Origin of the sequence: Chelativorans petroleitrophicus (genome assembly GCF_025398195.1) — a bacterium.
GTDB lineage: Bacteria > Pseudomonadota > Alphaproteobacteria > Rhizobiales > Rhizobiaceae > Chelativorans > Chelativorans petroleitrophicus.
Genome location: NZ_JAODNV010000004.1, coordinates 56,125 through 168,292 on the forward strand (window position 1 = coordinate 56,125; position 112,168 = coordinate 168,292).

Consider the following 112,168-nt stretch of genomic DNA (forward strand, 5'->3'; position numbering starts at 1 on the left):
CCGCATGAAGCCGCACCGAGGGGCTTTCTGCCGAGCCGTCGCCGATCACAGCCGCGATCTGCCGGAAGCCGAGCCGTTCGCATTCCCCGATCAGCGCCTGTAGCAGTTGCCGGCCGACCCCCTGCCCCTGCGCCTCCGGCGCCACATAGATCGAATCCTCTACCATGAAACGGTAGGCGCGCCGCGGGCGGAACGGGCCGGCATAGGCATAACCCAGCACCTCCCCGCCCCTCTCTGCGACCAGATAAGGAAATCCCTTGGCGACCAAGGCCTCCCGCCGCGCTGTCATCTCCTCCAGACTTGGCGGCTCGAGTTCGTAACTTGCCGTGCCGGTGGCGACGGCGTACCCATAAATCCTGGTGATCGCAGGCAAGTCGGCGGGCGCCGACGGGCGGATCACAACAAGTTCCATAGATGGTTTTCCCCTCTCACATGGTCCGCAGTCCCGGCCAACGAAAAAGGGCGGTCAGAACCGCCCTTTTTGAATTCCTGCTCCCGCGCCCCTACTCGCGATTGCCGAGGAACTGCAGCAGGAACATGAACAGGTTGATAAAGTCGAGATAAAGCCGCAGCGCGCCCATGATGGCCTTGCGGCCGGCGACCAGCGTGCTGTCGCCCTCGTAGTACATCTCCTTGATCTGCTGCGTGTCGTAGGCGGTGAGCCCCGCGAACACCAGCACGCCGATGACCGAAATGGCGAACTGCAGGGCGGAGGAGCCGAGGAAAATGTTCACGATCGAGGCGAGGATCAGGCCGATAAGGCCCATGAACAGAAACGAGCCCATTCCGGTCAGATCACGCCGCGTCGTGTAGCCCCAGAGCGAAAGCGCACCAAAGGAGGCCGCCGTGATGAAGAAGGTCCGCACGATGCTCTCGCCCGTGTAGACGAGGAAGATCGTGGACAGCGACAGGCCTACGAGGCCTGCATAAACCCAGAACGTCGTCTGCGCCGCCGATACGCTGAGCGTATGGATGCGGAAGCTCATAAAGAACACCAGCGCCAGCGGAGCGAGAATGACGACCCAGCGGAACGCACTGGCGTAGATGAGCTGACCGAACGCGGTCAACTGGCCATCCGCCACCGCAAAGTTGAAGGCACCCCACCCCACAAGGCCCGTGATCGCAAGACCCAGGGCCATGAGGTTGTAAACCCGGATCATGTACGCGCGCAGGCCCTCGTCGATGACCGCGTCGGCGCGGGCGCCAGTCGCCACGCGGGTCTGATAGTTGCGAAGGTCAGCCATATTATCCTCTTTCTCGCACTCTCCCGTCGGGGTCTCGGCATGCCGCCGCTCGCCGCTGGCGGGAGTCCAGCATGCGTCGTTCAAATATGATATCTGATCGTGACGGTGGCAAGTCCTACAGGCAGGAAATGCAGGCGCCACAATGCGAAAAAGCCTGCCGGATCATTTTGGATTTTCGATTTCCGGCGGCCCCGGCCGGAAAAAATTCTTACCCCTAAAGGTTCCGTAGCACCGGCGCTGCCTTATGGCCGAGCACGCGCCAGGTGCCGATGAGCCCAAATCCCACCGTCAATACCAAAGCGATAACGATCGTCGAGAAGGCGACTTCCGGCAGGAATGTCCATGGCAGGGCCATGATCCGCGAGACGACATACCAGCCCGCCACGGCGCCCGCGCCGAGCGCGAAAACCGCGGTGGCAAGGCCGATCAGAAGATATTCCAGCGAAAAGGCCGTGATCAGCGTACGCCGCGTGGCGCCAAGCGTCTTCAACACCACCGCATCATGCACCCGCGCCCGGTTGCCTGCGGCGAGCGCACCGGAAAGCACGAGCACGGAGGCCTGAAGGGCCACGGCAGCCGCCGCGCGGATTGCGGTGGCGAGCTGGCTGAGAAGTTCGTTGACCACCTCGAGCGCATCCTTCACGCGCAAGGTGGTCACGGTCGGAAAATTGCGGGTGACCGCGTTGAGGATGCGGGCTTCATCCGCAGTCGAAGCGCCGGGCGCTGTGAGCGTGGCAAGCCATGCATGCGGCGCTCCGGCGAAGGTGTTGGGTGAGAAGACCATGACGAAGTTCATCGCCAGGCTTTCCCACTCCACCTGGCGGAAGCTTGCGATGCGCGCAGTGACCGGGCGGCCCAACACATTGACGGTGATCGTGTCGCCGAGGGCGAGGCCCAGCTCTCTCCCTTCCTGGGCGGTGAAGGAGACGAGCGGCTCGCCCGCGTAACCCTGGGGCCACCATTCGCCTTCCACCAATGTGGAGTTTTCCGGCTGCTCGTCAGAGTAGGTGATGCCGCGGTCGCCGCGCAGCACCCAGGCGCCCTCCGGCGGCACCTCGATCTCGCGCGTGTCGATGCCGTTCAGATGGGTGATCCTTCCGCGCAGCATCGGCACGCGCAGGAGCTCGCCATGCGGCGCTTCCACCTCCAGTAGTGCGGCGAAATCCTCCACCTCATGCGGCTGAATATCGACAAAGAAGAAGTTCGGTGCGCGTTCAGGCAGGCTTCCAGAGACCTGCCGGCGCAGATTGCCATCGATCAATGCTAGCGTGGAAAGCAGCGTAAGCCCGAGGCCAAGCGAGAGCACGACGGAGGGCGTGAGTGCGCCCGGGCGGTGGATGTTGCCGATAGCGAGTCGCAGCACCGTTGAACGGACGGGGGGAGCACGCCGGGCCAGCGCCTGCACGGCCCAGCCCACACCGCGCAGCACGATGAAGGCCGCCACCGCCGCACCGACGAAGATCACGGCGATCCGGCGCTCCTCGGTATAGAGGATGGCGAGACCGGCGAGGATTATGGCGATGAAGATAGCCGTCAGGATGTAAGCGGGGCGTGGCCAGCCTTTGCCGTCGATCCCCATTTCGCGGAAGAGGGACGTCGCCGGAACATCCCGCGCCCGCCCGAGCGGCAGGATGGCAAAGGCAAGCGTGGTCAGCATTCCGAAGAGCGCACCGAGGCCGAGCGCGGCCGGATAAATGCCCGCCTCGCTGTTCACCGGGATGAAGGAGGACAGCGCCGCATTGGCCGCAAAGGGCATGAGGGCCGCGAACACCAGCCCCGCCGCGATCCCGATCAGCGCGATGATGCCGATCTGGAGAAGGTAGACGAGCACGACGAAACCGCCGGAGGCGCCAAGACTCTTGAAGGTGGCGATGACGGCGCGTTTTCCATCCAGATAGGCACGGACGGCGTTCGCCACGCCGACGCCTCCCACCACGAGAGCCGTCAGCCCGACAAGGGTGAGAAACTGAGAGAAACGCTCAATATTGGAGGAAAGAGCGGGCGCGGCGTTGAGCCGGGTGCGAATGCTCCATCCCGCTTGCGGAAAGCGCTCTCCCGCCTCCTCGCTCAAAGCACTCAACGCATCGTCGCTCGCCCCCTCATCAATGCGGATCTTGTAGACGTATTCGACAAGACTGCCGGGCTGCACGAGGCCGGAAGCGGCCATTCCCTCAAGCGAGACCATGAGTCTCGGCGCGAAGGCGAAGCCCTCGGAAATCATGTCGGGCTCGCTGACAAGTTTAGCGCGCAGCTCGAAAGCCTGCGTACCGAGCATGATAGGGTCGCCAAGGGAAAGACCGAGCCTGTCAAACAGTAGGGCAGGCGCAACCGCCCCGTATGCGCCGTCCCGCAGGCCGAAAAGCATGTCATGCGGAAGGGACGGTTCAGTAACGAGCGTGCCGTAGAGCGGATATCGCCCGTCGACCGCCTTCGCCTCCACCAGCGCCTGGTCGGTGCCATCGGCGCGCCGCGCCATGGAGCGCATGGTGACGCTTTCGGCAAGCGTGCCGAGACTTTCAAGCCACGCACGCTCGGCTTCCGTTGCCTCACGCTGGTCGAGCTCGAACCGGATGTCGGCGCCGAGCAGCTCCTGACCCTGGATCGCCACCGCCTCGTCGATGGCGCGGGCGACGGAATTCACGCCGCCGATGGCTGCGACGCCGAGCGCAATGCAGGCGAGGAAAACGGCAAACCCGGAAAGTCCGCCGCGCATTTCGCGCAGCGCGAACCGCAACGCCAGCACAAGCCCTGCAAGGGCCGTTGCGCCTGCGCGACGGCGGGCCGGCGAAAGATCGCCGGTCTTCACATCGATCGCGGCGGCATCAATACGCGACATCACGGGCCTCACCGGCCATGACGGGTGCAAGCGCGGCCTCTTCAATGCGGCCCGAGCGCATGGAGACCTGTCGGGCGCAGCGCGCGGCCAGCGCCGGATCATGGGTGACGAGCACCAGCGTGGTGTCGCGCTCGCACGCCCTTGCAAAAAGCAGATCGGCAATCTGCCTGCCCGTCGCCTGGTCGAGATTGCCGGTGGGTTCGTCGGCGATCATGATGGCGGGCTGCGGGGCAAGCGCCCGCGCAATCGCCACGCGCTGCTGCTCACCGCCCGAAAGCTCGCCCGGATAGTGGGTGAGGCGATCCTTCAGCCCGACGGCCGCAAGCTCCTCCCGCGCGATACCGAAAGGATCGGGATGACCGGCCAGCTCCAGCGGGACCGCGACATTCTCCAGCGCTGTCATGTTGGGAATGAGGTGGAAGGACTGGAAAACGATCCCGATCATGCGACCGCGAAAGGCAGCAACCTCGTCCTCCTTCAACTGGTCGATGCGTTCGCCCGCCACCCACACGGAACCGCTGTCAACCCGCTCGAGCCCCGCAATCACCATCAGCAGCGTCGACTTACCGGAGCCCGAGGGGCCGACGATTGCCGTTGAATGGCCATGTTCCACCGCAAGGCTGACACGGTCGAGCACCTGAACGGTCGATGCCCCCTCTCCGAGGCGCAGGGAGACATCCTTGAGGTCGATCACGGGTTTGGTCACGAAAGAGACGTCCTATATGTGAGAAGCTGCGGCCAGGCTTGGGCAGATATGGGTGGCGGTCTATGATATTCAAATCCTTCGGAAAGATTTTCGGAATAGTTTTCCCGATCACGAGATTGTCATCCGCCGCAGTTTTCCTGATGGTGTTCGCGGCAGCGCCGGCAATGGCCGAGCCCTTTCGCATCATCGGGTTCGGCGACAGCCTGATGGCTGGCTATCAGCTTGCACCCGGAGAAAGCTTTCCCGAACAGCTTGAAAAGGCGCTCGCAGCACGCGGCCATGAGGTGACCGTGACCAATGCCGGTGTGTCAGGCGACACCACCAGCGGGGGCCTTTCGCGGCTCGACTGGTCGGTGCCGGACGGCACGGACCTCGTGATCCTTGAACTGGGCGCCAACGACATGCTGCGTGGACTTTCCCCTTCGGCCACCGAAAAGAATCTGGAAGCGATGATCACCCGGCTGAAGGAGCGGGGCGTTAACATACTGCTCGTGGGCATGTACGCCGCGCCCAATCTCGGACCGGACTACCAGGAGGCGTTCAACGCCATCTACCCCCGGTTGGCGGAAAAGCATGATCTGCCGCTGGTGCCGTTCTTCCTGGAAGGTGTGGCCGGCAACGCCGCCATGCAGCTCGACGACCGGATGCACCCCAACGCGCAGGGCGTGGCTCTTATGGTGGAGAATGTGCTTCCCGCCGTCGAGCCCCTAGTCGCGAAGGAGAGGACGGACATGTGAAGGTCTGAGAAAACCGCTTGCCCCCACCCGAAATGAATGATTCGCTGAGCTGACGACGCGAATCGAGGAGGTTGCCATGCCGCGACTGTTCACCGCCCTCGAAATCCCACGCGATGCGGCCCTTTCGCTCTCGCTGCTGCGCGGCGGCCTGCCGGGAGCGCGCTGGGTGGACGTCGAAGACTATCATCTCACGCTGCGCTTTATCGGCGACGTGGAAGGCCACGTGGCCGACGAGATAGCAAGCGCGCTCGACAGGGTAAGGCGGCCTTCTTTCCAGCTTACCCTGTCCGGCGTCGGCGCGTTCGGCCAGAAAAAGCCGCATGCGGTGTGGGCGGGCGTCGCCTCCTCCCCGGACCTGTTTGCGCTGCAGGCGGAGATCGAGCGCATCTGCCAGCGCATCGGGCTTGCGCCCGATCCGCGCAAGTTCACGCCGCACGTCACGCTCGCGAGGCTGAAGAACGCCTCGCCTCATGCGGTGGCGAACTATCTTTCGGCACGCGGCAATTTCTCCGCACTGCCGTTCCGCGTGAACCGCTTCGTGCTCATGTCCTCGCGCGAGTCGGTGGGTGGCGGCCCCTATATCGTGGAGGAAGCATGGCCGCTGCTGGCGGCCGAGCCATCCCAGGCGGCGAACCGATCCGCCAGCGCCTCGCAGGCTTCGCGGATCCTGCCATAAACGGCTAGGAAATCCGCCTCGCCCCCATAATAGGGATCGGGCACTTCTTCCTCGCGGCCGAGCGCGAAGTGAAGCAGCATGTGAATACGACCCTGTGCCTTCTCGGGCGCAAGCTGCCGCAGGCGGCGTACATTGGCCCGGTCCATACCGAAGATGAGGTCAAACCGTGCGAAGTCCTCCGCCGTGATAAGTCGCGCCCGCTGGCCGGAGATATCGACGCCGAAGCGGTGCGCCACGGCGACCGAGCGCGAATCTGGCGGCTCCCCCGCATGCCAGCTGCCGAGCGCGGCCGAATCGATCTCGAAGGCATTGCCGAGACCGCGCTCCGAAACCACGGCACGGAGGACGCCTTCGGCAAGGGGCGAGCGGCAGATATTCCCGAGGCAGACAAACAGAATCGCGGTGCGGGGCTGTGCTGACATGACAGGCGCGTTATCCTTCCTTTCCTTGCGGATAGGCATGGAGAACAGCCATGGCAAGACAGAAGCTGGACCGGGCGGAGGCGGAAAAGGCGCTGGCCGGACTCGACGGCTGGCAGTTCGCGCGTGCGGGAAACGCCATCGAACGCCGCTTCACGTTCCGCGATTTCAACGAGGCCTTCGGCTTCATGGCGCGGGTGGCGCTGACGGCGGAAAAGCTCGACCATCATCCGGAGTGGACGAACGTTTACAACAAAGTGGACGTTGTCCTGTCCACCCATGACGCCGGCGGCCTGACGCAGCTCGATTTCAAGCTGGCCAGGCGAATGAATGCCCTGGCGGGCAAGTAGCGCTCGACCTGAAAGTCGCGCCGCCATTGCACTTGCAGTGGTAGCTACCCACATTACCCATCAGGAGTGACGTGAATGGATGACGTGAAGATCGGCGAGATTCTGTCTCCCGCCGGCCCCCACGAGGAGAGCCGCCGCTCGGAAAGCGTGCGCCGGAAGTTCTGGAGTACGGCGAAGAAAGCCGCGCGTCAGATTCCCTTCATGGAAGAGCTGGCAGCCGCCTATTTCTGCGCGCTGGACCGAGAGACGCCTGCCCGCGTGCGCGGCATCCTGATCGCGGCACTTTTCTATTTCGTACTGCCCTTCGACACGATTCCTGATTTCCTCGCCGCCCTCGGCTTTACCGACGATGTGGCCGTTCTGGCGGCCGCACTTACCGCCGTGCGTTCGCACATTACGCCCGCCCATCGCGAGGCTGCGCGGCGCGCGCTGAAAGACCCGCCCGAATAGCCTTCCCGCCGGAGAGGCCCCGAAGCGGGTCAAACTCTTGCCTTTTTCGTTCGATTCAACGGTTTCGGGTGTTGCCCGTTACCGGGCAGGCCGCTTCATCTTTCTTGATGTCTCAAAGAAAGGTCTCGGGGTGGGGAAATCCTGGTCGGCATCATCCTTTGGTAACCAAAATTAAATAGAAATGAAGCAATCGGGTCGAGCCTGATGGCTTTCGTAGTCTCATTTCAGGCAGAGGAAACGGTCAGACAATGCACGCTTTCATCTCGTCGCTTCTACTGCTGATTACGGTCATTGCCGCCGGGCCGGCCTTTGCGCAGGCCACCGCTGTGGGACAGCATCGCGACTGGGGCACTTACAGCTACCGGTCCGACAACGGCAAGGTCTGCTACGTGATGAGCGTGCCGAAGCAGAAGGAACCGGCGAATCTGGATCATGGCGACATCTTCTTCTTCGTCAGCCAGAAGCCCGGGCAGAACGTAGCCTACGAGCCGCAATTCATCGCCGCCTATGACTTCCAGGAAGGGTCGAAGGTGACCGTGACGGTCGGCGACCGGTCCTTCATCATGTTCACGCAGGGCAAGTCGGCCTGGATGGAAAACGCGGCGGAGGAGCCGCAGCTCATCGCAGCCATGAAGGCCGGATCGGACATGAAGGTTTCCGCCGTTTCCAGGCGCGGCAACAATACGAGCTACACTTTCTCCCTGATGGGACTGACGGCAGCGCTCGATTCGATCCAGAGCTGCAAGTGACTGGAGCCTATCCGCTCTCCCAACGTTCCCATACAGCGGTTGAACGCCGGCCGGACACGCCGCCGGCGTGATTTTTTGACCAATCCCGGTACTCCCTTTGCGCGGGCCGGAATTCGCTTTTGTGCCCATCAGCATTCGACATCCATGCAAAACGGTGGCAGACTGTCCTGACACCGCCTTGGTGCACGGCGGGCGCATTCCGGGCGGTGGTCGAGGAACCCCATGGAGAGCACCCATGTCTCTTGAATCCCATCTTGCAGAGCTGCGGAAGAAGCACGGCGACCTCCAGCGCGAGATCGACGACGCCATGGCGCATCCCTCGGTGGATGCATTCGAAATCGCCCAGCTCAAGCGACGCAAGCTGGCCATCAAGGACGAAATGGAACGGATCAAGGCAGCCAAGGACAGTCAGACCAGGCACTGACTGGCGCAACCGGAGCGCCGCTTAGTTTGGCGCCGGATCCGCCTGCGGCAGCAGGCGGGCCGGAATACGATACGCGCGAGCGTGGCGGAATTACTTCACCGCCGCCGGTTCGGCCTTTTCCGCTGCCGGCTGATCGGCATCCTCGGCATCGGCGCGTGGATCGAGCATCACACTTTGCGGCGTAACGGCCCGCTCTGCCGGAAGCACGGCGAAGGCCTCGCGCTCCTCGACAGGCACGGGCGCCCGGCGCGAGATGCGCAGCGCGGCGTAAACGGCAATGCCCAGATGCGCAGCAGCCGTCACGAGGAAGAGGCTTTCGGGCCGCAGCCACTCCATCGCGGCGCCTGCAAGCAGCGGCCCCGCCATGGTGCCTGCGCCGTAAAGCAGCAAAAGCCCGCTCGACACCTTGACGAAATCCGTCGACGCGGCGTGGTCGTTCGCATGGGCCACGGCGATGGAATAGAGCGTATAGGCGAGCAGCCCGTACAGGCCGGTCATGATGATGACGATCCAGCCCATGCGCGGCGCCATGACATAGACCGTAAGCCCGATCAGCGCCGCAGCCAGCGCAGCGCCCGCCAGCACGAACCGGCGATCCGTACGGTCGGACAACCGACCCACCGGCATCTGCGCCGCCGCTCCGGCAATCACGGCCATGCTCATCATGACGGCGATCTCAAAGGTGGAAATGCCGATTTCCGCTCCATAGACCGCGCCGAGCGTGCCCCAGGCACCATTCGCCACGCCGATCAGAAAGCATCCGACGACGGAAATCGGCGAATTCGCATAAAGCCCCTTGAGGTCGAGCTTCACGTCCGCCAGCGGCGCGGGGGTTACCGCGGTGGAGACCGCCGTGGGCAGTAGCGCCAGGCAGAAAAGGATGCCGGTCGCCATGAAAAGATACGGCGTCGAGACGTCGCCCAGCACCACCGTCATCTGCCCCGCCATGATGGCAGCATGCGTGACCATCATGTAGAGGCCGAAGACCGTGCCGCGCGTCTCGTTAGTGGAGCGCTCGTTGAGCCAGCTTTCGATGACCATATAGGCGCCGGCCATGGTGAATCCGGTACAGGAGCGCAGAAGAAGCCAGCCCGTCGCATCGATCCACATGCCCGAAACAAGAGCGACGATGGCACCCGAAGAAGCGAAGGCCCCGAAGGCCCGTACATGGCCCACGCGGCGGACGAGCCGCGGCGCCAGGAAGCAGCCCGCAATGAAGCCAGCCGACCAGCCCGTGCCCAACAAGCCGAGCGCGGCGGTGGAAAAACCTTCCACCTGGCCGCGCAGGGGAAGCAGCAACCCGAAAAGCCCTGATCCTGCCAGGAGAAACGCCGTACCGAGGAGCAGCGCAAGAATGGATCCAAAGGAAGAGAGCATGAAGGGCCGAGCCTCTCGAATCGGGCCGTATGGTGGGCCCACCGGCTAAATATCAATTGCGGCGAAAGAGCGCTTCCGCCACTGCCTTGGTGGATCCCCTGGCCCGCAGCTCCCGCTCCAGCCGCTCGGCCTCTTCGCGCAGGAGCACGATGCTTCGTTCCAGTTCCTCCACGGAAAGGGTCGAAATATCCTGTCCGATAGTGTAGCCGGGCGGCCTTGCCGCCACATCGTCCTCCATGGTCCCATTCCGCAAATTCGTTGCAGGATGGACTGAGACAATACATAAGCGACCTACCGTGAGGCAATGTAATTCCTGCTGCCGGCGGTTTATGAAGTATTGCACGCAGCGTTCCCTGGAGAGGTCTCCGCCATGACGCAACAGACGGATCTTCCCGAGACGATGACGGTGGTCGCCATCACGGAGCCTGGCGGGCCTACGGTACTCAAGCCGGAACAGCGGCCCGTGCCCTTACCCGGTGAGGGCGAAATCCTGATCCGGGTCAAGGCGGCAGGCGTGAACCGGCCAGATGTTCACCAGCGCAGAGGCACCTACCCGCCGCCTCCAGGCGCCTCGGATCTGCCCGGGCTGGAGGCGGCCGGGGAGGTCGCAGCTGTCGGCAGCGGCGTGAAACGCTGGCGGATCGGCGACCAGGTGACGGCTCTGACACCCGGCGGCGGCTATGCGCAATATTGTCTCGTGCACGAGAGCAACGCGCTTCCCATTCCGCACGGCTTTACCTTTACAGAGGCCGCCGCCCTGCCCGAGACCTTTTTTACCGTCTGGCACAACGTGTTCGAGCGTGGCGGGCTCAAAGCGGGAGAGACATTGCTGGTTCACGGCGGCTCCTCGGGTATCGGCACGACGGCCATTCAGCTCGCCACCGCCTTCGGCGCTAAGGTGATCGTCACGGCCGGTTCGCCCGAGAAATGCGAGGCCTGTCTGAAGCTGGGTGCCGTCCGCGCCATCAACTACCGGCAGGAGGATTTCGTGCTGGCCGTGAAGGAGGCCACCGGAGGCGCGGGTGCCGATGTGATTCTCGACATGGTGGGCGGCGACTACGTCGACCGCAACTATGCGGCGGCGGCCGAGGACGGGCGGATCGTGCAGATCGCCCTTCTGAGCGGCGCCAAGGCGGAGGCGAATTTCGCCAAGCTGATGATGAAAAGGCTGACCCACACCGGCTCGACCCTGAGGCCACGATCGGTCGCCTTCAAGGCTCGGATCGCTGCGGAGCTTGAAACCCGTGTGTGGCCGCTGCTTGCCTCCCGCAAAATCTCTCCGGTCATGGACATGATCTTTCCGCTGCGCGAAGCCTGGCGGGCCCACCAGCGCATGGAGGCGGGTGCGCATATCGGCAAGATTGTGCTGGACGTGGCATAAGCATGAACCGCGCCTTGCATTCGCTCTTTCAGGGCACCAGTCCGGAGCCGAGCCGGCTAACCGCTTTTGCCGGCAACGGGCTCGACCGCAGGTCGGAAGCGCGGCCGGAAGGCTGCCTTGAGGAAGCGCTCCGGCATGAAAGGGCGCTGGCCTACGCCATCGCGGAAGGCCGGATCGTGCTTGCATCGGAAGGTTCCGCTCCGCAGGCGTTGTTCCGCCTGCGCGATCTTTCCGCTCTCAGGCCCGATCTGGAAAACGCGGTGCTGCTTGGCTATGCGAGGGGCGAGGCGCCGCGGCTGATGGTCCCCGTCAGGGTCGATCCGGAGCAATTGCCGCCTGGCTTGAAGGCGGTCGATTGCCGCTCCCTTTACATGCAGCAGCTTCTGCCAGCAGCGTTGCTCGGCGAGGTGGCGCAGGGTGCAAGCCTCGTCACCTGGAATGCGTCTGCCCGCTTCTGCGGCCGCTGCGGCGGACCGACCCAAGCCGAATGCGGCGGATACCGGCGACGCTGCCGGGCCTGCGCGAAGGAGCTGTTCCCGCGCACGGACCCTGTGGTCATCATGCTTGCGGTGGACGAGCGGACCGATTCCTGCCTGCTCGGGCGCAGCCCGCATTTCCGTTCCGGCATGTTCTCGTGCCTGGCCGGCTTCCTGGAGCCGGGCGAGACGATCGAGGACGCGGTACGCCGCGAAACGCGCGAGGAATCCGGCATCGTTCTCGGCCGCGTTCGCTACCATGCCAGCCAGCCTTGGCCGTTTCCCCACTCGCTGATGATCGGCTGCTACGGCGAGGCGCTGTCGGCGGAGATCCGGTTCGACGGCACCGAGCTCGAAGATTGCCGCTGGTTCTCCCGCGCCCAGGTGGTGGAAATGCTCGAAAACCCGACGGGCGAAGGCGTCTCGGTCCCGCCGGTTGGCAGCATCGCCCACCGGCTCATTTCGGACTGGAGCCGAGGCGAGCTGCCCTAAAGCAGAACCGGACCGCCGCTATCTCTGCCCCGATTCCAGCCAGCGCACGTCCTGCGGGGAAAGTTCTATGCCGAGGGCGCACAGACTATCGTCAAACTCGGAAAGGCGGCGCGGGCCAATGAGCGGCACGACCCGGAAGGGCTGGGCCAACACATAGGCCAGCGCGATGTGAATCGGCCGGCAGCCGAGCCTTCCGGCCAGCTCCACGGCGCGGTCGCGGCGCTCGAAATTTTTCTCCGAGTACCAGCAGCGCACCAGTTCCGCGTTGTCCCGCTTGTCGCGGTCGGCATTCTCGGTGAAGAAACCGCGACCCTGGCTCGACCAGGCGAAATTCGTCACCTGCCGTTCCATGAACCACGCTTTCCACGCATCGTCCGAGGCGGCCACGCAGCCGTCCCAGACCGGGTTTACCATCTCGGCCAGGGAGAAATTGTTGGAAAGCACTGCCGGAGCCGTCTTGCCGGTGCGTTTCGCATAGGCGATCGCGGCATCCATCCGCTCCCGCGTCCAGTTGGAGCCGCCATAAGGACCGCGGATGCGGCCCGCCTGCACCTCCGCATCGATGGCATCCACGAACTCCTCCACCGGCACATCCAAATTGTCCCGGTGCATGAAATAGACGTCGACGTGATCCGTCTGAAGACGGTCGAGGGATTCGGCAAGCTGCCGGCCGATGATCTCGGGATAGGTGAGTGGAGAATGCGCCCCCTTGCCGATGATGACGACCTTGTCGCGCAGGCCACGGCTCTTGAGCCAATCGCCCAGGATGCGCTCGCCGCGCCCCGCATGATAGATCCACGCCGTGTCGAAGGCGTTCCCGCCCCTCTCATAAAAGGCATCGAGCAGAATAGCGGCGCTCGCGAAGGTGGGAAAGTCCTCGAAACCCAGGGCCACGCGCGAGATGGGCTTTTCAAGGCCGGGGATGGTCCCTCGCCCGATCACGTCGGAGCGCCTTTCAAGCTTTTCGCCCTTCAGCGTGCGGACTCTCAGCGCCGGTTTTTCGATTTCGTATTCGAGGCCGGCGTCCGCGCGCCACTTGTCCATGACCTTCAGATTGCCGAGCGTGTCGTCCCAGGTCATGCCGGGCGGGGCGAATTCCTGCCGGCCGGCACGGATGGCTTCCGCAGCTGCATCCGCCTCGAACGCATAGAGATGCCACCCCTCGGTGACGGGAATGGTTTCGCGGGCACCGTCGCCGCGTATGATCTCGATGCAACCCGTCCCGCCTTCGCGCCCCGAGGCGAACCAGAAGTCCTTCACCTCGATCCGCCCCCCAGTGCCGAAGATGCGCAGCACATTGTCCTGTTCCAGCGAGACGGAGCAGGACACTTCGGCTATGAGGCCGCTCGGGAAGCGAAGAACGGCGGAAGCCCATTCATCGACGCCGCTTTTGCCCAAATGGGCCGTTCCCATGACCGTGTCGGGCTCGCTGAAGGGCCGCCCCTCAATCGCCCCCGCGATCAGCCGTGCCATCGAGACGGGATAGCCGCCGACGTCGAGAATACCGCCACCGGCCAGATGATTGGCATAGAGCCGATGTTCGGGGTCGAAGCGCGGCATAGCAAAGCCGAAACTAGACTTGACCATGCGCACCTCGCCAATCGCGCCGTCACGTATGAGCGCGATGAGCTTCGCCGTCTGCGGGTGCTGGCGGTACATATAGCCTTCGCCCAGAAATGTGCCCGCCTTGTTGGCGGCATGGATGACGGCATCCGCCTCGTAGGCCGTGAGCGCCATGGGCTTTTCCACCAGAACATGCTTGCCGGCCCCCGCCGCCCTGATGGCCCATTCGGCGTGCGCCGGGTGCGGCGTGGCAATGTAGACCGCGTCCACGTCCGGATCGGAAAGCAGCGCAGCATAGCCGTGATGCACCCGCGCGCCGGGAAAATGTTCGGCCAGTTCCGGCCTGCCAGGATTGCGTGTGGCGATGGCGGCCAGCGTTCCGGTACGCGAATCGGCTAATCCCTTGGCAAAGGCCCGGGCGATGGTTCCGGGTCCAATGATGCCCCAACGCAGGCGAGCCGTCTCGTTCATCTTCAGGTTCTCGTTCTTCCGGATCCGTCACAGGTGTTCACTGTTCCGGCGAAAGACGCAAGTCCGGAATGGGGCAAGCAGGCCTACTGTGCCGAAGGGCTCAGCCTGATCAGATGTACGAAGCGCGGCGCTCGACTTCCACGCGACCGTCTACGACGCGCGCTCTGAAGACAAAACGGCTGCCATCCCGGTGCAATTGCACGGAAATGATGCCTTCCTCGCTATGCGTCACTTCCGCATAATTGATGACGCCGGCTTCCATCAGTTCGGCGAAGTCGTCTTTGATCTTGCGGTCGAAGATCTTTCGCGCATCCGGCTCGTACATCGTCTCCAGAAGCCTTTTGCGCACCATCCATCTTACGATTGCCAGTGCCTGGCTATTGCTGAACCCCATTACCGTTCCTTTCGGCCCAACCCCATTTTTTCTTTTCCTGATCAATATACGGGGGATTTCTTTGCTTTTCCTTGCGTCGCGTTGTCGCCCGCGTCTTTTCAGCCGAACACCGCCGCTTTCCGGCGGGCGGGGCCATGGAAGATCGCTCCATCAGCATGCATTCCATTTTGTGCTTGCGCCATTTGCGTTTTAGCGAGAAGGCCTTCGCCCCTTTCGAGAAGCTGGTCCACGGCCCACGCTTCCGTCACCACCTGGCCGCCCGCCACATCGCCGGGCACGACGGAGGGGTACTCACCGTCTTTGTCGTAGCAGTTGGCAGGATGGTCGGGATTCGTCCGCAGACGCTCCGGCGGCCCGGCCAGCCGGGTCAGAAGGCTCGTGCCGCGCGCGCAGCCTTTCATGCCTGTTGTGGACGCCACGCGCGGCATTCGGCGCCCCACAACCACCGGGAGCCAGCGATCGCGCCGCACGACCGTGAAGGAACGATCTGGGCGCCGGGGACTGGATAGCGAGCTTCTTCTGGATTCGGCGGCGCGGCGCGTTCGCGCGGCTGCCCCCGCGGGCCATTGCTCAACCTCTCGCTCGATCGCATCGTCCCGCACCATGTGATGACCGGGCTCCGCCGCTGGGAATTCGAGGCAAGAGTCCATGCGGGCTGGTGGTGGGCTGAATCCACAAGCCGGCCCCCACCATCGTGGAGCGATCCTTCGGAGCAGGCGGGCTTGTGGCGACCACATTCCGGCTGACACAGGACGGAATGGGAGAGGACCCCGTGGCCATAACGCTTCTTTCGGCTCTCAACGAAACGGCAGCCGGGGATACGGAGATAGGGGATCGCCTTGGCCCGGCGGGTCCTTCCGTGCAGCCTACAAAGTCTCGCCGAGGCTCGGCCGCACGAAGTCGCCGGTCTCGGCGTCCATCACCCACAGCTCTCCCTCGGAGATGTCGAACCAGGCGCCGTGCAGCGCGAGCCGGCCCTTCTCCTCCAGAATCCGCACGCAGGGAAAAGTGCGCAGGTTTTGGATCTGGTAGCGGATGGAGATGCGCTCCAGCGCCGTCTGTCGCTCGGCCGGCGTCATCAGCGTGTTGCTTGCGACCACTTCGGCAGCGGGCGCAACGAGGCCCATCCACTGGCCGATGAAGTCGCCGGGGGAAAGCGGCTCCGCGGAAGGATTGAGAGCCGCGTGAATGCCGCCGCACCGGCCGTGCCCCATCACCACGATATTCTTCACCTTCAGGCTCTGCACGGCGAATTCGAGCGCGGCCGAGGTGCCGTGGTGGCGGTCGTCCGGCGCGTAAGGCGGAACCAGATTGGCCACGTTGCGCAGCACGAAGAGTTCGCCCGGTCCCGCATCGAAGATGGTCTCGGGGGCGGCCCGTGAATCGCAGCAGGCGATCACCATCGTCTCCGGCGATTGTCCCTCGCGGGCAAGAGAGCGGTAGCGGGCACTTTCGGCCGCATATCGTCCTGCCATGAAGTTGCGATACCCGGCGAGAAGACGAGGTGGAAACGGGGCCATGGGTCGCGAATAAACACTAAGCGGCGCTGCCGCAAGACGCTTTCGTCCTCTGCCCGTCAATTCACATTTGCCGGAAGAAGCCTCGAACGATCAAAGCAGGCGGAACGACGCTGCCTCGTTATCCTCGCACCATCGGCTCGACGCGGGCTTTCACCATCGGCAGAAGCGCAAACCCCAGCATGAAAAGAACCAGGATCGGAGTCACGCCAAGCCGCTGGGCATCATTCGGCGAAAGCGCGAAGGCGCCGCTGGAGAACCAGGCGGTTGCCGCCGCCACCGAGAGCGGCCCGATGAAGGTGGTGGCCTTGCCAGAGAACGCGTAAAGGCCGAATGCTTCCGTCACCTCGGTGCGCGGCACCTGATCCACCAGCAACGTGCGCGAGGCGGCCTGAATCGAGCCGCCTGCAGCGCCGATGAGCGCACCGGCAGCATAGAAAAGCATGTCGGGCAGCCGCGATCCCTCTCCCACTTCGACAAACAGCACCTCCGTGCGGGTGGTGGAGATCACGAGCAGGCTGCACAGAATCAGTATGAGGATGGAGACGTTGACGACGAATTTGGGCCCGTAGGCCTGATCCGCCCGCCCGCCGGCCCAGGCGCCAAGGGCGCCGGTAACATTGGCGAGGATGCCGAAGAGGCCGATCTCCACGATGGACCAGTCCAGGATACCGGCGGCGTAGATGCCGCCGAAGGCATAGAGCGCATTGAGCGCATCGCGGTAGAACATGGAGGCGCCGAGAAAGCTGAAATAACTGCGCTGCGAGGGCAGACGGCGCAGCGTAGCTGCGAGCTGCCTCAGCCCCTGCCGCAGAGCGCCTGATCGGTTGCGGCGGGGCTGGTCCGGCGTGAAGAGGAACATCGGCAGCACGAAGATGATATACCAGAGCGCCGTGAGCGGGCCGGCTGCGCGGTCGCCCTCATGCGTGGCCGGATCGAGGGCGAAGACCGGCTTCAGTCCCGCGAGCGTGAGACCGCTTTCCGGCGAGGCACTCATGAAACCGAGCACGAGCACCAGCGAGACAAGGCCACCCACATAGCCGAGCCCCCAAGCCGAGCCGGAAAGCCGGCCGAGTTCGCTGCGAGGCACGAGGTCCGGCATCATGGCGTTGTTGAAGACGGCGGCGAATTCCATGCCGAAAACAGCAAGCGCGATCGCGATCATCACGAGTGTCAGATCCGCCATGCCCGGCACGGCGAACCAGAGCGCCGCGCAGGACAGGACGCCGATCACGGAAAAGACGAAAACCCATGGCTTGCGCGGGCCGGCCGCATCCGCGATGGCACCCAGAAGCGGCGAGAAGAACGCGATCAGCAGCCCGCCGATCCCCGTCGCCAGCCCCCACAGCTCCTGCCCGCGCGCAGCGTCCGGAGCGACGACGGCCGCAAAATAGGGCGCGAACACGAAAGTGATGATGAGCGTGTGAAAGGGCTGCTGCGCCCAGTCGAACAGCATCCATCCCCAGATACCACGACGGGGCGTGCGTTCCTCGCGGCTTCCGCTCATGGCTTCGCGGGTGGCCGTCAAACGGCGAGGTCCGCCATCAGGCCGGCGGCGACGGACAGCCGCGAAACCGTAATATCGCCGCCATCAGTCAACGCCTGCAGCCGATCGCGCACGCGCACCAAGCGCTCCCCTCCTGCCTCGGCCCAGCGCGCCACCGGGTCGTCTTGGTCGGGCCAGGTGGTGAGGGCCGTGACTGTTATGGCGCGTCTCGCCGCGTCGATCCGGTCCATCGCCTGCGTCAGCGCCAGCCCGTCATAGTAATCCGACGGCGCGATCTGGCCCGCCGCCGCTTCAATGCGGCTCAGCCGGAAGATTTCGCTGACAGTGAAGAATGCGCCGGCGGCCTTGGCGAGGTCGGCCTGCCCCATCTCGGCGGCGAGCATGATGTCGGGCACCAGGAGGGCAACGGGCAGATACGCCAGCCGCTCCGCAAGGGCGGGCGGTACTCCCTGGGCGGCAAGGGCCGCTGCATCCTCCGCGATACCATCCCTCAGGAAAGCAGACAGAACAGAGCCGAGTCGCGGTTGCAGGGCCTCGCGCGCGGCGATGAGCTTACGAATGCGTTCGCCCACGGTCCCCCTGCCCTGCCCGTTCTTCAACTGCCAGGCCGTGGCGTCGAGAATAAGCCGCCAGACGCGCCCATAGAGGGATAGTTGCGCCTTTCCATCGATCCGGTTGTCGAGCGCATCGATGGCGGCGAACAGGGAGCGCAGCTCAAAGCCGTCGCGCACCACCGCGTAGGCCTCGACGATCTCATAGGCGGGCCGGCCGGTCATGTCCTGCAGCCGGGTGACGAAAGCGGGGCCGCCCCGGTCGATCACGTCGTTTGCGAGTTCCGTGGCGATGATTTCGCGGCGCAGCCGGTGCGCGCGGATTTCCGGCGCGTGTTTCTGCTGCATCTCAGCGGGGAAATAGGCGAACAGATCGGCCTCGAAATGCGGCTCGTCCGGCAGCGGGCTTGCCACCAGCTCATCGAACAGCACGAGCTTCGCATAGGCAAGAAGCACGCCGATTTCCGGCCTCGTCAGCGCCTCGCCACGCGCCTGCCGCTCCGCGAGCGCTTCGGGGCCGGGCAGAAACTCCACCGCGCGATCGAGGTGACCCTGGCTTTCGAACAGCGCCATCATGCGCGCCTGATGCGGCAATTCGGAAAGGCCGCGATCCTCCACCATCGAGATGGCGAGCGTCTGACGGTAGTTGTTCCTGAGGACGAGCGCGGCCACCTCTTCCGTCATCGCCGCCAAAAGTTTGTTGCGCGCGTGCCGCGATAGCTTGCCCGAACGCATGGCGGAAGCCAGCGCGATCTTGATGTTGACCTCGAGGTCGGACGAGTTGACGCCTGCCGAATTGTCGATGGCATCGGAGTTGCAGCGCCCGCCCTTGAGGCTGAACTCAATGCGCCCGCGCTGGGTCATCCCCAGATTGGCACCCTCGCCCACTACCTTGGCACGGATCTCGGCCCCTGTGATTCGGATCACATCATTGGCGCGGTCGCCCACCTCCTGGTCGGTTTCGCCGGAAGCGCGCACATAGGTGCCGATGCCGCCGAACCACAGAAGGTCGACAGGCGCCTTTAGGATCGCGCGCATGATTTCGGCCGGCGATGCCGTAGTGCTCTCCAGCCCGATAGCCTCGGCGGCTTCCCTGCTAAGGGTGATCTGTTTCGTGGAGCGGGAAACGATGATGCCCCCTTTCGACAGCTTTGCCCTGTCATAATCCTGCCAGCTCGAGCGCCCCATCTCGAAGAGCCGCTTACGCTCGGCAAAGGAGACAGCTGGATCCGGATCGGGATCGATAAAGATGTCGCGATGGTCGAAAGCAGCTATGAGCCTGGTGCAAGGCGACCGCAGCATGCCGTTGCCGAATACGTCGCCCGACATGTCGCCGACGCCCACGGCGGTGAAGGGCTCATTCTGGATATCGCGGTTCATTTCACGGAAATGCCGCTTCACCGCCTCCCACGCGCCGCGCGCCGTGATACCCATCTTCTTGTGGTCGTATCCGGCCGACCCGCCGGAGGCGAAGGCGTCATCCAGCCAGAAGCCGTGACGCTGGCTGATTTCATTCGCCGTGTCGGAGAAGGTAGCAGTGCCCTTGTCGGCGGCGACCACCAGATAGGGGTCGTCCACATCGTGGCGCACCACGCGTTCGGGCGGGATGACCTCCTCTCCCTCAAGATTGTCGGTGACCGACAGAAGCGCGGAAATGAAGTTGATATAAGCGCGTCTACCCGCCTCGAAAACCTCCTGACGGCTGCCCCCTTTCGGAAGCTGGCGCGGATAGAAACCGCCCTTTGCCCCGACGGGAACGATCACGCTGTTCTTCACTTGCTGCGCCTTGACAAGCCCCAGCACCTCGGTGCGATAGTCCTGCGCCCGGTCGGACCAGCGCAAACCCCCGCGTGCGATGGGGCCATAGCGCAGGTGCACGCCCTCGACCTCCGGCCCATAAACGAAGATCTCGCGCCAGGGGCGCGGCTGCGGCAGGCCGTCGATGGCCCGCGAGTCGAGCTTCAGAGCAAGCGACGCACCGCCGGCAAAATGGTTGGTGCGCAGCGTCGCTTTGAGAAGGTTGAGGAAGCGGCGGATGATGGTGTCGTCATCGATGCTAGGCACATTCTCCAGCGCGTCCGTGATCTCCTTCTCGATCCGCTGCGCCTCCGCCTCCATGGCATCGCGATCCCGCGAGGGATCGAAGCGCGCCATGAACAATTCCAGGAGCTTCGCAGCGATCTGCGGATAGCGATTGAGCGTATCGGAAATGAAGCCCTGGCTTTGCGGAATGCCGGCCTGGTGCAGAAAACGGCTGTAAGCTCGCAGTACGGCGATTTCCGAGGCCCTCAGCCCTGCCCGATGCGCCAGAGCGTTGAGCCTGTCATTGTCACGCTCTCCGCGCCAAACGGACAGAAAGACGTCATCAAACAGGGCGCCTCCATCGGAAAGATCGATGGCGGAGCCGAAGGCGCTTTCCAGCTCCATGTCGTGCAGGAAGACCCGCCCGCCGTCCGGTAGACCGATCTCGAACGTCCGCTCGGCGATGACCCGGAAGCCCATGTTCTCCAGAAGCGGAACCCGCCGACTGAGCACCACCGGCGCGCCGAAGTGATAGATCTTCAGCGCCGCCTGCGTCTCGTCCTGTTCCGGATGGCGATGAAAATCGATGACGATGGGATTGCCGTCCGACAGGGTAGCGATCCGGCTCGCGTCGAGAAGTGCCGTGTGCGGCTCGAAGCTGTTGCGATAGCCCTCGTCGAAGCGCGCAGCGATGGCTCTCACCTCGTCAGGCGCGCCCTCATCCTCGGCCGCCTCACGCAGGGCATCGTCCCAGGTGCGCACGATGTTGCGCACGGCGGCTTCCAGCTCCTCCGTCTCGATGCGCGGCGTGCGCCCGCCCGAGCGGCCGATGATGAAATGCACGCGCGCGAGCGCCCCCTCGGGAAATGCCGGGTAGTAGGCAGACAGACGCCCCTCAAATACGGTTTTCAGGTAATCGCCTATTTTGGCGCGCACGCGCGAATCATAGCGGTCGCGCGGCACGAAGACGATGACCGAAACAAAGCGGTCGAACTGGTCGATGCGGTAGAGCACGCGCACGCGCGGCCGGTCGCCCAGCGCCAGTATCGCCTCGGCGTGCTTGCGCAGCCGGGGCACGCCGATCTGGAACAGCTCGTCGCGCGGATAGGATTCAAGCACATTGATGAGCGCCTTGCCCGAATGATCTGTGGGCGCGAAGCCCGAACGGGCAAGCACTGCCTGCGCCTTTGCGCGCAGATAGGGAATCTTGAAGACCGAGCGCGTGTAGGCCGTGGAGGTGAAAAGGCCCACGATGCGCAGTTCGCCCGCTAGCTTGCCTTCCTCGCTGAAGGACTTGACCCCGATGTAGTCGAGATAGGCGCGGCGATGGACGACGGATTTAGCGTTCGCCTTGGTGACGATGAGCGGCTCCGGCCCATGCAGGAACGCGCGGATTTCCGGCGTGGTCCCCGCCGTTTCGTCGCTGCGCCGCAGCACGCGCACCTCGGGAAAGGCGAGAATGCCCAGGCCCTTGCTGTCGGTGCGCTCGAGCGTGCCGTTTTTCTCGCCGCCCACATAGCGCATCTCGCGCATGCCGAGGAAGGTGAAGTTGTCGTCACGAAGCCACTCGAGGAACGCGATGGCCTCGGCCACCGATTCGCTCTCGAGCGGGATGGGAGCATAGCGCAGCCGCGTGATCTCCTGGTCGAGGCGGGCCAGCATCGGTTTCCAGTCGCTGACGGCGGCGCGCACCTGCGCCAGGATGTGAGCCAGCCGCTCCTTAAGCGCAGTGCATTCCCCGGGCGACATGCGTGGCAGATGGATGTGGATGAGACTGACCTTCTCCGCGGCGCGCGAGGTTTTCGCCGCGCCGTCCCCGACGATCTCGTCGACGCCCGACGTTCCATGACGCACCAGCAGCACGGGGTGCAGCACCAGCGTGGGCTCCGCCCCGCGCTCGGTGATCTCCCCCAGCACCGAATCGAAAAGAAAGGGCATGTTGTCGTTGACGATGGTGACGGTCGAGGCCGCGCGGCCGCCGTGCTCGATGCCCGAAACGCTCTCGACCTCGATGATGCACTCACCCGGCTGGTGCTTCTTCAGCGCCGCCAGCGCAAGCTCCGCCGCCCGTTCCAGCGCCTTGGGCTCGTAGCCCTGAAGGTCTTCCGCTGGAGCACGCAGAATCATGAGCTCCCGCAGGCGCTCGGCTTCGGATGCCTTGGACGCTTGGACCCTCGGCGCTTTAAGTGCTTTCACCTTGGAGCTCATGCTGGACTACCCCTCCGACGATCCTCTCTATCGTATGCCGGTGAGCCTGGCTTGACGACCCTCAAAGGCATCACTGCCAGAGCGGGTCCGCTCATCCCCGGAAAAGGTGTAATAATCATGGCCACCCGTCAGCGCAGGACCACGATGCGGGTTTTGCGGCCAAGCAGCAGCAGAAGCCGCGCCATGGCGCGCGGGGAAACCGCGATGCAGCCCGCCGTCGGCTCCATGCCGGAGCCATTCGCCGCGCCGGGACGCGCGATATGCAGGAAAATGGCGCTGCCCCCGTTGCGCCGGCGCGGCAGCACATTCCAGTCCAGCACGACGCAGATGTCATAAAGCTGATCCTGGCGCATCATTTCTTCATATCGGCTGCGATAGGGCAGCCGCACCGGTCGGTTGTAGTTGCGGTCCTGCGGCAGATCGCACCAGCCGAGATTTGGACGCACGGGAAGCGCGGGAAGCCGCACCGGCCCGATTCCCCATGGTCTTCGCTCCCTCCTGTAAAGGATCGCGAGCGGTCGCAGCACGGCAAGCGGCGTGGCGCCATCACCTTCGCGCTTCAAGGCGCTCGTTCCGCTGCGCCCGAGCGCGCAGGGCAGAACGCCGGCACCAGTACTGATAAGGCCCTGCGTCCGCTTTCCGGGTCGGGCTCGCACCACGATAAGGCTTGCTCCGCGGCCAGTTTTGGACGACGACATTTTCCGCGGACGTTTTTGGAGTATAGTCGCAGCAGGGTTCAAAGGAGCGGTCGAGGCTTTCATAGTCGGCTCATCATGCGTAGATGAGACGTTCCGCGAAAACAGGGGCGGGGTCAACGTGATTGGACGGATTGGAAGATGACGCCACGCACCATCCTGATTGTGGACGATGACGAGGACCTGCGCGCCACGCTGATCGAGCAGCTCGCGCTCTATGAGGAATTCGACCTTCTCCAGGAAGACACCGCTGCCAAGGGTATCCAGGCCGCGCGGAATTCTATGGTAGACCTTGTAATCATGGATGTCGGCCTGCCCGACATGGACGGCCGCGAGGCGGTCAAGATCCTGCGCAAGGGCGGCTATCGCGCCCCCATCATCATGCTGACGGCTCAGGATACCGATTCGGACACCATTCTGGGCCTTGAGGCCGGCGCCAACGACTATGTGACGAAACCGTTCCGCTTCGCGGTGCTTCTGGCGCGCATCCGCGCGCAGTTGCGGCAGCATGAGCAGAGCGAGGACGCCAAGTTCACCGTCGGCCCCTACACTTTCAAGCCGAGTCAAAAGCTTCTCATCGACCAGCGCGGCAGCAAGATCCGCCTGACGGAGAAGGAAGCTGCCATCATCAAATATCTCTACCGCGCCGAGCAGAAGGTCGTTACGCGCGACGTTCTGCTGGAAGAGGTATGGGGCTACAATTCCGGCGTGACCACGCACACGCTGGAGACTCATGTCTACCGCCTGAGACAGAAGATCGAGCGTGATCCTTCCAAAGCCGAAATACTTGTGACAGAAAGCGGCGGATACAAGCTCGTTCCCTGATTGATTCTCCGGGAGGTTGGGGGGCCTCCCACGCCTGGGGCAACGAGCCGGGGACGGACCGCACATGGCGCTGGACGACGACATTCGTATTCTGTCCGGCGTGAGACTCTTTGAGGGCTTCACGCGCGAGCAGTTACGCCTTATGGCCTTTGGCGCCGAGACGATCTCGCTCGCTGCCGGACGCAAGCTCTATTCAGAAGGGGCACCCGCCGACTGCGCCTTTGTCGTGGCCGCGGGGGAGGTGGCACTTTACCGGCAGGAGAATGCCCGGCGCAAAGTCATTTCCGTGCACGGGCCCGGCGCGATCCTGGGCGAGCTGGCGCTGATCGCCGAAACGGAACGGCTCACCAGCGCCATGGCGCACACGGAGGTGAAGGTCATCCGCCTGAGCCGCTCCATGTTCCATCGCATTCTGGAAGAATTTCCAGAGGCGGCGATCATCCTACGCCGGCGCATAGCTGAGGACTTGCAGGCGATGTTGGCTCGCATGCAGGCAGTAACAGAGAAGCTGGGGCGCTGACCCGACCTCAAGGAAAAGCGGATACCGGCTTTCCATCCGGAAGCGGCCGCCGGCGATGCGCATGGACGCATTTGAAAAGGCCGGCACGGGGGCCGGCCTTTTCGGGTGTTGCCCGAGAGCTTGTGGTTCTGGCGCAATTCCAAAAAGCGGATGGCGATTTCCGTCAGGAAATGCGCAAGATAAATAGTTTGGAAAAGCTGAAAGAGACTTTAAGCCTCTTTCGGCTCCAGCACCTGCCGGCCGCGATACATGCCGGTCTTCAGGTCTATGTGGTGCGGACGGCGCAGCTCGCCGGAATCCTTGTCTTCCACATAGGCAGGTCTCTTGAGCGCATCGGCAGAACGGCGCATCCCCCGCTTAGACGGCGTCGTTTTTCTTTTCGGTACAGCCATTGTATTCTCCGGTATCCGGTCAAGACCCTTGCGGCCCTTAGAGGGAACACCGCAATCCGGCCGATCTGAATTCGGGGCCGCCTATACACGGGAACAGGCCGTTTGACCAGTGGGAGCGGCGATTTTTCGCGCTGCAACGCGCTATTCGTCGCGCTCAGCCTCAATCCCGTAGCTTTCGAGCAGTTCCGGATCGATCAATCCCGCATGCAGCATAAGGAGGATGATCCGGGCGTCTCAATCGCCGCCTCCATCCGTGCGGCAAGGGCGGCAAGCCTGCCAGCCCATGATGGCGGACAAATTCCTGCTCTCCCAGCACGCAGAACGCCATCATTGCGCCCACGGGCCGGTAGGAGGCAGACGGCGGTTCCCCGTCGCCCCCTTCAACCATCAGGCGGACGGCGGCAAGCTTGACGACTTCCGGTACAGTCGCGGCGACAAGTCCGGCCTGATTGAACGCCGCATCGGGAAGGCGCAGGTCTTCGGACCGCCGAACGGGTGAAGAAAGCCGATCGAGGAGCCACGCTTCACCATCGGCAGCCCCTCATTCCAGGCACCCCACATAGGCGCCCGCCCGGCGCGCACGCGTCTCGATGATGGAGGCAAGGCGGTTGAGGCCCGCAGACGGCTTCGCCGGGTTGCGCACATGCGGATTGGGCAGCGTGACGGCGAGCAGAGCCGCCTGCCGCCGCGAGAGGCTTTTTGCAGGCCTGCCGAAATAATGCTGCGCCGCAGCCTCCGCGCCATAGATGCCCGGCCCCCATTCCACGATGTTGAGATAGATTTCCATGATCCGGCGCTTAGACATCATGGCGTCAAAATAGATGGCGAGCGGCAGCTCCAGCGCCTTGCGGATGTAGGACCGGCTGGACCATAGGAATAAATTCTTTACCGTCTGCATAGGGATCGTGGAGGCGCCGCGCGGGCGCTCTCCTGACAGAGCATCGTTAACGACGGCGCGAAACTCCCCAAGATCCACGCCGTGATGGAAGCAGAACTGGCCGTCCTCAGCCATCATCACCGCATGCACGACTGCGCTGCCCATCTCTTCAAGCGGCGTCCAGCGCCGGTCATAGCCCCGGAAAGTGACGAGATCGGCCAGCATGAGCGTGGAGACCGGGTGCACCGACGGCGCACGATAGAGAAACGTGAGGCCCAAGGGCAGCAGGGCGAGAACGAGAAACATGGCGACGAGGCGCCGCAGCCAGCGCCGGATGAGCAAGCGACCGCGCCGCCGCGAAGCCTTGCGCCGCGGTTCCGCACGCTTTTCCGCTTCCACCACCGGTACCCGCACACCATTCTCCGGTCATTCTTCCTCCCGGAATACCGGGAGCCGCAGGGACTCGCAATGCCGAAGGCATCCGGCCTTGACGGTGACGGCGAATGGGGCCATCGCTCGGCCATGCAAGAGATGACACCGCTTTCCTTCGATGAACTGCTCGCCGTGCATGCCGGTGCGGTCGAGGATCTGCTTCGCAATCTGCTCGACGAACGCCCACGCGAAGGCGAAATCGCTCGCCCGGAGCGCCTGCTCGCGGCCATGCGCCATGGCGCGTTGAACGGCGGCAAGCGGCTGAGGCCGTTCCTTCTCATCGAGAGCGCCCGGTTGTTCGGGGCGCAAGGCGAAGCAGTTCTGCGCGTTGCGGCGGCACTCGAATGCGTGCACTGCTATTCGCTGATCCACGACGATCTGCCGGCGATGGACGATGACGACCTGCGCCGCGGACAGCCGACGGTGCACAGGGCGTTTGACGAAGCGACGGCGATCCTCGCCGGCGACAGCTTGCTCACCTATGCCTTCGACATCATCGCCGATGAGGCGACCGCGTTGCCCGCGTCTACGCGGCTGGAGATCGTGCTGCGGCTCGCCCGGGCGGCCGGCATCGGCGGCATGGCCGGCGGCCAGGCGCTTGATCTGGAGGCTGAAAAGGCTCCCCCGGGCGAGGAGGGCATCGTACGACTCCAGGCCATGAAGACCGGAGCGCTGATCCGTTTTGCCTGCGAGGCGGGCGCCCTTGCCGGCGGGGCAAGCCCGGTCCACCGCGAAAGGCTGGTCGCATTCGGCGAGGCGATCGGGCTTGCCTTCCAGCTTGCCGACGACCTCCTGGACCTGACGGCAAGCTCCGAAACGATGGGCAAGGCGACGGGCAAGGATGCGGCCGCCGGAAAGGCAACGCTCGCCGGATTGCATGGAGAGGATTGGGCCCGCAAACAACTCGAAGGGCTCATTACCCAGGCCGAGGAACTGCTGGAGCCTTTCGGCGAGAAAGCGGACATTCTGCGCGAGGCCGCCCGCTTCGTCGCTCGGCGTCAGCACTGACGCATTAGGCGGTTTGGCGGAACCGGCACTGGCCGCCCCTTGTTTCGGCGGACGGGCTCAGCATATCGTGGGATAATCAGGGCCCTTCAAAGGCAGGTGACATGGCCGGGACATTCGTCATCGCACAGGGCGGCGGCCCCACCGCCGTCATAAACCAGACCCTTGCTGGCGCGGCGCTGAAAATTAGCCGGCGTTATCCTGGCGCCCGCGTTCTTGGCGCGCTTCACGGCGTGCGCGGCGTGCGCGACGGGCGGTTCGTCACTCTGTCGGATCTTTCCGAAGCCGAGCTGCGGGCAATCGCGTCCACGCCGGGCGCTGCCCTCGGCTCGACGCGCGACAAGCCTGACGCCGCCTATTGCGACCTAATCCTGAAAGGTCTCAGGGCCGTGGGTGCAGACGCCTTCATCTATATCGGCGGCAACGACACCGCCGGCACGCAGGAGATACTGGCCGAGGCCTCAGGGGGGCGCATCGTCTGCGTGCATGCGCCCAAGACCATAGACAACGACCTCGTGGAGAACGACCACACGCCGGGATTCATCTCGGCGGCCGAATTCGTGGCGGGCGCGTTCCTGAGCGTGGACCTGGACTTCCGCGCGCTGCCCGGCATCTATGTCGGGATCGTGATGGGACGTCATGCGGGCTTCCTGACGGCCTCGGCTGCCGCCTGGTCGCTCGATGAAGGCGGCGCACCGCACCTCGTCTATGTCCCTGAACGGCCTTTCGAGCGCAGCCGCTTTATCGAGGACATCCGTGCAACGCTTGCCCGTCACAGGCGCTGCATCATCGCCATGTCGGAAGGCGTGTCGGGGCCGGACGGCAGGTCGCTGGTAGAGACGCTGGTTCCGCCGGAGATGCTGGAGCGCGACCCGCACGGCAATATCCGCCTTTCCGGCAGCGATCTCGCCCAGGCCGTGGAGCGGATTCTGGCTGAAGACCTGCCGGGAAAGCGGGCGCGGGTGGATACGTTCGGCTATCTGCCGCGTGGCAATGTCGCCACCGTCAACACCACCGATGCAAAGGAGGCCTTCGAGGCGGGCGCGTTCGCCGTCGAGGCGGTCGAGCGAGGAGGCGGCTCGGTCACCCTGCAATTCGACGGCGAGAAGACCGTTTACGGACTCGTGCCGCTTGCGGCGGTGGCGGGCAAGACACGCCATATGCCTGAGCATTTTCTCGTACCCGACGAAAACAGGCTGTCGGACGCGTGCCTCAGCTATCTCGCCCGCCTTCTGCCACGCAAATATGCGGTGGCCAGACCTTTCGTCTGAGCGATTAGCGGGCAGAACCACCGTCGCCGCGATGCCGCGCGGGAGCCTCACCGGAAAGAACCATCGGCGCGAAGCCGAGCGGAGCGAATCGTGTCCCTCCAGCGGGACGCCTGGCGAGATAATCGTCACGCATGCCGAGAAGCAGCTTGTCGAGTGATACTTGAACGAACTTCATGGGAGCCTCCAATACCGGGCATGATGTGTGTTACCCGCGATATAGGTGGTCCCCGCCCTTTCAGCCAATGGACTTTGCGTCACAGGGACTTGAACGAAATTCAAGTGCTGGCGGCGAGCTGCTCCAGCCATCGGGTAACGCGCCGCGCCGCAGCCGTGGCGGCAATGCCGGCCGGACGGCAGAGATAATAGGCGGCGCCGCTCGGATCGGACGTACCGAACGGCGCGACCAGTTTTCCGCTTGCAAGCCGGTCATCGATGAGTAGCGTCCGGCCGATCGCCACTCCCAGGCGGGCAGCGCCAGCCGCACGACCTTTCGGCCATGACCGCCCGCATCGCTTCGGTCGCTTCCTCGATGCGGCGGATCACCGGGTCGATCTCCTCCAGATAGCGCTGTCCCGCGGGCGTGAGCCTCGCGCCACCGCCCGTCCGGTCGGACAGCGCCACGTGCAGAAACTCCGCCAGGCGCCGCACTTGGTGGCTTACAGCCGATTCGGTTATGCCAAGGGCTTCCGCCGCATCGCGAAAACGGTCATAGCTGGCAGCGGCGTGAAAGGCGCGCAGGGCCGCGAAAGGCGGCAGACGTGGTCGGTCTGGCATGAGGCGAGGATGACAGCGGCATGAGACGATTTCAAGCGAGAGAGGAAGGCCGGCCATGATCATCGGCTTCGATATCGGCGGCACCACGATCAAGGGAGCGGCGGTATCGTCCCTTGATGCGGTAGGGCCGGTGCGGCGCCTTCCGACCCCGGGTAATGATTTTGAAGCCTTCGCGGCCGCGCTACGCAGCGTGATCGCCGAAAACGAGACTAAGCCGAATTGTGTAGCCATCGCCATTGCCGGTGTCATTGACCCCGACTCACGCCGGGCGATCTGCGCAAACATCCCCTGCGTCCACGGCCGCACGATCGAAGCCGATCTCGAAAAGGCTTTGGGGCTGCCCGTCGTCATCGCCAACGATGCAGACTGTTTCGCGCTGGCCGAGGCGGTGGCGGGGGCCGGGCGCGGCCACCCCATCGTGTTCGGCACGATTCTCGGAACCGGGGTTGGCGGTGGGCTTGTAGCCCGCGGCAAGCTGATAAACGCGAGCGGCGGCTTTGCCGGCGAGTGGGGTCACGGTCCCGTCGCGGCAATGCTTGCGGGCGATCCGCCGGTCGCCATCCCGCGTCTGCGTTGCGGCTGCGGCCTGGAAGGATGTCTGGACGCCACCGTGAGCGCGCGCGGCATGGAGCGCCTGCACGCCCATCTGCACAACGGCGCGGTGCTTACCGCCGAGGCCATTCTTGCAGCCTGGCAGGCAGGCGACACAGACGCCACCCGCACGATCGGCGTTTTTGTCGATATCCTCGCCTCGCCGCTCGCCATGGTGGTCAACGTCACCGGCGCGACCATTGTGCCTGTTGGCGGCGGGTTGTCCAATTCCGAAGCGCTTGTGGCGGAGGTCGACAGGGCAGTGCGGGCGCGGGTTCTGCGCCGTTTCGAGCGGCCGCTCGTCGTCCGCGGAGCCTGCCGGATTGAGCCCGGGCTGATCGGCGCCGCAATCCTCGGCCTTGAGCGGGCTGGCCACGCGCTGCGCACGGCTTGATGCTGTGCGCGGTTGTTCCTCAATCGGGTTCTCGGGCTCATCCGGTCGAGGCGGGACACCGTTTCGAAGCAGGTGCTGTCGGGAAGCGTGGCCAGCACTCGGCTTCGCTTCCTCCCATAGCCCGGCACCCCTCCGCGTGAAGCGCCAAGCGCGAGAGCATACTCCGCTTCATTGACAATCGTTCCCATCAGGGAAATCCTGGCGATGAAGCCCGCGCATATGAAAGAGACGCGATGCCTGCCATCCTGCATTTCGAGGCGACCGAGGCCATTTGGAACGAAGCGCCCGACCTGAGGAGTCGCCAGCTATGAACCCACTGAAGCCAAAGCCCGGCGATGCACTGGACACACTCTCGACGCCCGTTCCCGTCATTGATGAGGATGTTATGGCGGGGAACATCGCGCGGGTGCAGGCCTATATGGACCGGCACAAGATCGCCTTCCGGCCGCATATCAAGACGCACAAGGTAGTCGCCATCGCCGAGGCGCAGCGGGCCGCCGGCGCGCGCGGCATCAACTGCCAGAAGATCACCGAGGCGGAAATCTTCGCCAACGCCGGTTTTGACGACATCCTGATCACCTACAACATCCTCGGCCGGGAGAAGATCGCCCGACTGGCCGCCCTCAACCAGCGCCTTTCGGCACTGAAGGTGACGGCGGACAGTGCGGTGACGGTCGATGGCCTTGCGCAGGCGTTCAGCGGCAGCAAGCCGCTCACGGTTCTGGTGGAGTGCGACACGGGCGGCGGCCGCTGTGGTGTGCAAACGCCAACCGACGCGCTGGCGCTCGCCCGCCAGATCACCCGCGCCGAGGGCCTGACCTTCGGCGGTTTGATGACCTATCCTAAGCCGAAAAGCGCTGCCGCCATCGAATCCTGGTTTTCGGAAGCCCTTTCCCTGCTCAGGGCGGAAGGCATACCCTGCCCGATCGTCAGCAATGCCGGCACCCCGAGCCTCTTCGAAGCACACGAGGTGCCATCTGCGACCGAGCACCGCGCCGGCACCTATGTCTATAACGACCGGTCCATGGTGCGCGCTGGCCACTGCACCATTGACCAGTGCGCCATGCACATCCTGGTCACCGTGGTTTCGTGCCCGACGGAAGACCGCGCCATCATCGACGCCGGTTCGAAGACGCTGACCTCCGATCTCCTCGGCTTTTCCGACTACGGCCACATCCTCGAATATCCGGACGCTGTAATCCGCGCGCTGTCGGAGGAGCATGGCACGGTTGATCTTTCGCGCTGCTCCGGCCCGCGGCCGAAGATCGGCGACCGGCTGCGGATCGTGCCGAATCACACCTGCGTGGTTTCAAACCTCTTCGATGAAATGATCTTCCATCGCGTCGGCCGCGTTACCCGCATCGAACCCGTCGCCGCTCGCGGTATGGTGTGGTAGGCGTCGCCCCGGGCAGGCTCACACAGGCGCGAGCACATTCGGGTGAACGGGCCTTAGAGCGCGGCGGCTTTGGGTCATTTCAGGTTTTTTATGAACGCTGCAATGATCCAAATTCTTGTATTTTATGAATTCCGGACGAAAACCGGTGGCCACTTTCTCGGGGAAGATGACGCGGTACTGGCGCTCTTTCTTACCGTCATCCAAACCACCCCTATCGTCATCAAGCCACCTCCCCACCGCCGACCGAGTTACGATGGATGTGGCACTATTGGACCACGGTTAGGCGCTCCGCTGCTTCTGGATAACAATGCGAGATGCTTCACGGTTTCCGGAATGACGGAATTTGAGCGCCATGGCTTCCTGCGGGATAAGGAAAAAGGGCGCCCACGACGCGCCAGCTTGGGCGGGTTTTATCTTGTTGCAGGGCCGGAAACAATTTCCGGCCCCAGGCAGGCCAAGAGAGATGCGCGCCTTCAGACCGCCTGCCGCTGCAGGAGGCGGCAGAGCTCATCGAGCTGTTCGAGAGTGCGATATGCGATGCGCATCTCGCCGCCCTTTTCCTTGTGGTTAATCGTGACCTTGAGCCCCGTATGATCGCTCAGCAGCTTCTCGAGCGACAGCGTATCCGGGTCCTTCTCCTGGCGCACTGACGAGCGTTCCCGCCCGGCCGGCTTTTCGGGCGCACTGGCGAGCGCCTCCGCCTGTCGCACCGAAAGCCCTTCCTCGATGATGCGCCGGGCGAGCCCCACCGGATCAGCAGCGTTGACGAGCGTCCTCGCATGGCCCGCGGTCAAAGATCCGTCTGCGACAAGATCAATGACAGCCGGAGGCAGCTTCAGAAGCCGCAGCGTATTGGCCACATGGCTGCGGCTTTTCCCGATCACCTGCCCCAGATCCGCCTGGGTGTAGTTGTGCTCGTCCATCAGCTGCTGATAACCTCGCGCCTCCTCGAGGGGATTGAGGTCTGTGCGCTGGACATTTTCGATGATGGCAAGCTCCAGCGCGGCCTTGTCGTCGACATCGCGGATGATCACCGGAATTTCTGCGAGCCCGGCACGCTGGGCGGCACGCCAACGGCGCTCGCCGGCTATGATCTCATAACGTCCGGTGCCTCCGGCGGGCCGTACCACCACAGGCTGCACGATCCCGTGCTCGCGGATTGACTGAGCAAGATCGGCGAGTTCGGCTTCAGCGAAATTGCGCCGGGGATTTCGCGGATTGGGCGAGACAAACTCTATCGGCACCGTGCGGTCCGCCCGCACCGACACCTGCTCCTGCGCCGGCGGCTTGTCGATTTCGCCGATAAGGGCTGCGAGGCCCCGGCCGAGGCGTTTACGTGAAAGATCTTCATTCATGGCGTCCACCAGTTGACTTTACGCGGCATCAGGCTGCCCGAAGGCGACGCTCCCGCCGGATGACCTCCGACGCGAGCTGCAGATATGCCTGGCTGCCCGAGCATTTCAGATCGTAGAGGATCGCCGGTTTCCCATAGGACGGCGCTTCGGACACCCGCACGTTCCGCGGGATCACGGTTTCATAGACCGTATCGCCCATATGGGCGCGGACATCCTCGACCACCTGATTGGCGAGGTTGTTCCGCCTGTCAAACATGGTGAGAACAATGCCCTGTATGGTTAAGGCAGGGTTAATGGAGCCGCGAATCTGCTCCACCGTCTGAAGAAGCTGACTGAGGCCCTCAAGCGCGAAGAATTCGCACTGGAGCGGCACCAGAACAGAATCCGCCGCCGCCATGGCATTAAGTGTAAGGAGGTTGAGCGAGGGTGGGCAATCGATGAGTACATAGGAGAAGGGGATACCACCAGTCACTTCACGCAAAGCGCGCCGTAGCTTCAGCACGCGGTCGGGCGCCGAGGAAATCTCCATCTCGATGCCAAGTAGGTCGAGCGTGGAGGGAATGATAGAAAGCCCCGGGACGACCGTTTCCATCGCGCTTTCCTTGACGCTCGCGCTTCCCGTCAGCACGTCGTAGGAAGACACCAGCCGCGCCTGACGGTCGATCCCGAGGCCCGTGCTCGCATTTCCCTGTGGATCGAGATCGACGATCAACACGCACTCTCCGATCGCCGCCAGTGCCGTCGCCAGATTAATGGCCGTGGTGGTCTTGCCCACGCCGCCTTTCTGGTTCGCCACGGTGATTATGCGTGATGGCTTATTCATGGATGCCCCTACAAGCAAAACTCTGAGCCATCGGCCGCATCAGGCGCGGTGAAGATCGCGAATCTCCAGAATCACGCCGTCGCCGACCTTGTCGCGGTGTTCTACCAGATCGAATCGCCAAGCGTCACTGCTTTCTTCCAATTCCCTTTGGAAATCCCTGCCTTTATGCAGGAGAGCGCGAGCGCCCTGCCTCATCCAGGGTTCTATCAACAGAAACAGACGTGGAAGCGGCGCTAGTGCCCGAGCCGTAATGATCTGCGGCGCGGGAACATCTTGATAACAATCCTCGATCCGTCGGGGAAGTATGCGGGTCGGCGCCTTCAAGGCAGCGAGGGTCGTTTGAAGAAAGGCCGCTTTCTTGCGGTTGCTTTCGATCAGAGTCACTTGAGAATCAGAACGCCGCGAAATGAGGATAGCAATGATGGCGCCCGGAAATCCGCCACCGGAGCCGAGATCTAGCCAGCGGGACGCCTCGGGAGCCAACGGCATAAGCTGCGCGCTATCAAGAATGTGCCGGTCCCAAAGCCGCGGCAGCGTCGAGGGGGCGGCCAGATTGATGCGGCTTGCCCAGCGGAGAAATTCGCTCTGAAAGGCTTCCAAATCGGCCAATGTTTCACGTGAAACGGGGCCAGAAATGGCCTGCAACTCACGATAGAGGTCTTCTCTCACTATGCACTCTGCCTGCGCAAATTATTCCTAATTGTCATCAGAATCAGTGCGAGCGCAGCCGGGGTCATCCCGTCGATCCGCTGAGCTTCCGCAAGTGTGCGGGGGCGCCTGCGCTTCAACTTGTCCCGTAGCTCGTTCGAAAGCCCGGGGACCGCATCAAAATTCGTTTCCTCCGGTATAGCCGTTCTCTCTTCCTGCCTGATCATCTCGGTGTCGGCTGCCTGACGCTCCAGATAGACGGCATAACGCGCTTCCGTTTCCAGCCGCTCAGCAACCTTGGGCGGGATCGTACCGAACTCGGGCCAGATGGACGAAAGGCGCTCGAGTGTCACATCCGGATAGGCCAGTAGATCATAGGCTGTGCGGCGGATGCCGTCCCGGTTGAGGATGATTCCATGCCTTTCTGCCTCATTTGGCGTGAGATCGCGGGACTTAGCCAATGAGCGTGCTTCCTCAAGAGCCTTTTCCCATGCCTCAAACCGCCTGCGCCGCTCCGCTGATGCAATGCCCCATTCGATTGCCAGAGGCGTAAGCCGCGTATCCGCATTATCTGCACGAAGCGATAGGCGAAATTCTGCACGCGAGGTGAACATGCGGTAGGGTTCCGTGACGCCGCGGGAAACGAGATCGTCCACCATCACGCCGATGTAAGATTGGGTGCGGCTAAGGCTCACCGGTTCCGCGCCACCGGCAAGTCGCGCCGCATTGATACCTGCAAGAATTCCCTGCGCGGCCGCCTCCTCATATCCGGTCGTGCCGTTAATCTGCCCCGCGAGGAATAGGCCGCGTACCCTGCGGGTCTGCAGCGTCGGTTCAAGTTCGCGCGGGTCCACGTGATCATATTCTATGGCGTAGCCCGGCTGCAGAACGCGGGCATTCTCCAATCCCGGGATAGTCCGCAAGAAGGCATGCTGCACATCCTCGGGCAGGGAGGTCGAAATACCGTTGGGATAGACGGTGTCATCGTTCAGCCCCTCCGGCTCGAGAAAGATCTGGTGCCCATCCCGATCGCCGAACTTCACGATCTTGTCCTCAATGGACGGGCAGTAGCGCGGCCCGATACCCTCAATCGCGCCAGAATACATGGCCGAGCGATGGATATTCTCCCGAATGATGCGGTGCGTTTCGGGTATGGTCCTCGTGATCCCGCAGGAAATCTGCGGATTGGCCAGGCTATCGGTCAGAAGCGAAAAGAAAACGGGCTCCTCGTCCGGTTCCTGCCTGCCGAGACCGTCCCACATGATCGTGCGGCCGTCGAGGCGTGGCGGTGTTCCGGTCTTGAGCCGCCCCAAGGCAAAGCCGGCCGCTACCATGGATGCGGACAGACGCTGTGCGGCAGGCTCGTTCATGCGGCCCGCTGGTATTTTCCGCTCACCAATATGAATCAGTCCGCGCAGAAATGTGCCGGTGGTGAGGACGACAGCACCGCAATCGATGCGCCGTTCGCCGGAAAGGATGACGTGTGTGATTCGCCCGTTGCCGATACCCAGGGCGTGCGCTTCGGCCTCGATGACGGTGAGACCAGCCTGTTCCGCGATGGCGGTCTGCATGGCCTTGCGGTAAAGCTTCCGGTCCGCCTGAGTGCGCGGGCCTCGTACGGCCGGCCCCTTGCGCCTGTTCAGAAGGCGGAACTGGATGCTGGCAGCATCCGCTACACGGCCCATCAACCCGTCTAGCGCATCCACTTCACGCACGAGCTGGCCCTTGCCGATGCCACCGATGGCGGGGTTGCAGGACATTACGCCGATCGTGTCCCGCCGCAAGGTAACGAGCGCCGTGCGCGCGCCAGCGCGCGCGGCCGCCGCGGCAGCCTCGCAGCCGGCGTGCCCACCGCCGATGACAACAACGTCGAATGAAGTCTGCTCCGCAATCATGGCGAGGAGATGCGTGCTTCTGCGCCTCGCGTCAAGCCCGCAGGAAAGGTTTCACGTGAAACCTGCTCACTCGAGCCGCAGTGTTTCACGTGAGTCATGCGCGGTCCCTCGCATAAGTGTTTCACGTGAATCACTTGCCGACACAGAAGGTGGAGAAAATCTCGTCCAGTAAATGCTCCACATCAATTTCGCCTAGAATTTGGGCGAGCGCCTGTCCGGCGCGGCGGAGGTTTTCGGCTCTAAGCTCCAACCCGTCATTCTCCCGTTCAAGCGCAAAACCCAGCTCAGCCGCCGCCTCATTGAGAAGCGCCACGTGCCGGGCACGGAAGGGCAGTACGTTTCCAATACAGGACGAGAAGCCTTCACTTGCCTCCCGCAGAAGGCCGAGAAGACGATCGAGGCCTTCACCAGTATGGGCAGAGATGACGCAGTCATAGTCTTGTGGCCGAGAACCGGGCGGGACCAAATCGCTCTTCGTTCCGATCCTGATGGCCTGCGCGCCGCCGGGTATCTCGACGGGATGCGGCGCGGCCATATCCTCAAGTAGCAACACCAGATCCGCCTTGCGCGCCCGCTCCAGCGAGCGCTCGATACCGATGGCCTCGACTCGTCCTTCGGCTTCGCGGATACCGGCTGTATCGGCCAGCACTACCTTCATCCCGCCGATATCCAGAGCGACCTCCAGAACATCACGCGTGGTGCCCGGTTCATCGGTCACGATCGCTACCTCGCGGCGGGCGAGCGCGTTAAGCAGGGTGGATTTGCCGGCATTGGGCGCGCCAATGATCACCACCTGAAAGCCGTCGCGGATTATCTCGGCGTCGCGATAGGTTGCGGCATGGGCCGTAATGACATCACGCAGCGCTGCCACCTCTGGCCATACCGTGTCAGCCACCGAACCGGGCACGTCCGATTCATCGGCAAAATCGAGCTCCGCCTCGATCAGGGCACGGGCTCGTATGAGCTGTTGCCGCCACTTATCGTAGAGCTTGCGATGAGCCTCCGTGGTGTTGGCGAGAGCGAACCGCCTCTGTGCTTCCGTTTCCGCCGCAATCAGGTCGGATAGCGCTTCGGCGCCGGGCAAATCGATCTTGCCGTTAAGAAACGCCCGCCTGGTAAATTCTCCAGCCTCGGCCATCCGGAGACCCGGAAAAGCTCCGAGCGCTTCCAGAACCGCCGTCACCACGGCGCGCCCACCGTGGAGATGCAATTCGCCGCAATCCTCGCCGGTGAAACTCGCCGGTCCCGGGAAAAACAGAACCAGCCCCCGATCAAGCTGATTACCCTCGCCCGACTTTATGTCTCTCAGCTGCGCCTGGCGCGGCGGGGGAAGGGTACCAGCCATTTTCCGGATGACTGTGCGCGTGGCAGGCCCTGACAGCCGGACTACGGCGATGCCAGAGGGCAGCGCCCCGCTTGACAGGGCAAAGATTGTGTCGCGCGGCATTTGATCCGTCATCTACGACGCTCTACCTTTGAAACGATCCGACAACAGGAGATGACCGTGGCCCTTCCTGCGAAGAACCTTCTCGGCAACGAGACCAGCCCCTATCTCCTGCAGCACAGGAACAACCCGGTGCATTGGCGCGCCTGGTCCGTGGAGGCTCTGCAGGAAGCCAAGGCGCTTGAACGCCCCATCCTCCTTTCCATCGGCTACGCGGCGTGCCACTGGTGTCACGTCATGGCCCACGAATGCTTTGAGGATGACGAGGTGGCGGAAGTCATGAACCGTCTCTTCGTGAATATCAAGGTGGACCGGGAGGAGCGACCCGACATCGACCAGATCTATATGACGGCGCTCGGTGCCATGGGAGAGCAGGGTGGCTGGCCGCTGACGATGTTTCTCACGCCGGACGCAAAGCCTTTCTGGGGCGGCACCTACTTTCCCAAAACCGCAAAATTCGGTCGCCCCGGATTTGTTGAAGTGATGAATGCGGTGCATGCGGCCTGGCAGGAAAAGAAGCAGCAGCTGACGCGCAGTGCCGAAGCGCTTTCCGCGCATGTGCAAAAACGGCTTGCGCCTGCCGGTCGGACAGGGCATGGCCTGGAGCCGCCCCTTCACGCACTCGCAGGCAAAATCGCGTCCGCGATGGATCCTCAGACAGGTGGGTTGCGGGGCGGACCGAAGTTCCCGAATGCGCCCTTTCTCGATCTGCTTTGGCTTGATTGGCTCAAACACCGGAGCGCAGAGCATCGCGACGCCGTGTTACGGACCCTACGTCACATGCTTTCCGGCGGCATTTACGATCACGTCGGCGGCGGACTTGCGCGCTATTCCACGGACGCACATTGGCTCGTACCTCATTTCGAGAAGATGCTATACGACAACGCCCAGCTCATCCGGTTGGCATGTTACGCCTATGGTGAAACGAATGACCAATTGTTCCGGATGCGAATCGAGGAGACGGTTGACTGGATGCTGCGGGAGATGCGTGTTGAAGGCGGCGCATTTGCCTCCAGCCTAGACGCGGATTCGGAGGGCGAGGAGGGCAAATTCTATCTGTGGAACCGCGCGCAGATCGAAGATGTGCTCGGCACAGAAGCGGATGAATTGCTGGCGGTCTACAGTCTGGCTAGCCCGCCGGGCTGGGAGGGTGACCCCATCCTTCACCGACTCGATCATCCGGAACCACTCCCGCAGGAGCAGGAGAGGCGCCTTCGCGAGTTGCTCAACAAGTTGCGCGAGCGGCGAGATTCACGCGTCCGGCCGGCGCGGGACGACAAAATGCTCGTGGATTGGAACGGGCTGGCTATCACGGCTCTTGCCATCGCCGGCAGGCAGCTCGATCGGTCTAACTGGATCGAGGCTGCTTCAAAAGCCTTTCGTTCCGTATGCGAATCGAGGCAGGAGGGCCGTCTTCCTCACAGCATAGGCGGTCAGAAATGCCTCTTCCCAGGCATTGCGAGCGACTATGCCGCCATGATCTCCGCCGCAGTGGCTCTCCATGGAGCGTTGCAGGATCAGCAATATATCCGGCAGGCCGAAGCGTGGGCGGAGATGCTCGACCGCTGGCACGGCGACGAGACGAGAACCGGCTATTACCTGACCGCTTCCGACAGCCCGGATGTTCCCATCCGCATCCGAGGGGATGTGGATGAAGCCATTCCATCCGCCACAGCGCAGATCATTACAGCTCTCGTGCAGCTCTCCAGCGCCAGCGGCAATCACGCCTTCTATGAAAAGGCGACACAAGTTGCCGAAGCCGCGCTCGCCCGCTCGCTTGGACAGTTCTCTGGCCAGACGGGCATCGTTCACGCGGCATCCATAGCGCGGCAGCCGCTGAAACTGCTCATGAACGATCCTTCAGGCGAGACATTCGTTCCAGTCGCGAATCGACTTCCCGATCCGAGGCGGGTCGATATTGTTCTCGGACCGGAAGAGGGACCGGCTGAGCGCCAGGCGGGCATAATAGTCGATCGTACCGTTCCCGCAGCATATCTCTGCATCGGCCAAAGCTGCCTTCCGCCGTTTCGCGACGCAACGACGCTGGAAGCAGCCCTGCGCTCGTCACTCGCGGGCGATCATGGTTAGGGGCAGTAAAGCAGGTTTTTGCATCGTGCCCTCAAGCCGAAAAGGCCGGGCTGTTTGAGCCCGGCCCATCTTCCAAAATAAAGCCGATTTCCTCCATGCCACGGCTGAAGCGCCCATCTAAAAGGGCACTCAGGTGTTCATGGAATCGAAGAACTCCGCGTTGCTCTTGGTCTGCTTGAGCTTGTCGATGAGGAACTCGATCGCGTCCGTCGTGCCCATGGGCGCGAGGATGCGCCGCAGCACGAATATTTTCTGCAGGTCCTGGCGTGGCACCAGCAGATCTTCCTTGCGCGTACCGGACTTGAGGATATCCATCGCGGGATAGATGCGCTTGTCGGCCACCTTCCGGTCGAGCACGATTTCCGAGTTGCCCGTACCCTTGAATTCCTCGAAAATGACCTCGTCCATCCGGCTGCCGGTGTCAATCAGCGCGGTTGCGATGATGGTGAGCGAGCCGCCTTCCTCGATGTTGCGCGCAGCGCCGAAGAAGCGTTTCGGCCGCTGCAGTGCGTTTGCGTCGACACCACCCGTCAGAACCTTGCCGGAGGAAGGCACGACGGTGTTGTAGGCGCGGCCAAGACGTGTGATCGAATCCAGAAGGATGACCACGTCACGGCCGTGTTCCACCAGCCTCTTTGCCTTCTCGATCACCATCTCAGCCACTTGCACGTGCCGTGTGGCGGGCTCGTCGAAGGTCGAGGAAATCACCTCGCCCTTCACCGAGCGCTGCATGTCCGTCACTTCCTCGGGCCGTTCGTCGATGAGGAGCACGATGAGGAAACATTCCGGATGGTTCGTGGTGATCGAGTGCGCGATGTTCTGAAGCAGCACCGTCTTACCGGTACGAGGCGGCGCCACGATCAAGGCACGCTGCCCCTTGCCGAGTGGCGCCACCAGATCGATGACGCGCGCGGACAGATCCTTCGTAGTCGGATTTTCGATCTCCATCTTCAGCCGCTCGTTGGGATAGAGCGGCGTCAGATTGTCGAAATGAATCTTGTGCCGGATTTTCTCCGGGTCCTCGAAATTGATCGTATTGACCTTGAGCAGGGCGAAATACCGCTCGCCTTCTTTGGGGCTGCGAATGGGGCCCTCCACCGTGTCGCCGGTCTTCAGCGAGAAGCGGCGAATCTGGGAAGGCGAAATATAGATGTCGTCCGGGCCCGGCAGATAGTTGGCCGTCGCGGAGCGCAGGAAACCGAAGCCGTCCTGCAAGACCTCGACCACACCTTCGCCGATGATCTCGATATCCTGCGTCGAGAGCTTCTTCAGGATGGCGAACATCAGCTCCTGCTTGCGCATGATGCTGGCGTTCTCCACCTCAAGCGATTCGGCGAACGCGATGAGATCGGTCGGCGATTTGCTTTTGAGCTCCTGGAGTTTCATTTCCTGCATAGGTGCGGACTCTGTTTGAAGCATTGGGAAGCACCGATGATAGAGGGTTGCCTAGGCGGCACCGGCCGTTCCGCAACCTGAAAAACGGCACCGGACATGGAGGGAGGAGCGCCTTTTTTATCGCCCCGGCGGAAAAAGAGCAAGGTGCCTTTTCGCTCGTCACGCCAGTCCGGCCGCATCCCGCGGCGGGGGCGATCGCGTCAAAACGGCTTAACAATCACGAGTATGACGATCACCACCATCAGCAGGGCCGGCACCTCGTTGAGCATGCGCCAATGACGTGCTGGTTTAGTATTGCGGTCAGCCTCGAAGAGCCGCTGCGCCCGGGACAAATAGCCGTGTAGAGCCGAAAGAAGCAGCACCGCGGCTAGCTTGGCGTGAAGCCACCCGACCGCAAAACCAAAGCCTTTCCACGCCAGCCAGAAGCCGAACACCCATGAAGCGGTCATCGCGGGATTGATGATGAGGCGCAGAAGGCGCCGTTCCATGACCTTGAAGGTTTCTGCCTGGGGAGAACCGGCGCCTGCCTCGGCGTGATACACGAACAGTCGCGGCAGATAGAACATCCCCGCCATCCAGGAGATGACGGCGATCACGTGGAGGGCTTTGATCCAATTATATAGGTCGTCGGGCGCCACAAAAAAGAGGAGCGCCGTCAACACCGCGAAAATCAGCAACGCGATCGTCGCCCGCCGCGCCGCCTTCCGGCCTTCGTCACTTGCTTCCGCGCTCATGCTCTTGCGTCCCGCACCTGCCTTATCATCGCTTCCACGTGTTCAAGCGGCGTGTCGGGTGTAATCCCGTGGCCGAGATTGAAGATTAGGGGCCCCGATCCCAATACCCTCAGAATGGCCTCGACGCCTTCCGAAAGCGCCCGGCCTCCCGCCACAAGGCGCAAGGGGTCCAGATTCCCCTGCACCGCGCCTTCCTTCTGCAACCGCCGCGCATGTTCGAGCGGCACCGTCCAGTCAAGACCCAGCGCTGTCACGCCGGTTGCCTGGCGATAGCCCGATAAGAGCGCGCCCGCCCCTTTCGGGAAACCGATGATAGGAACTTGCGGGTGTTTTTTCTTCACCCGGCGCACGATTTCCGCGACGGGCCGCACGCACCAGCGATCAAAGCTCGCCTCATCGAGTATCCCGGCCCAGGAATCAAAGATCTGCACGGCGTCGACACCGGTCTCGATCTGGCGGATCAAATATTCAGCCGACCAGGCGGCGATCACGTCGAGAAGCCGCGCGAAGGCCTCGGGTGACCTGTATCCGAAAAGCCGCGCGGGCGCCTGATCTGGCGTTCCCCGGCCTGCCACCATATAGGTGGCGATCGTCCATGGCGCGCCGCAAAAGCCGATGAGCGCCGTTTCGGCAGGCAGCTCGTGCCGCAGGCGTCTCACCGCTTCATAAACCGGCGCCAGCCTCTCATGGAAGGACGAGCCATCTAGCCCATCTATGTCCCTTTCTAAAATCGGCGTCATCAGAGGGCCCGCGCCTTCTTCAAAACGCAAATCCCGGCCGAGCGCATGCGGCACGACGAGAATGTCGGAAAACAGAATGGCGGCATCGAAACCGAAGCGCCGGATCGGCTGCAGCGTCACTTCGACGGCGAGATCGGGATCGTAGCACAGGTCAAGGAACCCGCCCGCCTGTTTGCGTGTTTCCCGATACTCAGGGAGATAGCGTCCGGCTTGCCGCATCATCCAGATGGGCGGCGGGAAGACGGTCTTTCCCTTCAGTACGTCGAGGAATTTTCCGGCTACCACGTTCAGGACCTCTCGATTCATAAAATTTAAAGGAATCCAAAAGAGGATTCTGATTCTAAGAGTCTGTTTGGAACGTGGATTAAATCCTGTCCACGCCGGCGCCGTTCGCGCGAGCGCGCATATTGCCGCGCTTTTGTGAAATCCACTGGCAAGAATAACGGGGAAAGCGCCGGATTACCATGAGCATTCAGCGCTTTGGCCTTGTCCATCTGTCGGTGGCATTCGAGCACTTATGTGGAGAAAATACCTTTTTCCCGCAATTCTCTACAGCCGGATTTCCTTGTCCATCACGTGGCGGGATGTGGATGAAAGACCTGCTTTTCCATTGCCGCAGGTCTCGTCACGCCAAAGCCGGCGCGCTATCAACAGCTCTCCACAGCGGGAGCTAAAGATGTGCATAAGCCGCAGAGCTTCTTTCATCTGCATCTGATTTCCGATGCCACAGGCGAGACCCTTCTGGCGGCGGGGCGGGCTGCCGCCGCGCAATACAAGAACGTCCGCGCGATCGAGCACATCTACCCGCTTGTGCGCACGCAGAAGCAGCTTGAGAAAGTGTTCGATAATATCGACCGGCAGCCCGGCATCGTGCTCTACACGATCGTAGATCAGACGCTGGCGCGCTTGGTCGATGAACGCTGCGCCGCCATGGGGCTGCCTAGCGTGTCGGTGCTCGAACCGGTCCTGAATGTCCTGCAGTCCTATCTCGGCCCGCCGGCGGGCCGGCGGGTTGGAGCCCAATATGTGCTTGATGCGGACTATTTCCGCCGGATCGACGCCCTCAATTTCACGATGGAGCACGATGACGGGCAGCTTCCCCAAGACGTCGATCAGGCGGAGATCGTGCTGGTGGGGATTTCACGTACCTCAAAGACGCCGACCAGCATTTATCTCGCCAATCGCGGCATCAGGACCGCCAACATACCCATCCTTCTGGACATGCCCCTGCCGCAGGAACTAGCGCGTGCGCGCGGTCCGCTGATCGTGGGCCTCGTCGCCTCCGCCGAGCGCATCGCGCAGGTGCGGCGGAACCGGGTTCTGGGCGCGGAATGCAGCTCCTATACTGATCGGTCAGCCATCACCCAGGAGCTTGAATATGCGCGCCAGCTCTGCAACCGGCATGGCTGGCCGATCATCGACGTTACGCGGCGCTCGATTGAAGAGACCGCGGCCGCCATACTGGCCTTACGCGGCAAATCCTGGTGAGCGGAGAGGAAAATCCATGTCACAGCAGAACGCAACCCTCATCCTCGCCTCCACCAGCCCCTTCCGCAGGCAGCTTCTCGAAAACGCTGGGCTCTCCTTGCGGGTCGTAAAGCCGGGCGTGGACGAGCGGGCGCTGGAAACACCTTTGGAGGGAACAGGCACTGGCCCCGAGGACGTCGCGCTCATTCTTGCGGAAGCCAAGGCAGTGGACGTTTCGGAACGCCATCCCGAAAGCTGGGTGATCGGCGGCGACCAGACGCTTTCCCTTGACGATCGCATCTTTCACAAGCCCCCCGATATGGAGGCTGCACGCCGCCATCTTCTCACCCTATCGGGCCACACGCATCATCTCAACACCGCGGTGGTTCTCGCCCGGGGCGGCGAGGCGGTCTGGCGGCATGTGGCGGTCGCGCGTATGACGATGCGCCGGCTCGATCCAGGCTTCATCGGACGGCACCTGGCGCGCGTAGGCGGCAAGGCACTGGAAAGCGTGGGCGCTTATCAGATAGAAGGCGAGGGAATCCAGCTTTTCGAGCGGATCGAGGGCGATTACTTCACCATTGTCGGGCTGCCCTTGTTGCCGCTGCTTGCAAAACTCAGAGAGGTCGGAGCCATCGATGGCTGAGCATCCACGCGCTTTCGTCTGTGGACATCCAGTCGCACATTCGCGTTCGCCGCTCATTCACGGCTATTGGCTTCGGGAATATGGCATCGAGGGCACATATGAGCGCCGGGACGTTCTCCCGGCGGACTTCGCCGCCTTCCTCTCCGGAATAGGAGAAGAGGGCTACGCGGGCGGCAATGTCACCATACCGCACAAGGAGGCCGCCTACCGCCTGGCAGAATGCCTCGATGAAACAGCCGAGGCGATCGGCGCCGTCAACACGCTCTGGTTTCAGGAGGGGCGCCTGCACGGAAGCAATACGGACGCCTACGGCTTTGCGGCGAATCTCGATGCGGCCCTGCCCGGATGGGACAGGGGCGTTGCCACCGTGCTTGGGGCGGGGGGCGCCGCCCTTGCCATCGTGCATGCGCTTCAAACGCGCGGCTTCGGCGACATCCGGATTGTCAACCGCACGCTCTCCCGTGCGCAGTCCCTGGTGGACCGCTTTAGGGGTGGCACGAGCGCCCATGGCTGGGATGCCGTTCCCGAGCTGCTTGCCGACACCACGCTTCTTATCAACACCACCTCGCTCGGCATGCACGGCAATGAAGGTCCGGCGGTCGATCTCGCCCGACTGCCGGACAGCGCGATCGTCACCGACATCGTCTACGTGCCGCTTGTCACGCCATTGCTTGCTGAGGCTGCCAAACGGAGCCTTCGCACTGTCGACGGGTTGGGCATGCTTCTCCATCAGGCCGTACCGGGTTTCGAACGCTGGTTCGGAAAACGGCCGGAAGTGACCGAGGAACTGCGGCGTACCGTCGTGGCCGACCTGGAGGCCGGAAAGTGATTATCCTCGGCCTTACCGGCTCGATCGGCATGGGCAAATCCACAACCGCCCGCATGTTTGCGGAGGCCGGCGTGCCGGTGCACGATTCGGACGCGGCGGTGCACCGGCTTTACGAAGGCGAGGCGGCGGCTCAGGTCGAAGCGCTTTTTCCCGGCACGACACTGAACGGAAAGGTGGACCGGGAAAGGCTGGCGAAGGTTGTGGTCGATGATCTCCAGGCGCTGCGCAAGCTCGAACAGCTCATTCACCCGCTCGTGCGCAAGGATGCCGGCCGCTTCGTGGAAGCACACCGGAGAAAGGGCACACCGCTCGTCGTGCTCGACATTCCGCTGCTTTTCGAAACAGGCGGAACCGATCGGGTGGACAAGATCCTAGTGGTTACCGCGCCTTATGAGGTCCAGCGCGAGCGCGTGCTCGCGAGGCCGGACATGACCGAAGAAAAGTTTGAAAAGATACTGGCCCGGCAGGTTCCCGATGCGGAAAAGCGCAAGCGCGCGGACTTTCTCATCGACACGAGCCTCGGCATGGAGGCTGCGCGCGAGGCGGTTCACCGGATCATCGCCGAGCTTACCTCAGTCAACTGACAGGACGCTGGCGCTTATCCACCGCTTCCGCCTTGCCATGGGCGTCCGGCTCGCACATCCTCGCCTAGGGAGTGATTCGAATGCGAGAGATCATTTTCGATACGGAAACGACCGGCCTCGATCCGCGGGAAGACCGGATCATTGAGCTCGGCTGCGTGGAACTGTCGAACCGCTTCCCGACCGGCCGCACGATGCACGTCTTCATCAATCCTGAAGGCCGATCCGTGAGCCCGGAAGCGCAGGCCATTCACGGCATTTCGGATGCTGACCTGGCCGACAAGCCGGTCTTCGCCGACATTCTCCAGGAGTTTCTGGATTTCATCGACGGGGCAAAACTGGTCGCCCACAATGCCAATTTCGATATCGGCTTCATCAACGCGGAGCTGGAGAGGCTCGGCCAGCCCTACATCGACCCGTCACGGGTAGTGGATACGCTGGCTATCGCCCGCCGGAAGCACCCGATGGGACCGAATTCGCTCGATGCGCTCTGTCGGCGCTACGGCATCGATAACTCGCACCGCACGAAGCATGGCGCGCTTCTCGACGCGGAGCTTCTGGCCGAGATCTATATCGAGCTGGTTGGCGGTCGGCAGGCCACCTTCGGTCTCGAGGTCGCATCCCAGGGTGAGGCCGGAATGCTGCGCGAGGGCAGCACACCGGTTTCCCTGCCGCCGCGCCCGCGTCCGCTGCCCTCAAGGCTCAGTGAAGCCGAGCGCCAGGCGCATGAGGCGCTCGTGTCACAGATGGGCGAAAACGCTCTTTGGCTGAATTTGAAGCGCCTCGCAGACTCCGACGCCAGGGCGCAAACCGCCTGACGCTATCTGCTCTGACTTTTGGAAAACCGCATTCGCAGTTCAGGAAACCTGCACTTTCCTGCGGGCTTCTTCTTCCGCAAGGCGCTGCTGGAACATGCGCGCAAAGTCGATCGGGTCGATCATCAAGGGCGGGAAGCCGCCGTTGCGCGTGGCATCAGCGACGATCTGCCGCGCGAAGGGGAAGAGAAGGCGTGGGCACTCGATGAAGAGCAGGGGCAGCATGTGCTCCTGCGGAAAGCCCTGAATCCGGAAGACGCCGCCATAGACGAGCTCCACGTTGAACATCACGTTCTTGTCGACTTCCGCGCGTGCTGTCAGCGTCAGCACCACCTCGTATTCCGGGACGTTCAAGGGATTCGCGTTGACGTTGACATTGATGCTGATGGCGGGGGCCTTGTCGCGAACGCGCAGCGTCTGCGGGGCGCCGGGATTTTCGAAAGACAGGTCCTTGATGTACTGCGTCAGCACGGTGAGACTGGGCTGCTGCTTCTGCTGCGTGGTGTCGCCGGCCTTCGGCGCTTCGGCCGCCTGATTGTCCTTCTCGGTTTCACCGGGTTTCTTCGCCATCGCTTTCAATCCTTGCAATTACGCCTGACCGCGCCGCGGCCTCAACCGAGCGTTCGCTAGCACGGTTACGGCCGCCGATACAAGGTTGGAGCGAGCTTAGTTGTCGTCCTTCGGCTGCCAGGGAGATGAGCCGGAGCTGGCGGTGTAATCCTGAGCGTCGAGGTCGATGGTTCTCGTCTGCCTGTACTCGTAATGATAGCCGCGCCTCGTTTCCGTGCCGCCGACGATGACGATGCGGTTCTTCACGAAGGCCCAGACGGCGTCTCTGACCACGGGAATGAAGAGCAGCAGGCCGAGCAGATCGGTCACTAAACCCGGCGTCAGAAGCAGAACGCCGGCGGCCAGCACCATGACGCCATGGACGAGCTCGCGGCCGGGCAGGCGGCCCTCATCGAGCGTGCGCCGCATTTGCATGACGATGCCAAACCCCTGCAAACGCAGGAGAATGGCGCCTGCGACGGTCGTTGCCAGCACAAGCCCGATGGTCGCAAGCACGCCGATCTTCTGCCCGACCATCACAAAAACGGCGATTTCGACCAATGGAATGGCCAGCAGAAGGAATGGGATTAGGGCAAAGGGCACGTTTGGTCTAACCTCTCATTTGGGTTTGGGCCTTAAGCTTGGCCGAAAACCGGGACATAGGCATGTATGCCGACCATTTGAATGATCGCCTCGTGAGTTCTATATGGGCAATAATCGCGGCGGCGCCATATCTTGGGCCTTGGCGGGCGCAACACGACAGAGCGGCTTTGGCGGACACCATGGAATTCTTTGATTTCGGCACGATTTTCTTCCTGGTCGCGGCAGTCGTGATCTTCATCCAGTTGCGCAACGTGCTCGGCCGCCGCACCGGGAACGAGCGCCCGCCCTTCGATCCTTATACAGCAGCGCGCACGCGCGCTGCCGAAGCCGGCAGGGAGGGGAAAACCGATACCGTCGTCTCGCTGCCGCGCCACGCCAAGGCGGCCAGCGGCGACAGCGAACAGAAATATACGGCCATCGATGCGGTGGCGCCCGTCGGCAGCGAACTCAACAAGGGGCTGCGCGCCATCAAGGACGCCGATCCTTCCTTCGACCCCGACGCCTTCGTGGAAGGTGCCAAGCTCGCTTACGAGATGATCGTCATGGCCTATGCGGACGGTGACCGACGCACGCTCAAGAACCTGCTTTCGCGCGAGGTCTATGAAGGGTTCGTCGCGGCGATCGACGAGCGCGAGAAACGCTCCGAGAAGATCGAGTCCTCCTTCGTCGGCATCGACAAGGCCACCATCGTGGCCGCCGAAATGAAGGGGCACGAGGCTCATGTCACGCTTCGGATCGTCAGCGAGCTGATCTCGGCCACGCGCGACGGTGCAGGTACCATCATCGACGGCGACCCGGAAACGGTCGCCGAGGTGAAGGACGTGTGGACATTCGCGCGCGACACCCGTTCCCGCGATCCCAACTGGAAGCTGGTCGCAACCGAAGCAGAGGAGTAAGCCCGTTTGCGAAGGCGACCGGGCAGGGGTGGCGCGGAATTGCCGGGTCTTTCAGGGCTGTCAGCCCTTGTTTCCTTTGATGCGATACCGGGGTGGAATGAGGACGAAGGCGTCGAACAGGCATTTGCAGCCTTCGCCCGGTCGGCCCGAGAGGCTCAAAAGCGGCCCTATAAGACCGGCTCTCTGGGCGTTTCTTTTGAATCCTTTGCAGAGTCCTTCGTCCAGGCGCTGAGCGTTACCCGAAGACCCGGCAAAGCCGAGGCACGTGCGTTCTTCGAGCGGTATTTCGTTCCTTTCCGGTTTCGCCCCGAATCAGGGGCTGCCGGTTTCATGACCGGCTATTACGAGCCCGAGGCGCCAGCATCTTACCGCCGCACCGAACGGTTTCCTGTGCCGCTCTACCGCCCGCCGGACGATCTGGTGAAGGTCGACGGGGGAAATCGGCCCGAGGGTTGGGATCCCTCCATTACCTTCGCGCGAATGCAGGACGGCGATCTTGTTCCCTATCACGACCGCGAGGCGATCGAGCGGGGCGCGCTGACAGGCCGCGACCTGGAGCTTTGCTGGCTTGCGGACCGTGTAGATGCGTTCTTCATCCATGTGCAGGGCGCGGCGCGGCTGAAGATGACCGATGGCGAGTCGATGCGCGTCACCTACGCCGCCAAGTCCGGCCACCCTTTTACGGCTATCGGACGCGTGCTGGCGAACCTCGGCGAGATCCCGCTCGAGCAGGTCACGATGCAGACGATACGGTCATGGCTGCGTGATCATCCGGAACGCCGCGACGAAATCCTCTGGAAGAACCGCTCCTACATCTTTTTCCGTGAGACGCCGTTCGGAGACCCAGAGCTCGGGCCCGTAGCCGCGGCCAAGGTGCAGCTTCAACCCGGGCGCTCGATCGCGGTGGACCGTTTGCTTCACACCTTTGCTACCCCGTTTTTCATCGCCGCCCCCGAGCTTCGCCATGTAGATGGCAGGCCCTTCCGCCGGCTGATGATCGCGCAGGACACCGGTTCGGCCATCACGGGCCCGGCACGCGGCGATCTTTTCATCGGCACCGGGCATGAAGCGGGCGAGATTGCAGGAACGATCCGTCATGCAGCGGATGTCTATGTGCTGGTGCCACGGCGGCTCGTGGAGGAACGAGACGCATGAAGCGGGCAGGCGGGGAACATTTGACGGCGGAGGACCGGATTCTCTGGAGCCGTGTTGCGCGCACGGCAACCCCGCTTCCGGGCAAGGCGCTTCTGGAGATGGAGGAGGATGCCGCTGCCCTTTCAGCTCTCCCGCCGCGGGAGACGCGCACGCCCGACAGGCAACCGCGCGGGCAGGAGAAGACCGCCGCCGGGCACATCCATCATCGGCCGCACCGGCTGGATGCACAGACCCGCGAGAAGCTGGCGCGCGGCCGCCTCGACATTGCCGGCCGGGTGGATCTCCATGGCCTGACGCAGAGCGAGGCCCACACCTTGCTCCTGTCATTCCTCGGGCGGGCTTTCATGACCGGTAGACGCTATGTGCTGGTGATCACCGGCAAAGGATCGACCGGCGGCGAGGGAGTGCTGCGCCGGGCCGTTCCTCAGTGGTTTGCCGCGCCGCCTTTTTCGGCCATCGTGGGCGCCTACGGGGAGGCCGCGCGCCACCATGGCGGGGCCGGCGCCCTTTATGTGCGGCTGCGCCGCAGGCGGGACGGCAGATGACTCCCTTTGCCGCAAAGGTGCGGGCGCTCCGGCGGGCGCGCGGCGTGTCGCAGAAGGAGATGGCGGCTGCCCTCGGTGTCAGCCCTGCCTATCTGTCGGCGCTGGAGCATGGCCGGCGCAGTCCGCCCAACTGGGCGATGGTCCAGAAGATCATCGGCTATTTCAACGTCATCTGGGACGAAGCGGACGAAATGCAGCGGCTGGCCGAGCTGTCGCATCCGCGCGTGGTGGTGGACACCGCCGGGCTTCCCGCGACGGCCACCGCGCTCGCCAATCTGCTGGCCCGGAACATTGCCGAGCTAGAGGAGGGGGACCTCGAACGGCTTTACGCTGCGCTGCTTGATATTTTGGAAGAGAAGCGGAAAAAGACCGAGAGCGGCGGATAGTGCTGCCTTAAGGTGCCGGTTTCCTTGCGGAAGACGCTGCGGCCAGCACTTACGATTCGGCGGCGAGCGCCTCGAGTTCCTCAAGCTTGTCGTTCACCAACCAGCCGTAATAGTTCTCTTCCGGCCATTTCAGGGCGCGACCATGCTTGCGCCGCAGCCGGTTCTCCGCTGCCAGCCTCGCCGCGCGTGTCTCGGGATTGCCCAGATTGTAGAGCGTGGCCGTGATGCCCGGATTCTTGCTGATGTCGAAGCCCGCGATCCGCGCATAGGCGTCGATGGACTTCTTCAGCGTCGCCGCGATGTAGGCGAGCGTGGTGTCGGGGTCCATGATCGCCCGGTACACCCCCTGCGGGTCGGTGTGGTTGATCTTCGCAAGCCCAGTCACCTCGTGGACCATATCCGTCATCTGCAGGGCGGTCAGCGGATTCAGCTGCCCGATCCCGAATGTCTGCCCGGCGAAGAAGGGCTGGAAGAAAACCGCGCTGAAACGGTCTTCGGGAAAGCGCTTGCCGCCGACTGTCCTGCCGCGGAAGACCTCATCCCACACATTCTCACGACAGCTCCACAGCGCGTAGCTGTCTTTCTCGCCGGCACAGGCGGCGAATTCCGGGCGCTGGAGAAACTCGTCGATCGTCTCCCCGCCGTAGGAGAAAGTGAAACTGCTCCTGAAATAGGAGACCGCTTTCACATAGTAGGTCTGGAGCTGGTCGTACGCATCCACATTGTAGGTATGCTCGCCGACGATGGCCCCGATGATGTGGATCGGCTCGATCCCGAAAGCCGCGGCCGCGTTGCGAATCTTGGACCTGAGCGTGGCATCGTTCCTGAGAAGCTCGTAGATGCGGCGGTATTTGGTGGCGTAAGTGGTCTGGAGCGCGGCCGTGCGCCGGGCCGAGGCGCCGGGGATGGGTGGCTGCTCGACGTTGCGGTTGCCCGGAGGAACAAGCTCCACCGCCTCGACGGGTGCCGCCGCCAGGTACAAAAACAGGATCAAGCCGCCTAGGATGCCCCGCAAGAATGACCACCGAACGCTGAATCGCTTAACGGCGGCAACCTAGAAAATGCAGCGGGGCAAGTCGAGGACGTTTTTCCCTGCCCGCAAGCTCTCCCTCCGGCCCGTGTCGTACGGGTCACAGAATGTAGCGCGACAGATCCGTGTTCCTGGCGAGGTCGCCGACATGCTCGTCCACATAGGCCGCATCGATCACGACACGCGAGCCGGAACGGTCGGGCGCGTTGAAGGAGATGTCGTCCAGCACCCGCTCCATTACGGTCTGCAGCCGCCGAGCGCCGATGTTCTCGACATTGGCATTGAGATCGACGGCGATTGCGGCGAGGCGGTCTATGGCGTCGTCGGTGAATTCGAGCTCCACCCCTTCCGTCGCCATCAGCGCCACATATTGCTTGATGAGGCTCGCCTCCGTCTCGGTGAGGATGCGCCGGAAATCCTCCTTCTCAAGCGCGCGCAGCTCCACGCGAATGGGCAGTCGGCCCTGAAGCTCGGGCAGGAGGTCGGAAGGCTTCGATACATGGAAGGCGCCCGAGGCGATGAACAGGATGTGATCCGTCTTCACCGGTCCGTATTTGGTCGCCACCGTCGTGCCTTCAACGAGCGGAAGGAGGTCCCGCTGCACACCCTCGCGCGAAACACCCGCGCCCAGGCCACCCTCGCGCGCGGCAATCTTGTCGATCTCGTCGAGAAAGACGATGCCGTCATTCTCCGCAGCAGCCAGCGCACGGCGGACTACCTCGTCCTGATCGAGCAGCTTGTCGGATTCGTCATCGATCAGGAGCTTGTAGGAATCGCGAACGGTGGTCTTGATGGTCTTGGTGCGCCCGCCGCCCATCGCCTTCTGCAGCATGTCGTTAATGTTCAGCACGCCGATATTAGCGCCGGGAAGGCCGGGAATCTCGAAGCTGCCAAGGCCGCTGCTCGTATCGGCCACCTGGATCTCGATCTCCTTGTCGTCAAGCTCCCCGTTCCTGAGCTTCTGGCGGAAACTGTCGCGCGTGGCTGGACTTGCGGTGCGGCCCACAAGTGCCTCCAGCACGCGCTCCTCAGCGTTCATGTGCGCGCGCGCCTTAACGCTCTCGCGCATCTTCTCGCGCGTGAGCCCGATGGAAACCTCCACGAGATCGCGCACGATCTGCTCCACGTCGCGGCCGACATAGCCCACTTCGGTAAACTTGGTGGCCTCCACCTTGATGAAGGGGGCGCCGGCGAGCTTAGCGAGCCTGCGCGAAATCTCAGTCTTGCCCACGCCGGTCGGGCCAATCATCAGAATGTTCTTCGGCATCACCTCCTCGCGCAGACCCGGCTCGAGCTGCTGCCGGCGCCAGCGGTTGCGAAGCGCGATAGCCACCGCACGCTTTGCCTCCCTCTGGCCGATGATGTAGCGGTCGAGCTCGGAAACGATCTCGCGCGGGGAAAAATTGGTCATCTCGTCGTCTCTCGTGCGCTTGATTTGAATTGCATGATGAGGCTGTCGCCCGTGCGGCCAACCAGATGCGGCACCTGCCGGAAGCCCGCCTTGGTGTAGGCGCGCACGGCGCGCAGATTGGCCGGGTCCGGGTCGATGATGATGCTTTCGTGGCCATCCGCGACCAGCTTCTCCGCGAAGGCCTTCAGCGCCCTGGAGCCGATGCCCTGCGACAGCTTTGCGGGATCGCCGATGGAAAGATCCACGCCCACCGTATCGGCCGGGAGTTCCCTGAGCCAAGGAGTCTTTTCAAGCCATGATTCATTCTGGTGATGGCCCACATACCAGTACTGAATGTAGCCCACCGGCTCACCTTCGAGCACGATGAGGAACGGCCTCGACGTATCCCGCCCCTCGATCATGTCGCGAATCATGGCGAGCTCCTCTTCCGGCTCGCCCCACCATTCCCTCATATGGGGCGCGTGCAGCCAACGGTCGAGCAGGGGCAGGTGCCTGTGCTCCACGGGCTCGAACCGGATCAAGGCGGCGTCAGCCTTCTTCATCCAGCGATTCCAGGATGATGTTATCGTTGGTGTAGACGCAAATGCTTGCGGCAATCTCCATCGCCCTGCGAGCGATCTCCTCCGCGCTCTTGTCCGTATCCATCAGAGCGCGGGCCGCCGCCAGCGCATAATTGCCGCCGGAGCCGATTGCCATCACGCCCCCTTCCGGCTCCAGCACGTCGCCGGTACCGGTGAGCGCCAGCGTCACGTGGCGATCGGCAACCAGCATCATCGCCTCCAACCGGCGCAGATAGCGGTCCATCCGCCAGTCCTTGGCAAGCTCCACCGAGGCGCGCATGAGCTGGCCGGGATACTGTTCCAGCTTCTTCTCGAGGCGTTCCAGCAGCGTGAAGGCATCGGCCGTCGCGCCCGCAAAGCCGGCAATGACATCACCCTTGCCGATGCGCCGGACCTTGCGCGCATTGCCTTTCATCACCGTCTGACCGAGGCTCACCTGGCCGTCACCGGCAATGACCACCTTCCCTCCCTTGCGGACGGTGACGATGGTGGTGCCGTGCATGATAAGATTGTCGCTCATAAGCCTGCTCCAGCTGCGCGCTGCGGGCGCATTCCGAGCGCTTATGTAAGCCGCCGCCGGAAGAATGCAAACGGTCCGCCCGTTAGCATCGTGCGCCGCTGGCAATCGCGTTTCACATGCACTAAAAGGCAGGCTTCTTTTCGCATTGAGGGATGAGCCATGGCTGCCACGAACCAGCGCCGGGCCGAGATCAGCCGCAGCACGAACGAGACCAAGATCGCCGTGACCGTCGATCTCGACGGCGAGGGCCGCTTTGAGATCGCGACGGGGGTTGGCTTCTTCGACCATATGCTGGAACAGCTTTCCCGCCACTCACTGATCGACATGACGGTCAAGGCCGAAGGCGACCTTCACATTGACGATCACCACACCGTAGAGGATTGCGGCATCGCCATCGGCCAGGCCATCGCCCGTGCGCTCGGCGAGCGGCGCGGCATCGTGCGCTACGCCTCGCTCGACCTTGCCATGGACGAGGCGCTGACGCGTGCAGCGGTGGACGTTTCGGGCCGGCCGTTTCTCGTCTGGCAGGTCAACTTCCCGTCCCCGAAGATCGGCACCTTCGATACGGAACTCGTGCGCGAGTTCTTCAACGCGCTGGCGCAGAATGCGGGCATTACGCTGCATGTGGTCAACCACTACGGTGCCAATTCACACCATATCGCCGAAACCTGCTTCAAGGCGGTGGCGCGGGTGCTGCGCGCGGCCCTCGCGCCTGATCCGCGCCAGCCGGACGCCGTGCCGTCCACCAAGGGTACGCTGAGCGGTTGACCTCGATGACGAGCTATCTGGTCATGGAGCCGCCACGGGCTGGGCCGGTCAAGGCCGAGGAAGCGCTGATCATACGCGACGGATTTTCGCTTACGGCCTTCCTCTTTCCTTTGATCTGGTTCCTGTGGCACCGCATGTGGCTCGAGGCGCTCGCCTTCCTGGCGCTCGTTCTCGTGATCGGAGCGGTCGGAAGCTTCACGGAAGGAGATATCTTCACGCCGATCGTGTCAGTGCTTCTCGCGATTCTGATCGGGCTTGAGGCGCCGGCGCTTCGTGCAGCCGCGCTGCGCCGCCGGGGCTGGACCGATTGGGGTGTGGTCGAGGGCGCCAATCACGCCGAAGCCGAATTGCGTTATGCCGCCGAGGCGGGCGAGGAGGCACCGGCCGCGCAGCCATCAGCTGTCCCGCCCGCTTTTAGCGCAGGGAGGCCGGTCTCTCCGGGGAGTATGAGAACGCGGGGTCTCGCCTTCGGCCTGATCGACTATCCGCGGAGGGGCTGATGCGCGTCGCTATCATCGACTACGGCTCTGGCAATCTGCGCTCCGCCACGAGGGCGTTCGAGCGGGCAGCGGCGGAGGCTGGGATTTCCGCTGAGATCGATCTGACGGACGATCCCGAACGAGTCCGCACTGCGGACCGCATCGTGCTTCCCGGGGTCGGCGCCTATGCGGACTGCCGCGCCGGTCTCGATGTCGTTCCGGGCCTCACCGAGGCTATCGAGGAGGCGGCCATCTGCAAGGGGCGTCCCTTCTTCGGCATCTGCGTGGGAATGCAGCTCATGTCCGAGCGCGGGCTCGAAAAGACGGTGACCAGGGGTTTCGGCTGGATCAAGGGGGATGTGAAGGAGGTCACGCCCAACGATCCCGCGCTCAAAATTCCGCAGATTGGGTGGAACACGATTCACGTGAAACATTCTCACCCGCTGTTTGAGGGCATTCCCACCGGGCCGGACGGGCTGCACGCCTATTTCGTGCATTCCTACCATCTCGATGCCACGCGCGAGGAGGATGTGTTGGCCACTGCAGACTATGGCGGTGAGATCACCGCCGCCGTTGCGCGCGGCAATCTCGCTGGCACGCAGTTCCATCCGGAAAAGAGCCAGACGCTGGGCCTGGCTCTGATCGCCAATTTTCTGAGGTGGAAGCCATGATCCTCTTCCCGGCCATCGATCTAAAGGACGGGGAATGCGTGCGGCTGAAGCTCGGCGAGATGAGCGAGGCCACCGTCTACAATCCCGATCCGGCCGCGCAGGCCAGGGCCTTCGAGGAGCAGGGCTTTGAATGGCTGCACGTGGTGGATCTCAACGGCGCTTTTGCCGGCGAGAGTCGCAATGGCGAAGCGGTCGAGGCAATTCTGAAGGCCACGAAGAACCCGGTTCAGCTTGGCGGCGGCATCCGGTCGATGAAGCAGATCGAAGCCTGGCTGGACAAGGGACTCGCGCGCGTGATCCTGGGTACGGCGGCGGTGCGCGACCCCGTGCTGGTGCGCGAGGCGTGCGCCGCATTTCCGGGCAGGATCGCCGTCGGAGTCGATGCGCGCGGCGGCAAGGTCGCGGTGGAAGGCTGGGCGGAAATCTCCGACCTCACGGCCATCGAACTGGCGCGACGCTTCGAGGGAGCAGGCGTGGCGGCGATCATCTATACGGATATCGATCGCGATGGCGTTCTTACCGGCATCAACTGGGAGGCAACGATTGCGCTTGCGGATGCCGTGTCGATCCCCGTCATCGCCTCCGGCGGGCTTGCCTCGATGGCCGATATCGAACGCATGACGCAGTCCGACGCGGCAAAGCTCGAAGGAGCGATCTCCGGACGGGCGCTCTATGACGGCCGCATCGATCCGAAAGAGGCACTTGCCCTCCTGCGCAAGGCTCGTGCGGGCCAGGGTGCATAAAGCACCCATGATAACGAGAGAGCTGTGTACAGAGCGACTGAGCGCCTGACGCGCTCGGCGGCGCGAACCCACGGCACTTACCGCGTCTGTGCCTCCACAGCATCGTTTGTTCAGTCTGAGCGGCCATGGCCGGAAACCGGCCACGGTATTTGACGATCCGCGCCCGGCGTCCTCCTCGCAGGGCGCTCTTCAGGCGCGCGCTGATTACAAATTGATCGCTCGCCCCTCCTTGATGCTCCTTTCAGCCGCGAGCACGATGCGCAGGCTGTTGACGGCGGCTTCCATGGATTCGGACAAATCCAGATCTTCGCGGATGGCGCGCAGGAAGAATTCCTGCTCGCGGTTGCAGAGCTCCTGGTGATCGGGCTCGTCCTTCATGTTCAGGATCTCGTCCTTGCGGACAAAATTCTTGTTCTCGTCCACCTCCGCATAGTGGATCTTGATGGCGTCCGTCTTGGTGTGCTGGTCGATATCCGCCGAATCGGAAAGCTCGTCCGTCGCGCGGTCGCTCCTTTCCTGCTGCCCCGCAACGATGGAGACGGCGCCCTTGGGCCCCACCACATCCTTCACGAAGTAGGCGATCTCGCTCATCATCGGGCCCCAGCCGGCCTCGTACCAGCCGACGGACCCGTCATCGAAGGTGACATGCAGGTGGCCGTAATTCTGCTGCGCGGCCTCGGCCCAGAGCTTTGCTCCGATGCCGTGCACGCGAACAGGCTTCGCACCCGTGAGCTGGCACATCACATCCACATAATGCACGCCACAATCGACGATGGGGATGAGCGAATCGATTAGGTTCTTGTGCCAATGCCAGGCCGGGCCGCTCGATTGCTGGTTCAGGTTGAGGCGCATGACCAGCGGTTTGCCGAGCGTGCGGCCCACCTCGATGAATTTCATCCAGGACGGATGCACGCGCAGGATATAGCCGAGCACCAGCTTGCGGTTCTCTGCCCGCGCGGCTGCCACCACTTTTTCCGCATCCTCGATATTGGTGGCGAGCGGTTTTTCCATGAACACATGGCAGCCCGCCTCGATCGCCTTCAGCGCATATTCGGCGTGCGTGTTGGGCCATGTGTTGATGGAGACGGCATCCGGCTTCGTCTCGGCCAGCGCCTCTTCAAAATTCTCGAAGCGCGGATAGCCCGAAATCGGTTCGGGCAGTTCGTGGCTCTTGATCGTGCGGCTCATAAGGCCTACGATCTCGAACCCGTCGAGCTTGTGATAGGCCTTGGCGTGCGAAACGCCCATATTGCCCAGACCCACCACGAGTATCTTAACCTTGTCGGGCACTTTTCCCTCCCTGCAATTACAAGCTTCGCATCAGGCGGGAGGCGCGCTGCACCGCCCGCCACGCAAGGTCATCCGGTCCCGGCCGCAATCACACGGCGTTGTCGAACATGTGCGCCTGGATGTTTTCCACGTCGATCGCGGCGAACTCCTCAGACAGCTGGTAAGCTTCCGCGTCGGCCTTGACCTTCTCATGGTCGAAGTCGTTGGCGGCCGCGATCAGCTCGTTGGTGCAGACATCCTCCGCCTTCACCGGCTTGGTGATCTGCCCGATGGCGTGGATCTGATCGAAGAAGGCCTGCCAGCTTGACATGTCGTGCCAGCCCCAGCCCTCTCGATTCTCCATATCCCCGCGGAAGACGTTGATCTGCTGCAGGATCGATGTTGTTCCGAGCTCGGGGCCGGTATTGCTGGCGAAGGTCGGGAACTGCTCATAGACCGCCTCGACTGCGGCGCGCGGGTTCAGATAGCCGAATTCGAGGCCCATGGCCCAGCCGCGCAGATACTTCTCCAGAAAAGCCTTGCGGTCGGGGTCCTCCAGATCCGCGCTGCGCACCACGAAGGTGTTGGCGGGCAGCGTGGAGTGCTGGACGCCGAGCCAGTACTCGAATTCGAGGCCGTTGGCGATCCATTCGGCGCGCAGGCCTTCCCAGGACAGCGCGGCATCGCCCTGGCCGGCGGCAAGCGCGGTGGCCCAGGTCGGCCAGCCCGCCTCCACGTAATTGACCTTGGTTATATCGACGCCTTGGGCTGCCAGCATCGGGTCCACGATCGACTGCCAGGCGGCGGAGCCCAAAAGGATGGTCTTGCCTTCGAGCTGCTTCAGGTCCCGCGTTCCCTCGCCCTTGCGGAAGGCGATGGAGAAGGTGTCGCGCGCGCCCATATGGAACACGGACTTGAGATTCATCCCGTTCTCGATGGCGAAGGAGAAGACGCCGGGCGAGGGGAAGCCCATGTCCGCTTGGCCGACATCGACGAACTTCACGGTTGCCGTGCCGTCGGAGGGCCCGGGCTGCATCTCGGTCTTGAGATCGCCGAAATAGCCCATCTTCAGTGCGGACCAGTAGGGATAATCGTCCAGCACCTCCAGCGTGCCGCGCGGCGAAATCCAGGTGAAGGTGTCGTAGGGCTCTGCGCGTGCCTGCAAGGCCGAGCCGCCCAGCGCGGTCGCCGTCACCAGGCCGCTGCCCGTCACCTGCAGGAAGTAGCGGCGGCTCATGCCGGATTGCAGCTTCGTCATCTTTGCTCTCCCATTCTCCACAACGCTTTGTTCCGTCATTCTTGTTTCATGCGGCCATGCCTGGCGGCACTCATGCCTCCCAACTTGCCCATTTCTTCCCGATGAGGAAGAACAGCATGTAGATCAGGATGCCGAGTATCGAGAGGATCAACACCACCGCGAAGAACTGCGGCATCTGGATCATTGAGGAATAGGTGGTCAGCCGGTTGCCGAGCCCGAAGCCGCCGCCCACCATCTCCGCGCCCACGGCCGTCAGCAGGCCAAAAATCGCGCCGATCATCAGGCCCACCAGGATCATGGGCAGCGCCATGGGAGCGCGAATCTTCCAGAAGATCTGCAGCGTGCTTGCGCCATAGGAACGGGCAAGCGCGATCTTGGCGCTATCCACCCGGCGGAAGCCGGTGGCCGCGTTGATCATCACCATCGGCCCGGCAGCCAGTGCCACTGCCACGATGCGCGGCTCGTAGCCGAAGCCCAGGCGCAGGATGAGAAGCGGCACAAGCGCCAGCATCGGCGTGGTCACCAGAAGCAGGATATAAGGGGCGATGATCTTTTCGAGAAACGGGACCTGCGTGATCACCGCCGCCATTACGAGGCCGATGCTCGCGCCGATGGCGAAGCCCGCCAAAAGCTCCACCAGCGTGTGGCCGAGATGCGGCGCGATGTGCGGGAACTCCGTGATGAGCGCCATGAAGATTGTGCTCGGAGGCGGCAACACATAATGCGGCACCTGAAAGAACCGCAGCAGGAACTCGGCCCCGCCTATTATGAGCACGGCAACGGCGGCAATGGCCGCCACCTCCCACAAGGAACGGACGCCCGGCCCTGAGGTGAGGGCCGACATGTTGGTGAGGCTGACATCCGCGCCATCGGCGGCGCTTCGCTTTGGGAATTCGGGGATTGCGTCCGTCCCTGACACCGTCGCGACCTCAGCTTGCGTGTTGCACTTCGCGGACCGTCTCCCCCGCACGCTTGCGCGAGCCGACGATCTCCCTCTTTATGGCGTTGGTGAGGTCGAAGACCTCTTTGGTGGCCATGATCTCCAGCGAGCGCGGTCGGGGGAACGGCACCTCGTACTCCGCCTGGACCCGGCCCGGCCGGGGCGACAGGACCACGACCCGGTCGGACAGGAAGATCGCTTCCTCTATGCTGTGGGTGATGAAGACGATCGTGGTGGGTGTATCGAGCCAGATTTCCTCTACCAGCCGGTTCATCTCCTCGCGGGTGAAGCTGTCGAGCGCGCCAAAAGGCTCGTCCATCAGAAGCACGGAGGGCTTCAGGGAAAGCGCGCGGACAATCGAGGCGCGCTGCTGCATGCCGCCTGAAAGCTCGCGCGGGTATTTGCCGCCGAAGCCTCCAAGGCCCACGCGATGGAGCAGATGGTCTATCCACTCGTTGTCGGGTGTCTGCCCCTTGATCTCGAAAGGAAAGCGGATATTGGCGTCAAGGTCCCGCCAGGGCAGGAGATTGGCTTCCTGAAACACGAGCCCGATGTCGGGATGCGGTCCCGTGAGCGCCTGCCCGTCGAGCAGGATTTCGCCCTGCGTCAGGCTGTGCAGGCCGGACATTGACCACAGCAGCGTGGTCTTGCCGCAGCCCGAGGGACCGACGACGGAGACGATCTCGTTTCTGCCGATCTCGAGATTGCAGCGGTCGAGGGCGAGAAGATCGCCCGACGCGGTGCGGTAGACCTTTGTTGCCGAACGGACAGCCAGCTTTACAGGCTTGGCATCGACTGCGTTCATCTACCCCTCGAAGGTCACGGTGATCTGCGTCACCTTGTCGTACCGGGGCAGTCTGTGACTTTCCTACTATCCTGTCAAGGCGGCGCTTGGGGGATGGTCTTCGCCCTGCCCGTGACAGGACTGAAGCCCTTGCGTTTCCTGATTGCAGCCCCGCCTTGCAAAGCGTGTTGGTTTCTTACATAGTCATCAATCGCGGGCATGGCGGCTGACCGTCGCGGCGCCAGCGCGCGAAGCCCATGCGGCGAGCTGGAGGGGATCGGCATGACGGGTGCCCGCGCAAATGCCGGGTCAGGGCCGGAGGAGACAGGAGCGGACGCTCCGCCCGTGGCTGCGCCCCGGCGCATTCCGGACATCATCTCCCAGATCAAGGATTTCTATCGCGATCTGCGCCCTTCCGAGCGGCGGGTGGCCGATGTGGTGCTCGAGGATGTGAAATTCGCGGTCGATGCGTCCAACGCCGCGCTTGCAAACCGCGCCAATGTGAGCGAGCCGACCGTAACGCGCTTCTGCCGGGCCATCGGGTGCGAGGGGGTGCGCGACTTCAAGCTGAAGCTCGCCCAGAGCCTCGTCGTCGGCGCTCTCTACCTTTCCATTCCCCGCGAGTCTCTCCAGCGCGAGGACAGCGGCCTGCCCTGCTGGAAAGCGGTTTTCGACGAAGCGCGCCGCGCGATCGACGAGGCGGAACATCAGATCGACCCTCAGCAGGTGCAGCAGGCGGCAAGCCTCATCGCGCAGGCCCGCCAAATCACCGTCTTCGGACTTGGTGGCAGTTCCTCCGCGCTGGCGCAGGAAACCCAGTACCGCCTGTTCCGCTATGGGCTCGCCGTCAGCGCGCACAGTGACCCGTATCTCATGCGTATGACGGCCTCCACCCTTGGCAAGGACGATGTGGTGATCGCGATTTCCGCCACGGGCCGCACGCCCGAAGTCATCGAGGCGGTGGAGCTTGCCCGGCACTATCGCGCGAAGGCCATCTGCATCACCGCGCCGGACACCAATCTGGCGCGCGCCTGCGATGTCGCCCTGTCGGTGGCGATCCCCGAATATCCGGACACGCTGAAGCCCACGGCCTCGCGCTTTGCCTTCCTGGCAGTGATAGACCTTCTGTCCTCAGCCGCCGCCTACAAGCTCGATACGCATGCGCGCGAAACGCTCAGGCGCATAAAGTACAATGTGCTGAGCCACCGCGGCGGGAAGGAACTGGAGCCACTCGGCGACTGAACTGTGAGCAGAGGCAAAGAAAGAAGGGGAATCCATGCTCGACAGATCACCCACCCAGCAGGCGGCCATCTGGCTTCACAGCTTCTCCGAGGCTCTGGAAAGCGGGAATGTGGCGGCAGTAAGCGCGCTGTTTCTTGAAGAGTGCTACTGGCGCGACCTTCTGACCTTCACCTGGAACATCAAGACGATGGAGGGGCGCAGCGCCATCGAGGCGATGCTCTCGGCCACGCTTGCCCGCACGAAACCTTCCGACTGGCAGATCGCGGGCGAGGCGACAAGGGACGGCGATACGGTCGAAGCCTGGTTCACCTTCGAGACGGCCGTGGCGCGCGGCGAAGGCATCCTGCGGCTAACGGACGGGCGCTGCCGCACGATTCTCACTGCCATGCGCGAGCTAAAGGGCCATGAGGAAAAACGGGGCCGCCGCAGGGCGCTCGGCGTGCGGCATGAAGCCGATCCGAACCGCGAAACCTGGCTGGAGGCGCGCCGGCGCGAGGAAGCCTCGCTCGGCTACAGCAAGCAGCCCTATTGCGTCATCATCGGCGGGGGGCAGGGCGGCATCGCGCTCGGCGCGAGGCTGAAGCAGCTTGGCGTTCCCACCATCATCCTGGAGAAGAACGCGAGGGCGGGCGATTCCTGGCGCAAGCGATACCGTTCCCTCGTGCTGCACGATCCCGTGTGGTACGACCACATGCCCTACATCCCCTTTCCCGACAACTGGCCAGTCTTTACGCCCAAGGACAAGATGGGCGACTGGCTGGAAATGTATGCAAAGGTGATGGAGCTCAACTACTGGCCCTCCAGCCGATGCCGCCGCGCCTCCTATGACTCGGAACGCAAGGAATGGACGGTGGAGGTCGACCGGGGTGACGAGAGCGTGGTGCTAAAGCCCCGGCATCTCGTCTTCGCCACCGGCGCCTATGGCCCGCCGCGCGAAATCGAGCTGGCGGGCACTGAGGATTTTGCCGGCGAAATCCTGCATTCGAGCCGCTACAGCGACGGAACGCGCTTCAAGGGCAAGAACTGCGTCGTGGTCGGTGCCGCAAGCTCGGCCCATGACGTTGCCGTCGATCTGTGGGAGAGTGGTGCCAAGGTGACGATGGTGCAGCGCTCGCCCACCACCGTCGTCCAATCCGGCACGCTGATGGAGCTTGCCTTCGACATCTATTCGGAAGCGGCCATCGAACGGGGCATCACCACCGAGATCGCGGACATGAAGGTGGCCTCGATGCCCTTCGCCCTTCTGCCGGAGACGCAGAAGCCGCTCTATGACAGGATCCGCGCGCGGGACGCTGATTTCTACGAGAAACTCGCGCAGGCCGGCTTCGCGCTTGATTTCGGTCCTGATGAGACCGGCCTCATGATGAAGGCCTATCGCACGGGTTCCGGCTATTACATCAATGTCGGCGCCTCCGATCTCATTATCAAGGGCGAGATTGCGGTCAAAAGCGGCACCGAGATCGAGAGGCTTACCCGCAACACGATCAAGTTCCGCGACGGAAGCGAGATTCCGGCCGATGCCGTCATTGCGTGCACGGGTTATCATTCCATGCATGAAACGGTGGCCGAGATCGTCTCGCGCGAAGTGGCGGACCGGGTTGGTCCATGCTGGGGCCTTGGTTCGGGAACGCCCGGTGATCCCGGCCCTTGGCAGGGCGAGCTGCGCAATATGTGGAAGCCCACCGCACAGGAAGCGCTCTGGTTCCACGGCGGCAACCTCGCCCTTTCGCGCTTCTATTCGAAATTCGTTGCGCTGCAGCTCAAGGCGCGGATGGAAGGCATCGAAACGCCGGTCTATTAACCGGTATTGGGCCGGCTAAGCGGACCGGCCTTAATCGAGCTTGAGCTTGCCGCGCAGTTTCTTGGTTGATGAACGCTCCGCCTTTTCCTTGAGCCGCTTTTCGACCGCCGCGCGCGACGGCTTGGTCTTCTTGCGCGGCCGGGGCGGAGGCTCTGATGCCCGGCGCAGAAGCTCGGTGAGCCGGGCGCGGGCGTCGGCGCGGTTCTGTTCCTGCGTGCGATAGCGGGCCGCCTCGATGATGATGTGCCCGTCCTTGGTGGCGCGGCTGCCGGCAAGCTTCAGCGCGCGCTCGCGGACGCGCTCGGGCAGGTGGCGCGCATGGGCGGCGTCAAAGCGAAGCTGCACCGCCGTCGCCACCTTGTTCACATTCTGGCCGCCCGGGCCGGAGGCGCGGATGAACTGCTCCTCCAGCTCGTCCTCCTCGACGAAAATGCCCGGGCGGATGTCGAGACCGCCGCTGCTCATGCGGCATCTCCCCGAATGCGCGGCTTCCTTTTTGCCCTTCTATGTTCAACTTCGGTTCGATGCCAAGGAGGAAATGGCGCTTAACGCAAAGGGTTGTCGTTCGCTAAAGCCACACAATGTGAGCCATATGCATGAAAAGAGCGGGCGAACAATGTTCGCCCCGCTCCTGTGCGCTGATGCTGATCCTACTCCGCCGCCTGGCGGAGCTGCGGAGAAGCGTTCAGCACATCGGCTTCGACATGGGCTTCGAACTTCGCGAAGTTCTCGACAAACATGCCCACGAGGCGGCTCGCCTGGGCGTCATAGGCGGCCCGGTCGGCCCAGGTGGCGCGCGGATCGAGGATGGCCGCGTCAATGCCGGGCACATTCACCGGAACGGCGAAGCCGAAATTCGGGTCCGTGCGGAACTGTGCCTCGCGCAGCGAGCCGTCGAGGGCGGCTGCGAGCAGCCCGCGCGTCACCCTGATCGGCATGCGGTGGCCGACGCCATAGGCGCCGCCCGTCCAGCCCGTGTTGACGAGCCAGCAATCCACATTGTGCCGGGCGATGAGATCCCGCAGGAAATTGCCGTAGACGGAGGGGTGGCGCGGCATGAAAGGCGCGCCGAAGCAGGTGGAGAAGGTGGCTTCGGGCTCGACCACGCCCTTTTCCGTCCCCGCCACCTTCGCCGTGTAGCCCGAAAGGAAATGATACATCGCCTGCGCCGGTGTGAGCTTGGCGATCGGCGGCATGACGCCGAAGGCGTCCGCCGTCAGCATGATGATGTTTTTCGGTTGGCCAGCGCGACCGGTCTTGCTGGCATTGGGGATGAAGTGCAGCGGGTAGGCGCAGCGCGTGTTCTCCGTCCGGCTGCCGTCGTGGAAGTCCGGCACACGATTTTCATCGAGCACCACATTTTCGAGCACCGTGCCGAAACGCTCGGTGGCGGCGTAGATTTCCGGCTCGGCCTCGCGGCTGAGCTTGATGGTCTTCGCATAGCAGCCGCCTTCGAAATTGAAGATGCCGTGCGGTCCCCAGCCATGCTCGTCGTCACCGATGAGCGTGCGCGAGGCGTCGGCCGAAAGCGTGGTCTTGCCCGTGCCCGAAAGGCCGAAGAAGAGTGCCACGTCACCTTGAGCCCCCGCATTGGCCGAGCAGTGCATGGGCATGACACCGCGGGCGGGCAGCAGGTAGTTAAGAACGGTGAAGACCGATTTCTTCATCTCGCCCGCGTAGGACGTGCCGCCGATGAGCACGATCATGCGTGTGAGATCGATGGCGATCACCGTCTCGCTGCGGCAGCCGTGGCGTGCCGGATCCGCCCGGAAGGAGGGCAGATCGATGATCGTCATGCGCGGCTCGAAAGTCGCCAGCGCTTCGCGCGACGGCCGGATGAGGAGATTGCGGATGAAGAGCGAATGCCAGGCATATTCGGTAACGACGCGCACTGACAGCGCATGGTCGGGATCGGCGCCGCCCACGAGATCCTGCACGAAGAGGTCTCGCCCTTTCACGTGGTGCAGAAAGTCGGCGAGCAGGCGGTCGAACGCCTCCCGCGCCATGGCCTTGTTGTTGTCCCACCAGATCGTGCCTTCGGTCTCGGCGTCGCGAACGATGAATTTGTCCTTGGGCGAACGGCCCGTATGCTGGCCCGTCTCGGCGGTCAGCGCCCCGTGAGCCGAAAGCTGCGCCTCGCCGCGCCGGACCGCCTCCTCGTAAAGCTGCGGTTCGAGCAGGTTAAAATAGACGGTCCCCGCAGTCTGCACGCCGATCTTATCGATGCCAATTGCGGGATTGCGGAGGCCGGACTCGTTCATGGGATCACTTTTCGACTCGCGTTGATGGAAAACGGCGGAAGGCCGGATGAGCACGGCCGCATAGAGCGTCCGTAGCCTGTCTGAAGCAGAAAAACCAAGTGATTTCAAATCATTAATCGATTTAAAAAATTTAAGCGCCGGCTAAATCGTTTAAATGATAGAGGGTCGGCGTACGGCGGTGCCGACGTTCTGATTGCAAGAAGAAGAAGCGACAATCCCGCGTTGCGTGAAACCGTCGCACCGGGCCGGTGCTGGTGACTTGATCGGGAGAATGTGCCACATTTTGTACCCAATTTGTCCTGCTACTGCGCGCAACGCTTGCTGCAGGAAGGGACGTCTGCCGATGATGAGGGAGCCTCCAGACATGGCGACAATCGCGCTTGTTGATGACGACCGCAATATTCTGACGTCCGTCTCAATCGCGCTGGAATCCGAAGGCTACCGCGTGGAGACTTACACGGACGGGGCATCGGCGCTGGAAGGATTGACCGCGAGGCCCCCGAATCTGGCCATTCTCGACATCAAGATGCCGCGCATGGACGGCATGGAGCTTTTGCGCCGGCTGCGCCAGAAGAGCGACGTTCCGGTGATCTTCCTGACGTCGAAGGACGATGAGATCGACGAACTCTTCGGTCTCAAGATGGGCGCGGACGATTTCGTGAGAAAACCGTTTTCTCAGCGGTTGTTGGTGGAGCGTGTGCGCGCCGTGCTGCGCCGGGCGAGCAGCCGCGACAGCGGCGCGAAGGCGGCGGACAAGCAATCGCGCTCGCTGGAACGCGGCCATCTGGTGATGGACCAGGAACGCCACACCTGCACCTGGAAAGGCGAGCCGGTGACTCTGACCGTCACCGAGTTTCTGATCTTGCATGCGCTGGCGCAGCGCCCCGGCGTGGTGAAAAGCCGTGACGCGCTGATGGATTCGGCTTATGACGAACAGGTCTATGTCGACGACCGGACGATCGACAGCCACATCAAGCGGCTGCGCAAGAAGTTCAAGGCGGTCGACCCCGAGTTCGACATGATCGAGACCCTCTATGGAGTCGGCTATCGGTTCCGCGAGGTGTAGCGAATTGGCTGAATGGTCATAGAGGCACAAGAAAAGCGCATATCCTCGTTCCAGGGCGGGTCCGCGCGAGCGGCCGGCGCTTCCCGGCTGCTCGGACGGTTGGCCGTTCCCGTCCGCCGCGTGCTCGGGCACTACATGTTCTCCAGCCTGACGCGGCGCATCCTCATTCTAAACTTCGCCGCCATCAGCGTGCTCGTGATCGGCGTCCTCTATATCAACCAGTTCCGTGACGCGCTTATCGACGCGCAGATCGAGAGTCTCAGGACGCAGGGGCAGATCATCGCGGGCGCCATCGCCGCCTCCGCGACGGTGGAGACCGACTCCATCATGATCGATCCGGAGAAGCTTCTGGAGCTGCAGGCGGGCGAGAGCCTGCCGCCACGCACCGATCAGCTGGAAAGCCTGCGCTTTCCCATCAATCCCGAGATCGTCGCCCCGCTGCTCAGGCGCCTGATCACGCCCGGCAAGACGCGTGCGCGCATCTACGACCGCGACGCCAACCTGCTGCTCGACTCGCGCCATCTTTATTCGCGCGGGCAGGTGCTGCGATACGACCTGCCGACCATCGGCGATGAGAAAGAGAGCTTTTTCGAACAGCTTAAGAAGCGCTTAACGGCGTTCTTCCAGAGCAGCGATTTGCCAATCGACAAGGAGCAGCCGGGCGGCAGCGGCCTTGCCTACGAAGAAGTCATGACCGCCCTGAACGACGGCAGGACCGAGGTGGCGCGCCGGCGCAGTGAGCAGGGCGAGTACATCATCTCCGTGGCCGTTCCCATCCAGCGTTTCCGCGCCGTTCTTGGTGCGCTGCAGCTTTCCACCCAAGGCGATATCGACCGCATCATCGCCGAGGAGCGGCTGGCGATCCTGCGCGTCTTCGGCGTTGCCGCGGCTGTCACGGCCGTTCTGTCGCTTCTGCTTGCCTCCACAATCGCAAATCCGCTGCGGCGGCTGGCGGCGGCGGCCATCCGCGTGCGCCGGGGCGTGCGCACGCGCGAGGAGATTCCCGACTTTTCGCACCGCCAGGACGAGATCGGCAATCTTTCCATCGCGCTGCGCGACATGACCAAAGCGCTCTACGCGCGCATCGACGCCATCGAAAGCTTTGCCGCTGATGTCGCGCATGAGCTGAAAAATCCGCTCACCTCCCTGGGCAGCGCCGTGGAGACACTGCCGCTTGCGAAGGATCAGAAGTCGCGCGACCGGCTGATGGAGGTGATCCAGCACGACGTGCGCCGGCTAGACCGGCTGATTACCGACATTTCGGATGCCTCACGCCTCGATGCGGAGTTCGTGCGGGAAGACGCCGAGCCGGTCGATCTGAAGAAGCTCGTGGGCGACATCGTAGCCGCTGCGCGCGACCTGGGCAGCAGAAAGAAGGTCAATATCGAGTTTGTTACTGAGGGCAAGCCAGACCAGAACTTCATCGTTCAGGGCCATGACCTGAGGCTTGGTCAGGTCCTCACCAACCTGATCGAGAATGCACGTTCCTTCGTGCCGGAAGGGGAGGGGCACATAAAACTGACGCTGTCGCGGTCCGGCCTCCGCATTCTGCTCACCGTGGACGATAACGGCCCCGGCATCCGCGCTGACGATATCGAGCGGATCTTCGAACGGTTCTATACGGACCGGCCTGCTGGCGAAGCGTTCGGCCAGAACTCCGGGCTGGGCCTGTCGATCAGCCGGCAGATCGTCGAGGCCCATGGCGGTACGCTGACGGCGGAGAACATTCCCGGCACCAAGCCCGGCGAGGTGCGGGGCGCTCGCTTCGTCATCTCGCTCCCGGCGGAAGGATGATGGTCCTTGCCAGCCAATCATCACGGCAGCCTCGTCATTCTGGGCGACCGCGGCGTTCTGATTACCGGTGATCCGGGCTCCGGCAAGACGAGGCTCGCGCTGGGGCTGCTCACCCACGCTGCCGCCGTGGGGCGCTTTGCACGTCTGGTTTCGGACGATCAAGTTTTCCTGAAAGCCGCCAACGGGCGCCTGATCGGGGAGGCCCCCTCCGGTATTGAGGGTCTCGCGGAAGCGCGCGGTTTCGGGCCCGCGGCCATCCCGTATGAAAGGCGGGCGGTGGTCGATCTCTTGGTGCGGCTGGTGCCGACGGAGGTCGCACCCCGCTTCCGCGAGGATGAGACGGTGAATCTGGAGGGGGTGGAACTGCCCTGCCTGCGCCTTGCGGAACGGGATACCGAAAGCGCCCTCTTTGCCGTTGCCGCATGGCTTGCATTTCCGCCTTTTGAAGGCGCGTCCTAAGCGGAATCGTGAAAATCGACCTGGTGATGGCAGTTTTGGGGCTTGCCAACCGGTCCCCCGTTGACAAGATAGCGCTCCTGATTAATTCGGCTGCCGGGTGGTCGGGAATGAATGGCGGGCATTCGTTTCTCGCACCGCCGGGCCGTTGAACTGGAGAGTTCCTTGACAGTCTCCAAGTATGAAAGCGGAAGCCTGCGGCCAGCGCCCTTCGGTGCCGCACCGGCACGCTGCCGCGGGGTCTTGCGATGATCGGAATCGTCCTTGTCACGCACGGGCGGCTTGCGGAGGAGTTCCGCCACGCTGTGGAACATGTCGTAGGTCCGCAGAGTCAGCTTGAGACGGTGTCCATCGGTGCTGAGGACGACATGGAGCAGCGCCGCCTCGACATTGTCGAGGCTGTCGCCCGCGCCGACAGTGGCTCCGGCGTCATCATCCTGACGGACATGTTCGGCGGAACGCCCTCCAATCTCGCCATTTCGGTCATGAACCCGGGGCGGGTGGAGGTGATCGCGGGTATGAATCTGCCCATGCTCATCAAGCTGTCCAGCGTGCGCGCCGAGGACGACATGGCCCTTGCCCTCACCGAGGCGCAGACGGCGGGCCGCAAATACATCAATGTAGCCAGCCAGGTGCTCAACGACAAATGAGCGCCGCATCCTCGAAATCCGCCGGCGAGGACACGATTGTCCGGGAGTTCCAGATCGTAAACCAGCGCGGCCTGCATGCCCGCGCATCGGCGAAGTTCGTGCAGCTCGTTTGCAGCTATGACGCGCACGTGACGGTCGAACGGGACGGCATCTCCGTTGGGGGCGGTTCGATCATGGGCCTCATGATGCTGGCGGCGAGCCCCGGCTGCTCCATCCGCGTAACCGCGCGCGGTCCCGAAGCGAAAGAGGTTATGGCCGCGCTCGAGGTGCTGATTTCCGGGCGTTTCGGCGAGGAATGCTAAGCCGGCGGATCGCCGCCTACCTCGTATATACGGATAAGGATTTCTTTATATCATTGTCGGATCAGCTGCCATCTGATAGGCAGGAGCCAAGAACGCGCCTGTTTCCGGTGCCCGGTCCAAAACTATTGGGAGCTTCAGTCCAGCCATGGCCGCCGATGATTTCGTCGTAGCCGACATGTCCCTTGCCGCGTGGGGCCGCAAGGAGATCGAGATCGCCGAAACCGAGATGCCCGGCCTAATGGCCTGCCGCGAGGAGTTCGGCGAAAAGAAGCCTCTCAAGGGAGCGCGCATCTCCGGCTCCTTGCACATGACCATCCAGACGGCTGTGCTCATCGAGACGCTGAAGACGCTCGGAGCGGAGGTCCGCTGGGCGTCCTGCAACATCTTCTCCACCCAGGACCACGCCGCCGCGGCGATCGCCGAGACGGGCACCCCGGTTTTCGCCGTCAAGGGCGAGACGCTGGAGGAATACTGGTCCTACACCGACCGCATCTTCCAGTGGCCGGATGGCGAGCCCTCCAACATGATCCTCGACGACGGGGGCGACGCCACCATGTATATCCTGCTTGGCGCGCGCGCCGAGGCGGGCGAGGACGTGCTGTCCGATCCCGGCAGCGAGGAGGAGGAGATTCTTTTCGCCCAGATCAGAAAGCGGATGGCAGAGACGCCCGGCTTTTTCACGCGCCAGCGCGCGGCCATTCGCGGCGTGACCGAGGAGACGACCACTGGCGTCAACCGGCTTTACCAGCTTCAGAAGAAGGGTCTTCTGCCCTTCCCAGCCATCAATGTGAACGACTCTGTCACCAAGTCAAAATTCGACAACAAGTACGGCTGCAAGGAATCCCTCGTGGACGGCATTCGCCGCGCCACGGATGTGATGATGGCCGGCAAGGTGGCCGTGGTCTGCGGCTATGGCGATGTAGGCAAAGGATCGGCTCAGTCGCTCGCGGGCGCCGGAGCCCGGGTGAAGGTCACGGAAGCCGATCCGATCTGCGCCCTGCAGGCAGCCATGGACGGGTTCGAGGTCGTCACGCTGGACGAGGCCGCGCCCACCGCCGACATCGTGATCACCGCCACGGGCAACCGGGACGTGGTCACGCTCGATCACATGCGCAAGATGAAGGATATGGCCATCCTGGGGAACATCGGCCATTTCGACAATGAGATTCAGGTTTCGGCCCTGCGCAACTTCAAATGGACTAACATCAAGCCCCAGGTGGACATGATCCACTTCCCTGACGGAAAGCGCATCATCCTTCTGTCGGAGGGCAGGCTGCTCAATCTCGGCAATGCCACGGGCCACCCGAGCTTCGTAATGTCCGCGTCATTTACCAATCAGGTGCTGGCACAGATGGAGTTGTGGACCCGGGGCGCGCAGTACGAGAACAGGGTCTATGTGCTGCCCAAGCACCTGGACGAGAAGGTGGCGCGGCTGCATCTAGGCAAGCTCGGCGCCAAGCTGACGGAGCTTTCGCCCGAACAGGCCGCCTATATCGGCGTCAGCCCGGAAGGCCCCTTCAAGCCCGACCACTACCGCTACTAGCTTTCATCATTGCGCATTCAGAAGGTTGTCTCCCGGTGCCGGACATCGGCACCGGGACACTTTTGCCGCCGCTTTCATCTTCACGTCGATTCACTCAAGGGTTACAGTGCGCTGATTCGAGGGGCACCGTCGACCGGCGGTGCGGATCGGGCGGTCTTGATATCGTGCGGCGGAGAGGAACAAGGCATGCCGGGGCACGACCCGCTTTGCGGCGAGGCTGCGGGGCAGCGGCCCCATAGGAATGAAAATGGCCGGGGGGCGGCCCGTTTTGCTGTGTTGCTGCCAGTCCTTGCCTGTTCATGGCTTGCGGCAAGGATTGCCGCGGCTGCCGAAACGAATGGTGCGGCGGCCGCGACGGAGACCATTTCCTTCAAGACGATCGAAGTCATCCAGCTTTCCATTTTCGCCGGCGTCATGGGCGCGGCGCTGCTTTCGGCCATCTGGCTCATCCGCGAACGCGGCCGTACTGCGGCGCAGAACGAGGAGCTGAAAGCCCGCGTCGCGGAGCTTTCGGGCGCGCTGTCGCGCACCGAGGCGCTGCTCAACCTGAAAGACCAACGCCTCCTCGTGTGGTCCGGAAGCGGCCGGCCCGCCCTGCTTGGCGAATTGCCGGATGACAGCGGCGCTCCGCGGGAGCGCAGCACATTCCTTGCCTTCGGCCGCTGGCTGATGCCCAAATCCGCCGCGGCGCTCGACAAGGCGGCGGCGGCGCTGCGCGACACGGGCGCTGGCTTCGACCTGGTGGTGGAAACGCAGAAGGGCATTCTGCTTGAAGTGCAGGGCCGCAAGTCTGCGCTTCATTCGGTGATCCGTTTCGTTTCGCTGACGGCGGCGCAGACCGAGCACGCTCGGCTGAAGCTGGAGCACGAGCGGATTGTTGCCGACTATCAGGGCATCCTTGGCCTCATCAACGCGCTCGACATGCCGTTCTGGCTGCGCGACGAACGGGGCCAGCTGAAATGGGTCAACGCGGCCTACGCGCGCGCGGTGGAGGCTGAAAGCGCCGAGGCCGCCACACGCGAAAGCCGCGAGTTCCTGCCGACGGCTGCCCGCGCCGCGCTGCAGCGGCATCATCTCAACGAGCCGGTCTTCCGCGATGCCTTTTCCACGGTCGTGGAGGGTGACCGCCGTGTCTTCGCCATTACCAACTACGCGGAGGCAAACCGCAGCGCCGGCATTGCCGTCGACAGGAGTGAGATCGAGGCGCTGCGGCGGGAATATGAAAGTACACTGCGCAGCCACTCCGATACGCTGGACCAGCTCACCACGGCCGTCGCCATCTTCGACGCCGACCAGAAGCTCAAATTCTACAATCAGGCCTTTCAGAAGCTCTGGGGCCTCGATCCCGCCTTCCTGGAGAGCGGGCCAGAGAACGCGCTTCTTCTCGATCGCCTGCGCAGCGAGAACAAGCTTGCCGAGCAGCCGGAATGGCGCCGCTGGAAGGAGCAGCTCCTTTCCGCCTACCGCTCGGTCGAGGCGCAGGAGCACTGGTGGCACCTGCCCGACGGGCGCACGATCCGTGTCGTCGCAAGCCCGCAGGCCAAGGGCGGCGTGACCTGGGTTTTCGAGAATCTGACCGAGAAGATCGATCTCGAAAGCCGCTACAACGCCATCGTGCGCGTTCAGAGCGAAACGCTCGACAATCTGGCCGAAGGCGTGGCCGTCTTCGGCCCGGATGGCCGGCTGCGACTGTCGAACCCTGCTTTCCGGACGCTCTGGAACATCCCTGAAAAGCTGATCGGAAATGGCGATACGCATATTTCCGAGCTCAAGGCCGTTTGCGATGCAGTGGCGAAGGACAGCACCTGGGGCGATTTCGTCGCTGCGGTAACGGGCTTTGACGACGAGCGGCGCGACCGGCACGGCCGTACGGAGCTCGTTGACGGCAAGATTCTCAACTACGCCGTCGTCAACCTGCCCAACGGGCAGGTGATGCTGACCTTCGTGGATGTAACCGACAGCGTGAATGTCGAGCGTGCGCTGAAGGAGCGGAACGAGGCGCTGGAGAAGGCGGACAAGCTGAAGAACGATTTCGTTCAGCACGTTTCCTACGAGCTGCGCTCGCCGCTCACCAACATCATCGGCTTCACCGAACTGCTAGCTCTGGAAACGACCGGACCTCTGACGCAGCGCCAACGCGAATATGTCGATCATATCGGCTCGTCTTCATCACTGCTTCTGACGGTCGTGAACGATATCCTGGACCTTGCTACGGTGGACGCCGGGATCATGGAGCTGGAAATCGGCGAGGTGCAGGTCCGCCCGATCATCAACGCCGCCGCCCAGCTGGTTGCCGACAGGCTGCGCGAGCATCAGATCACCCTCAGCATCGAGACGGACGAGGCGCCGGAAAGCTTCCACGCGGACGAAAACCGCGTGCGCCAGATTCTCTACAATCTCTTGAGCAACGCGGCGAACTACGCTCCAGAAGGCGGCCGGATCACGCTTTCGGCCAGGCTCAATGGCGAGGCGGTGGAGTTCCGCGTTCATGACAACGGCCCGGGAATTGCGCCTGACGTGCTCGCCTCGGTGTTCAAGCGCTTCGAGCCGCGAAGCCAGGGCGGGCGCCGGCGCGGGGCGGGCCTCGGCCTTTCCATCGTCAAGAGCTTCGTCGAGCTGCACGGCGGCACGGTGGAGATCGACACCGGGCCGGACAAGGGCACCGCCGTGGTCTGCCGGTTTCCGCTTGAGCCCCGGGCTGTGCGTGCCGCGGCGGAGTAGGATGGACCGCACCTTCAAGCGCATCCTGCCGGATGAAGGCGCCACCGAGCGGCTCGGCAACGACATCGCCGCTGCCCTGCGGCCCGGCGACGCCGTGCTGCTTCATGGCGATCTCGGCGCTGGCAAGACGAGCCTCGCCCGCGCCGTCATTCGCTCGCTCGCTGGCGACCGCGCGCTGGAAGTGCCGAGCCCGACCTTCACTCTGGTGCAGAACTATGCGCTGCGTTTTCCGGTCCAGCATGTGGATCTCTACCGCCTGGCCGATCCGGGCGAAGTGGAGGAACTGGCGCTCGACGAGGCGCTGGAAGAAAGTGTGATCCTGGTCGAATGGCCGGAGAGGGCGCCGGGCACCTTTGCCGACGCGATCGAGGTCCGCCTTTCGGAAAAGGACGATGGGCGGGAGGCTGAAATCACGGCCCAAGAGGAGGCCGCCGCACGGCTGGAGCGCGCGTTCCGAATCCGCGCTTTTCTCGAGACGGCGGGGCAGGGGGATGCCTGGCGCGTTCATCTCGTCGGCGATGCCTCCGCCCGGACCTACGAAACCATTCATCCTTCGGCGGGGACGCCGCTTGTGCTGATGAATGCGCCGGAACGGCGTGATGAGCCTGTGATCCGTCACGGGCTGCCCTATAGCCGCATTGCCCGCCTTTCGCGCTCCGTTTCCGCCTTCGTGGCGGTGGCAAACGCGCTGCGCCGGGCAGGCATCTCTGCCCCGGAGATCTATGCGCAGGACCTCGACCAGGGACTCCTGCTTCTGGAGCATCTCGGCACCGGCTCGTTCCTCGGGTCAGGCGGCGAGCCGGTTGCGGAGCGCTACGAGGCGGCGGCACGGCTTCTTGCCTACCTACACGAACTCGAGTGGCCGAGAAGCCTCCCTGTACCCGGCGAGCAGGACCATGTGGTCCCAGACTACGACCACGCCGCCATGGCGATCGAAACGGAACTCCTGCTCGACTGGTATCTGCCCTATGTGAAGGGTCGCGATGCCACGGCAGAGGAGCGCCGCGAATTCTCCGGGCTCTGGGATGAGCTGTTCAGGCGGCTCGACAAAGCCGAGAAAAGCCTGGTGCTGCGCGACTACCATTCGCCCAACATCATCTGGCGCGAAGACCGACAGGGTCTCGACCGGCTGGGTGTCATCGACATCCAGGACGCCGTGTGCGGCCCCGCGGCTTATGACGTGGCCTCGCTCGCGCTTGACGGGCGCGCGACCATTTCCCCACAGCTGGAGCGCACCATCCTGGATGCCTACTGCGCGGCCCGCACCGCGCCAGGCTTCGACAGGGTCGCGTTCGAGGAGGCCTATGCGATCACCGCGGCGCAGCGCAACACCAAGCTGCTCGGGATCTTCGTGCGGCTCGACCGGCGCGATGGCAAGCCGGCCTATCTGGCTCACCTGCCGCGCATAAGGGGTTATCTGACTCGCCTGTTTGGCCATCCAGCGCTCGAAGATCTTGCCGCCTTCTACCAGCGGCACGGTGTCCTCGACGGAGAAATCGAGTGAGCGGTAGGATCGGGCAAAGGGCAATGGTGCTTGCCGCCGGGCTTGGCCTGCGCATGCGCCCGCTCACCGAAAGAATGCCGAAGCCGCTAGTTCCAGTATGCGGCAGGCCGCTGATCGACTGGGGGCTCGATGCGCTGCAGCGCGCGGGCGTGGCCGAGGCGGTCGTCAACGTGCATCACCTTCCCGATATGCTGATCGCGCATCTTACCGCGCGCTCCTCCCCGCGCATCATCATATCGGACGAGCGTGACCGGCTGCTGGATTCCGGCGGGGCGCTGGTGAAGGCCTTGCCGCATCTCGGAACGGAGGCGCCATTCTTTGTCCTCAACGCCGATACGTTGTGGATCGACCGAAATGAATCCAATCTTTGCCACCTTCGCCTTGCATGGGATGAGGCAGCGATGGATATTCTCCTGCTGCTGGCCGATCCCGCAGCAGCGACGGGGCATACGGGGAAGATGGATTTCATCATGGGTCCGGGCGGTAGGCTGAGGCGTGCCGGCTCCAGCCGGGAAGGCTTCATTTATGCCGGGGCGGCGCTCTTCCACCCCGGTCTTCTGGAAGGGGCGGCGGCTGAACCGCATTCGCTGAACCTGTATTTCGACCGCGCGATCGCTGCCGGCCGCCTCTACGGGCTGCCACTGGAAGGCCACTGGATCACCGTTGGCACGCCCGACGCCATTGCGCCCGCGGAGGCCGAACTGCGGCGGCTTGGCGCGGCCCCGTGACAGGACTCCCTGCCATGCCGCGCGTTTATTCCATCCCGCCCGGCGTCCAGTTTCTTCCCACACTTGCCGATGCGCTGCTGTCCGGCGCACTCGTCCCTGGCTACCGTTACGAGGGGGATCCCCTCTCCCTCGCCGACGTCACCATCTATCTGCCCACGCGCCGCGCCGCGCGCGAGCTGCGCAGCGTTTTCGTGGAGCGGCTGGACGGAAATTCGGCCATCCTGCCGGTGATTCGCCCGCTCGGTGAATTCTCGGTCGAGCTTGCCGACCTGGAGGCCGAGGGAGGCGCGGCTGCCTTGAATCACGCTCCGCCCATCCGCAAGCTGGACCGCATCCTGCTTCTGGGGCCCCTGGTGCATGCGTGGAAGTCGCGTGTGCCCGCGCACGTTGCCGCGCTGTTCGAGGAAGGGGTGGTGGTGCCCGCTACCATCAGCGACAGCCTGTGGCTGGCGCGGGACCTTGCCGCGCTGATGGATGAGATCGAGACCGAGGAGGCCGACTGGGGCCGACTCGCCGGGCTCGTGCCGGACGAGCTTGCTGGCTGGTGGCAGGTCACGCTCGAGTTTCTTACCATTGTCACCGAGGCTTGGCCAAAGATCCTCGCCGAGCTGGGCCGCTCCAACCCCGCCGCACACCGCAACGCGATGCTCGCCCTCGAGGCGGAGAAGCTAAGGCGCAATCCCCCGCGCGGGCCGGTGATTGCCGCCGGCTCGACGGGCTCCATTCCGGCGACGGCCCGCCTGCTTTCAGCCATTGCGCGGCTAGAGAAGGGCGCGGTGGTCCTGCCGGGCCTCGACCGGGAGCTGGACGAGGAATCGTGGGAGGCGATGGGCAGCAGCAGCGAGCCTTCGAGCTTTGGCCATCCCCAGTATGGCCTCAAGAAGTTGATCGCTGCCATGGGCATTGCGCGCGCCGATGTGAAGGAAATCGGCACGCTTCCAGCCCGGCTTGCCGCTCGCCGGCGGCTCGTCAGCGAAGCGCTGCGCCCGGCTGAGACGACCGACCACTGGGCGGCCGTGCGCGGCCAAATGGAGGAAGCGCTGCGGGCAGGCGCGCTGGCCGAGATCAGCCTGATCGAGGCCGCCAACGAGCGCGAGGAAGCAGCGGCCATTGCGGTCGCTCTGCGCCATGCCATCGCGAAGGATGGTCGCACTGCCGCGCTGGTGACGCCCGACCGTGCGCTGGCACGCCGGGTGGCGGCGGAGCTGAGGCGCTTCGGAATCCGCGCCGACGACTCGGGCGGCAGCCCGCTGGGCGACAGCGTGCCGGCGACGCTCATGCGCCTGATGCTAGAGGCAGTGTGTCGGCCCCAGGAGCCGGTGGCCATCGTGGGACTTCTCAAGCATCCGCTGCTACGCCTCGGCCTGCCGCGGGAAAGGGCGCGCCGCGCTGCCGAAGTGGTGGAACTCGTGGCCCTGCGCGGCGGCACCGGGCGGCCCGATGCGGCAAGCCTTGGCACCCTGTTCGACGCGCGCCTTGAGGCACGGGGCCGCGACCCGCGCAAGCCCTTCTGGTTCAACCGCATCGGGGATGATGACGTTGCGGCCGCGCGCGCACTTCTAGCTGCGCTGGAAAGCGCCCTGAGGCCGCTTGCGGCCTTCCGCGATGCGAGGGCCATCACCTTGCGCCGCCTCGTGGCAGCATCGGTGGAGGCGTTCGAGGCGCTGGGACGGGCGGAGAATGGCACGCTCACGGATCTCTACCGCGGCGAGGCGGGAGACGCCTTCGCGGGCTTTCTCCGCGAGCTGGTGGAGACGCGTTCGGATCTCGCCGTCACGCTCCAGGAGTGGCGGGATGTCTTTGCGGCACTGATCGCGGGGGAGATCGTCAAGCCTGTTCCGGGAGGCGATCCTCGCGTTTCCATCTGGGGCACGCTGGAGGCGCGGCTTCAGAGCGTGGACACGCTGATCCTCGGTGGCCTCAACGAGGGCACGTGGCCGGAGACTCCGGCTTCCGACCGCTTCATGTCGCGGCTGATGAAGGGCGAGCTGGACCTCGCCCCGCCGGAACGGCGCATCGGCCTTGCCGCCCACGATTTCATGATGGCGCTGGGCACGTCCGAGGTGGTCCTTTCCCGGGCCACAAGGGCGAACGGTGCACCTGCGGTTGCCTCGCGTTGGCTGCAGCGGCTTGCCGCCTGCGCGGGCGAGGAGGAGACGGCGCGGATGCGCGACCGCGGGCAGCGCTTCATCGTCTGGACTCATGCGCTGGAGGCGCGGCCGGATGTTCCCTTTGCGCCGAGGCCCTGTCCACGGCCGCCGCTGGAGGCGCGGCCGAAACGCTTCTCGGTCACCGAGATCGAGACGCTGCGCCGCGACCCCTATGCCATCTATGCGCGGCGGATTCTGGCGCTTCACCCGCTTGAACCGCTAATCCGCGACCCCGGCGCGGCGGAGCGCGGAACGCTGTTCCACGACATTCTGCAGGCCTTCATCCATTCCGGGGCGGACCCGACGGCGCCGGATGCGCTTGAGCGGTTTCTTGACTGCGGCCGCAAGATCTTCGCAGAGGCGCGGCTTCCGGCCGATGTGGAGGCTGTCTGGTGGCCGCGCTTCGAGCATACGGCTCGCGGTGTCATTGAATGGGAGCGGCAGAGGGCCCATGACATCGTATCGCGGTATGCGGAAATCCGCGCCACCCCCATGCCTGTCGGCGCCACGGGCAAGACGCTTTCCGGTCGCGCCGACCGCGTGGATATCCGCACCGACGGAACGGCCGACGTGATCGACTACAAGACCGGTTCCGGTCCCTCCAAGAGGCAGGCGCATGTGCTGCTTGCCCCGCAGCTTGCACTGGAGGCAGCGCTGCTGGCCCGCGGCGCCTTCAGCGAGCTTGGCGCGCGCCAGCCGGGCGAGCTTTGCTATGTGCGGCTGCGGCCCAATGGCGCGGTGGAGCCCGAGTCGATCCTGAGACTCAGGACACCGAAATCGGAAAAGTCGGCCATGGCCCTGGCGGAGGAGGCCTGGGAGAGAACCGAGCGCCTGCTTGCCTGGTACGACAATCCTGAGACCGGCTATCTCTCCCGTGCCCTGCCCTTCAAGGAGGGGGACACGGACGGTGATTATGATCATCTAGCCCGGGTGCTGGAATGGTCCGCCGGGGGTGATTCCGACGGCGGGGAGGGAGAATGAAGAGGATTCTCCGCATACCTGCTGATACGCTCGAGAAGCAGGCGCTTGCCTCCGACCCGGCGCTTTCGGCCTGGGTGGCGGCCAATGCCGGTTCGGGCAAGACGCATGTGCTGGCAAGCCGCGTCATCCGCCTCCTGCTCAAGGGCACCGACCCAGCGCGGATTCTCTGTCTCACCTACACGCGCGCGGCCGCAGCCAACATGGCCAACCGCGTGTTCGGCACGCTGGCTCGCTGGAGCCTTCTTTCCGACCAGGCACTTGCCGAGGAGGTGGCGAAACTCGAGGGCCGGCTGCCCGGCCCGGAGAAGCTGAAGCGCGCCCGCCAGCTCTTCGCCAGGGCCCTGGAGACGCCGGGCGGCCTCAAGATCCAGACCATCCATGCCTTCTGCGAGGCTATCCTCCACCAGTTCCCGCTCGAAGCCAACATCGCCGGCCATTTCGAGCTGCTCGATACGGAAATGGAGGAGGCGCTCTTCGCAGAGGCCAGGCGCGACCTTCTGACCAGCATCGCCGCCGCCCGCGACGGGCCCCTTGCGGAAGCTTTTGCCGAGGTGCTGGAGCGGGGCGGAGAAAGCGGGTTGCAGGACCTTCTCGGCGAAATCGTCGCCCGGCGCGACAGCCTGCGTGAATTCATCGACGAGGTGGCCGATACCCCGACACCCTTTCCGGCGCTTCTGGCCGAGTTCGGATTCGCGGAAGGGGAGACGGCGGAGAGCCTTGCTGAGGCCGCATGGCCTGTACCCAGCCTTGGGGAGGCGGAGTTTTCCGCCCTCCGCGAGGCAGCGGTGGAGGTGGATGCGCGCTCGGTGCTCAACAATATCCTCCCAACCGTCTCCGAGGCCTTCGAGGAACGGGATCCGGTACGGCGTCTTCAGCTGATGCAGGAAGGGCTGCACAAGACCAGCGGCGAGCCCTATGCGGAATCCGCGTTCAAGGCCAGCCTGCGCCAGCGCCTGCCCGGCATCTACGAGCGCTATCTGCAGGCGGCGCATCATGTCGCCCGCGTCTGCGAGCGGCTAGCGCTGTTCCGCATGCTGCAGGCGACCTCGGCGGCGCTCGTTATCGCCGACGCCGTCATTGAACGCTACGAGAAGCTGAAGCGCGCCCGCGGCTTTCTCGATTTCAACGACCTCATCACCCGCACCATCCGACTGCTGGCCCGTGCGGATGTGGGCCCTTGGGTGCAGTATAAGCTCGACCGCGGCATCGAGCATGTTCTGATCGACGAGGCGCAGGACACCAGCCCCGAGCAGTGGGAGATCGTACGGCGGCTCACCGAGGAATTCTTCGCCGGCAAGGGGTCGCGCGAGAATGCCGATCGCACGATCTTCGCGGTGGGCGACGAGAAGCAGTCCATTTACTCGTTCCAAGGGGCCGAACCCGCAGCCTTCGCCGAAAGCGGGGAGGAATTCGCCCGCCGCGCGCGCCAGGCAGGCGGGCGTTTCGAGAAGGTGCGGCTGCTCCGCTCCTTCCGCTCGACGGACGACGTTCTGCGGGCCGTGGACCTTGTCTTCGCGCGCGAAGACGTGCGCCGCGGGCTCACGCGTTATGACGAGCCCATCGAGCACATGGCCATCCGCGAGAACGCGCCGGGCTATGTGGAGGTCTGGTCTCCGCTAAGCCCGCTGACGGTGGAGGAGCCGGACGACTGGACGCAGGCCATCGACCATGCCTCCGCGCCCGCGGCACGGATGGCGGAGGTGATCGCGGGCAAGATCGACGGCTGGCTGAAGTCGGGCGAGATGCTGGAGGGGCAGGGGCGGCGCCTCACCCCCGGCGACATTCTGATCCTCGTGAGAAAACGCGACCGCTTCGTCCACGCCCTGTCGCGCAGCCTGAAGAACAGGGGCATCGCCGTCGCTGGCGCGGACCGGCTGCGGCTCACCACCCACATCGCCGTGCAGGATCTCGTCGCCCTCGGCCGTTTTCTCCTCCAGCCGCAAGATGATCTGTCGCTCGCAGCGGTGCTGAAGAGCCCGCTCTTCGGCCTCGACGAGGACGAGCTCATCCGCCTTGCCTGGCCGCGGGCCGAGGGAGTCTCGCTCTTTTCAGCACTGAAGCAGAAGGCAAGAGGCGACAGCAAACTCACGCAGGTGGTGGAAACGCTTGCCGACTGGCAGAGTGAGGCTGCCTTCCGGCCGGTGTTCGAGTTCTACGCGGGCGTGCTGGCCGGCTCGCCGGGGCGGGAAGGCGGCCGCAGCCTGTTCGTCGCGCGTCTCGGCCAGGAGGCCAACGACGTGCTCGACGAGTTCCTGAATTTCTGCCTCACGGCGGAAAGGACAGGGCTCGTCGGCATGGAATCGGTGCTTTCGGCACTGGAGGGCGCCGCGCCGGAGATCAAGCGCGAGATGGATACCTCGCGCGATGAGATCCGCATCATGACCGTTCACGCGGCAAAGGGGCTGGAGGCGCCGGTCGTCTTCCTTGTGGATCCCGGCAGCGCCCCGGTGAGCCACACCCACCTGCCGGGACTCATGCCCTTCCCGATGAAGAAGGAACGCAAGGCACCGCTTACCGGGTTCCTATGGCGCAAGGGCAAGGATCTTTCCAATTCCGTCGCGCGCGCCTTCGAGGACGAGGTTCGCCGCAAGGCGGAAGAGGAGTACCGGCGGCTGCTCTATGTGGGCATGACGCGGGCAGAGGATCGGCTGATCGTCTGCGGCTATCGCGGCAAGCAGGCCACGCCTTCCACGTGGATCGAGACGGTGCGCAGCGCGTTCGCGGGCGTGACCGGCGTCGAGGAGCTTGACGATCCGTCCGATTGCGCCCCCGTGTTGCGCTTCCGGGTGACGCCGCCCGGCGCTGTTCCGACGGTGAAGCTGGAAGAGCCCACGCCGGAAATCCCGCCACTGCCGCCGGAGCTTGCACGCCCCGTCGCGCCGCTGCCGGCACTGCCGCGCCCGCTTCAGCCGTCCGGCGCCTCGGCACTGATCGAAAACGGCCATGAGGCTGTCGCCTCGCCGCGCTCGCCAGTTCTGGAACCGGCAGGGCCTAGCTTCGCTCTCGAACGCGGCAACGCCGTGCACCGGCTGCTCCAGCTTCTGCCCGAACTGCCTCCGGAGGAGCGGGAGGGCGCGGCGCGCCGGTTCCTAGCGCGCGTAGGGGTTGCCTGGCCGAAGGGGGAAACGGAGCGGGCCTGCCGTTCCGTGCTGTCGATCCTGGAGGATACGCGCTTTGCGCTCCTTTTTGCTCCCTCGTCACGCGCGGAAGTCTCCGTGATGGGACAGCTTGAGATCGGCGGGGTGCCGCGCGCCGTCTCCGGCAAGGTGGACCGCCTCGCCGTGACGGAGGATGCCGTGTTCATCGTCGACTATAAGACCAACCGCCCGGCGCCCGAGCGGCTGGAGGAGGTGCCGGAGGCCTATGTGGCGCAGCTTGCCCTTTATGCGGAGCTCTTGAGGCCCCTTTATCCCGGGCGGCGCGTCGAGGCGGCGCTGCTTTTCACCGAGGCTCCCAACCTCATCCCGTTACCCGGGGAAGCCATGGCGGCCGCCCTTGCCCGACTCACGAGAGCGTGACAAAAGAAACGCTTGAAGCGCGAGCCGCCGGCTCCCACATGCGCGAACGAGACATTGCAGATAAGGAGAGGCTTATGGCCACCGTCACTGTGAACAAGGACAGTTTCCAGTCGGACGTGCTCGAGGCGAGCGAGCCGGTCGTCGTCGATTTCTGGGCGGAGTGGTGTGGCCCCTGCAAGATGATCGCGCCAGCGCTCGAGGAGATTTCGGCCGAGCTTCAGGGCAAGATCAAGGTCGCGAAGCTGAACATCGATGAAAATCCCGAGGTGGCGGCTCAATACGGTGTCCGCTCCATCCCGACGCTGATCATGTTCAAGAATGGCGAGGTTGCCGATATCAAGGTGGGTGCCGCGCCGAAGACGGCGCTTTCAGCCTGGATTGGGAGCGCCGTGGCCTGAGCCTTCCGCAAGCTGGTTTTTTGAAGGCCCGGCAATCGCCGGGCCTTCTTCATGTAGGGGAAGATTTACTCTGGAGGTGTTCCGTTTTCCCTGAGCACCTCGCCGGCAAGATAGAGCGAGCCGCCGATGAGGATGCGGGGGGGCACCTCTCCGTCCCATGTCTCGGCCAGAAGCTTGAGCGCATTGGCGACAGAGGCAACCGGCTCGGCCGACAGTCCCGCGTCCATGGCGCGAGCGGCGAGTTCGCCATTTGGAACGCCCGCGTCGCTTTCATTAACGGGTACGGTATAGACGTGCCGGACCATTCCCTCGAAGGCGTGGAAGTAGCCGACCTGGTCCTTGGTGTTGATCATGCCGGTGATGAGGATCAGGGGACGCGGCCGCTTCTCCTCGGCCTCGGCCAACGCCTCGGCAATCACGCTGCCCGCGCCGGGATTGTGCCCGCCGTCCAGCCAGATTTCCGCGCCCTGCGGTGCAAGCTCCACGAGCGGGCCGCTGGTGAGTCTCTGCATGCGGGCCGGCCATGAGACGTTCAGCATGGCTGCTTCCGCCGCCTTTTCGGTGATTGGAAAGCCCGCCGCCTTAACGGCTGCGATCGCTGCGGCGGCGTTTGCAATCTGATGGCGGCCGGCAAGCCGCGGGAGCGGCAGGTCGAGAAGCCGTTCCCCGTCCTGATAGACCATCCGGCCGTGTTCCTCGACCGCCAGAAAATCCTGGCCGAAAACGCTGAGCGGCGAGCCGAGGCGTTCCGCCGTATCGATGAGCACATCGCGCGCGGCGTCCCACTCCTGCTGCCCCACCACCACCGGCGCGCCGGGCTTGATGATGCCCGCCTTCTCCGCGGCGATGAGCTCCACGCGGTCCCCGAGATAGGCCTCGTGGTCGAGCGCGATCGGCATGATGACGCTGACGGCGGGCTTTGTGATGACGTTCGTCGCGTCATATCGGCCGCCGAGCCCGACCTCGACCACCGCTGCATCTGCCGGGTGCTCGGAGAAAAGGAGGAACATCACCGCCGTAAGAATCTCGAAGACGGTGATCGGCTCGCCGCGGTTTGCAGCCGCAACGCGCTCGACCGCCCCTGCCAGCACCGCATCCTCCACCAACCGCCCGCCACCGGGCGCGCCCATGCGGTATCGTTCATGCCAGCGGACGAGATGAGGCGAGGTGTGGACGTGCACGGTACGGCCGGACGCCTCCAACAGCGCGCGGGCAAAGGCCGCGGCGGAGCCCTTGCCGTTCGTACCGGCGATGTGGATGACCGGCGGCAGGCGGCGGTGCGGCTCGCCCAATGCCGCAAGCAGCCGGCCGATGCGCCCGAGCGAGAGGTCGAAACCCTTGGGGTGGAGCGACATCAGCCGCTCTATGGCGCGCTCGGCGGCAGTGGCGGTCATAGACGATTCCGGAAAGGCTTGTGGCGCGTGCTTTCTCTATGCCTGGACGGCGTTATACTTGGGCGGGAGCGCCGGCGTTCCCGCTATCCGCTGCAAGGGCCGGCACCTCGGAGGGAACTGCCTCTTCCGCCGCCGTCTCGTCCCTGCCCTCGCGCACTTTCAGCAGCATCTTGAGAAGCCGGGCAATGGTCCTCTTCATCTCGAGCCGCGAGACCACCATATCCACCATGCCGTGTTCCATCAGATATTCGGCACGCTGGAAGCCCTCGGGCAGCTTCTCACGGATGGTCTGCTCGATCACACGCGGGCCGGCAAAGCCGATCAGCGCCCCGGGTTCGGCGATATGCACATCGCCCAGCATGGCGTAGGAGGCCGTGACGCCCCCAGTTGTCGGGTTGGTGAGCACGACAATATAGGGAAGTCCAGCCTCCTTCAGCCGGTCCACCGCGACCGTGGTGCGCGGAAGCTGCATGAGCGACAGGATGCCCTCCTGCATCCGCGCGCCGCCGGAGGCCGCGAACAGGACAAGCGGCAGTTTGCGCTCCACAGCCGTCTCGAAGCCCCTCACGATGGCCTCGCCCGCCGCCATGCCGAGCGAGCCGCCCATGAAGGCGAAATCCTGCACGGTGGCGAGAATTTCGAGTCCCTCAATGCAGCCGATGGCATTGAGCACGGCGTCCTCGAGCCCCGTCTTCGACTTCGCGTCGCGCAAACGATCCGTATAGCGCCGCTCATCGCGAAATTTCAGCGGATCGAGCGGAACCTTGGGATTTTCGAGCGTCTCATATTTGCCGTCGTCGAAAAAGAACTTCAGCCGCTCCTTGGCGGCGATCTTCATGTGATAGCCGGAGGAGGGGATGACCCACTGGTTCTCTTCCAAGTCCTTGTGGAAGACCATCTCCCCGGTCTCCGGACACTTGATCCAGAGATTTTCCGGCATCTCGCGGCGGCCGAGCATGGAGTTGATCTTCGGCCGGACGTAGTTGGTAATCCAGTTCATGGCCTAGCCTTTGTCGTTCTTCCGGGCACGTGGATTTGCCTGCGGAAAATGTCGGTTATTCGGCGGCCGCCAGCCGCGACTCGCGCACGCCCTGCGCAAGCCCGCGCACTAGGGTCGCAACCGCCTCGGCGGGATCGGCGATCATCCCGCCGTCCGGCGAGAGCACGTTTGCGACCGCGTTGACGATGGCCGTGCCGACCACGACGCCGTCGGCCGCCGCTCCTATGACGCGCGCCTGGCTTGCTGTCTTCACGCCGAAACCGACACAGACGGGAAGATCCGTGTGTCGCTTGATGCGGGCTACGGCCTCGGCCACCTTCCCGGTATCCGGCAGCGCCGAGCCGGTGATGCCCGTCATCGAAACATAGTAGACGAAGCCGGACGTGTTTTCGAGCACCTTAGGTAGGCGCCTGTCATCCGTCGTCGGCGTGGCGAGCCGGATGAAATTGATACCGGCGCGAAGCGCAGGCAGGCACAGTTCCTCATCGGTCTCCGGTGGAAGATCGACGACGATCAGCCCGTCGATCCCGGCCGTCTTCGCATCGGCAAGAAACCGGTCAACACCGTAGATGTAGATCGGATTGTAGTAACCCATCATTACGATGGGGGTGGTGTCGTTTTCCGTGCGGAAGCTCCTGGCCATCTCAAGCGTTCTGGCGAGCGTCTGGCCGTTCCTGAGGGCGCGCTGGCCCGCCGCCTGGATGGCCGGGCCGTCGGCCATCGGATCCGAGAACGGCATGCCAAGCTCGATGATGTCGGCGCCTGCCTTCGGCAGGGTCTTCATGATCGAAAGCGAGGTCTCATAGTCCGGGTCGCCGCCCATGAAATAGGTGACGAGCGCCGGCCTGTTCTGCTTTTTCAGCCCGGCAAACAGTGTGTCGATGCGGGTCCCCGTCATGCCGGCTCCTTCGTTTCGCTGCGCAACCAATCGGCATAGGCCTGGTCGGCATGGGTGATTTCCGTCGCTGTGATGGCCGGTACCTCGTAAGGATGAAGCTTACGGACCGCCTTGCAGACGGCATTGAAATGCTCGGCGCGCGTCTTGAGGAGAAGGGGCACCTCCTTGGCGGTCTCGATCGCCCCCTTCCACCGGTACCGACTCGTGATTGGCGCCAAGATGTTCGCACAGGCGGCAAGCCGGTCGCTCACACAAGCGTCAGCGATCCTTCCCGCGGTCTCGCGGTCGGGGCAGTTCACCCAGATGTCGATAAAATGCGCCATCAGATCTCCATGCCCAGATGTTTCGCGACGGAGAAGATGTCCTTGTCGCCGCGCCCGGAGAGATTAACGACGATGATCTTGTCTCGGCCCATCTTCGGCGCGCGCTTCATCACCTCCGCGATCGCGTGGGAAGGCTCCAGCGCCGGAATGATGCCTTCCAGCCGCGTGAGAAGCTGGAACGCCTCCAGCGCCTCATAGTCCTGTATGGCCACATATTCGGCCCGGCCGCTCTCCTTGAGCCAGGCATGTTCCGGGCCGATGCCCGGATAGTCGAGCCCTGCGGAAATGGAATGCCCGTCCTTGATCTGCCCGTCCTCGTTCTGGAGCAGATAAGTGCGGTTGCCGTGCAACACGCCGGGTTTGCCCGCCGTCAGCGAGGCACAGTGCTCGTCGCCGTCAAGACCCTTGCCGCCGGCCTCCACGCCGATGATGGCAACCTCCTTGTCGTCAAGGAAAGGATGGAACAGGCCGATGGCGTTGGAGCCGCCGCCGAGCGCGGCCACCAGCATGTCCGGCAGCCGGCCTTCGGCCTCCATTATCTGTTCCTTCGTCTCCTCGCCGATCACCGACTGAAGATCGCGCACCATTTCCGGATAAGGGTGCGGTCCGGCGGCCGTGCCGATCAGGTAATAGGTGTCCTCGACATTGGTGACCCAGTCGCGCAGGGCCTCGTTCATGGCGTCCTTCAGCGTACCGTGGCCAGCCGTCACCGGCCGCACCTCAGCGCCGAGCAGCCGCATGCGGAAGACGTTCGGCGCCTGCCGCTCCACGTCGGTGGCGCCCATATAGACCACGCAGGGCAGGCCGAAGCGGGCCGCCACTGTGGCGGTGGCCACGCCGTGCTGGCCGGCGCCGGTCTCGGCGATGATGCGCTTCTTGCCCATGCGCATGGCAAGCAGAATCTGGCCCAGGCAGTTGTTCACCTTGTGGCTGCCGGTGTGGTTCAGCTCCTCGCGCTTGAAGTAGATCTTTGCGCCGCCGAGGTGCTCGGTCAACCGCTCGGCGAAATAAAGCGGCGACGGCCGGCCAGTGTAGTGGCGGCCAAGCTGTTTGAGCTCGGCCTTGAAGGCCGGGTCGTTCTTGGCCCTGTTCCAGTGCGCCTCAAGGTCGAGGATCAGCGGCATCAGTGTTTCGGCTACGAAACGGCCACCGAAGATACCGAACATTCCCTGTTCGTCCGGCCCCGTGCGGAAGGAATTAGGTGCGACAGGCTGGTTCATGCCGTCTCCGTTAAATTCAGGTCACGCCCGCCGTCTGCGCAGCCCGCACGGCGGCGAAGAAGGCGCGGATCTTGTCCGGGTCCTTCGTTCCCGGCGCGCTTTCCACGCCCGACGAGACATCTATGCCGCGCGGCCGCGCAAGGCGAAGCGCCGCGCCGATATTGGCGGCGTTCAGGCCACCGGAAAGCATGTAGTCCACCTGCCCGTCAAGGGAAGCGAGAAGCCTCCAGTCGAAGGTAATCCCGTTGCCGCCGGGAAGCGTGGCGCCGGCGGGCGGCTTGGCATCGAGCAGGAAGCGGTCGGCAATACCCCGATAAGCGGCGAGCGCGTCGAGGTCGCTCGCTTCGCGAACGGAGAACGCCTTCATCACGGGCAGGCCGAAGCGGGTGCGCAGCTCGGCCACGCGCTCCGGGCTTTCGCGTCCGTGAAGCTGCAGCATGTCGGGCTGCATGGTCCCGACAATATGCTCCAGCATGGCGTCGCTGGCATCCACCGACACGGCCACGGCCTGAGCCCGCCCCCGGGCAGCCTGGCGAAGGCGCGCGGCGCGCTCCGCATCGACATTACGCGGGCTTTTTTCGAAGAAGATGAAGCCGACATGACTCGCCCCGCCTTCAAGCGCAGCGGCCACGGCTTCCTCGGTCTTCAGCCCGCAGATTTTGATGTCAATCGCCATGGCGGTTGCAGTGGCACGAAATGGCGGAGGAGTCGAGGGCAGTGTCGGCCGGTACCCCGGTACTATGTGAATGATAATGGGCCTGATGTCGATAAACCAGCCAAGCGAGCCTGCTGCTGGCTATTCACCATTCTCACCCAAACCGGATTGCCTGCAGCGCAGTGCCGTTCCGCTTGAGCCAAGCCTTGCAACGCTCGGTATCCGGGCAGAGCGCGTTGCACAGCTTCCAGAACCGGGGGCCGTGATTCATCTCCTTCAGATGCGCCACTTCATGCGCCACCAGATAGTTGATGACGGGGGGCGGGGCCATCATGATCCGCCACGAAAAAGACAGCACCCCGTCCGAAGTGCAGGAGCCCCAGCGGCTGGTCGTGTCCTTGTAGCGGATCGCCTTGGCGCGCAGTCCTATCGTCTGGGTGTGGCGCGCCACCAGCGCCTCGATGTCCCGGCGCGCCTCCCGCTTGAGGAAATCCGCCACACGGCGCGGCAGATGTCGCCGGTCCCCGTTGACGACGAGCGCGGGCTGGCCTTCGACCGTCGCTACCCTAACGGTCCCCCGAACGCCAGGTTCATGCACGATTAGGTGCGCCACTCCGCGCAGCGGGATCTTTATGCCCGGGCGTACGAGCGGCTGTTCGGGGAGCTTCTTCAGCCGCTCTTCAAGCCAGCCGTGATGGCGCTCCAGAAATCGCTGCACTTCGTGCAGCGATACGCCCGGCGGTATCGTGACCCGCAGTTCGCTTCCTCTCGGCGCGATGCGGAGGATCAGCCGGCGGGCGCGGCCGTTTTCCACGATCCTCAGCGGCAGTTCGCGCCCGGCCACCCGATGGATGTGTCCGGCTGGCGGGGAGGCCTTCAAGGGAGCGCGCTGGAGGGGGCGGTACGGCATTCCGGCACCATAAGCGATTCGCAATTGTTTTGCGCAATTCCGGAGAGAAAGCTGGCGTCCACTTTTTCCCGGGATTGCGCTGAGGAGCCGTCGCCGAAACCCGGCCCGAACAAAGAAACGGCGCCCTGAAGGGCGCCGAACATGCTGGAGGTCGGACTGTGCGTGCTCAGTTCAGGTCCGTCACGCTGGAGCCGGTGTCGTCAGGGCCTCGGCTGGCCCTGTTCCTGCGCTCCTGCATGAAGCGGTCGAACTCCTCCTGGTCCTTGGCGCGGCGCAGCTCACGTACATACTCGTCAAACTCGTCGCGCATGGCATCGAGCTTGCGGCGCTCTTCCGCCAGGCGCTCCAACTCCTTCTCACGCCATTCGTCGAAGGCGATGTTGCCCGTGCGCGCATGGGCGCGGCTGGCGCGGCGGCAATTTACAAACATGCCGTCGGTGGCGCGATTCACGTCCCGCTTGAAGTCTCCGAGGCGGTCGCCCCACAGGATGTAAGCCAGCATCGCGAGTCCCAGCGGCCACCAGACCATGAAGCCGATCACCATGATGGCGATCGTCGCCGGCGTCCAAGCCGGGCGGATAAGGGCAGAATGGGTCATCGTCAGCAGTTCCTCATTGGGGTTGTCGGGGGCGCGGCCGCTAAATCTGACATGGTAAGGGCCATATCGGCTTTCAAGATACGCCACACCAAAAAGCGAATTCCGCAGGAACGTCTTTTTCCTACTAGGCGAAATCAAAACGAGGGATGCCGCATGCGCGGCTCAGATCGCGGCCCGAGTCTCAGCCGCTGCAGCGATCCACCAGAGATGCCGTTACACGCAGGATGAGATCAATGTCCTGCGGGCGTGAAAGGCGGTGATCTCCGTCCCGGATGAGGGAGAGGGTGACGTCGTCGGCCGGCAGATGCTCAACGAGGCGCATGGCGTGCGTATAGGGCACGTCCGGATCGACCATGCCCTGCAGGATGTGCACGGGGCAATGGGTGTCAATGATTCCCTTGAGCACCCGGTTTGCGCGGCCATCCTCGAAGAGGGCTCTGGTATAGATATTGGGTTCCGGTGAATACTCGGAAGCCTCCTCGATATAGCCCTGTTCCTCCAGGGCTCGGCGCTGCTCTTCCGTGAGCTTGGGCTCCATCAGCTCGGTGGTGAAGTCCGGCGCCGGCGCCAGCAGCAGCAATCCGCAGACCCGCGCGCCTTCGCCGGCCTTGTGCAACTCCTCGATCATGCGCAGCGCGATCCATGCGCCCATGGAAGAACCGACGAGGATCTGCCTTCCGGTCGTGAAGTGTCGGAAGACGGCAAGGCTCTCGGAAAGCCAGCGCGAAATGGTGCCCTCGATGAACACGCCGCCTGATTCGCCATGGCCGGAATAGTCATGCCGCGTGCAGGCGAGACCGCGCTCGCCCGCCCAGGCGTCGAGCGCCGCGGCCTTCGTGCCGCTCATGTCCGAGCGGTAGCCCCCAAGCCATACGAGCCCCGGCATATTTCCCGGCCGGTGACGTACGGCGATCGGGTTGCCTCCGACATCGATGAAGACCGGCTCGTCTCGGTTCATGGTGATGCTCCCTGGCAAATGCAGGTTTCCTTAACAGGAGCGGGCGCTCGATTGCGCCTCGGTTGAGCGCGCTTCCGTCGTGATTCTTTGCCCCGGTTATGCTATTGACACAGCATACGGCAAGCCCACATACGCGTCGCTTGCCGTTGGGGTAACGCATTTCGTCAACGATTGAGGAGACAACGACCATTCGCAGACCATTCAAAGCGCCGCCGACCGTCAAGGAAGGTCCCCGCGCCAATCGCGAGATCCGGGTTCCCCGGGTTCAGCTTATCGATGAGGAGGGTAAAAATCGGGGCATCGTATCGATCGAGGATGCGCTGGAGGCCGCCCAGGAGGCAGGCCTAGACCTCGTCGAGGTGTCGCCGAATGCCGATCCGCCCGTCTGCAAGATCGCCGATCTCGGCAAACTCAAATATATGAGCCAGAAAAAGGCAGCCGAGGCGCGCAAGAAACAAAAGACCATCGAGATCAAAGAAATCAAGATGCGGCCGAACATCGACACTCATGATTATGAGACAAAGATGAAGGCCGTGCGCCGCTTCTTTGAAGAGGGCGACAAGGTGAAGCTTACCTTGCGCTTCCGTGGCCGTGAGATGGCCCATCTGGAGCTTGGCATGAAACTTCTCGAGCGCGTTCGCGAGGACGTGCAAGAAATTGCCAAGGTCGAGGCGGAGCCCAAGCTCGAGGGCCGTCAGATGATGATGGTGCTCGCTCCCCGATAAATCGGCCGTAGGCCGGGTGCCGCAGGCGCCCGCCTTGCCCGCCGAGAAGCGGATGGTTGCGCTTTTGCGGTACTGCCGCTATAACGCCGCGTCTTTCGAGCCGCCCGGCAGGGCATGCCGTGGCGGCTCCGAATGCTTCCGGGCCTTGGCCCGGCCAACGAACAGGCGCTGAAGCGCCCATAAGGAGAAGCAAAATGCCCAAGCTGAAGACAAAATCGGCCGCCAAGAAGCGGTTCAAGGTGACCGCCACCGGCCGGGTCAAGGTGCAGGCCGCCGGCAAGCGCCATGGCATGATCAAGCGTTCCAACAAGTTCATCCGCAACGCGCGCGGCACGATGGTGCTTTCCGATCCCGACACGAAGATCGTGAAGCCCTTCATGCCCTATAGTTTCTAGCGGTTTCAGGAACGAAGGAGTTTCGTCATGGCACGCGTGAAGAGGGGCGTAACCGCCCACGCCAAGCACAAGAAGGTCCTGAAAGCCGCCAAGGGCTTCTACGGCCGCCGCAAGAACACGATCCGCATCGCCAAGCAGGCGGTGGAGCGTTCGCTGCAGTATGCCTATCGCGACCGCCGGAACAAGAAGCGCAATTTTCGCGCGCTGTGGATCCAGCGCATCAATGCTGCCGCCCGCGAGCATGGGCTGACCTATGGGCGCCTGATCGACGGGCTGAACAAGGCGGGCATCGAGATCGACCGCAAGGTGCTGGCCGACATGGCCGTGCGCGAGCCGCAGGCTTTCGCCGCCATCGTGGCCAAGGCCAAGAAGGCGCTCGAATATCTGAAGGATACCACGCCGAACCAGTTTGAGAGCGCTGTCGCTTAAGCCCAGCGCTCCCGGACAGAGGCAGTAATTCGGGAACCCGCGCTGGTAGGGCTGGCGCGGGTTTTTTCGTTGAGGATGGGTTTAGAGGGGCGATAGGGATGGCAAGGCTTGCCAAGGAGGGTTGGCCGGATGCTCCCTCGCAGCACGCGCTGGCGGAACTGCAGCGTCTTCTCGCCTCGGGCGAGAGGAAGCGCATTGCCTCGGCTGTCCTCAATGGGCGCAGGATCTGGATCAAGCGCTATGACACTGAGCGCAAGCCGCTGGCAAAGCGCCTGCACGAACTGCTTTCCCCGCTTGCTCCGAAAGCGTTCATGCGCGCCTCGCCGCTGGTCAATGCGCAGCGTGCGGTTGAACGCGAGCTGCGCAAGATGGAGGCATTCCGCACTGCCGGTTTCGCAGTGCCGCCGCTGGTCTGTAGCGGGGAAGCCGTGATCGTCCTCGGCCATGTGAACGGCATCGCAGCCGGTGCGCTCCTGGAGCTGCGGGAAACCGATCCGCAGGCCCATGATGACCTGCTTATCGGCACGGCGGCGGCCCTTGGCCGCGTTCACGCCGCTGGCCTTTGCCACGGCCGACCTCATGTGCGCGACATGTTCCTGGAAGAGGGCCGATGGGGGTTCATCGACTTTGAGGAGGAGCCGGAGGCAGTCATGCCGCTGCGCACGGCGCAGGCCCGAGATCTGTGGCTGCTTTTCCTGCAGATTTCCTCGCGCGCCCTTTTACCGGAGACGCAGGACAAGGCACTGGCCGCTTATCTCGCCAACGCACCGGCCGGTGTGCTGGATGCGCTTCTTCCGATCGTCGGCTTCTTTTCGCCCTTGCTTCCGCCGCTCGCCTTGTTGGAAAAGATGGCGGCACTCGGCAGCGACGGGCGCCGCATCCTGAAGGGGACGGAGTTCTTGAAGCGTGCCCTCTCGCAGGAGAGCGCACCTGCCGGTCAGCGGCAAGGTGCGGCCGTGCTGACCGAGGGGGTGAAGGAAGGACCATGAACGACTTGGACCAACTCGAAAGAACGATCCTTGCGGAGATTTCCGCAGCCGGCGACGAGCAGGCTCTGGAAGCCGTTCGCGTGGCGGCGCTCGGCAAGAAGGGCTCCGTTTCGGAGAAGCTGAAGATGCTGGGTTTGATGTCGCCCGAGGAGCGGAAGGTGATGGGCGCCGCCATCAACGGGCTCAAGGACCGCGTGACCGAAGCACTCAGTGTACGCCGGGCAGAACTGCGCGAAGCGGCCATCGCGGCGCGGCTCGAGCGCGAGAAGGTCGATGTGACGCTGCCCGTGCCGCGCGCGCCGGCCGAACGCGGCCGCATCCACCCCATCACCCAGGTGATCGACGAAATCGCTGCCATTTTCGGCGACCTCGGCTTTTCGATCGCCGAGGGACCGGACATCGAGACGGATTACTACAACTTTACCGCGCTCAACTTCCCCGAAGGGCATCCGGCCCGGGAGATGCACGATACCTTCTTCTTCGAGCCGGACGAGAAGGGTGAGCGCAAGCTTCTGCGCACGCATACTTCGCCTGTGCAGATTCGCACCATGGAAGCCCAGAAGCCGCCCATTCGCATCGTCATCCCCGGCAAGACCTACCGCGCGGACTCGGACGCCACCCACACGCCCATGTTCCATCAGCTCGAGGGGTTGGTGATCGACCGGACGGCCAACGTCGCCAACATGAAGTGGGTGCTGACCGAGTTCTGCAGGGCCTATTTCGAGGTGCCGCAGATCAACATGCGCTTCCGGCCGAGCTTCTTCCCCTTCACGGAACCGAGCCTTGAGGTGGACATCCAGTGCGACCGCTCCAAGCCCGGCGAGATCCGTTTCGGCGAGGGCAACGACTGGCTGGAGATCCTCGGCTGCGGCATGGTGCACCCGAATGTGCTGCGCTATGGCGGGCTCGACCCGGACGAGTACCAGGGCTTCGCCTGGGGCATGGGCATCGACCGCATCGCCATGCTGAAATACGGCATGCCGGACTTGCGCGCCTTCTTCGACGCCGACGTGCGCTGGCTGGAGCACTACGGTTTCCGCCCGCTCGACCTGCCGACGCTGTTCGGCGGTCTGAGCTCGTGAGCCGATGCCGACGCTGCTTATATGGAGGGGATACAAATTCCGCTTCTATTCATCTGATGCGTTCGAACCGCCTCATGTTCATACTGCGACGGATGGAAAGCCTGCCAAGGTCTGGTTGCGGAGTTTGGAGGTAGAGTACCAGTACGGTTACAATGAGCGCGAGATGAAGGAACTCTTGGCGATCGTTTCGGAGAACCGCGATGCCTGGATCGGAGCGTGGAATGAGTTCTTCGGATTTTGAGACAGAAGAAACGCGCCCCGTTGCCGCATGGTGCGATGACGAATATGTCTACGCCACTTTGGCAGACGGGCGCCGGATCAGGGCTCCTATATGGTGGTATCCCTTCCTGGAGAAGGCTTCTCCGGAAGATCGGGCCGTTGTCGAGCTTCAGTTCAGCGGAATTTGGTGGCCGGTCATGGACGAGGGCATTTCCGTAAAGGCCATGCTTCTCGGCTGGAAGGCTCCAGGTGCGAAGAAGCCCCGAAAGGCCGCTTGAATTCAATCACTCCAACCCGGGCACTGCCCGCCTGCGCCTCCTGCGCGACGCTATCAGGCTGAAAAATGAAATTCACTCTCTCCTGGCTCAAGGATCACCTCGACACCGACGCTTCGCTCGATCAGATCGTGGAAACCCTTACCATGATCGGGCTTGAGGTCGAGTCCGTCGACGACAAGAAGGCGCTGAAGCCCTTCGTCATCGCCAGGGTGCTAACGGCCGAGAAACATCCGGACGCCGACCGGCTCAAGGTGCTGACGGTGGACAAGGGCGACGGCAAGCCCATACAGGTGGTCTGCGGCGCCCCGAACGCGCGCGCCGGGCTGATCGGCGCCTTCGCAGCGCCCGGAACCTATATCCCCGGCACTGATATCACGCTGTCAGTCGGTAAGATCCGCGGCGTGGAGAGCCACGGCATGATGTGCTCGGAACGCGAGCTGATGATCTCCGACGACCACGACGGCATTATTGAGCTGCCGGAGGATGCTCCTGTGGGGGCGTCCTTTGCCGAGTGGGCGAAGCTGGACGATCCGGTGATCGAGATCGGCCTGACGCCCAACCGGCCCGACTGCACCGGCGTTCACGGCATTGCGCGCGACCTTGCCGCGGCCGGCCTCGGGCGGCTGAAGGATCACGTGGTGGAGCCCGTCGAGGGCGGGGGTGAATCTCCCGTCAAGGTCCACATAGAGGCCCCTGATCTCTGCCGCACTTTTGCAGTCCGCCTGGTGCGTGGCGTGAAGAACGGCCCCTCGCCAAAATGGATGCAGCAGCGGCTGAAGGCAATTGGTCTGCGCCCGATCAACGCGCTGGTGGACATCACCAACTATCTCACCTTCGACCGCGGACGCCCGCTCCATGTCTTCGACGCGGCGAAGGTCAAGGGCGACCTCGTGGTGCGCCGGGCCGTTGCCGGCGAGACGCTTCTGGCACTCGACGGCCGGGAATACAGGCTCGGCGCCGATATGTGCGTGATCGCTGACGACAACGGTGTGGAATCCATCGCTGGCGTCATGGGCGGTGAACACTCCGGCTGCGACGAGAACACTACGGACGTGCTGATCGAGGCGGCCGTCTGGGAGCCGATCAGCGTGGCGCGAACGGGCCGCGAGCTCGGCATCATCACCGATGCGCGCTACCGCAATGAGCGCGGTATAGACCCGGCCTTCAACGAGCCAGGACTCGAGCTTGCGACCCGCATGGTGCTGGATCTGTGCGGCGGTCAGCCCACCAGAAGCTATGTGGCCGGCCGGCGCTACGACCCGGCCGAGCGCAAGGTGGTTTCCTTTCCGGTTTCGGAGGTGAAACGGCTGACCGGTCTCGACGTGCCGAAGGCGGAAAGTCTCGCCATTCTGAAACGGCTCGGCTTCGAGCCGCAGGGCGAGGGTGATGTGGTGGATGTCATCGTCCCCTCCTGGCGGCCGGATGTGGATGGCAAGGCCGACCTCGTGGAAGAGGTGATGCGCGTCCACGGCGTCGACAGGATCGAGCCGCAGGTGATGGTCTCGAAGGAGACGGTGGGCGGGCGCATTCTCACCACGGCACAGCTTCGCACACGCCACGCCAAGCGCGCGCTCGCCGTGCGCGGCATGATGGAGGCGGTGACTTGGTCCTTCATCCCCGATGGTCACGCGCGGCTCTTCGCGGACAATCGCCGCCTCATCCGGCTTGCCAATCCTATCGCGTCCGATATGTCAACTATGCGACCCTCGCTGCTTCCGGGGCTGATCGCCGCCGCCCAGCGCAATGCGGACCGCGGATTCGGCGACGTGGCGCTGTTCGAGGTCTCCAGCGCCTATGAAGGCGACCGACCGGAGGATCAGCGGCTGGCTGCAGCCGGCATCCGCCGCGGTACCGCGCGGATGGAGCGCCAGGGCCGCCACTGGGCGGGCAATGCCGCGCCTGTGGACGTTTTCGAGGCCAAGGCCGATGCGTTCGCGGTTCTGGAAGCGTGCGGCGCGCCGGTGGACAAGCTGCAGATCGAGGCAGGCGGGCCATCCTGGTATCACCCCGGTCGCTCGGGCACGATCAAGCTCGGGCCGAAGAACGTCCTCGGGACCTTCGGCGAGTTCCATCCGAGGACGCTCGAGGAGATGGACGTCTCCGGGCCGCTGTGCGGCTTCGAAATCTTCATCGATGCGATCCCCGAGCCTAAGGCGCGCGCCACACGCACCAGGCCGCGGCTGGACGTCTCGCCCTTCCAGGCCGTCAAGCGCGACTTCGCCTTCATTGTCGGCAAGGATGTCGCGGCGGCAACCGTCACGCGCGCCGCAGCGGCCGCCGACAAGAAGCTGATCGCGGGCGTCAATGTCTTCGACGTGTTCGAGGGCGCTTCTCTCGGCCCGGACAGGAAGTCCATCGCCGTCGAGGTCACCATCCAGCCTGTGGAACGGACGCTGACCGACGAGGATTTTGAGGCTCTGGCCGGAAAGATCGTGGAGAATGTCGGCAAGCAGACCGGCGGCGTGCTGAGGAGATAGCAAGCGGGCACACCTGCATATCGCAGATGGACCTACCGACCCTTTGCCAAGCTGCTTTGCCTGATTTTCCATCGTAGTCTTGGCAAGCGCGCAGATGCGCTTCAGTCCGCGATAGACGTTGGCTTCGTCCGACCTGATATCGCGAATGATCTCGCGCAGTTCAGCGATCCGGGCCGTATCGCCGTCCTGCTCCGACGGGCGCTATCGATGACAAAGCCCTGACGCGAACTGGACGAGCACTGCTGAGGGGATAGCTCCCCGCCACTCGGAGGACAGCGCCAATGAAGTTGCGCAATTCGGCGGAGCGCTACGGTCTCGTTGCAATCGTCCTTCATTGGGCGATCGCGGTGCTTGCGTTCGGGCAGATCGGCCTCGGGCTTACCATGATGCGGGTCGAAAGCCAGCGCTTGGCTTTCGACCTCATCCAGTGGCACAAATCCACCGGCTTCCTGATCTTCGGCCTGTTCGCCCTCCGGCTTGCCTGGCGGCTCGCCAATCCTCTGCCGCGGCAGCCGGCCTCGCTTCGGCCGTGGGAGCGGCGGCTCGCCGCGGTAGTTCACCGCCTGCTCTATGCTCTGTTCCTTGCCCTGCCTTTTTCAGGCTGGACGCTGGTTTCCGCCTCTGTGCTCGGCATCCCCACGCTGGTCTTCGGGCTTTTCCTGCTTCCGCATCTGCCTGTCGAAATATCCGAGCCGAACGAAAACTTCTGGCGGTTCGTCCACCACCTTCTCGCCTATGCAGCCATTGCACTGATTGCCGGGCATGCGCTGGCTGCGCTGCGCCACCACTTCATCCTCAGGGACGAAACGCTGAAGCGGATGCTTCATCCCGTCCGCCGCACGAAACCGTGACTGGCAGGTGACGGCAGCGCGTCGGATAGTTCCGGCTCGGAACGACGATGATGCCGACGCGCATAATTGCACTTGTGATCTTCCTGCTTCTTGGCGCGCCGTCGCGCGCGCAGGTGCCTTCGCTGTCCGAGGCGGCAGGGCGTTACAGCCTCGTTGCGGACCATTCCAGCCTTGCATTCACGGTTTCCGCAGTAGGCGGACCGGGTATCGAGGGCCGGTTCATGCGCTTCGACGGAAATATCGACATCCCTATGGACGATATGGAGCGCGCCCGCGTGATGATCACCATCTATCCGGAGAGCGTGACGACGGGACAGGAGCGGATCGACAACTTCCTCAAGTCGGATGCCGTTTTCGATACAGCGAACGAGAAGGCAATCACCTTCGTCTCGACCCATGTAACCCGCACCGGTGAGGACACGGCTGTCATCGAAGGTAATCTCACCGCGCGCGGCCGCACCTTTGGAGAAACCTTCAACGTTCAGCTTGCGGAGTTCCGTGGCACCGAAATCCGGTTACACGTCGAGGGTCAGGTGTACCGCTCCCGCTACGGCATGGATGTGGGAACGCCGCTCTACTCCAATGTCGTCGACTTCGACATGGATCTTGCAGTGGTGCGCCGATAGGCCCGAATGAGAGTAAGGAGAGCGCATGTTCCGCCCAGCGGCGCTGCCCGGCACCGCCGGAACGGCGTAACCCGTCATTCGTCGGCTATGGATGCGGAAACGGAGTGCGGCTGCGATCGCCAGTCTTGCCCCGGGTAGAGTGCATTCCGGGCAATAGTGATCACTGCGCCTGGAAACGAAAATTCGGAGCGCAGTGATGTCGCAAGCCTGAAGGCTTCTGGGCGCCCGAGTTACTCGGCGTCCTTTGCCGAGTGGGCGTTGAGGAGGCCATACTTCTCCTCGCCAATATCATCGAGCAAGGCAAGCTGCGTCTCGAGGAAGTCGATGTGGCCCTCCTCGTCGGCAAGCAGCTCCTCGAAAAGCTTCATCGAGACGTAGTCGCCCGCTTCCTGGCAGATTTCGCGCGAGCGCTTATAGGAGGTGCGGGCGTCGTACTCGCCGGCCAAATCCGCCTCCAGCACTTCCTTTACGTTCTGCCCGATTCTGAGCGGCGCCACCGTCTGCAGATTGGGATGCCCTTCCAGGAAGATAATGCGCTGGATCAGCTTGTCAGCGTGATGCATCTCCTCAATGGATTCGGCGCGCTCCTTCTCCGCCAGCTTGGTGTAACCCCAATCCTCTAGGAGACGGTAGTGCAGCCAGTACTGGTTTACGGCGCCAAGCTCCAGGAAAAGAGCCTCGTTAAGCCGCTCTATGACCCTTGTATCGCCTTTCAATGAACCTGCTCCCGAACTTTTCCCGCAAGGCGCGGACACGATCCAAATATGTCACGATCTCCGCGTCGCTACCATGGTTGTTGCGGTGGTACTCCTCCGTTACACGGATAATGGTTTCCACCACATTTGGAAAGCACCCGCAGCAGCGGCCACGCTTCGACATGGCATGATAAATTTTCGCGGGCACGATTAGTTGCCACGGATCTTCATCAAGCATGGCGACAATGGTCGCCTCGATTTCCTTCTGCGTGATGATGTTGCAGTGGCAGACGAGCATGGCTTTCCGCTGGACCGGCCGGGAATAGGCATTGTTATGACCGTGAACATATCTACTCCGATCGAAACCTGAGTTGCAAGGTCAGCTTGAGCGGAAAGCGAAATGTAGCAGCGTCAGCTCTGCACCGAGTGCAGCGGAGCCCGTGCAAAGATGAGGCACTCCCGGACTCCGCCTATCGCCGCGTCCGGGTTTAATCCGGGGCCATCCCGGCGCTACTGGTTGATTTCGGGCTCGACGAGCTTTGCCAGGCTTCGCAGCGATTCCTGCCAGCCGAGATAGCATGCTTCCGCTGGAATGAGGTCGGGCACACCCTCCTGGACGATGTTCAGCTCGGTGCCCACTGACACCTTTTTCAGGTCCACTGTCACATGCATTTCGCCGGGCAGGTTGGGGTCGTCGAACGTGTCCGTGTAGCGCAGGCGCTTGCCGGGTACGAGCTCGAGATATTGGCCGCCGAACGAGTGGCTCTTGCCTGTCGTGAAGTTTCGGAAGGACATTCTGAACATACCGCCAGTCGTTGGCTCAAGATGGTGCACGGTGCAGGTGAACCCATTGGGCGGAAGCCATTTGGCAAGCGCGTCAGCCTCGATGAAAGCGCGATAGACCTTCTCGCGGCTGGCGGTCAGAACGCGGTGCAGGCGGATGGTGCTGGGCATTGCTTTCATCCTCGTGATTGATGGAACCGTGGTGACTGCCGATCAACACCCAAAGGACGAACGAGGCTCGGCCGCTCCGACACCGTGACTGTAATTATAGAGGCCATTGCCGCTTCTATATCCGGCATGAATGTGAGGGCTTCTCCCATTGCCGGATGTCCGTGTGTTTTCAGGAAGCATGTAGCTGGGTCGCAGTCGGCGGAGAGCGGTGATCGCTGCGGGGCGCCAGGCGATGTTCCGGAGGGTCTGATTATCTGTAATGGCCATGCTCACGGCACCGCGTCTATGGGCGCGGCGGCTGCTCGGCGTAAGCTGCGGTTCCGGAAAGGGGCTTTACTGCTCGAGGACGGCGCCGACCAGAAGATTGTTCTCGTCACGCAGGCTCACCCAGCGGCCGGTGTGGTTGCTCGCCTGCCGCTTGAGATAGGTATAGCCTGTATGACTCCACAGCTTCACTTCGCTGTTGAGGTTGTCGAGGATGTAGTCGCCCCGGTCAGTGCGCACAGTAAGGACCGCATGACCCTCGCCGTCACGCTTGCGCACGACGGTGATCAGGAGATTGGAGAGCGATATGCCCGCGTCGTGCAACCGGCGCCGCTTTTCCAGCACGTAGTCTTCGCAGTCGCCGATACCGTTTACCGGATAGGTCCAGACCTCTTCACGGCCGTAGATATTGATGTCGCTGTCCGGCTTCACAGCGCGGTTAACCGCCGCGTTGACGGCCACGATCTTGTTCCAGAGCGCGGGTGTTACCTTGAGCGGGCCGGTGTCGCGTGGCCTAATCGCGCATTCCTGCGGTCTCTTCTGGCAGAACTCGTAATGGCCGATCGGCTGGGAGGTTACGGAGCCGGTAACCATTAGCCCGGAGCTCTCCGCTGGACTGCTCGTCAGGCCGGGGGCCAAACACAATACTATAGCGGTGACGATACCCGCCCGCCTGGCAGCCATAAAAGCCGCTCCCCAACAATTTATTCTACGTTAAGGATAAATTAACGAAGTTGAGAGGGCTCTTGTCAATGGAAAAAGTCCACCATCCTCTACTATGGTTACCAGGTGAGGATAGATTGCGGGGATAACGGGGAAGGCGGCACTAGCGAGGCCGTTTCTTCTTCCGCGTTTCTCCGCCGCCGTGAACGGCAAGAAAATCAATGATCCTGGGTAGAATGGCCGAACGGAAGCGCGAGCCGCTGAAAACGCCATAGTGGCCGACATCCGGCTCAAGGTGGTGGCCGCGCAGGGACTGCGGAATATTGACGCAGAGATCATGGGCGGCCTCGGTCTGTCCCAGGCCCGAGATGTCGTCCTTCCCGCCTTCGATGGTGAGCAGCGCTACCGAACGGATAGCGGAAGGATCGACTGGCTCGCCGCGATGGATCATCTCGCCGCGGGGAAGCGCGTGGCGGATGAAGACCGTATCGACCGTCTGCAAGTAGAACTCCGCCGTCAAGTCCATCACCGCCAGATATTCGTCGTAGAACGCGCGGTGTTTTTCGGCTGAATCGCCGTCTCCCTGAACCAGATGCAGGAAGAATTCTTTGTGGGCGAGGATGTGCCGGTCGAGATTCATGCTCATGAATCCCGAAAGCTGCAGGAATCCGGGGTAGACTGGCCGTTGAAAGCCTGGGTGCGGCCAGGGCACCTGCATGATGACATTGTCGCGGAACCAATCGAGGCCCTTTTCCTGAGCCAGATGGTTGACGGCCGTCGGGTTGCGCCGCGTGTCGATGGGACCGCCCATGAGAACCATGGCGGCGGGCGGGTTCGGATCGCCCCGCGCCTCCATCAGCGCAACCGCCGCCAGCACCGGAACGGATGGCTGGCATACGGCCATCACCGAGGCGCCAGGACCCAAATGGGCGAAGATGTCTACGAGGTAGTCGATGTAATCGTCGAGGTCGAAACGCCCGTCCGATAGGGGCACCATGCGCGCGTCGGTCCAGTCGGTGATGTAGACGTCGGCGTGGGGCAGCATCGCCTCCACCGTGCCGCGCAGAAGGGTTGCATAATGCCCCGACAGCGGCGCGACGATCAAAAGCTTGGTGTCGGGCCACCGGCGGAGGGGCAAGTCACGCTCGAAGTGGATCAGCCGGCAGAAGGGGCGCGCCCATACCTCCCTTTCCCGGACGGCGACCGTCTTACCATCCACCACCGTTTCGGTGATGCCGAATTCCGGCTTTCTGTAGCGGCGGGTGGTGCGCTCGAAAACCTCCGCTGCGGCTGCTATGGAGCGGCCCCAGATGGTGTTTGCGAAGGGGTTAGCGGGATTGGAGTAGAAGAGCCGCACCGCATCCGCAAAGGCCCTCCCCGGCTGCAATGCGGCGTGCTGGAGCTCGTAGAGCTGATAATACATCGCAGATCGTCCCGCAGCAGATCAGGCGGGCAGCGGCAGGATGGCTTTCATGCCCTACACACTAGCGCGGTTTTGCTGCGATGCAATAGAGGTGGCCGGAGATTTCAGACCCGCGCCTCAAAAGGCCGGCCACGGGTGCTCGCAGAAGGCGCGGCTGATGTGCGCGATCAGCCCTCGAAGCCTTCCACGAGAACCACGTCCGCCTCGGCCACTTCCTGACGGATCGCCTTAGCCTTCTGATACTCTGGAGAGTTGTAGCAATCCTTGGCGTGCTGGAAGGATGGGAACTCGATCACCACGTTGCGGCCCCGTCCTTTGCCTTCCAGCGCCTCGTAATGGCCGCCCCGGGCGAGGAATTTTGCGCCGTAACACTCGAAGGCGGGCTTTGCCGCGGCGACGTAATCCTTGTAGCGCTTGGCATCGCGCACATCCACATGAGCAATCCAGTAGGCTTTGGGCATTTCCTCTTCCCCTTTCGCTCAACCGTCGGCGGCCACCATCTCCTCGAGAATGGCCTGGGCGGCAGCCTGGCGGTCAGTCGCGCCAATGATGGGCCGGGCCACGACAAGATGGCTTGCGCCCGCGCGGATGGCATCGCCCGGCGTGACGACCCGTTTCTGGTCGCCGGCCGCAGCACCCGCGGGCCGTATGCCGGGCGTGACCACGGCCATGTCCGGGCCGACGATGCCGCGCACTATGGCCGCCTCGGCGGCAGAGCACACCAGGCCGCCCATACCGGCATCGCGTGCCTGTTCCGCGCGGCGCCGCACGAGCGTCTCTGGGTCGTGGGCGTAACCTGCTTCGGCCAGGTCCTCTGCATCCATGGAGGTCAGCACCGTAACCCCGAGCAGGCAAAGGCCGGAGCCTTCGGCGGCAGCCACCGCGGCACGCATAGCCTTCGGATAGGCATGAACCGTGAGCATCGTTACACCCAGCCGGGCAACGCTTTCCACGCCCCGGGCAACGGTGTTGTCGATGTCGAGAAGCTTCAGATCCAGGAAGACCTTCTTGCCCGCCTGCACAAGCTCCTGGGCAAAGCCGAGACCTCCTGCGAAAGCGAGCTGATAGCCGATCTTGTAGAAGGCGACCATCTCGCCCAGTTCGCCCACGGCCTTTTCCGCCTCCGCCACGCTCTGCAGGTCAAGACCGACGATCAGTCGCTCGCGCATATGGGTCATCTCACCTCCGCCCGTCTGGAAAACAGCACCGCATGCTCTATCAGCGTGCTGCAGACCCTGGCCATGGCCTTGCGAAGCCGTTCCTCAACAAAATCGCCGTTCTCGTCGAAAGCTTCGGCGCCGCGCGGCACGGAGCATTGCGGCGTGATCACATGAGCCTGACAGTGAACCAGAACGCTGCGCAGATGGGTGATGGCGCGAACGCCTGCATACATGCCATCGGAGGAGGAGCACAGCCCGACCGGCTTGCCGGCGAAAGCCCGCATAGGTCGGCCCTGCGCATCTGCCTTGACGCGGCTCACCCAGTCGATGGTGTTCTTCAACAGCGGTGGCAGCGAGGAATTGTATTCGGGCGTTGCGATCAGCAGGCCGTCATGGGCGGCAATCATATGCGCGAGCTTGACAGCATTTTCCGGCACGCCCTTCTCCCGCTCCAGGTCCTGGTTCATCAGGGGTAGGGGATAGTCGGCAAGCGAGATACGGGTCACTTCGGCCCCCTGCAGGACCAGTTCCTTCACGGCCGCATCGGCGGTCTTGCCGCTGAAGGCGCCTGTGCGGATCGATCCGGCAAAGACCAGAATTCGCGGAGTCATGAACAACCTCCGGGCTGTCCGCTCTATAAGAGATTCAGGCGGCGGCGCAACCTGCCACGAGTGGCGCCGGTGCCTCTCGATCCCACCGCTTCCGGTAGGCAGGTCAATGCTTCACCCGGCGATAGATCCAAAGCTGGGTCGGCGGGATGTTGCGGAGAACGAAGTCGAAATGCTCTACCGTATAGTCGCCGCGCCCGGGGGGAATGGGCGATCTCGGGCCATAGGTGAGCTGGATCACCGGGCGGCCGGCCGGAATGCGCCCCAAAAGGCCGTTCAGATAGCGGATGCGCGCCTCCACGGGGAAATTGAGCAGCGGCACGCCGGAGATGACGCAATCGAAGAGAGGCGGAGCGTCGGGGCCGAGCGTGCGGTCAAGGTCGAAGGCGTCGCCCTCGATCACGTTGACGCGAGGGTGGTTGCGGCGCAGATGCTGGACGAAGTCGGACGAGTATTCAATGGCGTAGAGATTTTCCGGTTTCACACCCCGCGCCAGAATGGCGCGCGTGATCACGCCGGTGCCGGGGCCTGTCTCGAGCACCGGTAGGCCTGAGCTTGTGTCGATAACCGAGGCCATGCGGCGCGCGGTGGTGCTGCTCGTGGGGATGATGGAACCGACGGCCTTCGGATGGTCGATCCAGCCCCGGAAAAAGCGCAGCTCTTCTCCAAAGCGATCCGCAATCGCCTTGCGAACACCCAAGCTCTTGCTCATCGGCAGCCTCCAATCCCGTATCGAGCCGGGTCCTATACCCTTCGCTCACCGAAGGATTCGAAGAAATCCTTCATGCGCGAGAAGAAGCCCGTCGATTGGGGGCTGTTCTCATGGGAGGATATCCGCTCAAATTCCTCAAGCAGCTCCCGCTGCCGTCGCGTCAGGTTCTGCGGCGTCTCCACCGTTACCTGAATGTAAAGGTCGCCCACCTGCGGTTGCCTCAGCACGGGCATGCCCTTGCCGCGCAGGCGGAACTGGCGGCCGCTCTGGGTTCCCTCTGGAACCTTCACGCGCGTCTGCGTGCCGTCGAGCGTGGTGACCTCGAACGAGCCGCCGAGCGCCGCTGTGGTCATGGAAATGGGCACCTTGCAGTAAAGATCGGCGCCGTCGCGCTGGAAGAACTCGTGCGGCTTGATGGAAAGGAAGATGTAGAGATCGCCAGGCGGCCCGCCGCGAAGACCCGCCTCGCCCTCGCCGGCCAGCCGGATGCGCGTGCCATCCTCGATGCCAGCGGGTATGTTGACCGAAAGAGTCCGCTCCTCCGTAACCCGGCCCTGGCCGGAGCATTTGGGACACGGATCCCTGATGATTTCGCCGCGGCCCTGGCACTGCGGGCAGGTGCGCTCGATAGAGAAGAAGCCCTGAGCGGCGCGCACTCGGCCCGCGCCGTGGCACATGGAGCATTGCGCCGGAGACGAGCCGGGCTTCGCGCCGGTACCGGAACACTCCTTGCATGTGGCGGAGGTGGGGACGTGGATCTGCGCCGTCTTGCCGGTGTAGGCCTCCTCCAGCGTGATCTCCATATTGTAGCGCAGATCGGCACCGCGGTCGCGGCCGCTGGAGCGGCGGGCGCGACCGCCCATGATGTCGCCAAAAATGTCCTCGAAGATGTCCGCAAAACCGCCGGGGCTGAAGCCCGCGTTGCGCCCGCCGCCCATGCCGCCATTCTCGAATGCCGCATGGCCATAGCGGTCATAGGCCGCGCGCTTCTGCGGGTCGCGCAGGCATTCGTAGGCTTCGTTGATTTCCTTGAACTTTTGCTCGGCTTCCTTATCGCCCGGATTGCGATCCGGGTGATACTTCATGGCAAGCTTGCGGAATGCGCTCTTCAGTTCTTTTTCGTCGGCGTTTCTCGACACGCAGAGCGTCTCGTAAAAATCGGCCTTCATCTATCAGAGATCCCGCATAACTTTCCGAACAGTGTCCCCAAAACCGTGCCAGCTATTTAGGTGCTCGCAGGAGCGAATGCCATAGTTTTCCGGTTTTTACCAGCGGGAGATGGGGGTCAGCCCGATGCAGGCGCCGTCTGCGCCGGCCCCCGCCTGAGCGCCAGCGCATTGGACAGGGCGTGGGCGACCGGGGTTTCGAAGAAGCGGAAGGAAGCGATCGCGAGAAAGACCGTCGCCACCATGACAAGGCCGGCATAGGCGAAGAAAAGCGCGCTGGAAGGCGCGTGAGTGAACTTGTTCCAAAGGAAGGTAATAAACAGGTTCTCCGTTACCGGATGCCAGAGATAAATTCCAAAGGAGACCACGGCCGCCGGCCTCAGGAAGGCGGGGTAGGAAAAGCGCTCCAGATCCGTCGTTTCGGCGAGACCGGCAAGGAAGACCGCAAGTGCGAGCACGGTAATCGAAAGATAGATATTAACGTCCACCGCCATGAGCGCGCAGGATGCGAACAGCACCGCCCAGGCGGGCCAGCGCTGGCCTATGCGCCAGGGGCAGCGCGCCACCAGCACCGAAATCAGCGCGCCAAGCACGAAATCCGCAAAGACCCGGTAGGCGCCCCAGCTGTCGGCGAAGACCCAGCTTTTGACCGGCATCAGGCCGCTCAGGATCATGGCCTCCAGCGCGGCGTAGGAAAGAAGAAGTAGGACTGCCAGCCCCGCAACGCCCGCGCGCCGGTGGGCGAGGATGACCACCGGCAGGGCCAGGTACGCGAACCACTCCCCGGACAGCGACCAGGAAACGAAGTTGAAGGACAGCGGTCCGTCGAAGCCCCAGGCCTGAATCAGGAGGAGATTGGGGATGAGCATGTCCCAACGGTAGAGTTCCGCGTTGCCGCCCGTGCGCGACAGGCCGAAGGAGACCGCAAGGCCTACGGCAACGAAGTAGGAAAGCGTTGCTAGGTGCAGCGGATAAAGCCGTACGAGCCGCCTTGCGAGATACCGCAGGTAGCTCGGCAGGTCGCGCACCTCCGCGCCGTAGCGCACGAAGATCAGATAGCCCGAGATGATGAAGAAGAGATCGAGCAGCGGACGCAGGGATTCGAGCGCGTCCTTCACCCAGAGGCTTTCCGCCGGGGCGGCATGCGCGAAATGATAGAACATGATGAGAAGCGCGGCGAGAAACCGCCAGACCTCGAACAGCCGGTAGCGGATCATTGCCCCCTTCAGCCCCAGATACGCTCGGTCCACAAGGCCACAAAAAAGCCCGGGCTTGAAGCCCGGGCCTGCGAGATTTTGATGACTGGGTAAACGGCGGCTGTCAGGCCGACTTCTTGTCGTCCTCGTCGATTTCCTCGAAGTCGGCATCGACCACGTCCTCGTTGGCCTTCGTGCCGCCGGAGGAGGCGCCGTCCGCCTGAGCCGTGCTGTCGGCCTGGCTCGCCTCGTATACGGCCTGGCCGAGCTTCATCGAGGCCTCGGCAAGGGCGGCCGTCTTGGCTCGGATGGCCTCCAAATCGTCGCCCTCGCTCGCCGTCTTCAGCTCGGCGATGGCGTTCTCGATCGCCTTGCGATCGTCCTCGGAGACCTTGTCGCCATAGTCCTTGAGCGACTTCTCCGTGGAGTGGATCAGCGCCTCGGCCTGGTTCTTGGCCTCGACCGTCTCGCGCCGCTTCTTGTCAGCCGCGGCATTGGCCTCGGCATCCTTGACCATCCTCTCGATCTCCTCGTCGGTGAGACCGCCGGAAGCCTGGATGCGGATCTGCTGCTCCTTGCCGGTGCCCTTATCCTTGGCGGAGACGTTGACGATGCCGTTGGCGTCGATGTCGAACGTCACCTCGATCTGCGGCACGCCGCGCGGCGCGGGCGGGATGCCCACCAGGTCGAACTGGCCGAGCAGCTTGTTGTCCGCGGCCATCTCGCGCTCGCCCTGGAAGACGCGGATCGTCACCGCGCTCTGGTTGTCCTCGGCGGTGGAGAAGATCTGGCTCTTCTTCGTCGGGATGGTCGTGTTGCGCTCGATCAGGCGGGTGAACACGCCACCCAGCGTCTCGATGCCGAGCGACAGCGGCGTCACGTCGAGCAGCAGCACATCCTTCACGTCGCCCTGCAGCACGCCGGCCTGGATGGCTGCGCCCATGGCAACCACCTCGTCCGGGTTCACGCCCTTGTGCGGATCCTTGCCGAAGAAATTCTTCACCGTCTCCTGCACCTTGGGCATGCGGGTCATGCCGCCCACCAGCACCACCTCGTCGATCTCGCCGGCGTTAAGGCCCGCGTCCTTCAGAGCAGCCTTGCACGGCTCGATGGTGCGCGTGATCAGATCGTCGACCAGGCTCTCGAACTTGGCGCGCGTCAGCTTCATCGCCAGATGCTTCGGGCCGGTCTGGTCGGCGGTGATGAAGGGCAGGTTGATCTCGGTCTGCGAGGCGGACGACAGCTCGATCTTGGCCTTCTCCGCAGCCTCCTTCAGGCGCTGGAGGGCAAGCTTGTCGGTCTTGAGATCGATGCCGTGCTCCTTCTTGAACTCGTCAGCGAGGTAGTTGACGAGGCGCATGTCGAAGTCCTCGCCGCCGAGGAAGGTGTCGCCATTGGTGGACTTCACCTCGAAGACGCCGTCGCCGATCTCGAGAATCGAAATATCGAAGGTACCGCCGCCAAGGTCATAGACGGCGATCGTCTTGCCGTCCTTCTTGTCGAGACCATAGGCAAGCGCAGCCGCGGTCGGCTCGTTGATGATGCGCAGAACCTCGAGGCCCGCGATCTTGCCCGCATCCTTGGTGGCCTGGCGTTGGGCGTCGTTGAAGTAGGCGGGAACGGTAATCACCGCCTTCTCGACCTTCTCGCCGAGATAGGATTCGGCGGTCTCCTTCATCTTCTGGAGAACCATGGCCGAAATCTGCGAGGGAGAATACTTCTTGCCCTGGGCTTCGACCCAGGCATCGCCATTGTCCGCCTTGACGATCTTGTAGGGGACAAGCTTCTTGTCCTTCTCGACCGTGGGGTCATCGAAGCGGCGACCGATAAGGCGCTTGATGGCAAACAGGGTGTTTTCGGGATTGGTGACCGCCTGGCGCTTGGCCGGCTGGCCTACAAGGCGCTCGTCAGAGTCGGTGAAAGCAACGATGGAAGGCGTGGTACGCGCACCTTCCGAATTCTCGATGACCTTTACGTCCTTGCCGTCCATGACGGCGACGCAGGAATTGGTGGTTCCGAGGTCGATACCGATGACTTTTGCCATTTATTCTTCTCCGCTAAGCAGACTGTCAGGACCCATTCCGGCGTTCCAGGCAACAGCCCCTGTTCACAAGGAAATACCGCGATGCGCTTCTTCGGTGAAACGCCGATGCGCGACTTGCGGCGTATATAAGAACCGCAATTTTTTCCTGCAAGGCGGCAAATCCCTCACCCTCGCGCCGGCGCCCGGCGAAAACTGCCTGTCCTTTACCGTTTTGCGTAAGCGGTTAGGCGACCGGTAATGCGCGCTAGACGGGTTCCCAGCCCTCGCGGGCGGCGGCGCGATAGATGGCGTCAATCACCTTCTGGTTCTTCACCGAGTCCTCCAGCGTGAAGACCTGCGCCTTCTCGCCGCGGACCGCCCGCACGAAGGCTTCCGCCTGCCTGCGGTACTGG

General features: G+C 63.4%; 114 protein-coding genes (2 of these 114 running past the window's edge). 53 read left to right on the plus strand and 61 right to left on the minus strand.

Annotation, left to right across the window (positions count from 1 at the left end; translation table 11 throughout):
• From NYR54_RS02120 to NYR54_RS02135, 4 genes are all read right to left on the minus strand, one after another.
• Positions 1-412, minus strand: partial view of a GNAT family N-acetyltransferase gene (locus NYR54_RS02120; RefSeq protein ID WP_261513775.1) — the 5' portion only. Its footprint begins 158 nt before the window's first position; only the first 412 of its 570 coding nucleotides appear in the window; it begins with the start codon at positions 410-412; the stop codon falls past the left edge of the window.
• Between the two features lie 91 nt (positions 413-503).
• Positions 504-1,244 (minus strand): Bax inhibitor-1/YccA family protein, encoded by a 741-nt coding sequence (locus NYR54_RS02125; protein WP_261513776.1) that lies wholly within the window; start codon positions 1,242-1,244, stop codon positions 504-506.
• A 214-nt stretch (positions 1,245-1,458) separates the two neighbouring features.
• Positions 1,459-3,957 carry an ABC transporter permease gene (locus NYR54_RS02130; protein ID WP_261514064.1) on the minus strand — a complete coding sequence of 833 codons (2,499 nt, stop codon included), beginning with the start codon at positions 3,955-3,957 and terminating at the stop codon, positions 1,459-1,461.
• Between the two features lie 109 nt (positions 3,958-4,066).
• Positions 4,067-4,786 carry an ABC transporter ATP-binding protein gene (locus NYR54_RS02135; protein ID WP_261513777.1) on the minus strand — a complete coding sequence of 240 codons (720 nt, stop codon included), beginning with the start codon at positions 4,784-4,786 and terminating at the stop codon, positions 4,067-4,069.
• A gap of 62 nt (positions 4,787-4,848) precedes the next feature.
• On the opposite strand from NYR54_RS02135, the gene NYR54_RS02140 reads away from it, so the two are divergent.
• Entirely contained in the window at positions 4,849-5,523 is a 675-nt protein-coding gene (locus NYR54_RS02140; protein WP_423738550.1) for an arylesterase, read from the plus strand.
• 76 nt (positions 5,524-5,599) lie between these two features.
• Entirely contained in the window at positions 5,600-6,199 is a 600-nt protein-coding gene (thpR, locus tag NYR54_RS02145) for an RNA 2',3'-cyclic phosphodiesterase (protein WP_261513780.1), read from the plus strand.
• Here thpR and NYR54_RS02150 read toward each other — a convergent pair.
• On the minus strand, positions 6,100-6,621 hold the full coding sequence (locus tag NYR54_RS02150) for a low molecular weight protein-tyrosine-phosphatase (RefSeq protein ID WP_261513781.1): 522 nt from the start codon (positions 6,619-6,621) through the stop codon (positions 6,100-6,102). The two genes, thpR and NYR54_RS02150, sit on opposite strands and share 100 nt — an antisense overlap.
• A gap of 50 nt (positions 6,622-6,671) precedes the next feature.
• On the opposite strand from NYR54_RS02150, the gene NYR54_RS02155 reads away from it, so the two are divergent.
• From NYR54_RS02155 to NYR54_RS02170, 4 genes are all read left to right on the plus strand, one after another.
• Entirely contained in the window at positions 6,672-6,968 is a 297-nt protein-coding gene (locus NYR54_RS02155; RefSeq protein WP_261513783.1) for a 4a-hydroxytetrahydrobiopterin dehydratase, read from the plus strand.
• A 75-nt stretch (positions 6,969-7,043) separates the two neighbouring features.
• Complete coding sequence (locus tag NYR54_RS02160) at positions 7,044-7,418, plus strand: YkvA family protein (protein WP_261513785.1); 375 nt, start codon at positions 7,044-7,046, stop codon at positions 7,416-7,418.
• A gap of 248 nt (positions 7,419-7,666) precedes the next feature.
• Entirely contained in the window at positions 7,667-8,167 is a 501-nt protein-coding gene (locus NYR54_RS02165) for an invasion associated locus B family protein (protein ID WP_261513786.1), read from the plus strand.
• Between the two features lie 235 nt (positions 8,168-8,402).
• Positions 8,403-8,591, plus strand: a complete 189-nt coding sequence (locus NYR54_RS02170) for a YdcH family protein (RefSeq protein ID WP_261513787.1) — start codon at positions 8,403-8,405, stop codon at positions 8,589-8,591.
• A gap of 90 nt (positions 8,592-8,681) precedes the next feature.
• Here the strand turns inward: NYR54_RS02170 and NYR54_RS02175 are convergent, their stop codons facing one another.
• Both NYR54_RS02175 and NYR54_RS02180 read right to left on the minus strand, forming a co-directional pair.
• Entirely contained in the window at positions 8,682-9,968 is a 1,287-nt protein-coding gene (locus NYR54_RS02175) for an MFS transporter (protein WP_261513789.1), read from the minus strand.
• A 52-nt stretch (positions 9,969-10,020) separates the two neighbouring features.
• Positions 10,021-10,206, minus strand: coding sequence for a DUF1192 domain-containing protein (locus NYR54_RS02180; protein WP_261513790.1), 186 nt, complete (start codon positions 10,204-10,206; stop codon positions 10,021-10,023).
• 132 nt (positions 10,207-10,338) lie between these two features.
• On the opposite strand from NYR54_RS02180, the gene NYR54_RS02185 reads away from it, so the two are divergent.
• Positions 10,339-11,349, plus strand: a complete 1,011-nt coding sequence (locus NYR54_RS02185) for an NAD(P)H-quinone oxidoreductase (RefSeq protein WP_261513791.1) — start codon at positions 10,339-10,341, stop codon at positions 11,347-11,349.
• A 2-nt stretch (positions 11,350-11,351) separates the two neighbouring features.
• On the plus strand, positions 11,352-12,317 hold the full coding sequence (nudC, locus tag NYR54_RS02190) for an NAD(+) diphosphatase (protein WP_261513792.1): 966 nt from the start codon (positions 11,352-11,354) through the stop codon (positions 12,315-12,317).
• Between the two features lie 18 nt (positions 12,318-12,335).
• On the opposite strand, the gene NYR54_RS02195 is transcribed toward nudC, so the two are convergent.
• The 7 genes from NYR54_RS02195 to NYR54_RS02225 form a co-directional block, all read right to left on the minus strand.
• Positions 12,336-14,351 (minus strand): aldo/keto reductase, encoded by a 2,016-nt coding sequence (locus NYR54_RS02195; protein ID WP_261513793.1) that lies wholly within the window; start codon positions 14,349-14,351, stop codon positions 12,336-12,338.
• A gap of 109 nt (positions 14,352-14,460) precedes the next feature.
• Complete coding sequence (locus NYR54_RS02200) at positions 14,461-14,745, minus strand: hypothetical protein (protein ID WP_261513794.1); 285 nt, start codon at positions 14,743-14,745, stop codon at positions 14,461-14,463.
• 98 nt (positions 14,746-14,843) lie between these two features.
• Positions 14,844-15,164, minus strand: a complete 321-nt coding sequence (locus tag NYR54_RS02205) for a hypothetical protein (RefSeq protein ID WP_261513795.1) — start codon at positions 15,162-15,164, stop codon at positions 14,844-14,846.
• A 447-nt stretch (positions 15,165-15,611) separates the two neighbouring features.
• Positions 15,612-16,265 carry a carbonic anhydrase gene (locus tag NYR54_RS02210; RefSeq protein ID WP_261513796.1) on the minus strand — a complete coding sequence of 218 codons (654 nt, stop codon included), beginning with the start codon at positions 16,263-16,265 and terminating at the stop codon, positions 15,612-15,614.
• 118 nt (positions 16,266-16,383) lie between these two features.
• A complete protein-coding gene (locus NYR54_RS02215) occupies positions 16,384-17,769 on the minus strand; it encodes an MFS transporter (protein ID WP_261514065.1) in 1,386 nt (461 codons plus the stop codon).
• Between the two features lie 17 nt (positions 17,770-17,786).
• The gene (locus tag NYR54_RS02220; RefSeq protein ID WP_261513797.1) at positions 17,787-22,550 is read right to left on the minus strand and encodes an NAD-glutamate dehydrogenase; all 4,764 of its coding nucleotides are present in this window, start codon (positions 22,548-22,550) and stop codon (positions 17,787-17,789) included.
• Between the two features lie 128 nt (positions 22,551-22,678).
• The gene (locus NYR54_RS02225) at positions 22,679-23,248 is read right to left on the minus strand and encodes a L,D-transpeptidase family protein (protein ID WP_261513798.1); all 570 of its coding nucleotides are present in this window, start codon (positions 23,246-23,248) and stop codon (positions 22,679-22,681) included.
• Between the two features lie 138 nt (positions 23,249-23,386).
• On the opposite strand from NYR54_RS02225, the gene NYR54_RS02230 reads away from it, so the two are divergent.
• Together NYR54_RS02230 and NYR54_RS02235 are read left to right on the plus strand one after the other, a co-directional pair.
• Positions 23,387-24,070 (plus strand): response regulator transcription factor, encoded by a 684-nt coding sequence (locus NYR54_RS02230; protein ID WP_261513799.1) that lies wholly within the window; start codon positions 23,387-23,389, stop codon positions 24,068-24,070.
• Positions 24,071-24,134: 64 nt separating this feature from the next.
• A complete protein-coding gene (locus NYR54_RS02235) occupies positions 24,135-24,590 on the plus strand; it encodes a cyclic nucleotide-binding domain-containing protein (protein WP_261513800.1) in 456 nt (151 codons plus the stop codon).
• Positions 24,591-24,799: 209 nt separating this feature from the next.
• Here NYR54_RS02235 and rpmF read toward each other — a convergent pair whose 3' ends face one another.
• Positions 24,800-24,982: a 50S ribosomal protein L32 gene (rpmF, locus tag NYR54_RS02240; RefSeq protein ID WP_261513801.1), complete on the minus strand. Its 183-nt coding sequence runs from the start codon at positions 24,980-24,982 to the stop codon at positions 24,800-24,802.
• A 286-nt stretch (positions 24,983-25,268) separates the two neighbouring features.
• Here rpmF and NYR54_RS02245 point away from each other — a divergent pair, with 286 nt between their 5' ends.
• Positions 25,269-25,481, plus strand: coding sequence for a hypothetical protein (locus NYR54_RS02245; RefSeq protein ID WP_261513802.1), 213 nt, complete (start codon positions 25,269-25,271; stop codon positions 25,479-25,481).
• Between the two features lie 42 nt (positions 25,482-25,523).
• On the opposite strand, the gene mtgA is transcribed toward NYR54_RS02245, so the two are convergent.
• Entirely contained in the window at positions 25,524-26,273 is a 750-nt protein-coding gene (mtgA, locus tag NYR54_RS02250; protein ID WP_261513803.1) for a monofunctional biosynthetic peptidoglycan transglycosylase, read from the minus strand.
• Positions 26,274-26,381: 108 nt separating this feature from the next.
• Between mtgA and NYR54_RS02255 the strand changes: the two genes are divergently transcribed.
• Positions 26,382-27,299 carry a polyprenyl synthetase family protein gene (locus NYR54_RS02255; RefSeq protein ID WP_261514067.1) on the plus strand — a complete coding sequence of 306 codons (918 nt, stop codon included), beginning with the start codon at positions 26,382-26,384 and terminating at the stop codon, positions 27,297-27,299.
• A 101-nt stretch (positions 27,300-27,400) separates the two neighbouring features.
• Positions 27,401-28,567, plus strand: coding sequence for a diphosphate--fructose-6-phosphate 1-phosphotransferase (locus NYR54_RS02260; RefSeq protein WP_261513804.1), 1,167 nt, complete (start codon positions 27,401-27,403; stop codon positions 28,565-28,567).
• Positions 28,568-28,571: 4 nt separating this feature from the next.
• Here NYR54_RS02260 and NYR54_RS02265 read toward each other — a convergent pair whose 3' ends face one another.
• The 3 genes from NYR54_RS02265 to NYR54_RS02275 form a co-directional block, all read right to left on the minus strand.
• The gene (locus NYR54_RS02265; RefSeq protein ID WP_261513805.1) at positions 28,572-28,742 is read right to left on the minus strand and encodes a hypothetical protein; all 171 of its coding nucleotides are present in this window, start codon (positions 28,740-28,742) and stop codon (positions 28,572-28,574) included.
• A 100-nt stretch (positions 28,743-28,842) separates the two neighbouring features.
• A complete protein-coding gene (locus tag NYR54_RS02270; RefSeq protein ID WP_261513806.1) occupies positions 28,843-29,025 on the minus strand; it encodes a hypothetical protein in 183 nt (60 codons plus the stop codon).
• Positions 28,994-29,398 carry a LysR family transcriptional regulator gene (locus tag NYR54_RS02275; protein ID WP_261513807.1) on the minus strand — a complete coding sequence of 135 codons (405 nt, stop codon included), beginning with the start codon at positions 29,396-29,398 and terminating at the stop codon, positions 28,994-28,996. The genes NYR54_RS02270 and NYR54_RS02275 overlap by 32 nt, the downstream gene beginning before the upstream one ends.
• Here NYR54_RS02275 and NYR54_RS02280 point away from each other — a divergent pair.
• Entirely contained in the window at positions 29,397-30,326 is a 930-nt protein-coding gene (locus tag NYR54_RS02280; protein ID WP_261513809.1) for an ROK family protein, read from the plus strand. The genes NYR54_RS02275 and NYR54_RS02280 overlap by 2 nt on opposite strands.
• Before the next feature lie 307 nt (positions 30,327-30,633).
• Positions 30,634-31,722 carry a D-TA family PLP-dependent enzyme gene (locus NYR54_RS02285; RefSeq protein WP_261513810.1) on the plus strand — a complete coding sequence of 363 codons (1,089 nt, stop codon included), beginning with the start codon at positions 30,634-30,636 and terminating at the stop codon, positions 31,720-31,722.
• Between the two features lie 473 nt (positions 31,723-32,195).
• Here NYR54_RS02285 and NYR54_RS02290 read toward each other — a convergent pair whose 3' ends face one another.
• The 5 genes from NYR54_RS02290 to mnmE all read right to left on the minus strand — a co-directional run bounded on the left by NYR54_RS02290 (position 32,196) and on the right by mnmE (position 37,890).
• Positions 32,196-33,077 (minus strand): ParB/RepB/Spo0J family partition protein, encoded by an 882-nt coding sequence (locus tag NYR54_RS02290; RefSeq protein WP_261513811.1) that lies wholly within the window; start codon positions 33,075-33,077, stop codon positions 32,196-32,198.
• A gap of 28 nt (positions 33,078-33,105) precedes the next feature.
• Complete coding sequence (locus tag NYR54_RS02295; protein ID WP_261513812.1) at positions 33,106-33,900, minus strand: ParA family protein; 795 nt, start codon at positions 33,898-33,900, stop codon at positions 33,106-33,108.
• A gap of 39 nt (positions 33,901-33,939) precedes the next feature.
• On the minus strand, positions 33,940-34,569 hold the full coding sequence (rsmG, locus tag NYR54_RS02300) for a 16S rRNA (guanine(527)-N(7))-methyltransferase RsmG (RefSeq protein ID WP_261513813.1): 630 nt from the start codon (positions 34,567-34,569) through the stop codon (positions 33,940-33,942).
• Positions 34,569-36,443 carry a tRNA uridine-5-carboxymethylaminomethyl(34) synthesis enzyme MnmG gene (gene mnmG, locus NYR54_RS02305; RefSeq protein ID WP_261513814.1) on the minus strand — a complete coding sequence of 625 codons (1,875 nt, stop codon included), beginning with the start codon at positions 36,441-36,443 and terminating at the stop codon, positions 34,569-34,571. The genes rsmG and mnmG overlap by 1 nt, the downstream gene beginning before the upstream one ends.
• A gap of 130 nt (positions 36,444-36,573) precedes the next feature.
• A complete protein-coding gene (gene mnmE, locus NYR54_RS02310; RefSeq protein WP_261513815.1) occupies positions 36,574-37,890 on the minus strand; it encodes a tRNA uridine-5-carboxymethylaminomethyl(34) synthesis GTPase MnmE in 1,317 nt (438 codons plus the stop codon).
• Between the two features lie 57 nt (positions 37,891-37,947).
• On the opposite strand from mnmE, the gene NYR54_RS02315 reads away from it, so the two are divergent.
• Positions 37,948-39,975 (plus strand): thioredoxin domain-containing protein, encoded by a 2,028-nt coding sequence (locus tag NYR54_RS02315; RefSeq protein ID WP_261513816.1) that lies wholly within the window; start codon positions 37,948-37,950, stop codon positions 39,973-39,975.
• Positions 39,976-40,104: 129 nt separating this feature from the next.
• Here NYR54_RS02315 and rho read toward each other — a convergent pair whose 3' ends face one another.
• The 3 genes from rho to hemE all read right to left on the minus strand — a co-directional run bounded on the left by rho (position 40,105) and on the right by hemE (position 43,150).
• The gene (gene rho, locus NYR54_RS02320; RefSeq protein ID WP_261513818.1) at positions 40,105-41,370 is read right to left on the minus strand and encodes a transcription termination factor Rho; all 1,266 of its coding nucleotides are present in this window, start codon (positions 41,368-41,370) and stop codon (positions 40,105-40,107) included.
• Between the two features lie 200 nt (positions 41,371-41,570).
• On the minus strand, positions 41,571-42,104 hold the full coding sequence (gene hemJ / locus NYR54_RS02325; RefSeq protein WP_261513819.1) for a protoporphyrinogen oxidase HemJ: 534 nt from the start codon (positions 42,102-42,104) through the stop codon (positions 41,571-41,573).
• Positions 42,101-43,150: a uroporphyrinogen decarboxylase gene (gene hemE, locus NYR54_RS02330; protein WP_261513820.1), complete on the minus strand. Its 1,050-nt coding sequence runs from the start codon at positions 43,148-43,150 to the stop codon at positions 42,101-42,103. The genes hemJ and hemE overlap by 4 nt, the downstream gene beginning before the upstream one ends.
• Before the next feature lie 372 nt (positions 43,151-43,522).
• Between hemE and NYR54_RS02335 the strand changes: the two genes are divergently transcribed.
• The 5 genes from NYR54_RS02335 to dnaQ all read left to right on the plus strand — a co-directional run bounded on the left by NYR54_RS02335 (position 43,523) and on the right by dnaQ (position 47,185).
• Positions 43,523-44,332, plus strand: a complete 810-nt coding sequence (locus NYR54_RS02335) for a pyruvate, water dikinase regulatory protein (protein WP_261513821.1) — start codon at positions 43,523-43,525, stop codon at positions 44,330-44,332.
• 16 nt (positions 44,333-44,348) lie between these two features.
• Entirely contained in the window at positions 44,349-44,957 is a 609-nt protein-coding gene (locus NYR54_RS02340) for a Maf-like protein (protein ID WP_261513822.1), read from the plus strand.
• A complete protein-coding gene (locus NYR54_RS02345) occupies positions 44,950-45,786 on the plus strand; it encodes a shikimate dehydrogenase (RefSeq protein ID WP_261513823.1) in 837 nt (278 codons plus the stop codon). Before NYR54_RS02340 ends, NYR54_RS02345 begins: the two co-directional genes overlap by 8 nt.
• A complete protein-coding gene (gene coaE / locus NYR54_RS02350; protein WP_261513824.1) occupies positions 45,783-46,370 on the plus strand; it encodes a dephospho-CoA kinase in 588 nt (195 codons plus the stop codon). The genes NYR54_RS02345 and coaE overlap by 4 nt, the downstream gene beginning before the upstream one ends.
• Before the next feature lie 80 nt (positions 46,371-46,450).
• Positions 46,451-47,185, plus strand: coding sequence for a DNA polymerase III subunit epsilon (gene dnaQ, locus NYR54_RS02355; protein WP_261513825.1), 735 nt, complete (start codon positions 46,451-46,453; stop codon positions 47,183-47,185).
• A 39-nt stretch (positions 47,186-47,224) separates the two neighbouring features.
• On the opposite strand, the gene secB is transcribed toward dnaQ, so the two are convergent.
• Both secB and NYR54_RS02365 read right to left on the minus strand, forming a co-directional pair.
• The gene (gene secB, locus NYR54_RS02360) at positions 47,225-47,752 is read right to left on the minus strand and encodes a protein-export chaperone SecB (protein ID WP_261513826.1); all 528 of its coding nucleotides are present in this window, start codon (positions 47,750-47,752) and stop codon (positions 47,225-47,227) included.
• A gap of 96 nt (positions 47,753-47,848) precedes the next feature.
• Entirely contained in the window at positions 47,849-48,334 is a 486-nt protein-coding gene (locus NYR54_RS02365) for an FxsA family protein (RefSeq protein WP_261513827.1), read from the minus strand.
• A gap of 179 nt (positions 48,335-48,513) precedes the next feature.
• Between NYR54_RS02365 and NYR54_RS02370 the strand changes: the two genes are divergently transcribed.
• The 4 genes from NYR54_RS02370 to NYR54_RS02385 all read left to right on the plus strand — a co-directional run bounded on the left by NYR54_RS02370 (position 48,514) and on the right by NYR54_RS02385 (position 51,316).
• On the plus strand, positions 48,514-49,230 hold the full coding sequence (locus NYR54_RS02370) for a Tim44/TimA family putative adaptor protein (RefSeq protein ID WP_261513828.1): 717 nt from the start codon (positions 48,514-48,516) through the stop codon (positions 49,228-49,230).
• Between the two features lie 330 nt (positions 49,231-49,560).
• Positions 49,561-50,385: a murein transglycosylase A gene (mltA, locus tag NYR54_RS02375; protein ID WP_341484275.1), complete on the plus strand. Its 825-nt coding sequence runs from the start codon at positions 49,561-49,563 to the stop codon at positions 50,383-50,385.
• Positions 50,382-50,930 (plus strand): Smr/MutS family protein, encoded by a 549-nt coding sequence (locus NYR54_RS02380; protein ID WP_261513830.1) that lies wholly within the window; start codon positions 50,382-50,384, stop codon positions 50,928-50,930. The genes mltA and NYR54_RS02380 overlap by 4 nt, the downstream gene beginning before the upstream one ends.
• Positions 50,927-51,316: a helix-turn-helix domain-containing protein gene (locus NYR54_RS02385; protein ID WP_261513831.1), complete on the plus strand. Its 390-nt coding sequence runs from the start codon at positions 50,927-50,929 to the stop codon at positions 51,314-51,316. The genes NYR54_RS02380 and NYR54_RS02385 overlap by 4 nt, the downstream gene beginning before the upstream one ends.
• 49 nt (positions 51,317-51,365) lie before the next feature.
• Here NYR54_RS02385 and NYR54_RS02390 read toward each other — a convergent pair whose 3' ends face one another.
• The 4 genes from NYR54_RS02390 to hslV all read right to left on the minus strand — a co-directional run bounded on the left by NYR54_RS02390 (position 51,366) and on the right by hslV (position 54,837).
• Positions 51,366-52,331: a DUF1402 family protein gene (locus NYR54_RS02390; protein WP_261513832.1), complete on the minus strand. Its 966-nt coding sequence runs from the start codon at positions 52,329-52,331 to the stop codon at positions 51,366-51,368.
• Between the two features lie 115 nt (positions 52,332-52,446).
• Positions 52,447-53,757 carry an ATP-dependent protease ATPase subunit HslU gene (gene hslU, locus NYR54_RS02395; RefSeq protein WP_261513833.1) on the minus strand — a complete coding sequence of 437 codons (1,311 nt, stop codon included), beginning with the start codon at positions 53,755-53,757 and terminating at the stop codon, positions 52,447-52,449.
• Positions 53,754-54,299: a GNAT family N-acetyltransferase gene (locus NYR54_RS02400; protein WP_261513835.1), complete on the minus strand. Its 546-nt coding sequence runs from the start codon at positions 54,297-54,299 to the stop codon at positions 53,754-53,756. The genes hslU and NYR54_RS02400 overlap by 4 nt, the downstream gene beginning before the upstream one ends.
• Positions 54,286-54,837: an ATP-dependent protease subunit HslV gene (hslV, locus tag NYR54_RS02405; protein WP_261513837.1), complete on the minus strand. Its 552-nt coding sequence runs from the start codon at positions 54,835-54,837 to the stop codon at positions 54,286-54,288. The genes NYR54_RS02400 and hslV overlap by 14 nt, the downstream gene beginning before the upstream one ends.
• Positions 54,838-54,996: 159 nt before the next feature.
• Here hslV and hisB point away from each other — a divergent pair, with 159 nt between their 5' ends.
• Genes hisB through hisA form a run of 4 tightly spaced genes read left to right on the plus strand, consistent with a single transcriptional unit; the run spans position 54,997 to position 57,498 of the window.
• Positions 54,997-55,605, plus strand: a complete 609-nt coding sequence (hisB, locus tag NYR54_RS02410) for an imidazoleglycerol-phosphate dehydratase HisB (protein WP_261513838.1) — start codon at positions 54,997-54,999, stop codon at positions 55,603-55,605.
• Positions 55,606-55,610: 5 nt separating this feature from the next.
• Positions 55,611-56,105: a DUF2628 domain-containing protein gene (locus tag NYR54_RS02415; RefSeq protein ID WP_261513839.1), complete on the plus strand. Its 495-nt coding sequence runs from the start codon at positions 55,611-55,613 to the stop codon at positions 56,103-56,105.
• Positions 56,105-56,755, plus strand: coding sequence for an imidazole glycerol phosphate synthase subunit HisH (gene hisH, locus NYR54_RS02420; protein ID WP_261513841.1), 651 nt, complete (start codon positions 56,105-56,107; stop codon positions 56,753-56,755). Before NYR54_RS02415 ends, hisH begins: the two co-directional genes overlap by 1 nt.
• On the plus strand, positions 56,752-57,498 hold the full coding sequence (gene hisA, locus NYR54_RS02425) for a 1-(5-phosphoribosyl)-5-[(5-phosphoribosylamino)methylideneamino]imidazole-4-carboxamide isomerase (protein ID WP_261513842.1): 747 nt from the start codon (positions 56,752-56,754) through the stop codon (positions 57,496-57,498). Before hisH ends, hisA begins: the two co-directional genes overlap by 4 nt.
• Before the next feature lie 204 nt (positions 57,499-57,702).
• Here hisA and NYR54_RS02430 read toward each other — a convergent pair whose 3' ends face one another.
• The 4 genes from NYR54_RS02430 to NYR54_RS02445 all read right to left on the minus strand — a co-directional run bounded on the left by NYR54_RS02430 (position 57,703) and on the right by NYR54_RS02445 (position 61,770).
• On the minus strand, positions 57,703-58,788 hold the full coding sequence (locus tag NYR54_RS02430) for a Gfo/Idh/MocA family protein (protein WP_261513843.1): 1,086 nt from the start codon (positions 58,786-58,788) through the stop codon (positions 57,703-57,705).
• An 88-nt stretch (positions 58,789-58,876) separates the two neighbouring features.
• Positions 58,877-60,025 (minus strand): ABC transporter substrate-binding protein, encoded by a 1,149-nt coding sequence (locus NYR54_RS02435; protein WP_261513845.1) that lies wholly within the window; start codon positions 60,023-60,025, stop codon positions 58,877-58,879.
• A gap of 70 nt (positions 60,026-60,095) precedes the next feature.
• Positions 60,096-60,944, minus strand: coding sequence for an ABC transporter permease (locus NYR54_RS02440; protein WP_261513847.1), 849 nt, complete (start codon positions 60,942-60,944; stop codon positions 60,096-60,098).
• 10 nt (positions 60,945-60,954) lie between these two features.
• Positions 60,955-61,770, minus strand: a complete 816-nt coding sequence (locus NYR54_RS02445) for an ABC transporter ATP-binding protein (protein WP_261513849.1) — start codon at positions 61,768-61,770, stop codon at positions 60,955-60,957.
• A 261-nt stretch (positions 61,771-62,031) separates the two neighbouring features.
• Here NYR54_RS02445 and NYR54_RS02450 point away from each other — a divergent pair, with 261 nt between their 5' ends.
• Positions 62,032-62,991, plus strand: coding sequence for a MurR/RpiR family transcriptional regulator (locus tag NYR54_RS02450; RefSeq protein ID WP_261513851.1), 960 nt, complete (start codon positions 62,032-62,034; stop codon positions 62,989-62,991).
• 34 nt (positions 62,992-63,025) lie between these two features.
• On the plus strand, positions 63,026-64,792 hold the full coding sequence (locus tag NYR54_RS02455) for an NAD(P)/FAD-dependent oxidoreductase (RefSeq protein ID WP_261513852.1): 1,767 nt from the start codon (positions 63,026-63,028) through the stop codon (positions 64,790-64,792).
• Between the two features lie 30 nt (positions 64,793-64,822).
• Here the strand turns inward: NYR54_RS02455 and arfB are convergent, their stop codons facing one another.
• Positions 64,823-65,257, minus strand: coding sequence for an alternative ribosome rescue aminoacyl-tRNA hydrolase ArfB (arfB, locus tag NYR54_RS02460; protein WP_261513853.1), 435 nt, complete (start codon positions 65,255-65,257; stop codon positions 64,823-64,825).
• A 185-nt stretch (positions 65,258-65,442) separates the two neighbouring features.
• Positions 65,443-67,053, minus strand: coding sequence for a phosphoenolpyruvate carboxykinase (locus NYR54_RS02465; RefSeq protein ID WP_261513854.1), 1,611 nt, complete (start codon positions 67,051-67,053; stop codon positions 65,443-65,445).
• Positions 67,054-67,417: 364 nt separating this feature from the next.
• Here NYR54_RS02465 and NYR54_RS02470 point away from each other — a divergent pair, with 364 nt between their 5' ends.
• From NYR54_RS02470 to trxA, 12 genes are all read left to right on the plus strand, one after another.
• Entirely contained in the window at positions 67,418-68,119 is a 702-nt protein-coding gene (locus tag NYR54_RS02470) for a response regulator transcription factor (RefSeq protein WP_261513856.1), read from the plus strand.
• Positions 68,120-68,131: 12 nt separating this feature from the next.
• The gene (locus tag NYR54_RS02475; RefSeq protein WP_261513858.1) at positions 68,132-69,913 is read left to right on the plus strand and encodes a sensor histidine kinase; all 1,782 of its coding nucleotides are present in this window, start codon (positions 68,132-68,134) and stop codon (positions 69,911-69,913) included.
• A gap of 6 nt (positions 69,914-69,919) precedes the next feature.
• Entirely contained in the window at positions 69,920-70,372 is a 453-nt protein-coding gene (locus NYR54_RS02480) for an HPr kinase/phosphorylase (protein WP_261513859.1), read from the plus strand.
• Between the two features lie 245 nt (positions 70,373-70,617).
• Positions 70,618-71,019, plus strand: coding sequence for a PTS sugar transporter subunit IIA (locus NYR54_RS02485; protein ID WP_261513861.1), 402 nt, complete (start codon positions 70,618-70,620; stop codon positions 71,017-71,019).
• Positions 71,016-71,321 (plus strand): HPr family phosphocarrier protein, encoded by a 306-nt coding sequence (locus NYR54_RS02490; RefSeq protein WP_261513862.1) that lies wholly within the window; start codon positions 71,016-71,018, stop codon positions 71,319-71,321. The genes NYR54_RS02485 and NYR54_RS02490 overlap by 4 nt, the downstream gene beginning before the upstream one ends.
• Positions 71,322-71,466: 145 nt before the next feature.
• Entirely contained in the window at positions 71,467-72,864 is a 1,398-nt protein-coding gene (gene ahcY, locus NYR54_RS02495; RefSeq protein ID WP_261513864.1) for an adenosylhomocysteinase, read from the plus strand.
• Positions 72,865-73,050: 186 nt separating this feature from the next.
• Positions 73,051-75,585 carry a sensor histidine kinase gene (locus tag NYR54_RS02500; RefSeq protein WP_261513865.1) on the plus strand — a complete coding sequence of 845 codons (2,535 nt, stop codon included), beginning with the start codon at positions 73,051-73,053 and terminating at the stop codon, positions 75,583-75,585.
• Position 75,586: 1 nt separating this feature from the next.
• The gene (tsaE, locus tag NYR54_RS02505; protein WP_261513866.1) at positions 75,587-77,089 is read left to right on the plus strand and encodes a tRNA (adenosine(37)-N6)-threonylcarbamoyltransferase complex ATPase subunit type 1 TsaE; all 1,503 of its coding nucleotides are present in this window, start codon (positions 75,587-75,589) and stop codon (positions 77,087-77,089) included.
• 23 nt (positions 77,090-77,112) lie between these two features.
• Entirely contained in the window at positions 77,113-77,817 is a 705-nt protein-coding gene (locus NYR54_RS02510; RefSeq protein WP_261514069.1) for a nucleotidyltransferase family protein, read from the plus strand.
• A gap of 14 nt (positions 77,818-77,831) precedes the next feature.
• A complete protein-coding gene (gene addB, locus NYR54_RS02515) occupies positions 77,832-80,948 on the plus strand; it encodes a double-strand break repair protein AddB (RefSeq protein WP_261513867.1) in 3,117 nt (1,038 codons plus the stop codon).
• Positions 80,945-84,466: a double-strand break repair helicase AddA gene (addA, locus tag NYR54_RS02520; protein ID WP_261513868.1), complete on the plus strand. Its 3,522-nt coding sequence runs from the start codon at positions 80,945-80,947 to the stop codon at positions 84,464-84,466. Before addB ends, addA begins: the two co-directional genes overlap by 4 nt.
• A gap of 38 nt (positions 84,467-84,504) precedes the next feature.
• Positions 84,505-84,864, plus strand: coding sequence for a thioredoxin TrxA (gene trxA / locus NYR54_RS02525; protein ID WP_261513869.1), 360 nt, complete (start codon positions 84,505-84,507; stop codon positions 84,862-84,864).
• A 65-nt stretch (positions 84,865-84,929) separates the two neighbouring features.
• Here the strand turns inward: trxA and NYR54_RS02530 are convergent, their stop codons facing one another.
• From NYR54_RS02530 to NYR54_RS02570, 9 genes are all read right to left on the minus strand, one after another.
• A complete protein-coding gene (locus NYR54_RS02530; protein ID WP_261513871.1) occupies positions 84,930-86,258 on the minus strand; it encodes a bifunctional folylpolyglutamate synthase/dihydrofolate synthase in 1,329 nt (442 codons plus the stop codon).
• 52 nt (positions 86,259-86,310) lie between these two features.
• A complete protein-coding gene (gene accD / locus NYR54_RS02535; protein ID WP_261513873.1) occupies positions 86,311-87,258 on the minus strand; it encodes an acetyl-CoA carboxylase, carboxyltransferase subunit beta in 948 nt (315 codons plus the stop codon).
• Between the two features lie 55 nt (positions 87,259-87,313).
• Positions 87,314-88,156 carry a tryptophan synthase subunit alpha gene (trpA, locus tag NYR54_RS02540; protein ID WP_261513874.1) on the minus strand — a complete coding sequence of 281 codons (843 nt, stop codon included), beginning with the start codon at positions 88,154-88,156 and terminating at the stop codon, positions 87,314-87,316.
• A complete protein-coding gene (cutA, locus tag NYR54_RS02545) occupies positions 88,153-88,479 on the minus strand; it encodes a divalent-cation tolerance protein CutA (RefSeq protein ID WP_261513875.1) in 327 nt (108 codons plus the stop codon). The genes trpA and cutA overlap by 4 nt, the downstream gene beginning before the upstream one ends.
• Complete coding sequence (trpB, locus tag NYR54_RS02550; RefSeq protein WP_261513876.1) at positions 88,479-89,699, minus strand: tryptophan synthase subunit beta; 1,221 nt, start codon at positions 89,697-89,699, stop codon at positions 88,479-88,481. Before trpB ends, cutA begins: the two co-directional genes overlap by 1 nt.
• A gap of 16 nt (positions 89,700-89,715) precedes the next feature.
• Complete coding sequence (locus tag NYR54_RS02555) at positions 89,716-90,375, minus strand: phosphoribosylanthranilate isomerase (protein ID WP_261513877.1); 660 nt, start codon at positions 90,373-90,375, stop codon at positions 89,716-89,718.
• Between the two features lie 133 nt (positions 90,376-90,508).
• A complete protein-coding gene (locus NYR54_RS02560; protein WP_261513879.1) occupies positions 90,509-91,264 on the minus strand; it encodes a M48 family metallopeptidase in 756 nt (251 codons plus the stop codon).
• 166 nt (positions 91,265-91,430) lie between these two features.
• Positions 91,431-91,862 carry a DUF2852 domain-containing protein gene (locus NYR54_RS02565; protein ID WP_261513880.1) on the minus strand — a complete coding sequence of 144 codons (432 nt, stop codon included), beginning with the start codon at positions 91,860-91,862 and terminating at the stop codon, positions 91,431-91,433.
• 181 nt (positions 91,863-92,043) lie between these two features.
• A complete protein-coding gene (locus tag NYR54_RS02570; RefSeq protein WP_261513881.1) occupies positions 92,044-92,820 on the minus strand; it encodes an alpha/beta hydrolase in 777 nt (258 codons plus the stop codon).
• Between the two features lie 188 nt (positions 92,821-93,008).
• Here NYR54_RS02570 and infC point away from each other — a divergent pair, with 188 nt between their 5' ends.
• From infC to NYR54_RS02620, 10 genes are all read left to right on the plus strand, one after another.
• Positions 93,009-93,545 carry a translation initiation factor IF-3 gene (gene infC, locus NYR54_RS02575; RefSeq protein WP_261514070.1) on the plus strand — a complete coding sequence of 179 codons (537 nt, stop codon included), beginning with the start codon at positions 93,009-93,011 and terminating at the stop codon, positions 93,543-93,545.
• Positions 93,546-93,739: 194 nt separating this feature from the next.
• Positions 93,740-93,940 (plus strand): 50S ribosomal protein L35, encoded by a 201-nt coding sequence (rpmI, locus tag NYR54_RS02580; RefSeq protein ID WP_261513882.1) that lies wholly within the window; start codon positions 93,740-93,742, stop codon positions 93,938-93,940.
• A 27-nt stretch (positions 93,941-93,967) separates the two neighbouring features.
• Positions 93,968-94,369, plus strand: coding sequence for a 50S ribosomal protein L20 (gene rplT, locus NYR54_RS02585; RefSeq protein WP_261513883.1), 402 nt, complete (start codon positions 93,968-93,970; stop codon positions 94,367-94,369).
• Positions 94,370-94,467: 98 nt separating this feature from the next.
• Positions 94,468-95,358, plus strand: a complete 891-nt coding sequence (locus tag NYR54_RS02590) for an RIO1 family regulatory kinase/ATPase domain-containing protein (protein ID WP_261513884.1) — start codon at positions 94,468-94,470, stop codon at positions 95,356-95,358.
• A complete protein-coding gene (pheS, locus tag NYR54_RS02595; RefSeq protein WP_261513885.1) occupies positions 95,355-96,440 on the plus strand; it encodes a phenylalanine--tRNA ligase subunit alpha in 1,086 nt (361 codons plus the stop codon). Before NYR54_RS02590 ends, pheS begins: the two co-directional genes overlap by 4 nt.
• A gap of 4 nt (positions 96,441-96,444) precedes the next feature.
• Positions 96,445-96,681 carry a DUF4160 domain-containing protein gene (locus NYR54_RS02600; RefSeq protein ID WP_261513886.1) on the plus strand — a complete coding sequence of 79 codons (237 nt, stop codon included), beginning with the start codon at positions 96,445-96,447 and terminating at the stop codon, positions 96,679-96,681.
• The gene (locus NYR54_RS02605) at positions 96,662-96,937 is read left to right on the plus strand and encodes a DUF2442 domain-containing protein (RefSeq protein ID WP_261513887.1); all 276 of its coding nucleotides are present in this window, start codon (positions 96,662-96,664) and stop codon (positions 96,935-96,937) included. Before NYR54_RS02600 ends, NYR54_RS02605 begins: the two co-directional genes overlap by 20 nt.
• Before the next feature lie 65 nt (positions 96,938-97,002).
• Positions 97,003-99,414 carry a phenylalanine--tRNA ligase subunit beta gene (gene pheT, locus NYR54_RS02610; protein ID WP_261513888.1) on the plus strand — a complete coding sequence of 804 codons (2,412 nt, stop codon included), beginning with the start codon at positions 97,003-97,005 and terminating at the stop codon, positions 99,412-99,414.
• A gap of 281 nt (positions 99,415-99,695) precedes the next feature.
• The gene (locus tag NYR54_RS02615; protein ID WP_261513889.1) at positions 99,696-100,265 is read left to right on the plus strand and encodes a cytochrome b; all 570 of its coding nucleotides are present in this window, start codon (positions 99,696-99,698) and stop codon (positions 100,263-100,265) included.
• A gap of 50 nt (positions 100,266-100,315) precedes the next feature.
• Positions 100,316-100,891: a YceI family protein gene (locus tag NYR54_RS02620; protein ID WP_341484276.1), complete on the plus strand. Its 576-nt coding sequence runs from the start codon at positions 100,316-100,318 to the stop codon at positions 100,889-100,891.
• Between the two features lie 230 nt (positions 100,892-101,121).
• On the opposite strand, the gene bfr is transcribed toward NYR54_RS02620, so the two are convergent.
• The 13 genes from bfr to NYR54_RS02685 form a co-directional block, all read right to left on the minus strand.
• Positions 101,122-101,607 carry a bacterioferritin gene (bfr, locus tag NYR54_RS02625; protein WP_261513891.1) on the minus strand — a complete coding sequence of 162 codons (486 nt, stop codon included), beginning with the start codon at positions 101,605-101,607 and terminating at the stop codon, positions 101,122-101,124.
• On the minus strand, positions 101,573-101,884 hold the full coding sequence (locus NYR54_RS02630) for a (2Fe-2S)-binding protein (protein ID WP_261513892.1): 312 nt from the start codon (positions 101,882-101,884) through the stop codon (positions 101,573-101,575). Before NYR54_RS02630 ends, bfr begins: the two co-directional genes overlap by 35 nt.
• Positions 101,885-102,096: 212 nt before the next feature.
• Positions 102,097-102,540 carry an SRPBCC family protein gene (locus NYR54_RS02635; protein WP_261513894.1) on the minus strand — a complete coding sequence of 148 codons (444 nt, stop codon included), beginning with the start codon at positions 102,538-102,540 and terminating at the stop codon, positions 102,097-102,099.
• A gap of 333 nt (positions 102,541-102,873) precedes the next feature.
• Entirely contained in the window at positions 102,874-103,488 is a 615-nt protein-coding gene (locus NYR54_RS02640) for a transglutaminase-like cysteine peptidase (protein ID WP_261513895.1), read from the minus strand.
• A gap of 142 nt (positions 103,489-103,630) precedes the next feature.
• Positions 103,631-104,890 carry a polyhydroxyalkanoate depolymerase gene (locus tag NYR54_RS02645; RefSeq protein ID WP_261513896.1) on the minus strand — a complete coding sequence of 420 codons (1,260 nt, stop codon included), beginning with the start codon at positions 104,888-104,890 and terminating at the stop codon, positions 103,631-103,633.
• 167 nt (positions 104,891-105,057) lie between these two features.
• Positions 105,058-105,351, minus strand: coding sequence for a DUF1330 domain-containing protein (locus NYR54_RS02650; protein WP_261513897.1), 294 nt, complete (start codon positions 105,349-105,351; stop codon positions 105,058-105,060).
• A gap of 18 nt (positions 105,352-105,369) precedes the next feature.
• Positions 105,370-106,059: an orotidine-5'-phosphate decarboxylase gene (pyrF, locus tag NYR54_RS02655; protein WP_423738556.1), complete on the minus strand. Its 690-nt coding sequence runs from the start codon at positions 106,057-106,059 to the stop codon at positions 105,370-105,372.
• Positions 106,060-106,064: 5 nt separating this feature from the next.
• Positions 106,065-106,661 carry an NADPH-dependent FMN reductase gene (locus NYR54_RS02660; RefSeq protein WP_261513899.1) on the minus strand — a complete coding sequence of 199 codons (597 nt, stop codon included), beginning with the start codon at positions 106,659-106,661 and terminating at the stop codon, positions 106,065-106,067.
• Positions 106,662-106,764: 103 nt separating this feature from the next.
• Entirely contained in the window at positions 106,765-107,370 is a 606-nt protein-coding gene (gene pmtA / locus NYR54_RS02665; protein ID WP_261513900.1) for a phospholipid N-methyltransferase PmtA, read from the minus strand.
• Between the two features lie 32 nt (positions 107,371-107,402).
• Positions 107,403-108,539 carry a molecular chaperone DnaJ gene (gene dnaJ, locus NYR54_RS02670; RefSeq protein WP_261513901.1) on the minus strand — a complete coding sequence of 379 codons (1,137 nt, stop codon included), beginning with the start codon at positions 108,537-108,539 and terminating at the stop codon, positions 107,403-107,405.
• 116 nt (positions 108,540-108,655) lie between these two features.
• Positions 108,656-109,753, minus strand: a complete 1,098-nt coding sequence (locus NYR54_RS02675; protein WP_261513903.1) for an acyltransferase family protein — start codon at positions 109,751-109,753, stop codon at positions 108,656-108,658.
• 103 nt (positions 109,754-109,856) lie between these two features.
• Positions 109,857-111,776 carry a molecular chaperone DnaK gene (gene dnaK, locus NYR54_RS02680; protein ID WP_261513904.1) on the minus strand — a complete coding sequence of 640 codons (1,920 nt, stop codon included), beginning with the start codon at positions 111,774-111,776 and terminating at the stop codon, positions 109,857-109,859.
• Between the two features lie 244 nt (positions 111,777-112,020).
• Positions 112,021-112,168 carry the 3' portion of a Gfo/Idh/MocA family protein gene (locus tag NYR54_RS02685; RefSeq protein WP_261513905.1) on the minus strand. 839 nt of this gene lie beyond the right edge of the window, so only the last 148 of its 987 coding nucleotides appear in the window; its start codon lies beyond the right edge, outside the window; the stop codon is at positions 112,021-112,023.

Coding starts and splice junctions, on each gene's coding strand:
- NYR54_RS02125 (WP_261513776.1), bottom strand. CDS start 1,244: ATGGCTGACCTTCGCAACTATCAGACCCGCGTGGCGACTGGCGCCCGC.
- NYR54_RS02130 (WP_261514064.1), bottom strand. CDS start 3,957: ATGCGCGGCGGACTTTCCGGGTTTGCCGTTTTCCTCGCCTGCATTGCG.
- NYR54_RS02140 (WP_423738550.1), top strand. CDS start 4,849: ATGATATTCAAATCCTTCGGAAAGATTTTCGGAATAGTTTTCCCGATC.
- thpR (WP_261513780.1), top strand. CDS start 5,600: ATGCCGCGACTGTTCACCGCCCTCGAAATCCCACGCGATGCGGCCCTT.
- NYR54_RS02150 (WP_261513781.1), bottom strand. CDS start 6,621: ATGTCAGCACAGCCCCGCACCGCGATTCTGTTTGTCTGCCTCGGGAAT.
- NYR54_RS02155 (WP_261513783.1), top strand. CDS start 6,672: ATGGCAAGACAGAAGCTGGACCGGGCGGAGGCGGAAAAGGCGCTGGCC.
- NYR54_RS02160 (WP_261513785.1), top strand. CDS start 7,044: ATGGATGACGTGAAGATCGGCGAGATTCTGTCTCCCGCCGGCCCCCAC.
- NYR54_RS02165 (WP_261513786.1), top strand. CDS start 7,667: ATGCACGCTTTCATCTCGTCGCTTCTACTGCTGATTACGGTCATTGCC.
- NYR54_RS02170 (WP_261513787.1), top strand. CDS start 8,403: ATGTCTCTTGAATCCCATCTTGCAGAGCTGCGGAAGAAGCACGGCGAC.
- NYR54_RS02175 (WP_261513789.1), bottom strand. CDS start 9,968: ATGCTCTCTTCCTTTGGATCCATTCTTGCGCTGCTCCTCGGTACGGCG.
- NYR54_RS02180 (WP_261513790.1), bottom strand. CDS start 10,206: ATGGAGGACGATGTGGCGGCAAGGCCGCCCGGCTACACTATCGGACAG.
- NYR54_RS02185 (WP_261513791.1), top strand. CDS start 10,339: ATGACGCAACAGACGGATCTTCCCGAGACGATGACGGTGGTCGCCATC.
- nudC (WP_261513792.1), top strand. CDS start 11,352: ATGAACCGCGCCTTGCATTCGCTCTTTCAGGGCACCAGTCCGGAGCCG.
- NYR54_RS02195 (WP_261513793.1), bottom strand. CDS start 14,351: ATGAACGAGACGGCTCGCCTGCGTTGGGGCATCATTGGACCCGGAACC.
- NYR54_RS02200 (WP_261513794.1), bottom strand. CDS start 14,745: ATGGGGTTCAGCAATAGCCAGGCACTGGCAATCGTAAGATGGATGGTG.
- NYR54_RS02210 (WP_261513796.1), bottom strand. CDS start 16,265: ATGGCCCCGTTTCCACCTCGTCTTCTCGCCGGGTATCGCAACTTCATG.
- NYR54_RS02215 (WP_261514065.1), bottom strand. CDS start 17,769: ATGAGCGGAAGCCGCGAGGAACGCACGCCCCGTCGTGGTATCTGGGGA.
- NYR54_RS02220 (WP_261513797.1), bottom strand. CDS start 22,550: ATGAGCTCCAAGGTGAAAGCACTTAAAGCGCCGAGGGTCCAAGCGTCC.
- NYR54_RS02225 (WP_261513798.1), bottom strand. CDS start 23,248: ATGTCGTCGTCCAAAACTGGCCGCGGAGCAAGCCTTATCGTGGTGCGA.
- NYR54_RS02230 (WP_261513799.1), top strand. CDS start 23,387: ATGACGCCACGCACCATCCTGATTGTGGACGATGACGAGGACCTGCGC.
- NYR54_RS02235 (WP_261513800.1), top strand. CDS start 24,135: ATGGCGCTGGACGACGACATTCGTATTCTGTCCGGCGTGAGACTCTTT.
- rpmF (WP_261513801.1), bottom strand. CDS start 24,982: ATGGCTGTACCGAAAAGAAAAACGACGCCGTCTAAGCGGGGGATGCGC.
- NYR54_RS02245 (WP_261513802.1), top strand. CDS start 25,269: ATGGCGGACAAATTCCTGCTCTCCCAGCACGCAGAACGCCATCATTGC.
- NYR54_RS02255 (WP_261514067.1), top strand. CDS start 26,382: ATGCAAGAGATGACACCGCTTTCCTTCGATGAACTGCTCGCCGTGCAT.
- NYR54_RS02260 (WP_261513804.1), top strand. CDS start 27,401: ATGGCCGGGACATTCGTCATCGCACAGGGCGGCGGCCCCACCGCCGTC.
- NYR54_RS02265 (WP_261513805.1), bottom strand. CDS start 28,742: ATGAAGTTCGTTCAAGTATCACTCGACAAGCTGCTTCTCGGCATGCGT.
- NYR54_RS02280 (WP_261513809.1), top strand. CDS start 29,397: ATGATCATCGGCTTCGATATCGGCGGCACCACGATCAAGGGAGCGGCG.
- NYR54_RS02275 (WP_261513807.1), bottom strand. CDS start 29,398: ATGGCCGGCCTTCCTCTCTCGCTTGAAATCGTCTCATGCCGCTGTCAT.
- NYR54_RS02285 (WP_261513810.1), top strand. CDS start 30,634: ATGAACCCACTGAAGCCAAAGCCCGGCGATGCACTGGACACACTCTCG.
- NYR54_RS02290 (WP_261513811.1), bottom strand. CDS start 33,077: ATGAATGAAGATCTTTCACGTAAACGCCTCGGCCGGGGCCTCGCAGCC.
- NYR54_RS02295 (WP_261513812.1), bottom strand. CDS start 33,900: ATGAATAAGCCATCACGCATAATCACCGTGGCGAACCAGAAAGGCGGC.
- mnmG (WP_261513814.1), bottom strand. CDS start 36,443: ATGATTGCGGAGCAGACTTCATTCGACGTTGTTGTCATCGGCGGTGGG.
- mnmE (WP_261513815.1), bottom strand. CDS start 37,890: ATGCCGCGCGACACAATCTTTGCCCTGTCAAGCGGGGCGCTGCCCTCT.
- rho (WP_261513818.1), bottom strand. CDS start 41,370: ATGCAGGAAATGAAACTCCAGGAGCTCAAAAGCAAATCGCCGACCGAT.
- hemJ (WP_261513819.1), bottom strand. CDS start 42,104: ATGAGCGCGGAAGCAAGTGACGAAGGCCGGAAGGCGGCGCGGCGGGCG.
- hemE (WP_261513820.1), bottom strand. CDS start 43,150: ATGAATCGAGAGGTCCTGAACGTGGTAGCCGGAAAATTCCTCGACGTA.
- NYR54_RS02340 (WP_261513822.1), top strand. CDS start 44,349: ATGTCACAGCAGAACGCAACCCTCATCCTCGCCTCCACCAGCCCCTTC.
- NYR54_RS02345 (WP_261513823.1), top strand. CDS start 44,950: ATGGCTGAGCATCCACGCGCTTTCGTCTGTGGACATCCAGTCGCACAT.
- dnaQ (WP_261513825.1), top strand. CDS start 46,451: ATGCGAGAGATCATTTTCGATACGGAAACGACCGGCCTCGATCCGCGG.
- secB (WP_261513826.1), bottom strand. CDS start 47,752: ATGGCGAAGAAACCCGGTGAAACCGAGAAGGACAATCAGGCGGCCGAA.
- NYR54_RS02370 (WP_261513828.1), top strand. CDS start 48,514: ATGGAATTCTTTGATTTCGGCACGATTTTCTTCCTGGTCGCGGCAGTC.
- mltA (WP_341484275.1), top strand. CDS start 49,561: ATGACCGGCTATTACGAGCCCGAGGCGCCAGCATCTTACCGCCGCACC.
- NYR54_RS02380 (WP_261513830.1), top strand. CDS start 50,382: ATGAAGCGGGCAGGCGGGGAACATTTGACGGCGGAGGACCGGATTCTC.
- NYR54_RS02385 (WP_261513831.1), top strand. CDS start 50,927: ATGACTCCCTTTGCCGCAAAGGTGCGGGCGCTCCGGCGGGCGCGCGGC.
- hslU (WP_261513833.1), bottom strand. CDS start 53,757: ATGACCAATTTTTCCCCGCGCGAGATCGTTTCCGAGCTCGACCGCTAC.
- NYR54_RS02400 (WP_261513835.1), bottom strand. CDS start 54,299: ATGAAGAAGGCTGACGCCGCCTTGATCCGGTTCGAGCCCGTGGAGCAC.
- hslV (WP_261513837.1), bottom strand. CDS start 54,837: ATGAGCGACAATCTTATCATGCACGGCACCACCATCGTCACCGTCCGC.
- hisB (WP_261513838.1), top strand. CDS start 54,997: ATGGCTGCCACGAACCAGCGCCGGGCCGAGATCAGCCGCAGCACGAAC.
- NYR54_RS02415 (WP_261513839.1), top strand. CDS start 55,611: ATGACGAGCTATCTGGTCATGGAGCCGCCACGGGCTGGGCCGGTCAAG.
- hisH (WP_261513841.1), top strand. CDS start 56,105: ATGCGCGTCGCTATCATCGACTACGGCTCTGGCAATCTGCGCTCCGCC.
- hisA (WP_261513842.1), top strand. CDS start 56,752: ATGATCCTCTTCCCGGCCATCGATCTAAAGGACGGGGAATGCGTGCGG.
- NYR54_RS02435 (WP_261513845.1), bottom strand. CDS start 60,025: ATGACGAAGCTGCAATCCGGCATGAGCCGCCGCTACTTCCTGCAGGTG.
- NYR54_RS02445 (WP_261513849.1), bottom strand. CDS start 61,770: ATGAACGCAGTCGATGCCAAGCCTGTAAAGCTGGCTGTCCGTTCGGCA.
- NYR54_RS02450 (WP_261513851.1), top strand. CDS start 62,032: ATGACGGGTGCCCGCGCAAATGCCGGGTCAGGGCCGGAGGAGACAGGA.
- NYR54_RS02455 (WP_261513852.1), top strand. CDS start 63,026: ATGCTCGACAGATCACCCACCCAGCAGGCGGCCATCTGGCTTCACAGC.
- arfB (WP_261513853.1), bottom strand. CDS start 65,257: ATGAGCAGCGGCGGTCTCGACATCCGCCCGGGCATTTTCGTCGAGGAG.
- NYR54_RS02465 (WP_261513854.1), bottom strand. CDS start 67,053: ATGAACGAGTCCGGCCTCCGCAATCCCGCAATTGGCATCGATAAGATC.
- NYR54_RS02470 (WP_261513856.1), top strand. CDS start 67,418: ATGGCGACAATCGCGCTTGTTGATGACGACCGCAATATTCTGACGTCC.
- NYR54_RS02475 (WP_261513858.1), top strand. CDS start 68,132: ATGGTCATAGAGGCACAAGAAAAGCGCATATCCTCGTTCCAGGGCGGG.
- NYR54_RS02485 (WP_261513861.1), top strand. CDS start 70,618: ATGATCGGAATCGTCCTTGTCACGCACGGGCGGCTTGCGGAGGAGTTC.
- NYR54_RS02490 (WP_261513862.1), top strand. CDS start 71,016: ATGAGCGCCGCATCCTCGAAATCCGCCGGCGAGGACACGATTGTCCGG.
- ahcY (WP_261513864.1), top strand. CDS start 71,467: ATGGCCGCCGATGATTTCGTCGTAGCCGACATGTCCCTTGCCGCGTGG.
- NYR54_RS02500 (WP_261513865.1), top strand. CDS start 73,051: ATGCCGGGGCACGACCCGCTTTGCGGCGAGGCTGCGGGGCAGCGGCCC.
- tsaE (WP_261513866.1), top strand. CDS start 75,587: ATGGACCGCACCTTCAAGCGCATCCTGCCGGATGAAGGCGCCACCGAG.
- NYR54_RS02510 (WP_261514069.1), top strand. CDS start 77,113: ATGGTGCTTGCCGCCGGGCTTGGCCTGCGCATGCGCCCGCTCACCGAA.
- addB (WP_261513867.1), top strand. CDS start 77,832: ATGCCGCGCGTTTATTCCATCCCGCCCGGCGTCCAGTTTCTTCCCACA.
- addA (WP_261513868.1), top strand. CDS start 80,945: ATGAAGAGGATTCTCCGCATACCTGCTGATACGCTCGAGAAGCAGGCG.
- trxA (WP_261513869.1), top strand. CDS start 84,505: ATGCGCGAACGAGACATTGCAGATAAGGAGAGGCTTATGGCCACCGTC.
- NYR54_RS02530 (WP_261513871.1), bottom strand. CDS start 86,258: ATGACCGCCACTGCCGCCGAGCGCGCCATAGAGCGGCTGATGTCGCTC.
- accD (WP_261513873.1), bottom strand. CDS start 87,258: ATGAACTGGATTACCAACTACGTCCGGCCGAAGATCAACTCCATGCTC.
- trpA (WP_261513874.1), bottom strand. CDS start 88,156: ATGACGGGGACCCGCATCGACACACTGTTTGCCGGGCTGAAAAAGCAG.
- cutA (WP_261513875.1), bottom strand. CDS start 88,479: ATGGCGCATTTTATCGACATCTGGGTGAACTGCCCCGACCGCGAGACC.
- trpB (WP_261513876.1), bottom strand. CDS start 89,699: ATGAACCAGCCTGTCGCACCTAATTCCTTCCGCACGGGGCCGGACGAA.
- NYR54_RS02555 (WP_261513877.1), bottom strand. CDS start 90,375: ATGGCGATTGACATCAAAATCTGCGGGCTGAAGACCGAGGAAGCCGTG.
- NYR54_RS02560 (WP_261513879.1), bottom strand. CDS start 91,264: ATGCCGTACCGCCCCCTCCAGCGCGCTCCCTTGAAGGCCTCCCCGCCA.
- NYR54_RS02565 (WP_261513880.1), bottom strand. CDS start 91,862: ATGACCCATTCTGCCCTTATCCGCCCGGCTTGGACGCCGGCGACGATC.
- NYR54_RS02570 (WP_261513881.1), bottom strand. CDS start 92,820: ATGAACCGAGACGAGCCGGTCTTCATCGATGTCGGAGGCAACCCGATC.
- rpmI (WP_261513882.1), top strand. CDS start 93,740: ATGCCCAAGCTGAAGACAAAATCGGCCGCCAAGAAGCGGTTCAAGGTG.
- rplT (WP_261513883.1), top strand. CDS start 93,968: ATGGCACGCGTGAAGAGGGGCGTAACCGCCCACGCCAAGCACAAGAAG.
- NYR54_RS02590 (WP_261513884.1), top strand. CDS start 94,468: ATGGCAAGGCTTGCCAAGGAGGGTTGGCCGGATGCTCCCTCGCAGCAC.
- pheS (WP_261513885.1), top strand. CDS start 95,355: ATGAACGACTTGGACCAACTCGAAAGAACGATCCTTGCGGAGATTTCC.
- NYR54_RS02600 (WP_261513886.1), top strand. CDS start 96,445: ATGCCGACGCTGCTTATATGGAGGGGATACAAATTCCGCTTCTATTCA.
- NYR54_RS02605 (WP_261513887.1), top strand. CDS start 96,662: ATGAGTTCTTCGGATTTTGAGACAGAAGAAACGCGCCCCGTTGCCGCA.
- pheT (WP_261513888.1), top strand. CDS start 97,003: ATGAAATTCACTCTCTCCTGGCTCAAGGATCACCTCGACACCGACGCT.
- NYR54_RS02615 (WP_261513889.1), top strand. CDS start 99,696: ATGAAGTTGCGCAATTCGGCGGAGCGCTACGGTCTCGTTGCAATCGTC.
- NYR54_RS02620 (WP_341484276.1), top strand. CDS start 100,316: ATGCCGACGCGCATAATTGCACTTGTGATCTTCCTGCTTCTTGGCGCG.
- NYR54_RS02630 (WP_261513892.1), bottom strand. CDS start 101,884: ATGCTCGTCTGCCACTGCAACATCATCACGCAGAAGGAAATCGAGGCG.
- NYR54_RS02635 (WP_261513894.1), bottom strand. CDS start 102,540: ATGCCCAGCACCATCCGCCTGCACCGCGTTCTGACCGCCAGCCGCGAG.
- NYR54_RS02640 (WP_261513895.1), bottom strand. CDS start 103,488: ATGGCTGCCAGGCGGGCGGGTATCGTCACCGCTATAGTATTGTGTTTG.
- NYR54_RS02645 (WP_261513896.1), bottom strand. CDS start 104,890: ATGTATTATCAGCTCTACGAGCTCCAGCACGCCGCATTGCAGCCGGGG.
- NYR54_RS02650 (WP_261513897.1), bottom strand. CDS start 105,351: ATGCCCAAAGCCTACTGGATTGCTCATGTGGATGTGCGCGATGCCAAG.
- pyrF (WP_423738556.1), bottom strand. CDS start 106,059: ATGCGCGAGCGACTGATCGTCGGTCTTGACCTGCAGAGCGTGGCGGAG.
- NYR54_RS02660 (WP_261513899.1), bottom strand. CDS start 106,661: ATGACTCCGCGAATTCTGGTCTTTGCCGGATCGATCCGCACAGGCGCC.
- pmtA (WP_261513900.1), bottom strand. CDS start 107,370: ATGAGCAAGAGCTTGGGTGTTCGCAAGGCGATTGCGGATCGCTTTGGA.
- dnaJ (WP_261513901.1), bottom strand. CDS start 108,539: ATGAAGGCCGATTTTTACGAGACGCTCTGCGTGTCGAGAAACGCCGAC.
- NYR54_RS02675 (WP_261513903.1), bottom strand. CDS start 109,753: ATGATCCGCTACCGGCTGTTCGAGGTCTGGCGGTTTCTCGCCGCGCTT.
- dnaK (WP_261513904.1), bottom strand. CDS start 111,776: ATGGCAAAAGTCATCGGTATCGACCTCGGAACCACCAATTCCTGCGTC.